Annotated in this window: 70 protein-coding genes and 2 pseudogenes (1 of these 72 cut by a window edge); 19 read left to right on the top strand and 53 right to left on the bottom strand. The window is 48.4% G+C overall.

Annotation, left to right across the window (positions count from 1 at the left end; translation table 11 throughout):
• Positions 1–151: 151 nt before the first annotated feature.
• The 3 genes from FN001_RS15310 to FN001_RS15300 are packed head-to-tail and all read left to right on the top strand — an operon-like array spanning position 152 to position 3,446.
• Positions 152–1,417 carry a DUF6070 family protein gene (locus tag FN001_RS15310; protein WP_014081121.1) on the top strand — a complete coding sequence of 422 codons (1,266 nt, stop codon included), beginning with the start codon at positions 152–154 and terminating at the stop codon, positions 1,415–1,417.
• 59 nt (positions 1,418–1,476) lie between these two features.
• Positions 1,477–1,917 (top strand): hypothetical protein, encoded by a 441-nt coding sequence (locus FN001_RS15305; RefSeq protein WP_014081120.1) that lies wholly within the window; start codon positions 1,477–1,479, stop codon positions 1,915–1,917.
• Between the two features lie 20 nt (positions 1,918–1,937).
• Positions 1,938–3,446 carry a WD40/YVTN/BNR-like repeat-containing protein gene (locus FN001_RS15300; RefSeq protein WP_014081119.1) on the top strand — a complete coding sequence of 503 codons (1,509 nt, stop codon included), beginning with the start codon at positions 1,938–1,940 and terminating at the stop codon, positions 3,444–3,446.
• A gap of 90 nt (positions 3,447–3,536) precedes the next feature.
• Here FN001_RS15300 and FN001_RS15295 read toward each other — a convergent pair whose 3' ends face one another.
• The 5 genes from FN001_RS15295 to FN001_RS18790 form a co-directional block, all read right to left on the bottom strand.
• Positions 3,537–5,333, bottom strand: a complete 1,797-nt coding sequence (locus tag FN001_RS15295) for a BlaR1 family beta-lactam sensor/signal transducer (RefSeq protein WP_014081118.1) — start codon at positions 5,331–5,333, stop codon at positions 3,537–3,539.
• Between the two features lies 1 nt (position 5,334).
• Positions 5,335–5,721 carry a BlaI/MecI/CopY family transcriptional regulator gene (locus tag FN001_RS15290; RefSeq protein ID WP_014081117.1) on the bottom strand — a complete coding sequence of 129 codons (387 nt, stop codon included), beginning with the start codon at positions 5,719–5,721 and terminating at the stop codon, positions 5,335–5,337.
• A 231-nt stretch (positions 5,722–5,952) separates the two neighbouring features.
• Positions 5,953–6,300 (bottom strand): helix-turn-helix domain-containing protein, encoded by a 348-nt coding sequence (locus FN001_RS15285; RefSeq protein ID WP_014081116.1) that lies wholly within the window; start codon positions 6,298–6,300, stop codon positions 5,953–5,955.
• 217 nt (positions 6,301–6,517) lie between these two features.
• Positions 6,518–7,921: a relaxase/mobilization nuclease domain-containing protein gene (locus FN001_RS15280; protein WP_014081115.1), complete on the bottom strand. Its 1,404-nt coding sequence runs from the start codon at positions 7,919–7,921 to the stop codon at positions 6,518–6,520.
• Entirely contained in the window at positions 7,870–8,547 is a 678-nt protein-coding gene (locus tag FN001_RS18790) for a MobC family plasmid mobilization relaxosome protein (protein WP_330582779.1), read from the bottom strand. The genes FN001_RS15280 and FN001_RS18790 overlap by 52 nt, the downstream gene beginning before the upstream one ends.
• 50 nt (positions 8,548–8,597) lie before the next feature.
• Here FN001_RS18790 and FN001_RS18225 point away from each other — a divergent pair, with 50 nt between their 5' ends.
• From FN001_RS18225 to FN001_RS15250, 6 genes are all read left to right on the top strand, one after another.
• Complete coding sequence (locus tag FN001_RS18225) at positions 8,598–8,759, top strand: hypothetical protein (RefSeq protein WP_014081113.1); 162 nt, start codon at positions 8,598–8,600, stop codon at positions 8,757–8,759.
• A gap of 3 nt (positions 8,760–8,762) precedes the next feature.
• The gene (locus FN001_RS15270; protein ID WP_002596376.1) at positions 8,763–9,092 is read left to right on the top strand and encodes a helix-turn-helix transcriptional regulator; all 330 of its coding nucleotides are present in this window, start codon (positions 8,763–8,765) and stop codon (positions 9,090–9,092) included.
• Positions 9,093–9,633: 541 nt separating this feature from the next.
• Positions 9,634–9,816 (top strand): DUF6462 family protein, encoded by a 183-nt coding sequence (locus FN001_RS15265; RefSeq protein WP_002596377.1) that lies wholly within the window; start codon positions 9,634–9,636, stop codon positions 9,814–9,816.
• Between the two features lie 107 nt (positions 9,817–9,923).
• Positions 9,924–10,106 carry a hypothetical protein gene (locus tag FN001_RS15260; RefSeq protein ID WP_002596378.1) on the top strand — a complete coding sequence of 61 codons (183 nt, stop codon included), beginning with the start codon at positions 9,924–9,926 and terminating at the stop codon, positions 10,104–10,106.
• 46 nt (positions 10,107–10,152) lie between these two features.
• Entirely contained in the window at positions 10,153–11,385 is a 1,233-nt protein-coding gene (locus FN001_RS15255; protein ID WP_002596379.1) for a site-specific integrase, read from the top strand.
• Between the two features lie 194 nt (positions 11,386–11,579).
• The gene (locus FN001_RS15250) at positions 11,580–12,029 is read left to right on the top strand and encodes a methionine--tRNA ligase (protein ID WP_142412408.1); all 450 of its coding nucleotides are present in this window, start codon (positions 11,580–11,582) and stop codon (positions 12,027–12,029) included.
• 192 nt (positions 12,030–12,221) lie between these two features.
• On the opposite strand, the gene FN001_RS15245 is transcribed toward FN001_RS15250, so the two are convergent.
• From FN001_RS15245 to FN001_RS15205, 9 genes are all read right to left on the bottom strand, one after another.
• Positions 12,222–14,489 (bottom strand): hypothetical protein, encoded by a 2,268-nt coding sequence (locus tag FN001_RS15245; RefSeq protein WP_243122049.1) that lies wholly within the window; start codon positions 14,487–14,489, stop codon positions 12,222–12,224.
• Between the two features lie 40 nt (positions 14,490–14,529).
• Positions 14,530–15,390, bottom strand: coding sequence for an LPXTG cell wall anchor domain-containing protein (locus tag FN001_RS15240; protein WP_142412407.1), 861 nt, complete (start codon positions 15,388–15,390; stop codon positions 14,530–14,532).
• Between the two features lie 39 nt (positions 15,391–15,429).
• Positions 15,430–17,838, bottom strand: a complete 2,409-nt coding sequence (locus FN001_RS15235) for a hypothetical protein (protein WP_142412406.1) — start codon at positions 17,836–17,838, stop codon at positions 15,430–15,432.
• 46 nt (positions 17,839–17,884) lie between these two features.
• Positions 17,885–19,915: an isopeptide-forming domain-containing fimbrial protein gene (locus FN001_RS15230; RefSeq protein WP_185911963.1), complete on the bottom strand. Its 2,031-nt coding sequence runs from the start codon at positions 19,913–19,915 to the stop codon at positions 17,885–17,887.
• Between the two features lie 76 nt (positions 19,916–19,991).
• Complete coding sequence (locus tag FN001_RS15225; RefSeq protein ID WP_185911962.1) at positions 19,992–20,708, bottom strand: class C sortase; 717 nt, start codon at positions 20,706–20,708, stop codon at positions 19,992–19,994.
• Positions 20,689–24,888, bottom strand: a complete 4,200-nt coding sequence (locus tag FN001_RS15220; RefSeq protein ID WP_142412403.1) for an InlB B-repeat-containing protein — start codon at positions 24,886–24,888, stop codon at positions 20,689–20,691. Before FN001_RS15220 ends, FN001_RS15225 begins: the two co-directional genes overlap by 20 nt.
• A 249-nt stretch (positions 24,889–25,137) precedes the next feature.
• A complete protein-coding gene (locus tag FN001_RS15215; RefSeq protein WP_142412402.1) occupies positions 25,138–25,851 on the bottom strand; it encodes an AP2/ERF family transcription factor in 714 nt (237 codons plus the stop codon).
• Positions 25,852–26,178: 327 nt separating this feature from the next.
• A complete protein-coding gene (locus FN001_RS15210; RefSeq protein ID WP_142412401.1) occupies positions 26,179–27,045 on the bottom strand; it encodes a tyrosine-type recombinase/integrase in 867 nt (288 codons plus the stop codon).
• A 129-nt stretch (positions 27,046–27,174) separates the two neighbouring features.
• On the bottom strand, positions 27,175–28,020 hold the full coding sequence (locus FN001_RS15205) for a LysR family transcriptional regulator (protein ID WP_015554965.1): 846 nt from the start codon (positions 28,018–28,020) through the stop codon (positions 27,175–27,177).
• A 241-nt stretch (positions 28,021–28,261) separates the two neighbouring features.
• Here FN001_RS15205 and FN001_RS15200 point away from each other — a divergent pair, with 241 nt between their 5' ends.
• The gene (locus FN001_RS15200) at positions 28,262–29,641 is read left to right on the top strand and encodes an MATE family efflux transporter (RefSeq protein WP_142412400.1); all 1,380 of its coding nucleotides are present in this window, start codon (positions 28,262–28,264) and stop codon (positions 29,639–29,641) included.
• 48 nt (positions 29,642–29,689) lie between these two features.
• Here FN001_RS15200 and FN001_RS15195 read toward each other — a convergent pair whose 3' ends face one another.
• The 3 genes from FN001_RS15195 to FN001_RS15185 all read right to left on the bottom strand — a co-directional run bounded on the left by FN001_RS15195 (position 29,690) and on the right by FN001_RS15185 (position 32,335).
• Positions 29,690–30,595, bottom strand: a complete 906-nt coding sequence (locus FN001_RS15195) for an RsmB/NOP family class I SAM-dependent RNA methyltransferase (protein WP_142412399.1) — start codon at positions 30,593–30,595, stop codon at positions 29,690–29,692.
• Between the two features lie 114 nt (positions 30,596–30,709).
• Entirely contained in the window at positions 30,710–31,135 is a 426-nt protein-coding gene (locus FN001_RS15190) for a PPC domain-containing DNA-binding protein (protein ID WP_118297051.1), read from the bottom strand.
• Between the two features lie 315 nt (positions 31,136–31,450).
• Positions 31,451–32,335 (bottom strand): DegV family protein, encoded by an 885-nt coding sequence (locus FN001_RS15185; protein ID WP_142412398.1) that lies wholly within the window; start codon positions 32,333–32,335, stop codon positions 31,451–31,453.
• Between the two features lie 344 nt (positions 32,336–32,679).
• On the opposite strand from FN001_RS15185, the pseudogene FN001_RS15180 reads away from it, so the two are divergent.
• Positions 32,680–32,967: pseudogene (locus FN001_RS15180) on the top strand (TnpV protein); the annotation flags it as partial.
• A gap of 132 nt (positions 32,968–33,099) precedes the next feature.
• Here FN001_RS15180 and FN001_RS15175 read toward each other — a convergent pair.
• Positions 33,100–34,002, bottom strand: a complete 903-nt coding sequence (locus tag FN001_RS15175; protein ID WP_142412397.1) for a DMT family transporter — start codon at positions 34,000–34,002, stop codon at positions 33,100–33,102.
• A gap of 104 nt (positions 34,003–34,106) precedes the next feature.
• On the opposite strand from FN001_RS15175, the gene FN001_RS15170 reads away from it, so the two are divergent.
• Positions 34,107–34,979 (top strand): AraC family transcriptional regulator, encoded by an 873-nt coding sequence (locus tag FN001_RS15170; protein ID WP_142412396.1) that lies wholly within the window; start codon positions 34,107–34,109, stop codon positions 34,977–34,979.
• Positions 34,980–35,237: 258 nt separating this feature from the next.
• On the opposite strand, the gene FN001_RS18220 is transcribed toward FN001_RS15170, so the two are convergent.
• A complete protein-coding gene (locus FN001_RS18220; RefSeq protein ID WP_185911961.1) occupies positions 35,238–35,408 on the bottom strand; it encodes a hypothetical protein in 171 nt (56 codons plus the stop codon).
• Positions 35,409–35,693: 285 nt separating this feature from the next.
• Between FN001_RS18220 and FN001_RS15165 the strand changes: the two are divergent.
• Positions 35,694–35,861: pseudogene (locus tag FN001_RS15165) on the top strand (tyrosine-type recombinase/integrase); the annotation flags it as partial.
• 361 nt (positions 35,862–36,222) lie between these two features.
• Here FN001_RS15165 and tpiA read toward each other — a convergent pair.
• The 4 genes from tpiA to FN001_RS18215 form a co-directional block, all read right to left on the bottom strand.
• The gene (gene tpiA / locus FN001_RS15160) at positions 36,223–36,972 is read right to left on the bottom strand and encodes a triose-phosphate isomerase (RefSeq protein WP_015554970.1); all 750 of its coding nucleotides are present in this window, start codon (positions 36,970–36,972) and stop codon (positions 36,223–36,225) included.
• A 347-nt stretch (positions 36,973–37,319) separates the two neighbouring features.
• Complete coding sequence (locus FN001_RS15155) at positions 37,320–38,543, bottom strand: phosphoglycerate kinase (RefSeq protein ID WP_015554971.1); 1,224 nt, start codon at positions 38,541–38,543, stop codon at positions 37,320–37,322.
• A gap of 97 nt (positions 38,544–38,640) precedes the next feature.
• Entirely contained in the window at positions 38,641–39,660 is a 1,020-nt protein-coding gene (gap, locus tag FN001_RS15150; protein WP_142412395.1) for a type I glyceraldehyde-3-phosphate dehydrogenase, read from the bottom strand.
• A 33-nt stretch (positions 39,661–39,693) separates the two neighbouring features.
• Complete coding sequence (locus FN001_RS18215) at positions 39,694–39,867, bottom strand: hypothetical protein (protein WP_185911960.1); 174 nt, start codon at positions 39,865–39,867, stop codon at positions 39,694–39,696.
• A 413-nt stretch (positions 39,868–40,280) separates the two neighbouring features.
• On the opposite strand from FN001_RS18215, the gene FN001_RS15145 reads away from it, so the two are divergent.
• From FN001_RS15145 to FN001_RS15120, 6 genes are all read left to right on the top strand, one after another.
• On the top strand, positions 40,281–41,903 hold the full coding sequence (locus tag FN001_RS15145) for an ATP-binding protein (RefSeq protein ID WP_142412394.1): 1,623 nt from the start codon (positions 40,281–40,283) through the stop codon (positions 41,901–41,903).
• The gene (locus tag FN001_RS15140; protein ID WP_118321114.1) at positions 41,891–42,577 is read left to right on the top strand and encodes a response regulator; all 687 of its coding nucleotides are present in this window, start codon (positions 41,891–41,893) and stop codon (positions 42,575–42,577) included. Before FN001_RS15145 ends, FN001_RS15140 begins: the two co-directional genes overlap by 13 nt.
• A gap of 333 nt (positions 42,578–42,910) precedes the next feature.
• Positions 42,911–44,161 carry a sodium/glutamate symporter gene (locus tag FN001_RS15135; protein ID WP_142412393.1) on the top strand — a complete coding sequence of 417 codons (1,251 nt, stop codon included), beginning with the start codon at positions 42,911–42,913 and terminating at the stop codon, positions 44,159–44,161.
• Positions 44,162–44,582: 421 nt separating this feature from the next.
• Entirely contained in the window at positions 44,583–45,833 is a 1,251-nt protein-coding gene (locus FN001_RS15130; protein ID WP_118297058.1) for a sodium/glutamate symporter, read from the top strand.
• 210 nt (positions 45,834–46,043) lie between these two features.
• Entirely contained in the window at positions 46,044–47,057 is a 1,014-nt protein-coding gene (locus FN001_RS15125) for a TAXI family TRAP transporter solute-binding subunit (protein WP_142412392.1), read from the top strand.
• A gap of 195 nt (positions 47,058–47,252) precedes the next feature.
• Positions 47,253–47,876, top strand: coding sequence for a DUF1836 domain-containing protein (locus FN001_RS15120; RefSeq protein WP_118297060.1), 624 nt, complete (start codon positions 47,253–47,255; stop codon positions 47,874–47,876).
• A gap of 155 nt (positions 47,877–48,031) precedes the next feature.
• Here the strand turns inward: FN001_RS15120 and FN001_RS15115 are convergent, their stop codons facing one another.
• From FN001_RS15115 to FN001_RS14970, 30 genes are all read right to left on the bottom strand, one after another.
• Positions 48,032–48,352 carry a YerC/YecD family TrpR-related protein gene (locus FN001_RS15115; RefSeq protein ID WP_118297061.1) on the bottom strand — a complete coding sequence of 107 codons (321 nt, stop codon included), beginning with the start codon at positions 48,350–48,352 and terminating at the stop codon, positions 48,032–48,034.
• A 227-nt stretch (positions 48,353–48,579) separates the two neighbouring features.
• The gene (locus tag FN001_RS15110; RefSeq protein WP_142412391.1) at positions 48,580–49,413 is read right to left on the bottom strand and encodes a Cof-type HAD-IIB family hydrolase; all 834 of its coding nucleotides are present in this window, start codon (positions 49,411–49,413) and stop codon (positions 48,580–48,582) included.
• 80 nt (positions 49,414–49,493) lie between these two features.
• Entirely contained in the window at positions 49,494–51,113 is a 1,620-nt protein-coding gene (gene ptsP / locus FN001_RS15105) for a phosphoenolpyruvate--protein phosphotransferase (RefSeq protein ID WP_142412390.1), read from the bottom strand.
• A 16-nt stretch (positions 51,114–51,129) separates the two neighbouring features.
• A complete protein-coding gene (locus tag FN001_RS15100; protein WP_118532855.1) occupies positions 51,130–51,387 on the bottom strand; it encodes an HPr family phosphocarrier protein in 258 nt (85 codons plus the stop codon).
• A 36-nt stretch (positions 51,388–51,423) separates the two neighbouring features.
• Positions 51,424–53,616, bottom strand: coding sequence for a PTS sugar transporter subunit IIABC (locus FN001_RS15095; RefSeq protein ID WP_142412389.1), 2,193 nt, complete (start codon positions 53,614–53,616; stop codon positions 51,424–51,426).
• An 80-nt stretch (positions 53,617–53,696) separates the two neighbouring features.
• The gene (locus tag FN001_RS15090; protein WP_142412388.1) at positions 53,697–54,818 is read right to left on the bottom strand and encodes a M23 family metallopeptidase; all 1,122 of its coding nucleotides are present in this window, start codon (positions 54,816–54,818) and stop codon (positions 53,697–53,699) included.
• A gap of 343 nt (positions 54,819–55,161) precedes the next feature.
• Positions 55,162–55,617 (bottom strand): IS200/IS605 family transposase, encoded by a 456-nt coding sequence (gene tnpA, locus FN001_RS15085; protein ID WP_142410635.1) that lies wholly within the window; start codon positions 55,615–55,617, stop codon positions 55,162–55,164.
• A 240-nt stretch (positions 55,618–55,857) separates the two neighbouring features.
• Entirely contained in the window at positions 55,858–56,274 is a 417-nt protein-coding gene (locus FN001_RS15080) for a DUF3842 family protein (RefSeq protein ID WP_142412387.1), read from the bottom strand.
• An 87-nt stretch (positions 56,275–56,361) separates the two neighbouring features.
• The gene (locus FN001_RS15075; protein WP_142412386.1) at positions 56,362–57,276 is read right to left on the bottom strand and encodes a ketopantoate reductase family protein; all 915 of its coding nucleotides are present in this window, start codon (positions 57,274–57,276) and stop codon (positions 56,362–56,364) included.
• A gap of 3 nt (positions 57,277–57,279) precedes the next feature.
• Positions 57,280–58,245: a TPM domain-containing protein gene (locus tag FN001_RS15070; protein WP_243122052.1), complete on the bottom strand. Its 966-nt coding sequence runs from the start codon at positions 58,243–58,245 to the stop codon at positions 57,280–57,282.
• Positions 58,245–59,423 (bottom strand): TFIIB-type zinc ribbon-containing protein, encoded by a 1,179-nt coding sequence (locus FN001_RS15065; protein ID WP_142412384.1) that lies wholly within the window; start codon positions 59,421–59,423, stop codon positions 58,245–58,247. Before FN001_RS15065 ends, FN001_RS15070 begins: the two co-directional genes overlap by 1 nt.
• Positions 59,424–59,492: 69 nt before the next feature.
• Positions 59,493–60,815: an SPFH domain-containing protein gene (locus FN001_RS15060; protein WP_142412383.1), complete on the bottom strand. Its 1,323-nt coding sequence runs from the start codon at positions 60,813–60,815 to the stop codon at positions 59,493–59,495.
• 17 nt (positions 60,816–60,832) lie between these two features.
• Entirely contained in the window at positions 60,833–61,663 is an 831-nt protein-coding gene (locus FN001_RS15055) for a deoxyribonuclease IV (RefSeq protein WP_142412382.1), read from the bottom strand.
• A 57-nt stretch (positions 61,664–61,720) separates the two neighbouring features.
• Positions 61,721–62,641 carry an ABC transporter permease gene (locus FN001_RS15050; protein ID WP_142412381.1) on the bottom strand — a complete coding sequence of 307 codons (921 nt, stop codon included), beginning with the start codon at positions 62,639–62,641 and terminating at the stop codon, positions 61,721–61,723.
• On the bottom strand, positions 62,631–63,581 hold the full coding sequence (locus FN001_RS15045) for an ABC transporter ATP-binding protein (protein WP_118321126.1): 951 nt from the start codon (positions 63,579–63,581) through the stop codon (positions 62,631–62,633). Before FN001_RS15045 ends, FN001_RS15050 begins: the two co-directional genes overlap by 11 nt.
• Positions 63,581–66,055 (bottom strand): hypothetical protein, encoded by a 2,475-nt coding sequence (locus FN001_RS15040; protein WP_142412380.1) that lies wholly within the window; start codon positions 66,053–66,055, stop codon positions 63,581–63,583. Before FN001_RS15040 ends, FN001_RS15045 begins: the two co-directional genes overlap by 1 nt.
• 18 nt (positions 66,056–66,073) lie before the next feature.
• Positions 66,074–67,216 (bottom strand): sensor histidine kinase, encoded by a 1,143-nt coding sequence (locus tag FN001_RS15035; RefSeq protein WP_118532873.1) that lies wholly within the window; start codon positions 67,214–67,216, stop codon positions 66,074–66,076.
• A complete protein-coding gene (locus FN001_RS15030; protein WP_118297076.1) occupies positions 67,206–67,910 on the bottom strand; it encodes a response regulator transcription factor in 705 nt (234 codons plus the stop codon). Before FN001_RS15030 ends, FN001_RS15035 begins: the two co-directional genes overlap by 11 nt.
• A 302-nt stretch (positions 67,911–68,212) precedes the next feature.
• Positions 68,213–68,668: an IS200/IS605 family transposase gene (tnpA, locus tag FN001_RS15025; protein ID WP_142410635.1), complete on the bottom strand. Its 456-nt coding sequence runs from the start codon at positions 68,666–68,668 to the stop codon at positions 68,213–68,215.
• Positions 68,669–69,081: 413 nt separating this feature from the next.
• On the bottom strand, positions 69,082–70,764 hold the full coding sequence (locus FN001_RS15020; protein WP_142412379.1) for a M3 family oligoendopeptidase: 1,683 nt from the start codon (positions 70,762–70,764) through the stop codon (positions 69,082–69,084).
• Positions 70,765–70,836: 72 nt separating this feature from the next.
• Positions 70,837–71,328: a DUF5721 family protein gene (locus FN001_RS15015; protein WP_118532877.1), complete on the bottom strand. Its 492-nt coding sequence runs from the start codon at positions 71,326–71,328 to the stop codon at positions 70,837–70,839.
• 265 nt (positions 71,329–71,593) lie between these two features.
• Positions 71,594–72,565: a peptidylprolyl isomerase gene (locus tag FN001_RS15010; RefSeq protein WP_142412378.1), complete on the bottom strand. Its 972-nt coding sequence runs from the start codon at positions 72,563–72,565 to the stop codon at positions 71,594–71,596.
• A gap of 139 nt (positions 72,566–72,704) precedes the next feature.
• Positions 72,705–73,292, bottom strand: coding sequence for a Maf family protein (locus FN001_RS15005; protein ID WP_118532881.1), 588 nt, complete (start codon positions 73,290–73,292; stop codon positions 72,705–72,707).
• Positions 73,293–73,454: 162 nt separating this feature from the next.
• Complete coding sequence (locus FN001_RS15000) at positions 73,455–74,843, bottom strand: glycine--tRNA ligase (protein WP_118532883.1); 1,389 nt, start codon at positions 74,841–74,843, stop codon at positions 73,455–73,457.
• A gap of 171 nt (positions 74,844–75,014) precedes the next feature.
• Positions 75,015–75,653 carry a hypothetical protein gene (locus tag FN001_RS14995; RefSeq protein ID WP_142412377.1) on the bottom strand — a complete coding sequence of 213 codons (639 nt, stop codon included), beginning with the start codon at positions 75,651–75,653 and terminating at the stop codon, positions 75,015–75,017.
• A gap of 186 nt (positions 75,654–75,839) precedes the next feature.
• Positions 75,840–76,493: a DNA repair protein RecO gene (gene recO, locus FN001_RS14990; RefSeq protein ID WP_142412376.1), complete on the bottom strand. Its 654-nt coding sequence runs from the start codon at positions 76,491–76,493 to the stop codon at positions 75,840–75,842.
• Between the two features lie 103 nt (positions 76,494–76,596).
• Positions 76,597–77,499: a GTPase Era gene (gene era / locus FN001_RS14985; RefSeq protein ID WP_015555002.1), complete on the bottom strand. Its 903-nt coding sequence runs from the start codon at positions 77,497–77,499 to the stop codon at positions 76,597–76,599.
• Positions 77,500–77,631: 132 nt separating this feature from the next.
• Complete coding sequence (locus tag FN001_RS14980; protein WP_185911959.1) at positions 77,632–80,565, bottom strand: insulinase family protein; 2,934 nt, start codon at positions 80,563–80,565, stop codon at positions 77,632–77,634.
• Between the two features lie 375 nt (positions 80,566–80,940).
• Positions 80,941–81,762 (bottom strand): YdcF family protein, encoded by an 822-nt coding sequence (locus FN001_RS14975; protein ID WP_486463526.1) that lies wholly within the window; start codon positions 81,760–81,762, stop codon positions 80,941–80,943.
• A gap of 66 nt (positions 81,763–81,828) precedes the next feature.
• Positions 81,829–82,407: the 3' portion of a peptidase U32 family protein gene (locus FN001_RS14970; RefSeq protein WP_118321136.1), read on the bottom strand. Its footprint extends 651 nt past the window's final position; only the last 579 of its 1,230 coding nucleotides appear in the window; its start codon lies off the right edge, out of view; its stop codon occupies positions 81,829–81,831.

Here is an 82,407-nt window from a genome sequence, read left to right as displayed (position 1 = left end):
TAAAATTGACGATGGAATAAATGTTTCATAAACATAAATATCCGCCACATCAGATCAGATATGGCAGATACATTTAGAAATTAATTTTAAATATTTTGCTTGTCTACTTGACAAGGGGCAGATCATTTGCTTTGAAAGAAAGGATGATATTATGGCATTAAAGAAAAAAAGCATTTTGCTGATTATGGCATTTCTGATTGGATGCTTCGTATGTGCCTGTGGAAAAGAAGATAGTATTGTGGATGAATCTCTTGTGGAAGATACGGAAGATGTATCTTCCACGGAGGAGATAAAAAGTGCCGAGGAAGAGGCTGCAGAACAATGGGAAAAGGGCTACGACCTTCCGTTAGATGAACAGGAAAGGGAAGAAGCTGAGACTGACTGTAAAAAGCAGATGGAACTTTATCTTGACATTTATGAAACTGCAGATAAAGGGATAGCATCTAATGTTGCTTTGGATGATCAAACAGTTTTGGAAATGCAGAGGAAGCTAAAGGATGCAGGATGTCCGGTTACAACAATGGTAACATATTCTAACATGGAGAATTATGAAAGTGTTGACAGTTTTCTGAAAGAATGTATGGAAGGGAAAAGTGGTTCTGCAGTAATTTATGAAGTCCACAACGATGGTGGATTGGGCAGAATGAAATTCATTTTTGATGGAACAGATATGTATGTTGTAAGTGCAAAAGGAATCTGGAATGCTGATAATAAGCCGGGGATTTCATACATTTCCTATACAAGACTAAAAGAGTGGAAATATACAGATAAGGGATGGTTCTGCTACGAGTTGTGTGTGCCGGAGCCACCGGAGGTCAGTGAAATTGTGGATGGAAGCAGCGTGATTAGAATAAAACCTATGACAGAGGAACAGCGAGAGATGTCTGAGCGCCTCGTCTTGGGACTTGGATATCAGGGACAGAACCTTTTGTGTTCCAACTGGAATACGGAAAATATGAGTGAATTGGATTATAACGGAATGTTTGAATATCTGTATGGAATGAAATATGGAGAAAAGTTCAATTCCGAAGATTATCCAAATGGTATTCCAAAAGAAGAATTCGAAAGTCTGATTATGGAATATCTTCCGATAACAGCGGAGCAGATACGAGAGTACGCAGTATTTGACGAGGAAAACCACACATATGATTGGGCTCGATTAGGATGTGGAAATTATGCACCTACTTTCTTTGGAACTTCTTTGCCAGAGGTCACGGATATCAAAGAAAATGATGATGAGACAGTCACGTTAACGGTGGAGGCGGTTTGTGATATGGTTATTTGCGATGATGCAGTCATAACCCATGAACTTACGGTAAGGTTTGCAGAGGATGGCAGTTTTCAGTATTTGGGGAATAAAATCCTAAATGACGGAATTATGCAGATACCCGATTATCAATACCGAATTAAAGAATGATTTGATAATAGTTGTGTTTTGTGGTAATCTTACAGATGTAAGAAAAGGAAGGAGGACACATGAAGAAATTAAAACTAGTTGGAATATTGGCAGCAGTTGTATTAATAGGCGGTGTGATTTCAATTCCGCTTATAAATAACCACACTGCTTATAAAGTGGAAAAGAAATTATGTGAAACACCACTGCCAGAGAAAACGGAATTGATAGAGTCAATATCACGGGCAGGGAAGCTGACAGGTAACGGAAATGGAATGCAGTATTTCGGAGCAATTCTAATTCGAAGTGACTTGTCTTTGGAAGAATTGGATGCTTACTATTCAAGGTACAGAAGTAATGAGTGGGAATGTTTGGTGAAAATTCAGGAAGGGCAGTCCATTGAGGGGATTGATCACGGGACACTACAATTTGCGGAAGAAATAAAGGACAGGGGTTATTACATTGTATATTCTTGGGGAAGTGAAAATTCTCTATTGGATGAATTGGATATACGTGGACACTAAAAACGAGATGGAGACAAATTATGAAGAAAATTTCTAATATATGTGGTTTTATTGGAATTGCTATATATGCGGTGCTGATGATTCGCATTTCAAATCTATGTCAATACGGTGGGACGAAAGTGGACTTGATTCCAATATTGATTTTGGGTGTTGTTCTTATAGCAACAATCATTTTTGGAATTGTTAGCAGTAGAAAAGAAGAAAAAATTGAAAAAGGTAAACTGTTCTGGGGAAAATGTATTGTAGTTGTTGCCCTGACCATTTTGTTTGGAGGCAGGATTATTTATTCGGCAATCCCTTATAATGGTGCATTGTCATGGAAGATTGACGAATGGCGTAACCAAAAGAAAATTGAACTTACTCATACCAACTTCTTTGAGACAGGTGTAGAAGGAATCTTGGAAGACATTGAGACAGAGTTGGATTTACCGGATGAACTTTATGTTCAAAATAAGTTCCAGCTTTCCTTTGACAAAGATGGTGAAATTCAGAGTATTTATACTTATATGTATGGAAGATATGAAAATGGAGACGAAAATACATTCCTTATTGACTATGATGTGGATGCAGATTCAAAAATGACTGTGTGTATTAATGGAGTTGCGAGCAAATCTTACGATGATGACATGAGATTACAGCCGATGCTTGAAATTTTGAAAAACGCTGATTACAAAACAAGAGTAAATAACTGGGCTGTGGAAGGATATGCAGACGATTATGAAATTCTCTATTATGGCAAGCGGGAATTTAACACAATGGAAGGATTTGTATATCTTCAAGGTGATGTGGATGGTGACGGAGTGGACAACACAGACAATGCCATTTATTCGGAACTGAATGGTGGAGCTGTTTATGGATATGAAGTCTCGCTTCATATTCCAAGTGAATCTGAGGTGACTCCGGTACGTTATTTTATGGAACCGGAAGTGATTCCGTTAGAAACTATCATCGACAGGGAGGAAGAGCAGACTATTGATGATGCTAAAGAAACAGAATCCTGGTATGTAGATAATTCCAACGGTTCTGTATATTACTGGTTGTCTGAGAATAAAGAAATTGGATGGAGATTAGTAGTTACTGATGCGGCAGCAGGAAGCCGTTATTATGAATTGGAAAAGTCATCAGATGGTGGTGAAACATGGAATGTGATAAATGCCAATCCGTTTAACAACAAGATTGGCGTGGCACTGGGAATAGAATTTTACGATGAAAATCTTGGTGTGATTGGTATGACAGGCGCTTCACAGGATGCCTCAACTTTATATGTGACATCAGATGGCGGAGTTACTTTTACACAGATGGAATTTCCAATGGAAGAGGTTACGGAACTGCCGGATATTGCTGATGAACTAGGATACACAATCGCAGATTATGATTACGCAGAGATGCCACAAGTATCCGATGGACAATGGACTGTAATCATCAAGGCAGAATACAGCAGTTACGGAGGCTTGAGATTTACATCTAACGACAATGGAAAGACATGGATGTATGAGGGATTAAGTACAGGCGAAGGTGATTTACAATAAGAAATAAAAGATACGAATAGTGTTAAAACACAAAAAATCGGGTAAAAGATTGTACGACTGACTATGACCTTTACCCGATTTTATTATGTTTTATTTCCAGATATTCATGTCTGACAAGATAGACATGGTTATTTCAGTTGCGTTGCCTCCGGTAGCATCGCTGTCTGCACTAATGTTGGTGGCAAAAAAGTATGTATTATCTGCAGTTTCGATATAACCGATGAACCATCCGTTTACATCCTGTCCATTAACACGGCCAGTTCCGGTTTTTCCGTAGAATGTTCCGGCATCGGAAGCTGAAAGGCAGATGGCATCTTTTACTGCATTGATATTTTCAGGGGCGAAGCCGAAACTGTTATTCTGCAGCTTGGTTAAAAGTTCGACCTGTTCTATTGGAGAGATTTCCAAGGAGGATTCCATCCAATAAGAGGAGAAATCGCCACTCATGTTTTCGTTACCATATCCGATTTCTTGAACATAGCTGTAAACGTCAGAGGTTCCAAGCTGTTCGTCTACTGCTTGAAAATACCAATTCACAGAGGAGTTCATTGCAGACTGTAAGGTCTGATCTGCGTTCCATGCTTCAAATGGATAGGTTTCTCCATTCCATGCAATGAACGAATTTTCTGGTGTAATGACGCCTTCTTCCAATCCGAACAAAGCATCGTATATCTTGTAGGTGGAGTTTGGAGCAACCCGTAAGGTGGCATGCTCCATGTCATGTATACTCCATGCATCGTTTTCCAAATCGTATAAAACAAAGCTGCCTTCGTATTCTCTGAAGTATGTGGAGAGGTCTACATAGGAAATATTCTCAGAAGAGGAATCCCATTGGTAGTGGCTTCCATCTGCTGCGTATGTAGAAATAAAAGGTGCGAATCCAAGGAGAAGGACAGCAGTCAACATGAATGCAGTCATACCTTTTACTCTTTTTATAAATGTCGGCTTCTCATAAGATGCAATGTTGATAATTCTCCGTTTCATCTGCTTCATGTTTCCACCAAGACCGGCGGCAAACGGAAATGGAGTAAGTGAAATCTTTTCCGCAAAATTGATCAGTGTATTACCATAATCTGCATAATCATCCTCCTCAAGCATCTTTAAAACAGAGGTGTCACAGGCAACCTCTCTGTCATTACGCATTTCTTTCAGAGCATACCAGACAAGAGGATTGAACCAATATATTACTCCGGCAAAGTTCATTAGATAGTTGGCAATAGCATCTTTGTGCTTATAGTGCTGTAGCTCGTGTAACAGCATGTATCGCATGTCCGATTCGTTATAATCTGAGATGAGATGAATCGGCAGATAAATACAAGGTTTCAAAAGCCCCACAATAATCGGAGATTTCAAAAATGCAGTACTGTAAACATGGATATTTCTGTTAATTCCCATTTCTTTCATACATCGATGATATAGTTTTCGGACTTCCGGGTTCTGAAGGGGAAGTGCAGATTTTTTCAAGTTCTGTAAGCGGATAGAGGACTTGATTACCAATATAATCATTGCAAGGATGCCTACAAGCCATATTCCAAATAGTATGTATCCGATGCTGGATGGAGTCTCACTATTTACCGAAAGGGCAAAGTCATTCATCCAGTCTGCATTTCCGGCTGGATTGATCCCAACAGCTTCTCCTATGGCGGTTCTGGTGCCAGAAGTAGGAGAACTTTTCAGGCTACTGAGCCACGAGAGGATTTGCGGAAACCCAATTAAACGGAACGGTATAAAAGGAACTACCAACAATCCAAGTAGCAGGAACCATAGATTATACTGCATCCGGCTGGATAGGTTGACTTTGAATATCCGCTTGGCTATCAAAAGAATTCCGATGATACCGCTGATAAATACATTGCATATTAAAAAGCGTATCATAAAATCAGCCATGTTAATTACCTCCTTTTTTTGACCTCTTGGAAAGAAGAGAGCGGAGAGTGTCTATTTCCGTTTCGGACAGTCTGTCATTTTCTATATATGCAGACAGCATGGCAGTGATGTCTCCATCGTAGTATCGTTCTAGAAAAGAGTTACTTTCCTGACCGATGTATTCACTTTCTTTCACAACTGGAGTGTAAACAAACACCCGACTTTGTTTTTCATAAGTCAGAACGCCCTTGTTCACTAGACGTTTAATTAGAGTTTGTATTGTTTTTGGACTCCAGTTCGTAGTCTGTAATAATTTATCAGTTATTTCATTGGTGCTGATCGGCGCATGTTTCCATACGATTTTCATAACTTCAAATTCAGCTTCAGAAATCTGTGGTAAATCGCTCATTTCAAATCCCTCCTTAAATCTTACGGCTGTAATAAAAATATTATAGATGTTATTTGTGTAGTTGTCAATTTAAGAGAAAATAGATTGACTTGAAATCTTACTTATGTAATAATTCAAATATTACATAAGTAAGAATTTAAAAAAGGAGTGGAATCAGGATGATTGAAATTGTAAATAAAGTGCTTTGAAAATAAGAAAACCAATAGAGTCACAAGGAGTCTATTGGCATTCTTACAGAGTTGGATGGTCTTGCTTGTGCAGCAGATCAAGCAGATAACGAACCATAGGCAATAAATCCGCAGCCTCCTGTTCCGTGCAGTCATTCAGCAGGGTCAGGAGTTTTTGGAGATTTGGCTGTTGGTTTGCGTTGGCTGGGTAGAAAATCTTATCGGCGGGTATCTTCAGATATGTAATCAAAGGATACAGCTTATCATATTTGGGGTTACCACGTCCGGCTTCAATATTTAGTATGGTGCGGGTATCCATATTAAGAGTTTCAGCCAGCTTTTCTTGTGAAAGTCCGAGTTCGGTACGGGCTTCACGCACTGCAATGGCAAGAATTTGTTTTATGTCATGCATTATAATTCACCTCGATAGTAGTTTACAATACCTATTAAAACGAGTGAATTGCAATAGAATACAGTGTAGATATGGAGTGTAATACATGGATGTAAAGTATGTGAAAATACATAGAAAAAGAATAGTGAAAAGTTTTGAGATAGCAGCATATTACACACTAAGGTGTATCGCAAAGAAGTATAAAACTTCAACGCGATACACCTTTTTTGTGGGGAAATCAGAGCGTTGTAAAGTCTTTTTCCGGTTTGCGGTTTGTGGTCTGTTCCTGTCCCGGAGTCCGGTCAAGATACTGGTTCAGATTATCCAGTTTTCGGTTGAGAGCCTGTATGTCTTTTTCAGCAGATTTATAGGTTTTCTGCAAGGCTTCTTTCTTGGCATACAGAGCATTGTAATCATTACGAAACTTATCAATATCAAAATGTTTTAAGCTGATTCCAAAGCGTTTCAGCATATTTTCTGCACCGTCATGGAGCAGGAGTTCTGTTTCATGGTGGCGGAGATAAGCGTCAGGGTCTTTCGATTTCCGGTAACGGATGTGATAGATATGATTGCTCTGATATTGTTCAGCGTATTTCAATATCTGTCCTAAATCCTTTAGCTGACGTTCTGTTTCCACAAGACTGTTCCGTGCGGTTTTTGCAAGAACAGACTTACTTTCAATCTGTTTTTCAAGCTCGATGATAGAACCTGCTTTACTGTAACTGCTGGCAGCGATTTTGAGATTTTCAATCGCTGCCCAATGCTGCAGACCGGGGCTTTGCGTGAACTTTTCTTCCGAGGTGTCAATGAGCGTTCGGGAAGAATAATCCTTGATAAGAGGTTTTTTTCGGGCAGGGAATGGGACACGTTTTTGTGTCTGTGCTAAAGCCTTTGTTTCTACCCGTTCCTTAATCCGTTCTTTGGTGTATTCTGCACCCAAAGACTTTAAGCTGCCACGGACAAAATGCTCCCGGTCAAGGGGGCGGAAGGAAATGTACTTTAAGGCGTTTTCTCCAATGGTTTCGCCTTTGATTTCATAACCTTTTGCCCGTATCAGCTCCATGCACTGTTCATATGTATCAGCGTTTTGAATTGCTTCATCAATGTCCTGCTTGAGCTTGATTTTCCACGAGGTGCCATTTCTGCCGGATGTCCATTCTTTATAACTTTTACCACGCTGGTTTGTGGGAGAAATGACGGATAACTGATGCTTGGAACACAGCTCATCATTCAGGCGGCGAATGTGGTAGTAGGTCTGTTTACAGTCATGATATTTTTCGTGATTCACATTATCTGCGGCACAGAAAATGATGTGGTTGTGAACGTGACCTTTATCAATATGAGTGGAAACGATATAAGAAAATTTCCCCTCTAACAGCTTGTCGGCAAGCTCCACACCGATCTGATGTGCTTCCTTATAAGATACCTCTCCCGGAGCGAAAGCCTGTATCAGATGAAAGGCTTTGTTGGGGTCTGCCTGATTTGTTTTTGACAGAGCAAATTTGAAGTCAAAGGCAGCGGTTTCAGGACTGCATCCGAAGGAAGAAATGAGACTACTTTCATCTGTTTTTTGGGAATTACAGATATAGTTTACTGCCTTATGGACGGTTGCCTGGATAGCATGGATTTTTGTGATTGCCATACCTGTTTCATCAGCTCCTTTACTTCGTTTACATCGGCTTTATAGACATTGCCAGTAGCATTCATCCGCTTGGCAATCTGGTTCAGATTATTGCCGATACGGGCGAGCGTGGTGTTGTATTCCCGCAGGTGTTCGTAGTTTACATCGTAGACATAGCCATACAAAATCAGATGCCGAATAAATGCGGATTTGCTCTTCATGCCGGAGGCTTTCCATTTCTGATCTAAGATGTATTGCTCGTCATCGCTGAGATAGATTTTAAGTTCATTTTGTCTTTCTCGGTTTGCCATTGCAGTATCAGTCCTTTCCTTATTTGTATAAAAGATTTTCAAATATGCCGTAGCCGGCGGTTGTTTTTTGCTTTTAGGGGGACAGGGGGATATGCCCCATGCAAGCCAATTTCTGCAAGTTTTCACTTGGTAGAAATTTGCGGAAATGGTGCCTGTGAGGGAACACAGGCAGTGCTTGCTATTCTTCTGCAAATTACCCGTAGGGAATTTGCGTGTTGCGTGAGTATAGGCGAGCGGTTTGCAACACAGTAGGGCGTTACCGCCCTTGTTATGGATAGCGTTGATAATTCGACTTTGCAGTTGGGCAGAAGCAATAAAAAAACTGCCACGGTTCATAAGGGCATTGATTGCCCGTAAAAACTCCATAGCAGTTTGTGTGACTTTTTATGATTTTTGATTCTATCCATAATGATTTTATCAATGGGAAAGGGGAAAGTCAATGGCTGGAGAGAGATAAAAGATTTACAGAGAAATTTAGGGGAATAAGCAAAGATACTGCATATTCTGCATTTAAAATTAGAATTGGAAAACCAGAAGAGAGGGGGTGAAGCATGAATACCGTACATCGTAGAACGGAAATAATCAATATTCTTATTATCAGACGACATACAACAGCGAATGAATTGGCACAGGAATTTGGCGTTTCCATTCGCACGATACAGTATGATATTCAGGCTTTAACTCCGGTTTATCCGATTTATACAAAACAGGGAGAGAACGGAGGAATTTTTATAAGAGAGGATTACAAGCCTTATGCCAATTCGCTGACACCTATGGAAGTAGCTGCCTTGCATGAATTATATGATTGGACGGAGGGCATACATAAAAAAGTTTTATTTCAAGTCCTAAGAAAATATGGACCGGATAAATTACAACTTTGATCTTGTCATTCTGATAAAGCACATAATTTTTACAGAACCGTTCATAGCAGACGGAAGTGTGCTTATGTGCTTTTTAGGCTGACAATTTCAGCTTTGATTTTATCCAAAATGCAGACGATGTCTGCGATTGTACCTTGACAATTTCATAAACCAATGCGTACAGGACGTGTGGAATATGTGGAGCCGCTTTGAGGATACGCCATAAGACACCTGCTTTTGCCTTTGGCAGAGGTGGATACGAAGGAATATTGAAAGCAGATATTGAAGTTAAGGTGTGGAGCGAGAAATATCCGGCATAAATGTGTAGCAGTTACACGGAGGCGTTGATACATATTTTTGATAATGATACTTCCGGCTTAGTCCGGTCAGATAAGATGACGGTGCGATACCGATGTGGGTAGTGTAATGAGCTGCTACCTGTACGGATTTTTTAATATCTTCCAATAAAAGCATATTTGTTTGTTAAGTATGTTTTTATTGGCAGATATGCCATAACCATAGCAAGAGAAAAAGAACACACTTTGAAAAGGTAGGTGGAAGAATGCAGGCAAAAGTGAACACAAAAAATTTTATAAGGTATGACGAGGGTGCGGAGAGGTATTCTATGAGTAAACACAGCTTTATGAAATTGGCACAGGATGCTCGTGCTGTTTATAAAATTAACCGTATCACATTGGTAAACGTGAAGATTTTTGAGGAGTATTTGGAATCTTTTCGGGCGTAGACATGATAAGAAAGAGGAAAACGAATTATTGTATATCAAAAAGTATTTGACTTTTTGATATACAAGTAGTAAAATGAAGTCAGGTTATGAAAGGCAGGTGTTGACGGATGGCAAGAATGGGTAGACCTAAGTTAGAAAATCCGAGAAGTGAAGGTGTATTCATCCGTCTTACAAAAGATGAGCATACAGATATAACAGAGTATGCCAGCTCTCATGATCTGACCATAACACAGACGCTTGTTCAAGGATTTAGAAAGCTGCAAGAGCAGGATAATACCGAGAATGAGTAATGGCATTTGTGACCTCTTTCTTATATTGAGAGGAAGGTGGTACATAATGTCAATGTCGAGAAAAGATTCAAAAGGCAGAGTATTAAGGAAAGGCGAAAGTCAGAGGAAAAACGACGGAAGGTATATCTACCAGTACACCGATTCGACAGGTAAAAGGCGGGTCGTTTATTCAAATGACCTGTTGGAGTTAAGGGAAAAGGAAAAAGAACTTGTTCGCAATCAGTTGGACGGTCTTGAAAGCTATTGCAGTGGAAAGACAACTTTGAACTATGCATTTGACAGGTATATTTCAACGAAGTATGATTTGAAAGAACACACACGGGTAAATTATAAGTATATGTATAACCGTTTTGTCAGAGATACTTTTGGAAAAAGAATCATCAATGATATAAAGTATTCTGATGTGAAATTCTTTTATTGTTCGTTGATGAACATATTGGGGTTACAGGCGAATACATTGGATAATATTCATACGATTCTGCACCCAACCTTTCAGATGGCAGTTAGGGACAATGTGATACGCAATAATCCGGCAAGCGGTGTAATGGCAGAAATCAAAAAGGCGAATGGAAAGAATAAGGGCATAAGACACGCACTTACATTGGAACAGCAGAGAGCATTTTTGAACTATGTATCGAACAGTCCTGTGTATTGCCATTGGTTGCCACTGTTTACAGCACTTTTTGGAACGGGATGTCGCATAGGAGAAATGATAGGGCTGCGTTGGGAAGATTTGGATTATGAGAATAAAACCATTAGTATAAACCATGCGGCTATCTATCGAGTAATGGAGAATGGAAAGAGTGAATTTCATATTTCTTCGCCAAAGACAGAAGCCGGGATTCGTACTATTCCGATGATGCAGGCTGTAGAACAGGCATTTAAGGATGAATACGAAGCACAGAAAGAAACCGGTTTTAATGTGCAAGTGGTTGATGGTATGAGTGGGTTTATCTTTTGCAATAAAGACGGAATTATCCATAAACCCAGCGTAATCAACAGTGCAATCAAAAGAATTTACGAAGCCTACAATGCCGAAGAAATTATTAAGGCAAAACGGGAGAGCAGACGCCCGGTATTGATTCCTCATTTTTCGTGTCATCATATCCGACACACATTTTGCACCAGATTTTGTGAAAATGAAAGAAATCTGAAAGTGATTCAAAGTATTATGGGTCATGCAAATATTGAAACAACGATGGATATTTATGCGGAAGCAACAGATGTGAAGAAAAAGGAAGCAATTAAAGCTCTGGAAAATAATAGTGATATATTTTAGGAAGAAGTCCTTGCAAGGGGACGATTTCCAAGACAAACCTGACATCAAAAAAGTCAGAATACATCAAAATGACATTAGTTTGTTGGATTTTGGTGGACAAATATGGACTGGCGATATATAATGAAAATCGTGTAAAAAAGCGTTTATCAACTTATTTGGACTGTGGTGGATTAGCTTCGGTTATATTCCCGACAATGAAATCCTTAGACACAAAGAAGTCTGAGAAACCGGTCGTTAAGACATCCGAGAACGCAGCTCCGGAAGTCATCGACTTCTCCAAAGTTGTGATCGAGCCGATGTTCGCTGATTATGTTGATTTCGAGACATTCAGCAAGTGCGATTTCCGCGCTGTTAAGGTAAAAGCCTGCGAAGCAGTCAAGAAGAGCAAAAAGCTCCTTCAGTTCACACTCGATGACGGAACCGGCACAGACCGCACGATCTTAAGCGGTATCCATGCTTTCTACGAGCCGGAAGAGCTTATCGGAAAGACCCTGATCGCGATCACAAACCTTCCGCCGAGAGCCATGATGGGAATCGATTCCTGCGGTATGCTGCTTAGTGCAATCCATACTGAAGAGGGCGAGGAGAAGTTAAACCTTCTCATGGTTGATAACCATATCCCGGCTGGTGCGAAGCTGTACTAATTAAAAGAAATATTCGGATAACAAAAGAAGTGGGCAGTTCCTGTTGGGGCTGTCCACTTCGTTGTTTTATAATTCTTATTATTCTAAATCCATATTGGTCAGTTGCCTGATCTAATCACGCCTGTTATAAATAACAGCCGTCACCTGGACTCTGCGATTTTCATCAGCTGGTTTCCAATTTCTTTTCTTAATTTATTTTGTGATCTGGAACGACCGGTTGATCGGGGAGGCAAGGTAATTGCCGCCGAGAACGACTACGGTCATCGTGTAACGCCCCGGCTCAGTCGGCGGGGTTGTTGTGCTGGAGTATGCTCTCCATTTGCTTGTAAATCCGGAGTAGAGCACGCTGACGCTGGACTGGTCGTCAACTCTCTCCCCGCCGATCTCGAGATGTGCGCCAAAATCAGCACCCGCCGCTTCCGCTGCGGAGATCTTTTTGCCGATACTCTGGTTCCATACAAGTTTTGCCTTGTCAGCTTTCAGGACAAGAGCGCCGGCACCGACACCCGTATTGTAGTTCTTGTTGTCGGTGACTGCTGTCACGCTGTAAATTCCGGCGTGATTCGGGGCACCAATGCTGATCCGAAGATTATCAGCGATGGATGGAAGCTTATTGATCACCTTGATGACCTGTTCCAAAGCGCCGGTATCCACACCGATCTTCTCAAGCACATCGATCACTTCACTGGTATTTAAAAGCTTTCTAAGCTCACCAACTGTGATTCCGTTCTGCAGCATTTCTGTCAGGGTTGGCTGATTTAAGCTTTCCAGCGCCTTATCGACGATCTTGATGACGGTGCTGTTGGAGGTATACTGTTCCGGAAGCTCCAGATAAACGCCTGTAGTCACATTGCTGGTGATTCCGGCATAGATGATATACAGGTTGAAATGATCTTCAGGATCCGTGGAGACAAGCTCTCTGCCCTTCACAGCCTCGCTCACATATCTGCTGGCGCTGTTGACGCTGACCTTCACATTTGCTTTGTTGATGGTCACGCTGCCCTCAGCTTCTTCACTTGCGCGATACTCCGAATTTCCCTTGAAAGTTACTTTGATCTTCTGCACGCCTGCGCCGATCTGCGGGAAGCTTCCGAGAACCTTTCCGCCGAGCTCATAGTTTTTTCCTTCAAACGGAACATCGTCCCTGATTCCTTCTCCGTTCAGGAATTTGTCAGCAAAGCTGTCACCGAGCTCGCTGCTCAAACCGTCCAGAAGAGAAAGTCTCGCATTGTAGGAAAACGTGAAATCGTCAACAGACAGTGTGTCCCGCTCCGGAAGCTCGGAATTTTCCCAGTCGATCACATTGTCAAGAACCGCCTGTTTTACTGCTTCTACATCCTTATTGTATGTGAAGGAGGTTTCGCTCTTTAATACGACTTTACTGTTGATCCGGTTGTCCGTCACTGTTACTGATACCGTCACGCTGCCCGGCGCATAGTCCCTGCTTCCGCCCCAGGAAATACGGATCTTCCAGCTTCCCGGACCGAATTTCTTTGTTACAAGTGACTCATCATCGAGCGGTTTGAAATTTTCAATGAGCCCGGAAGGATCTGCATTGTACTTCACCGCGAACTCATCAAAATCCACTTCCGGATCTGTGGACTCCACTACAGCCTCGTAGATCGCTTTTGCTGTTGCAGCATAATCGATATTCTGATCATGATCAAAAACAAGCCCTGCCTCGTAAGGAGCCTCTTTCAGGTTGAACTTCATCTGCTCCCGTTCCGTCATGATCACGTCTGTCTCTTTTTCAAAACCGGAATACTCCTCATCGCCGTCCCATGAAATACGGATCCTCTGTTTTCCTGCCGGGATTGCCGGATAGGTCAGGAGATTCACCTTTTCCCCGTCCAGTGCGACCCAGTCCTTTCCAATATTTCCCACAGCGCCTGACTCAGCTGTAGCGTAGTACTGGATCGTCACATCGTCACAGGTAATAAACTCCGCATTGGAAGCTGAAAAAACTCTTGTGAAGATTTCTTTTTTCGTCTCTTCGGCATTAAAGATTCCGTCCTCGTCATATCTCAGCGGAATTTCCTGATTCCGGAGCAGTTCGAAATCCACGGTATGTTTTGCTGCTTTTCTGATTTTGCATTTTTTCTCTCCTGTGCGTACCCGATATTCACCATCCGCATTGTCTGACAGCGCCGGATGGATATAGGTGTGAGTCACGAAGTATTTTTTTGTTGTGCTTTCAAATCCGCCTACTGATCCCCATGCGGTATTTTTCAGCAGACCACCGTCTTCCTTTCCAACACACTCATACTCCCATTCCAGCGTATCTTCGCTGTCCGGGAGAAGCGTTTCTGTCAGGATCTGATTCACAGTCTCCGTCTCTGTTCCAGCCGGAATATATACCTCCACAGTTTCAGCGCCGAATGCTGTCAGGCAGAATGCCTGCAGCAGAACAAAAAGTGCCAGTAACGCAATCATGATTGGATGAAGCGTTTTCTTTTTCATATTCGTATCCTCATGTTTCTCTTTAATTGTTTCTCTTTCATTATTTTTCTTTACTTCTCTTTTTCATCACAAGACCTGCCGCCAGAAGGATCGCGCCTGCGGAGAGCAGGATTCCTACCGGCCACCATATCTGTCCTGTCTGGGGAAGCTTCTTTTCGTTCTCCACGTTTGTCTCCGTGGATGTCTCTGTTTCACTCTCTGCCGTGCTCTCCTCCACCCTGGTTTCCGGCTGTGTCTCCGCATCTGTGATCGTCACCGTCTCGTCAGCCACTGTTGTGATCGTCGGCTTTTTATCCGGGGTCGGATCCCAGTCATCATCATCACTGTCATCGTGATAACGGGTCGGAGAAGTCGGATTCGACGGATCCGTCGGATTTGTGGGTTCGGTCGGATTCGTCGGTTCCGTTGGTTTTGTCGGGTTTTCCGGTTCTTCAATATCACACTTGATATCTGCTTCCGCCGCGGCACCGCCCGCTTCCACGAGAACCGGTGCCGGAATGTAGGTCTTGCCGCCAACGGTCATCGGATCCCCCGTCACAAGGTAGAGAGCCTCTCCATCCGGAAGATTCCGAAAAACCACATGCTTTCCGCTTCCCGTTCCGGTCCGGTAAGGCTGGATCCCCTGCGCCTTTACAAAATTTGCCAGAGTGATCGCAGCCTCTCTGGAACCACCCCCAGAAACATCCGCACCGGATGCCTGAAATTTCTCATTCAGCACATAGACACCCGCCTGTTTTTCTGCAACCCGATAGAGATATACCGTCATTCCGGTCTGTTCTGTTTTTATGTTCAGACTGCCCCGCTGTGCCGCGTAAGACGGATTTTGAAATATCACCATCCATACCGCAAGCACGGCAAAAATAAAGCCCAGGATCTTATTCTTTTTCCGAATTCCTGTCATCTTGGATTCCTTCCTTCTACATCGATTTCTGTATCTGATCTACATGCTTCTTTTTCTCTTCCATGCTGCTGCCGCTGTGCCCATAAACAGGAGTCCCAGACCCGTGAACATTCCCCGTCCCATTCCGCCTGTGGACGGAACCTTCTTATCGAGGACATCACCTTCCACGGAGTCATGTTCTCCATCGTTGACCCAGGCTTCGTTAAACAGCTCGTCCCCCTGGATCGCGTCGTCTGTCACGACCGCTTCATAGGTCACTGTAATCGGATTTTCATCCGTCAGATCTTCATAATCGATGATTCCGGTATTAAAGAGGTTTACAAGATCAACCGCAACCCGGAATGCGTTGGAACCACTGGCTGTTACCGTGTAATACCCGGAAGGAACTTCTTTTCCAGCCCTGCCCGCGGTCACACGGAGCGTACCGTCAATAAATTTCAGATACCGGTTCATCTCATCGTGGAAGACCATGGTCTCCACAACCGAATCCGGGATTGCATATTTTTCATCTGCAGAAAGGGACTGTGCAGAAATCTCATTGTCGTAGTTGTCCCCGCTTACGCTTCTCGCTCTTCTTGCACCGGATGCACTGTACACGCGGACTGTCTCCGCACCGGACGCACTGTGTACGCGGACTGTTCCCGCGCCGGACGCACTGTGTACGCGGATTTTGCGAATCTCCCTTGCAGAGTTTGCCGGTGAGGCGTTGGATGCCGTTACAACATAGCGTGCAAGCAGCTTAGGAAGACTGGAGGTCAGTGTAAACTCGATCCTCTTTCCCTGACTTACGGTTCCGATTTCATCCTCGCCGTCTGCCTTTTTATCGATCAGATAACTTGTCGTCTCGTAGATATCCGCACCATGAGCCGCCTTGATCTGGAATCCCTTCTCATATTCGCCGGAAGCTACCGAAACGATATGACGATTTTCCGGAAGATTATCGTCTGCGTTCCATCTTGAGCCCTCTGTATCGTCATACCAGCCGTCGATGCGGTGATTACAGTCATCGAGATTCCAACCGGTTCCGACTGCACAGAAGGTCAGCTTCCGCCCTGCGGTGTTGTAAATATCGTCAGCACCTTTGGCTGCGTGGTTGTTGTAGAGGATCACGCCGTCCGAAAGCTCTGCGGTTCCGTTTTCCCCGTTATAGAGGCCGCCGCCGTAGGTGGCTGCGTGGTTGTTACAGATGCGGACGCCGGGGCCGATCTTCAAGGTTCCCTCATTGAAGATTCCTGCTCCGGTTGAACCCGTTTGATTTTCACAAACGCTGCCTGCATTTAAAGTCAGCTCTCCCACGTTACGGATTCCGCGATCATGATTCCCTTCAACCTTAAGCGTTGCTCCATTCTCAACAAACAGCTTATACGTATTTAAAATCCCGTTTGATCTATTTTCACAGGCCGATACAATTGCCCCTGCTTTGACTTCAACATCGCCGTACCAATAATCGCTGCCGCTATATACCTGAAGGCCTCTTTTCCCATTTCCGTCGAGACTGATCTCAGCTCCTCCCTCAATGGTTCCTTTTCCTCCGACATTCAGCCCATTTCCGGTATTCTTACAGGAAGTCAGTTTTGAAGTGCTGTCTACAAACAGCTCTTTAACAAAAGTTCCCCAGGCGCTACCAATATTCTGATTCGTTGTCACATCAGAATGATCCGTTACGCTCAGTTTTCCGTAATAGCAGCCAATTCCACCACCGTAGTTCGGATTTCCACAGCCCGTAATATCGATATGTGAATATTTTTCTACCGTCACGTCGACCGGATTGACCGTCATTCCGTGCCAGTCACAATCAGTGATATTGAGTCTGGAATGATCTGAAATTTTAATACTCCGGTTTGGCATATCCTCATACTCTGAATTGTCTGCGAAAATACCACTTGCCCGGAATCCTTTATAGCCGGATATCGTCATGACTGTACCATTTACAAGGTATAAATTACTTTTCTGATACAAATACATTCCGCTTCCACTGCCGCCATTCGCACTATTCTGTGTCCATGTCACATGATCCAAGGTGAGATCTGTATTCGAGATCAGATTCGCAGTGCCGCCACCTCCACCCGGATTATCATTCGCGGTAATATCCAATACGCAGTTTTTAAATGTCAGCCGACTGGTATTCCAACTTTTAGCTGCAGCATCATAAGTTCCTTCTGTGTGGATTCCCTTTCCTTCCATCTTGATCGTCTTCGGATCCGACGTGCCGCATTGGATCGTCACATCTTTTCCTGCACCGATCACAAGTCCGTCTGTAAGACTTACATTTTCCTCAAGATCGATCACTACCGGCGACTCTCCCGCGGAATTGATCGCATCCTGAAGATTGTTGAACTCCTGTGTTCCTACCTTCGCCACAGCCGCCAACGAAGAAAATGCCATGGCAGCCGTCATCGCAGCGGCGGCTGCGGTGACGGTCATGAAACTTTTCCATGATTTTTTCATGTCTCTACCTCGTTCTCATAACTAGCAACAATCCGAAAAGTCTGAATTACTGTTCTTTTTTCTTTTTCTTACCTGTCACGATCACAGCACCTGCTGCAGCTCCCATCAGGGCGATTCCTGCTGCTGTGAAGGCTTTTGTTCCAATTCCACCGGTGGACGGAACATCCGGATCGATAACCGGGCCGTCAACGATATCCTCTTCGCTGTCGTTGACCCATGCACGGTTCTCCACCTTGTCTCCATCAATGGCTTTGTCAGAGACAGCTGCGTCATAGGAAACAATAATCGGCTCTGCATTCTTTAACTCATCATATGTAATATATCCGTCATTGAATGCTGCGATCAGAGCGATACTTACCCGGAATGTCTCATCGCCTTTTCCAGTTTCCACCTTGTAATAGTCTTCTGGAAGTACACTTCCATCATTTCCGACTGTAACTTTCAGGGTTTCTCTATCAAATTCCAGATTTTTGCTCATCTTGTCATGGAAGATCATACGCTCGGAGAACTTCTCCGGAATATACAATCTCTCTGCATCAGAATCGGAACGTACTACAAATCCGGCCAGTCTTGCCGGAAGATGGGATTCCAGAGTAAAGCTTATATTATCGCCCGGTTTTACGCCCTTGATCTCATCCTCACCGTCTGCCTTTTTATCGATATCCGGTCTGCTCTCCTTATCGTCCGCATCAAGTCCATGCGCAGCTTTAATCTGCAGCATACCGGTCTTACTTCCGCTGTTTACAAGAACAATATGGTGCTCACTTTCACCGCCATCGGCATTCCAGCGGCTTCCTTCTGCATCATCATACCAGCCGTCGATCACGTGATTACAATCGTCCAGGATCCACTCTTTGTTGGTGTCTCCGAATTTCAGTGTCGCGTTTTCTCCGTTGTAGATATCGTCGGCACCTTTTCCGGCATGGTTATTGTAAAGAATAACCGATGAGCCGAGACGCATGGTACCGATATTGTAGATACCTCCGCCGTATTCGGCACCAATCTTCTTCTCATTCTGTATTCCCGTTCCGTTGTTGATAATCGTTGCGGAACCGATCGTCAGATCGCAGGCTGCCTGTTTTGTATAGATTCCGGAACCGGCATTGTTCATGATCGTCACATCTGCGCCCTTCTCGATCGTGCTTTTATATGTTCCATTTCCCTGAAATACGATTCCGCCACTGTTGGCTGCGGATAAAGGTTTCACCCCGTTTCCTTCCACATCCAGCTTGCATGTCTTATCCACATTCAGCACTCTGGTCCAGATACCGCTGTACCCGTTGTTTGTTGCTGTTAAGGAGGATTGATTGCTCATATCGATCCGCCATGCGGAAATTCCCCAGGTACCGCTTCCATCAAACAAAACTTCCGATCCATTTTTTATCGTATAGTATGTACCGTTTGATCCGTTTCCATGGCTGTTTAACACCTGAACTTTACTGTTATCGATCGTGGCATAAAATGTTCCCGTAAAACCTGAGCGGTTATTATCCGAGATGTAGGTCGAATTTTCGAGGTTCACATTATAGCCTCCGTCACCGCCATCCCACTCCAGGGCATCCTGCGGATAATTTCGGATCTCCAGCGTGGAATTCTTCAGATTCAGCTTATTATTCGAGCAGAAATAGATCGCATGAGTGTTTGCAGCGACACCTTCGCCATCCATTACCATCTCTGCATTCTCCAGATGCAGCTCTGCATTCTTCGATGCGCAGACCGTCTGCCAATTCCACTCTGCCGTATATGGTGTCGATCCGATTCTTTTCAGTTCCACAGCGCAGTTCTTAAAAGTCAGCTTTTTGCCCCAAAGTGCAATTCCTTTGTCTTTAAATATAAGATTCTTCTTATCCGTACCACCATCTACCGTCAAGTTCTTGCTCAGATTAAGCCCACTCGTCGTCTCATCCGTATCAAGAACAATCACCGATCCATCTGCTGCCGCAGCCACTGCCTCATCAAACGTAGGATAGGTAGTCCCGTCAATATGTACCTGCGCAAATGCCGAAACCGACATTCCCGCCGTCATCGCAGTCGCCGCCAGACAGACCATGAAAACCTTGTTCATTTTCTTTTTCATTTTCGACCCCTCCATGTCAATTTATGTCGAAAAAAGCGCCGTTTTCACTTTTTTGTGAACCGGCGCATTTTTTCCATCATTCTTCCGGTTCTGTTACCCGGTGTCCGCGGACAAGGAGCCTGTGGGTATTTACCCCATACGGAGTACAGGTATAAAGCGTCACAAGGTCTTTTCCGTTCTGGATATAAAGTTCTTCCGTCTCTTCCGGGAGTGTTACGAGGATCTGATCCACCTCATACGTGAATGTCTCGTTTAAGACATCCAGAGTGAACCGATCTCCCACTTCCAGTTTGTCCAGGTCGGTGAACAGTTTCGCCTTCACAAGACCGTTATGGGCGGCCAGCACACAATGGGTATTTTCACCGCCCACCGGCAGGCTTGTCCCATACCAGAAACCGGCGCCCGACTGAAGCGCCCGCTCTTCCGTTCCGTGATAAATGGGAATGTGGACCCCGATCTTCGGAATGTCCACATATCCCATCATCCCTGTTCCCCATGGATCCAGAAGGTGGTCAAGCTCCTCCCGTTCCTCTGCGGGAACCAGAAACTGTTCCTCTTTCTTTGCAAGTCTTTCATTGTACTCTCGGGCCGCCTGGATCATTCCTTCGCAGTCGATCCCCTGAAACCGGTCATACGCCGCAATCGCCTTGTTGAACTGATACTGATAGTACCAGTCACAGATATGCGGGTACAGGAAAATTCCCAGTCCCAGGAGAAATATGACTGCTATGAGGATCCCGCGCCCGGTGAGCCATGAAGGTTTCCTGCCGGAATTACCGGATCCATGCTCCATTTGCATCTACCTGATATCCATCCGGTGTTGTGGTGTTCGCAAGCATTGCGCCAAGTGTTCCCTTGTCGGATGCTGTGTTGAAGTAATACCACTTGCCGTCGATCTCATGCCAGCCGGTGTACATGCGTCCTCTTGTGTTGTCGTACTGAGTATGGAGATAATACCAGTTGTTGTTCCGATATAACCAGCCGTCTTCCATCCAGCCGTCTACATCAAAGTAGTACCAGTCGGAGCGGCCGTTCCATGTGAGGTATACCCACTCATCATGCGGGAATGTACCGTCATCATAGCAGAACCACCAGCCGTTTAATCTCCATGTTCCTGTCGCGTCGCGGTAGCCGCCCTTTGCCTGAATTGCCGCGTCTGTGTAATATTCCGGACGGTCAAAGTCGATGGCAAATCCGTAGGTGTAGAAGCCGTAGATCGTATCACCGATCTTTAAGTACTCGTTGGACGGAAGTCTTCCGTTGTCCTCCGTGAACTCGCCGCCCTCTAAGATCCAGCGTCCGGACTTACCGGCTGCGTTTGTGGCTTTGCCTCTTGTGGAGGTGCCATAGTCATAATCGCTGTCATCACTGTCACTGCCGCTTGATCTCCACCTGTAGGTGATCGTGAAGGTCGTTCCATCTTTTCCTACAACATATCCAACCGGGAATTTATCCCAGGTCTGATCGCTGTAACTGCTGCTCTTGCCCTTGGATGCAGGAATATCCGCAAGCGTAAGCTTCGTTCCAACCTCAAAGGTCTTTGTGAGTTCTGTCTGACCGTTCTCTGTAAATGTTCCGTTTACTACAACGAACTTGATATCGGTGTACTGCTTCTCCGGTGTTTTCTCGCATTTTGCTTTGAAGGTAATATTGATATCCTTATCTGCGCACCACTTTGCTTCGTCAGCGTCGTAATAGAGTTTTACTCTCGCCCCATCGTCACCTGCATTCGTATGGTTTCCATCATTAAATGCCTTGATGTACTTATCAGCGTTTACCGTTACAACACCTTCATCATCAACATCTTTGTCCTTTGAGAAATGGAAGCTGCCATCAATAAGACCAAAGGTCTCTTCCGCATGATCTGCGTCTGTCGTACAGATCACGGTGATTGCATTTCCGAATAGCTTCTTTAAGTCTTCTTTTGTCGGTCCTTTCGGGGATTCTGGCTTCTTCTCGGAACACTTTACGGTGAAGCTGACTTCCGCATTGTCATTGACAAGTTTCCAGCCAGCACCTGTATGGTCAAAAACAAGCTTTGCCGTATTCTTTCCCTGTACAGCATGTTCTCCATACTGTGAGTTGTACTCTTTTACATACTTATCTGCCTTTACAGTGATAACTGCCGTTCTGCCATTTGTCTCGACATCATAGCTGTCAGCAATAAGCGTATAATTTTCATTCTGGTGTGCATTGCTGCCGGTATGGACAAGCGCAACTTCAATGAGATCTTTCAGTTCATCCTCTGTCGGTCCATCCGGATCTTCGCTGCCTGCGCAGGAAATTTTGATTGTTTCGATTGAATCTGGAGCTGTCCACTTTTCTCCGTCCCATACCATATCGAAGGAAACATCGTTGGCCTTGGTAGCTATATGATTTCCGCCTTCTCCGACATCAAAAAGGCCTGCATAATATGCGCCCATTACCTTGACATGGCTGGCATAATTGCCATATGTTGAGTCGTATTTCACATCACCAACGATCACACGACCCTCGTCAATCTCTTCATCGAGAATATAATAATTTCTCTCTAATACACTGTGGGATGCATTGGTGTTTGTACAAATTACTGTGACATACGGAAGCTCCGCAGATACTGGTTTCTCCGGTACTTTCACCTCATCAGCTGCAAACCATGCCCAGAAGTTGATCGTCTCTCCACCTTTTACACCAGTCTGCTCTGTAAACGGGTCGATTTCATTTACAGAATTATTCTTTGTCCACTTTGTAAAATGATATCCTTTGTCACAGCTTACCGTCACGTTATCCTTAGACGGAGTCACTGTTGTCTGTCCTTCATCTAATGTGTATACCTGAACAATACCGCTTCCTGTTACCCAGTCTCCGCGGTCCTTACTTCCGAATTTTACAAGAACCTGCTCGGTATCCGGGGTACCATCTCCGCCTGTTTCACTGTTGTTTCCAGTATTCCAGGAATCACGATAGTAATAGATATCAATTGTCGTGTCTTCAGTGAATCTTGCAGTGTCTGGATTATAATCTACGGTCTTTCCGCCAGTCGTAACCGTTGTGCTGCGATATAAATATGTGTCACCTCGCCACGGAAGATCCTGTGTATAACCGGAGATTGCATCCTTTATAGAAGCATCTTTTCCTGCTGTCAGGTCTTTAATCGATACATTATCTGTATGATCAGGAGCAATATAGTGCTGGTTCACAGAGTAAGTAATATTGTTTTCCTCAGATGAACCATCTTTTTCCCAGATTGCGCTCAGATGAACCTGATGATTGGAATCTGCCGCGTAACCAACCGGTACACGATGGACCAATTTGTCCTCACCAAGCTGCCATCCTTTGAAAACATATCCAGACTTTTCTGGTGCATTACTACCGTCAAGGATTTCAATCATATCTCCGTCATTCATCCCTGATCGTGTCAGCATGCTACGATCTGTATTCAGCGTATAAGTTTCCTGCGCTTCATACTCTTCACTCCAGGTTCCACCATTTGCATCATATATGACACTGTAGATTGCCTGATTCGGCTTCTCTTTGGACACCTGAACATTAACAATATAGTTAATTGCCTCTGTCGGTGTCGGAATTCCTTCAGGGTTACTGGATACTACATAATATGTCGTATCACCAACGAGAATTGTTTCCGGAATTTCTGTAATCTTCTTAAAAGAAACATTTCCACCGGTAAAACCAATCCAGTCATTGTCTGTCTTTACAACCTTTCCAGTATCCTGATCCTTGTACTGAACCGTAAGTTTTGCTCCGGTAATGGATGGTTTCGGGAACTCTACTGTATGATTCTCTGATCCTGCCGTATAGCTCAGTACTGCGTCTCCATTAAGATTCACACTGCCAGCATTCGATGTATCTTTAACCTTCACATGATAAGTAAGACTGACCCCGTTTTCATCCAGTCCATTCGGATCATTCCAGGTAATCTCGTTCTTTGCAGAGTCATAATTAGCTGCAGCTCCACTGCCTCTAACTGTAATGTCACCGACCAGTTCAACATTACTTCCCAACGGGTCCGTAATTCCGGTCTTGATCTTCTGGCTGATCTTATTTAACGCCACATTCAGAGAATCCTCATCTGTCGCGTTAAAATTATAGTCAGATCCGTTTGCAAGACTCTTGAAGCCTTCGCTACTGAACGTGAAACCTACTGTATAGACTTTGCCGTTGTTGGTGGCTGATTGGAAATTCTCTAATTCTTTTTTAGGATAATATGGTTTGCTCTCATAACAAAACAAAGTATGTTTATGAAAATCTAACAGACTATTATAATATTCTTCCTTCCCGCAAGACAAGACATCTTTTCGATCATCTGTTTCACCATCTGCAACGATAATCAATATCTGGTCCGTATCTTTAGTGTCTCCGCTAAATTTTCCTAATGCATAATTGACCCCAGATGTTAACTCTGTGCCTCCAGTAATTTTTGTATGATCGCTATACGGAATTTCTGCTACACTCTCGCCCGTATCGCTGCTGAAATAGGTATAATTATATGTAATTCCATCGCTACCAAGGTTATCAGTCATCAGTTTTATCGCATTGGTAGCAATCTGCCAACGACTTTTCGTTTTCGAGGGATCGGCTTTAATTTTTGTACAGTGTGCATCATCCCCGCCAAAATGGTAATGTCCAATTTCTTTCGGATCCGTTTCTGTACACCAGCTCATCGACCCTGACGCATCCAGTAAAAATACAACATGTGTCTTTTTTGTTTCTACTTTCTCTTTAGCCTTTGCTGAGAGGGTAATCGTATAATCATTCGTGTCAGCATTATATACAGCTGTCTTATTAAGCTCAATATCCGGGTTTGCTTCTGTTGACGGCAATCCATCAAAGTTATATTTCTTTGCAGCCGGTGTCAGCGTACCAGATGGTTCACCTGACACATCCGCCAACGACACTCCCGGCACAGACCCAACAACCATGCAGGCCGTCATGAGTGCTGCCAGAACACGTTTTTTCATTCCGCGCTTCTTCATCTCTCTTTTCCTCCTTTTTCCGAATCGTGGATCGTAACTGTATCTCTGTCGAACAGTTACTGTAAGTCAATATTTCAATTGCTGCACACAGGATTCTTCTGTCTCTGTATGCTCACAAAGCTCCTCCTTTCCCCCTTGTTCCTTTAAATTTATAAAAATCACTCCCTAAACTGCATTCTATGCAGCAGAGCTGCCCGGTATTCCTGCGTTTGGAAGTGTTTTTATCAGTATTGTGATCCCCCTGCATTCTCAGGAATTTTCTTCGCGGTATTTCGCTAAAAATGGATCATATAACCGTTTTTCCGCGTCCAGCCGCGCCTGAACTGCCTCCTCATAGGTTGCGAAGCTGCCAAGATTGTAGGACTTTCCCTGAAAGCCAATGGAGGCTCTCCATCGGTTGTTTTCTCTTCTGTATACTCCGCGATGACCGGAAGTATTATTGGAAAATGTCTTTCTGCACGCGATCCGCTCCACACAGGTTCCGTCCGTAAAATGGATGGCTTTCTTCATATTTACCTTTCTCTGTGCTTCCTGAAGACAGCCGCAGCTTCTTGTGACCCCGGAGCGGAGATTCTCTTTACGGCAGATGCATTGTTTTCCACAGTCACACTGACAAAGCCAGTAGTCACTCATCCTGCCCGGACGATCCGTGCGATCACCTTCGGACGATCCGCTTTGCTCCACCGTGCCATCACGTTTTTCTGTCAGCCCCGCTGCCGGTCCCAAAACCACAAGCCTGCCGTACCGCTGTCCGGTGAGATCGAGGCGTTTTTCCTGAAGGCGGATCCGTCTTCTGCATCCACAGCTCTTCGTATGTCCGTTTTTCAGATGTGAATCTTCCACGGTGCACGTATTCCCGCAGTCGCACCGACACCGCCAATAGGTTTTCGGTTTCCCCGGAATCTTCACTTTTTCAATTACCACGAGACTTCCGTATCGTTCTCCGATCATACATTTTTTCATTCAAAAAAGCCGTCCATGACATAATGTGTATTATGTCATAACGAATCCCCCTTGTATTCATATATATACATAAAAATAATATCACGAAAAGCCTTTGTTTTCAATGGATATTCCGGGATTTTTGCTTTTTTGCGTTTTTTTAACATGATTTTCAAAAAAACATACGGTCCTGGAAGCGGGTTTGCAGATCGGTTCACTTTTCTAAATTAACTTTAGGAAGCGTAAAAAGCATGTAAATTTCATGTAAGAACGATGCAGAATCATCTAAGATAAGCCGTTCATGACATAATACACATTATGTCGCAGACGGATCCTTTATTTTCCCATTCATTCCGTGTTGCCTTTCTTTCCTTCCGATATTCCCTCTTCCCTTTGGACCAGTCCCAGCTCTAAATCCTTCGCGCAGGCCTCCTCGCTCGTGATCATCGTATACCGTCTCGTTGTCTCGATACTGCTGTGCCCAAGATAATCTGCCAGCCGTGCGAGGTCGTGTTCCTTTTCGTAAAAGCATCTCGCGAAGAGATGTCTCAGATTATGCGGGAACACTTTGCTTGCTGCCACCTTTGCCTTCTCGCAGAGACTTTTCATCTCCGTCCATATATTTCTCCGGTCCAGCGGTCTTCCGTTCCTTGAGCGGAAAATACTTCCTTCCTTGATCTTGTGCTTTCGGCAGTAGTCCTTCAGGATGATCAGAAGGGATCTTGGAATCAGGATGATCCGCACTTTTCCTTTAAAATCGATCCGTATCTTTCGCTCCTCCAGAGTCTCCGCTGTCAGATATTTTAATTCCCCGATCCGCATCCCCGTTCCCGCGATGGTCTGAAGGATGCAGAACAGACGCCCGCGATTCTCCCGGTTCGCGGTCATAAGAAGCCTCTGGTACTCTTCGCGCGTTAGTTCCCTCTCCTCCTCTCGAAAGATCCGTCTCTGTGTTCTGCATACACGCACCCGGAGATCGTCCCGGCCGATCCAGCTCAGATATCCATTCACCGCGATCAGCATGGAATTTACGCTGGACGTCCGGTATTTTTCTACGAGAAGCTTTTTATACTCCAAGATGATCTCCTTGCTCAGCTCCCGTTCCCCTGAAAATATCAGGAAATTCCGCACATCCCTCAGATACTTTTCGATCGTATTTTTACTTTTCTCGCATTCTGTTAAATATTGCCCATAATGTTCCAGATCATACTTCATGAACGATTCTTCTCCTGTTCTGTCAGGCTCTCTTTACCTGACATGTTTCATAATATGATGCTTTTCATTATTTCTCATTATGGCATATTTTTCAGAAAATTACTCGTATAATCTGCCTGTAAAAGCCATTTAATTCCAAAATTCCAGAAATTCCTGTATTTCCGACGAAATTCGACTTTTTCTCCAGGCAAGAAGGACCTCTGTTGTAAAATCAGCATCACAGACCTCACATGCTTTCAGCTTATCAGAAAGTTCCAGCATCGAAGTCGGCAGGATCGCGATCCCCATTCCCCGTTCCGCCATCGTGATCGCGGTCCTTGCATCTTCACAGGCAAGGTAGATATCGCAGACAAGTCCCGCCTCCTCAAACTTCGAGGCGATATATTTCTGAAACCGGTGGGACAGGATCAGGGGCTGTTCCGAGAGCTCCTGCAGATGGAGCGATGTGCGTCCTTTTAAAAGAGGAAACTCCGGAACTGCCATGGCGAGAAGGCGTTCCTCAGCCAGAGTTTTCGTCTCACAGCCCCTTAACGTAATTGGCGTGCGCAGGGTCGTGAGATCAAGGATCCGGTTCTCAAGCTGATCCCTCATCGTGAATGTGGATCCCTCGTGGATATCAAAATGGATATTGGGATGGCTTTTTGCAAAACGCATCAGGTAATGGGACATCATGGACACGGTGGACGGAGTCATTCCGATATGGATCGTCGCCGCCTGACTTGATTTTATGACCTCCCGCTTCGTTACCTCCGAGAGCATCAGAATCTTTCCCGCCTGTTCGTAGAGCGTTTTTCCCGCCTCCGTCAGTGTGATATGCTTCATACCGCGGATAAAAAGCGGTACCTGAAGTTCCTCCTCCAGCATTTTCATCTGGTAGCTTAGCGGCGGCTGTGTCATATGAAGCTCCCGCGCCGCACCGCTGATGGTTCCGGCGTCAACGATGGCCCGGAAGTATTCTAACTGTCTGATCTCCATAATCTCTCCTTCTGACCGGCGATCTGCAGACCTCCACTCTCACAACGGTGCGAATTGTGGGATCCGGATCCCGGATCGTAAACATCATAGTCTGAATGTAAAGAATCTTCTTGTATTATATAATATTTATTGTATTTCTATACAAAAACAATAATTTACATATATTATAGGGGATGCTATACTTGAAACGCAAGAAAAAATTTAGAAAGGATCAAATCCTTATAGGAAAGCTACCATGCATATGAAACGTATTGATTTTGAAAACGGAACCATAACGGGCAATATTCTCGGAGCCGCGCTCCCCATGCTGGTTGCCCAGATCTTAAACCTTCTATATAATATCGTGGACCGCATCTACATCGCGCGGATCCCGGAGATCGGAACAGCCGCTCTCGGCGCGGTCGGCTTATGTTTTCCGATCATTGTCATCATCACAGCCTTCAGCAACCTCTTTGGGACCGGCGGTGCGCCGCTCTTCTCGATCTTTCGCGGGAAGAAGGACCCTGACACAGCAAGGCGCATTATGAACACTTCTTTTACGATGCTCTGTGTCTGCGCTATGATCCTGATGGCGGTCGGCTTTCTCTTCGCCCGCCCGATCCTGATCCTCTTCGGCGCTTCCGCTGAGGCTATCATTTACGCTTATCCGTATATGATGCTCTATCTGATCGGAACCCTGCCGTCGATGATCGCAGTCGGAATGAACCCGTTTATCAACGCCCAGGGCTACTCCAGCATCGGCATGTTATCCGTCGCAATCGGTGCCGGAACGAACCTTGTGCTTGATCCGCTCTTTATTTTTGCCCTCGGACTCGGCGTCCGCGGCGCGGCCATCGCCACCGTGATCTCCCAGTGCCTGTCTGCCGCCTTCGTCCTGTTTTTCCTCACGAAAAAATCCGAGTTGAAGCTGCGGTTCCTTCATAAGAATGAGATCCCGGAATGTACCGGACACGCGAAAAATATCCTCAGCCTCGGTGCAGCCGGATTTATCATGCAGCTCACCAACAGTCTCGTAACGATCTGCTGCAACAATATTCTTTCCGTCACCGGCGGTGATATCTATATCTCCGTCATGACCATCATCTCCAGTGTGCGCCAGCTTGTTGAGACTCCGATCCACGCCATGGTAGAGGGAACCTCCCCGATCCTGAGCTACAACTACGGTGCCCGCAGACCGGGACGCGTGCGGAAATCCATTCTGATCATGAGTCTCCTTGTTTTCGGTTACACGGCCGTCATGTGGAGCATGATCATCCTCATCCCGGAAACGCTGATCCGTATTTTCAGCTCGGACGCGGCGCTGATTCAGGATGCAGTTCCGGCGCTGAACATGTATTTTGCAGCTTTTATCTTTATGGACCTCCAGTACATCGGTCAGGCGGTATTTAAATCCCTGAACAAGAAGGTCTTTGCAATCTTCTTCTCCCTGCTCCGCAAGGTATTCATCGTTGTACCGCTGACCTACTTTCTCCCCTACGCCATGCATATGGGAACCGACGGCGTATTCCTCGCCGAGCCGGTTTCCAATGTCATCGGCGGAACCGCCTGCATTCTCACGATGCTGATCACGGTCTTGCCTGAGCTGAAACGGATCGAGTTTGAGAACCGCAGGGCGGCATAAAGGCTTAAAGCGTTTTTTGCAAAAAAATAGAAGCTCTCCTCTGAGCTTCTATTTTTTTCTGATCTTCGCCACAAAGAATCCCTCAAAGAGGTCATCCGGTCCCACGAGGAGCGTCCCCGGCATCGCATTCGGAAGTAATGGAAGTTCCTTCGTCCACTCTTCCCCGATCGGTACAAGTTCTCCGCCTGAACTCTTTAACACGCGCTTTAAGAGACCTTCATTCTCCTCTTTTAAGATTGAGCACGTTGAGTAGACCATCTCATGGCCGGATTTTAACAGCTTCAGCGCCTTTTTTAACAGTTCTTCCTGGGTTCTCGCGGATCTTTCCACAAGTTCCTTTGAGATTTTTGTCCGGCAGACACCGTCCCGCACTTCTACGGTTCCGCTTCCGCTGCAGGGCGCGTCCAAAAGGATCCGGTCGAAGGAAAAGAAATCGTCAAGCTTTCTTGCGTCCTCCACCATCACGTAGGTTCCGGATGCCCCCTGCTTTTCCAGATTGTATTTTAACTTTTCTGACCGCGCCTTATTCTTCTCACAGGCCGTGATCTGCGCCTGATTTCCCGTCATCGCCGCCATCTGGGTCGTCTTTCCGCCCGGGGCGGCAGCCATATCGAGGACGGTCTCTCCCGCCTTTGGACCGAGAAACAGCGGCGGCAGCATGGAGGAAAGGCTCTGGAGATAGATTCCGCCTTCCTGATAGATCGGAAGTTCCTGGATCTCCGGCTCCCTTGCGTCCTCGATGATCATCGCATCCTCATACCATGATACATTTTTAAACGCGATCCCTGCACCGGTAAGTGCCTGTTCTACCGTGTTCCGGTCCGCCTTTAGGGGATTGACCCGGAGTGTCACCGGGCGTCTCGCCTGATATCCCGCGAGGATCTTCGCGAAAATTTCCTCTCCATACTGTTTTTTCAACATCTCTTCCAGAAATCCCGGAATCATCTGCTCCATAACCTGCTCCTTATCGATCTTTTCTTATCTCTTATCACAATTCACAAAAATATGTAACGATTCAGTACCTTCACAGTTACGCGCAGACCTGCTGAACAGTTACCTTTCTGCACTTTAACACTTAAAGTTAAAGATATTGAGTCCTGTCTCCTCGTCTTTTACGCGATCCACAACTCCGTCGATCACCGTGATCACCATCTCACAGGTCGCTCCGATGATGCCGCGGCTTAAATGTCCGCCGTACACATTGCCCTTCGCATCGGCTGCCGCCGCGTGGATGTGGCTGTAATACTTTCCGTCCATCGTGTTGATGGTTCCTGTAAAGGAGACGATCTCAAACATTCCCTCGAAATCATTCCCCATAAACTGACGTTTTTCCAGATCATAAATTCCTACGGTCATGGAAGAAAATGTACCTAATGCGCTGACGCTCGCGAGCTTCACATCCTCGAGCATCGCGATGCGTTTCATCTTCTCCAGAACATCCTCACCCTGATCGATCCTTGCTACGATCGTATTTCCAAATCTGCGGTATTCCATCGTTACCTCCTTTTATGCACACCTGCACCGCCCTGCCTGCAAGCCTTCGCCCGCTGCAGGATTGTGTTTTCCTGTGTGCAAAACACAACATTCATTTTTATGGTCTGTCGTAACTGTTCAGTACCTCACAGTTACGGTCTGTCTTCTATTATAAGACAAATTTTGTATACACGCAACACTCACAGAGCTTATAGCTTTTATCGAATCCCACGATCGTTACTGTTTACGCCTTGCGCAAATAGTAACTGATTTTGCCGATGCTTCGCATTCCGAATCGGCAAAATCCACTATCACCACTAACCATACCCTGCGCTTTTACACTCTCTTATAATCCGGTGCCACCGCGCACCCGATTCCCATTCCGCCCGGTCCGATATGGCAGGATACGCCGAGGGACAGATTATCGTAGAGAAGCGGAACACCAGGAAATGCTTCCTTGATCTCATCGACCCATGCCGCATTCTCCTCGTCTGTCCCGCTGGAGGATGCCAGCAGGTGGAGGGCACCGTCATTTAACGCGTCCTGAAAATTATCCCGGATCTCTGCCTGCATGGCCTCGATGGCCGCCTTCTTTGCTTTTACGATCCCGTGACATTTCTTAAAGGAGTCCAGTTTTCCTGTCTGAAGCTTCAGGATCGGCTTGATATTAAACACAGATCCCAATGCCGCTGCCGCCGGTGTCACTCTTCCGCCTTTCTTTAAGCACTCCAGCGTCTGGAGCGCGATATAGATCATCATCCGGTCTCCCGCCCTTTCAAGGAGATCACGGATCTGTTCCGCCTCATATCCCTTTTCGATCATATCCAACGTATCTAATACCATCTGGTGGAGCGGAGCCGCAACCTGTCCGTCATCTACAACGAGAACACGCCCCTCATACGCTTCATCCTTCGCCAACATCATCGCTGTCTCGTAGGAACCGCTGAGACCGCTGCTGATCGGTAAATAGAGGATCTTCTCAAACTGCTCCAGCGCCTTATCCCAGATTTCCATCACCGCAGTCGGGGATGGTTGGGACGTCGTAATATCCGCTCCGGCCGCCAGCTTCTCAAAAAACATTTCCCTGGACAGGGTCACGCTCTCGTAATAGCACTCCCCATCGATGTAAAACGGCATCGGCAGGACAAAAATCCCAAGTTTTTCCGCCTCTTCCTGGCTGATGCTGCTGTGACTGTCTGTTACGATTCCAATCTTCTTCATATAGGTATTTCCTCTTTCATTCTCTGATCCGACGCAGCCGGATTCCTGTAAAATCAAATCATTTTTGTCTAAAATATTTTGAACATCTAAATATCGTAACATTTTCATTCTTTCCAGTCAATAGGGTGGACACAAAAAATGACAGATTGTCACTATTGTAAATTGTAATTAAAAACTTAGAATTTTGTAGCTGATTATACGGTTGCAAAGGGGTTTAATAAAATCCACCAAAAGCCTTGAAAATAAAGGATTTATCGCAATGTGCCCGTCATATCCCTTTATACGATTTCACAACATTTTATGCTTCCCTCGACCACTCATAAGGGAAAAAACTTCCCAAAGAAGAAAGCAAGCCTATCGGCATTTGGGGACAGCGACACAAGGCATATCTGAAAGAACACAGAATAGTCACCTACATCACAATGCTGATGGAGGGCAAACTGAACAGCTACCTTGCCGATATTGACAAACAGGCTCAGAAGATGTATCTCCGTTTGATTGACGAGATGGCAGACAAGCAAGGCGTGACGGAGCAGATAAAAGCAGAAAATCCTATGGAATGGATAGGAAGGATGGGAAATATCCAAAACTGCGCAAGAGAGGTTGTCAACAGCGAGCTGATTTACGTATAGCATAGGAACAGGGCGAAGATACAATAAAAAGTATTTTCGCCCTGCCCGATGTTATTGAGTTAAAACTTTGGCTTTGGAAGATATATTCTTTTTGGTGGGTAGCATGAGGAGAGGAAAGTATTCGATTGACTTTCATTCCTCATGCTCATTCTTCCTACGAGGTAAAGCAAGTAAAACTGACATGAAAATAATCATTGCAAAAGCTATGTAATCAGAAAATACAAGGTCAGTTTTCAACCATACCGTAGTTATCAAAGTGGCACATACTGGCTCGGAGCAAGCAAGTAAACTGGCGGTAACACCGCCTACATCGCTTACGCCTTGTAGGTAGAGCGTAAAGGCAGCAGCAGTTCCAAACAGAATGATAATGCCTACATATATCCAGCCCGTTGTATCCATTTTAGGGAAAAACGACCATGATTTAGTGAGTACGCAAAGAGCGATACCACCTATCAACATTCCAAATCCAGTAATCGGGATACTGCCGTATTTCTGAATTAGTGCTTTTGGTATCATTGTATATAGCATCAAACTAACCGCTGCTCCTAAGCCCCAGAGCAAAGCAAGTGGGGACAATGCGAGGGCATGAAGATTACCACGGGTACTAAGCAGAAATACACCACCTACCGCAAGAACTAATGCCATCCACTCACGCCCTGTTGGTAAGCGCATAAGTTGCACACAGGTTACTGCCATGATAAGAGCTTGACCAAGATATTGCAGGGCTGTGGCAGTAGCTGAGTTGGAATAATAAATTGCTTTCATATAAGTCAACTGTACGGTCATTAGTCCGATCACAGCAAATAGCACCAGACGAAAGGCGGCTGTACGGTCTGTCCATACTGCTTTAATCGGCATATGTTTGAGCAGCCCAAAGGCAAGGAGAATGACACCAGCGCAGATCATGCGTGCGGTGGTAAGCCATTCACTGCTTATCTCATAGTTAGCAAATAGGTACTGCCCGATTGTACCGGAATATCCCCATAAGATACCTCCGGATAGAGCACAAAGGATGCCTCGTGTTTGTGTGTTCATATGTCTCACCTCGTTAAGTTCTTTCTTGTGTTTATTATAATATTGCGGTAAAATAAAAATGTATATCAGTATTTATGCAAATATTATTAATATTTTGAGGTCTTATGAAAGCAAAAGAATTAGATTTGACTGCTGTTGGTAAAGAGCAAATGATTCCAGCCTTTCCCGGTATGCCGTTCACCTGTTATACAAATATCTTTAGTGCAGATACCTATGATTATATTGATTGGCATTGGCATAGCGAAATTCAGTATTGCATTGTCTTAAAGGGTAGTGTGCTGTTCCGTGTGGGCGAACATTCCTATTCTGTAGAAAGTGGACAGGGGATTCTTATTCCTGCTGGTTTGGCACATATGTCCCGTCCTACTTCTTCTCAGCCTTCGGGTTATTTTTGCTTGGATATAGATTTGAACAAACTTCTATTTTCCGTGCCGGGACTGAGCGACAAAGAAAAAGACAGTGGAACGGCGGGACAAACAATGCTTCTGTACCAGCAACAAGACAGAGAACTTCTGCACTCAATCAATTCCCTGCGGGAGAAATACCAAATGCCACAGGAAGATAGCGCCCTATTGTTGTATAGCGAACTGTTTCGTCTTTGGCATATAACAATGCGGCGTATGATTGGCCCGACACTTGAAAATGCAGAGCGACAACACAATGAGCGACTAATTAAAATCTTGTCTTTTATTCAGCAACACTATATGGAAAAAATTTCATTAGAGCAGGTAGCACAGCAAGTCCATTTGAGCAGTAGCGAGTGTTGCAGATTTTTTAAGCAGACTTTGGGACAAACAATTTTTGAATATTTACAACAATACCGTATTCAAAAAAGCAAGGAACTTTTAAGGCAGTCGCAAATGACGATTGCAGAGATTGCATATGCTGTAGGTTTTAATAGCCAAAGTTACTTTACTTCTATTTTTCGGAAAGAAACCGGGATTACACCAACAGAGTACAGCTGGAGAGGATTTTGAAAATTCCTCTTAGAATGGCTATGTAGGTTTCTCTATAAAATTATTTAGGGCGGTTAAGCATTCTTGGACTTAACCGCCTTGTCTGCCGTAAAGCGAAACAGGCGGCGGCTGTCAACGGCGGACGTAGCCCGTTCATCTTGACTGTTGACTGCTGCTGCCTGTTTTGCTATCTGCCCTATCCCACGGAGGAATGACGGTGGGATAGAGTTTTTCTATGTAATCACCGCTGCTTGTGTCGGCGGTGTGGTAATGCCGAAATTATCTGTCTCTGTCTTGAGACTTCTTTCTTGGCTTGCGTTCCTGTCTGCCCTGTGCCTGCAACTGCCTGAGCCTGTCTCGGACACTTTCTTTTTCGGGCGTTTTTGCGAGCTTGCCTTTTTCCTTGACCTGCTGTTCCCATTTGGCAAGGTCATGGTTGTACTGCTCCACAACACCCTCCATTTGCGGAAGGTAGTCATAAGCACCTGCACATCGGGATAACCGTCCGCTTTCAGAATACCGGACAGCTCGTCAAGCATTTTGGAGATTTTCTGCTCCACCTGCTGTATCTTGCTTTCCAACTCCTTTATTTTTGTCGTTACTATAACACCCCCTACGATATAACTACTTCGCGGCTCGATTTTTCGGTTTGGAAAAGGATGAAAAACCTTGCCATAAACCTGCACCCCTTGATATACGGGGCTTTTCCGGTTTGTCGTAATTATACCGTAAGGGCACACCTACACGAGCAATCTGCTCTCAGGCGGTGCAAAGCCAACGGATGTGCAGGAACTTCTCGGACACTCGGATGTAACTACCACAATGAATATCTACGCTCACGCCACAAGGGAGGCGAAGCGTACTTCCGCAAGACTGCTTGATAAGGTGGTCGAGGAAGCATAAGGATAAAAAATTTCCCTTGGTTTCGCCCTTAAGGGAAAAAACAAAGGAAATTACACAAAAAACGAGCATTGAACAAGCAAAAAGCCTTGATATATCAATGATTTTTGAGATTTTAAGCTTTTAAATTGTAAATTGTAAACAAGTGAAAACACGCTTCGCGAGTTTCCCCTTGTTATCGCGACAGTCGCCAAGGTCTCGCGCAAGCGCGGACTTTGGCTCGTTGTTCGCGTAAATAAAAGGCGCTGTGTCACATCCTATTTTCCATGACACAGCGCTCAAAATTTTACCTGTTATTTCCCTTGCAGTTTTATGTAAACTGCATATTCATACAGCCGGCAATCTCTTCCTGCATGTATGATACTTATTTGTAGTTGACGATCTTTCCGAAATCAGCCTTTAAGGATGCGCCGCCTACAAGTCCGCCGTCGATATCCGGCTGTGCGAACAGTTCTGCCGCATTGCCTGCGTTTACAGATCCGCCGTACTGGATGCGGATTGCTTCCTTCGTTGCTTCATCGTAGATCTCACCGATGCACGCACGGATCGCGCCGCAGACTTCCTCGGCCTGTTCTGTCGTTGCTGTCTTTCCGGTTCCGATCGCCCAGATCGGCTCATAAGCGATCACAGCAGTCTTTGCCTGGTCTGCTGTCACGTTCTGGAATGCGATCTTGACCTGCTTGCGGATCCAGTCCAGAGTGATTCCCTGCTCTCTCTGGGTAAGAGTCTCACCGCAGCAGATGATCGGGGTCAATCCATGCTCGAATGCCTTTAAGACTTTCTTATTGACGGTCTCATCTGTCTCTGCAAAGTACTCTCTTCTCTCGGAATGTCCGATAATGACGTATTTCACGCCGGCATCTGTCAGCATATTCGGGGAGATCTCGCCTGTATATGCGCCTTTCTCCTCGAAATACATATTCTCCGCGCCAACCTCGATGTTCGTTCCCTCGCATGCCTTTACGACAGGAATGATGTCGATAGCCGGTACGCAGAATACAACGTCCGCTTCCTCCGTCTTAACAAGCGGCTTTAATGTCTCAACGAGTGCCACTGCCTCGGACGGAGTCATGTTCATTTTCCAGTTTCCAGCGATAATTTTCTTTCTTGCCATGATTATCTACCCCCATATATACCAATATTTATCTTCAAGATCCATATCCAGGATTCTCTCTGAACGATAACATTCAAAAACTACATCTGCAGTTTTCCATACTATGACAAAATCCGGGACGGGATCACCGCCCCGGATCTGAAATCTCGGACACTATAATATTTACAGCCAGGGAAGTAACTGCGTACATTTGCTCCCCACCGTGCATCTTCTTGTTTTTATTTCATAAAAACAAGAAGCCGGGGGCGTGCCCCCTATACCGGAACAGACCTGAAAGGGCTTGTGCAAGCGAGCTTGCAGCGCCCTTCCACGCCTGTTCCGGCGCACGGTGTACTGGTTTCATTCATTTATTTATCGTCAGCTGCTGCAACGCCCGGGAGTTCTTTTCCTTCCAGGAACTCTAAGGATGCGCCGCCGCCTGTGGAGATGTGGCTCATCTTGTCACCGAAGCCGAGCTGGTTGACAGCTGCTGCGGAGTCACCGCCGCCGATGATCGTTGTCGCATCTGTCTCAGCGAGTGCTTTTGCCACTGCGATCGTACCAGCAGCAAGTGTCGGGTTCTCGAATACGCCCATCGGTCCGTTCCATACAACGGTCTTTGCGTTCTTCACTGCGTCCGCGTAGATCTTGCAGGTCTCAGGTCCGATGTCAACACCCTCTTTGTCAGCCGGGATCGCATCTACGGAAACATACTCAACCTCGACCGGAGCATCGATCGGGTTCGGGAACTCAGAGACAACCGTCGTATCAACCGGAAGAAGAAGCTTCTTGCCAAGCTTTGCTGCCTTATCCATCATCTCTTTGCAGTAATCGATCTTTGTATCGTCAACTAAGGACTTACCGATCTCCTTGCCCTGTGCCTTTAAGAAGGTGTAAGCCATACCGCCGCCGATGATAAGAGTATCGCACTTCTCAAGGAGGTTGGAGATTACATTTAACTTATCAGCAACTTTCGCGCCGCCGAGGATCGCAACGAACGGGCGAACCGGATTTTCAACCGCATTTCCGAGGAACGCGATCTCTTTCTCCATCAGGTAGCCGACTACGTTGGAGCCGCCCTTTGCGGAGATGAATTTTGTAACGCCAGCTACAGAAGCATGTGCTCTGTGGGAGGAACCGAATGCGTCGCATACATAATCGTCTGCGAGGTCAGCCAGCTCTTTGCTGAACTGTTCGCCGTTCTTTGTCTCCTCAGCTCCGCGGAAACGGGTATTCTGAAGAAGAACGACATCTCCCTCTTTCATTGCGTTCACAGCCTTTGTTGCAGCTTCGCCGGTTACGTTGTAATCGGATACGAAAACAACTTCTTTTCCGAGTTTCTCAGAAAGGCTCTTTGCAACCGGAGCAAGGGATTCTCCCTCGTTCGGGCCATTTTTTACTTTTCCAAGGTGGGAGCAAAGAATCACTTTGCCGCCATCGTTGATCAGCTTCTGGATTGTCGGAAGAGCCGCGTTGATACGTGTCTCGTCTGTGATCTTACCGTCCTTTAACGGTACGTTGAAATCGCAGCGGACCAGCACTCTCTTTCCCTTTACGTTGATATCATCAACTGTTTTCTTATTTAAAGACATGTTGGAATTCCTCCTTTTTATAAATCGAAAAAAAGGGTCCGGTCCTCATCAGACCGGACCCTTTGCTGAGTCTATTTTCTTCGATAACTGCTCGAAATTAAGCGTTTAACAGTTTTCCGAAGTGCTTGATGGTACGAACCATCTGGCTTGTGTAGGAGTTCTCGTTGTCGTACCAGGATACAACCTGAACCTCAGATGTGTTCTCGTCGATCGGAAGAACCATTGTCTGTGTTGCATCGAAGAGAGAACCGTATCTCATACCAACGATATCGCTGGAAACGATCTCATCTGTGTTGTAACCGAAGGACTCGTTGGAAGCTGCCTTCATTGCTGCGTTGATAGATTCCTTTGTCGGCTGGCCCTTAACAACAGCTGTTAAGATTGTTGTGGAACCTGTCGGTGTAGGAACACGCTGTGCGGAACCGATGAGCTTGCCGTTTAATTCCGGAATTACAAGACCGATTGCCTTTGCAGCACCTGTGCTGTTCGGAACGATGTTGATCGCTGCAGCACGGCTTCTTCTCTTGTCGCCCTTTCTCTGCGGTCCGTCAAGTGTCATCTGGTCGCCTGTGTAAGCGTGAATTGTGCACATGATACCGGACTGGATCGGGTAAGCATCGTTTAATGCTTTTGCCATCGGAGCAAGGCAGTTTGTTGTACAGGAAGCAGCGGAGATGATGTGGTCATCTTTGCTTAATGTCTCATGGTTTACATTGTAAACGATTGTCGGAAGATCATTTCCTGCCGGAGCGGAGATGATAACGTGCTTAGCACCAGCATCGATATGAGCCTGTGCTTTTGCTTTGGATGTGTAGAAGCCTGTGCACTCAAGAACAACGTCTACACCGATCTCGCCCCACGGAAGCTCTGCTGCGTTTGCTTTCGCGTAGATCTTGATCTCTTTGCCATCAACTGTGATGAAATCTTCACCGTAAGATACGGTATCTGCAAGAGCGTATCTGCCCTGTGTGGAGTCATATTTTAAAAGGTGTGCGAGCATCTCCGGAGAGGTTAAGTCGTTGATCGCAACGATCTCGAATCCCTCTGCGCCAAACATCTGTCTGAATGCAAGACGGCCAATACGGCCAAAACCATTAATCGCAACTTTAACTGCCATTTTTCTTTTCCTCCTAGAAAATGATGTGATTGTTCACGTTGAACAGTCATGGATTGTTAAATAATAATCAACCTTAAGGTTATTGTACCCAATTCCTATAGAAATAGCAAGTCCTTTTTGAAATCTTTTCCTAAATAAAACCGTCCCAAAGCCGCCTAACCTTCCCTCATCATCCCACCATCCTCCAGCCCGCCTGTAAGGCTTCAAACAAAATCGCCCCCTCCCGGACTCTTCTCTTCTTCCCTCTCAGAAAAAATTGCTTTGCCTGCCAGCAAACCCTTTTCTTAATCCCGCCAATTCCCCAACCAGCCGGTGAGAGTTCGACTGGATGTGCCTGATCCCGGGAGCTGGCTTCCTCTTGGCTCGCGGGAGAATGCGTTAGGAAACAGACGGCACTTGTCTGAGCGCAGCGAGTTGTGCCGTCTGTTTCCTGCCCTTAGCATTCTTTCGCAAGCCTAGAGGAACCCTCCCGGCATCCCCAGCACATCCAGTCGAACTCTCACCGGCCCGCCAACACATTTTTTCAACACAATTTTCTTTTCCTCCCTCTTGCATCTCCCCCTCATTTTCTATATACTAAGTGATAAATATTTTCCATCCCACTCCCGGAGGACCCACATATGATACAGAAATTCCGAAAACTATCCCTGGAGAGTCAGCTCTTTTTAAGCTTCATGGCAGTATCCATCTGTCTTCTGCTCCTCTCCCTAAGTATCACCCTGTTCTCGACGATCACACGCCAGCGACAGGAGATCGATAAAAATATCAGTGCGCTCGCCTCCTACATCGCGTCGATGGACAACGTGATCTCCATGCTGGAAAACGGATATCCGGATGACTCTGCCATTGAAGAGCTGGATTCCCTGTCCGAAAACTTTTCCGACCTCAACGTCATCGCCGTCTACAACACCAACGGTCTCCGCTTTTATCACACGAACCGTCAGGAGACCGGCGAAACCTTCGTCGGCGGCGAGGAAGAAGCGATCTTAAAAGGAAGCCAGCCCTACATCACGACCGGCTACGGCACCCACGGAACACAGCGGCGCGCCTTCCATGCGGTCCTCAGTAAGGACGGGCACATCATCGGCTTTATCATGGCATCCGTCTTCAACACGTATATCTTCGAGCAGATGCAAACGCTCTTTCCTACCTATTTACTGGCCGCAATGGTCATGCTGGTGGTCAGTGTCCTTCTGTCGCACGGACTCGTATCGCTCCTGCGCGATTCCCTGATGGGCCATCATCCGACCGAGCTTCTTGATCTCTATCTCCGCCAGGATGTCGTTCTGAATGCATTGGAAGAAGGTCTGATCGCGACCGATTCGAATGGCGTGATCGCCTATGCAAACCAGGCGGCAAGACAGCTCTTTCAGCTGCCGCAGCCGGCGCCGGCCACTGAAGGCTGCCATTTTAAGGACCTCTTTCCTGCCTCCCAGGCAGACCGCGTCCTGACTTCCGGAGTTCCGTCCTACCACCGGGCCTGCACCAACGGGAACCACAGACTTCTCGTGAGCGAAGTTCCCGTCAACTCCCAGACAGGTTCCCATGCCGTCCTGACTATCATCAATGACCAGACCGATATGGAGACCGTCATGGATGAGCTCACCGGAGCAAAGGCGATGCTGGACACACTGAGGGCTTTTAACCATGAATTCTTAAATAAGCTTCATGTCATCCTCGGCTACCTCCAGACAGGTCAGACAGAGGAAGCCATCAAATTCATCATCAACAGCAACCTCGTCTCCAGCCAGTCGATCCGGCAGACAGCCGACTGCATCCGCGTATCAAAGATCTGCGCCCTGGTCATCGGAAAGATGATGCACGCCGCGGAACTAGGGATCCTGCTCACGGTATCCCCCGACAGCCGGTGTCTTGAGAAAGATCTGCTGCTGCCGATGGAAGATTACATCACGATCATCGGAAACCTTCTCGAAAACGCGATTGAGGAGCTTTCCAACGGGGAGCATGAGATCAAAGAGATCACGCTTGGACTCTACTGCGATCCGGACTGCAACATCATCACCTGTGAGGACACCGGCAGCGGGATCCGGCCGGATCTGATCGACCGGATCTATGAGCGTGGAGTCTCATCCAAAGGCGAAAACCGCGGAACCGGACTTTTCCTGATCAAACAACTTGTCGAAGAATCGCACGGGGATATCTCCATCGAAACAGAAGAAGGAGAAGGAACCTGCTTTACCATTACATTTACCGGAAAGGAGAAACCATCATGTACCATGTAATCATCATTGAAGACGACCCGATGGTCGCATCCATCAATAAACAATATATCGAAGTCAGTACCAATTTCCGTGTAGAACATCTCTTCAAAAACGGAGCGGAGGCTCTGCCCTATATCAAAACAAATCCTGTTGATCTCGTGATCCTCGATTACTATACGCCAGTCATGAACGGAGGTGAATTCCTCGACGCGCTCCATGCGGCAGGACTCACCCCGTATGTGATCATGGTCACCTCCGCAAATGACACGGATATCGTCCGCTCGCTCTTAAACCGCGGCGTCACGGATTATCTTGTAAAACCGTTTGAATATACACGTTTTAAGGCGGCTCTTGACCGTTTTGCGGAGATGAAGAAGTACCTGGAAGATTCCCATGCCAATCTGGACCAGCACGCCATCGACCGTCTGGTTTCCGGAAGCGAGCCCACAACAGAGGCAAAACCGACGCTGGCAAAGGGATTGAACGAGACTACCCTCAATATGGTCCGGGAATATCTGATGGCAAATCCTGACGGCTTCTTCACCAGTGAACAGATCGCCGAGCAGATCCATCTCTCCCGCATCACAATCCGCAGATACATGAACTATATGGTAGATACCGGCGAGATCATCAGCACCATCGACTATAAGACGGGAGGACGGCCTTCCATCAAATACGGCTTCGGGAAAAAATAATAAACAGGCATTTCTTAAGACTCCGCACGGATCTGATCCGGCGGAGTCTTCTGTTCAGAGCGTGGCGAACGAAAGTGATTTTTCCGGTTACGATAGTTACACAATTTATTAGATACTTACATAAATTGACATTATATACAAAATATTTTATTCTTTTTATAAAGTTTTTACACTTTTTCCATCAAAATAAGCGGGGTATAAACGGTGGAAGCTGTTTTTTTACTGTGAGCAGTTTCTAAAAATGCAGAAACTGAAAGATCTCAGCAACGCAAAAGGTAAAAACGACTGTAACTGATGCAAGACAGTTACCAAAAAAGGATTGGAGGATTTTTTATGGAAAGTATCATCAGCTATTTCGGCACCTACACACCAGCTGCCGATGGCGCAATCGCAAATTTCAAATTTGAGTATTTATGTACTCTCGGCTTTGCAGCAATCGTAATCTTCCTCGGACGCGCGATCGTCGCACATTCCGCGGCATTAAGAAAATACGCGATTCCTGCTCCGGTCGTTTCCGGTATCATCTTTTCACTTCTGATTTCCGCGATCAAGATGACCGGCACAGTCAGTATCAGTTTTGACGCAAAGGTCATGAAAGACCTCTGTCAGAACCTCTTCTTCCTCTGCGTAGGCTTCGGCTTCAGTGCAAAGATGTTAAGACATGCCGGCGGAAAGCTCTGCGTCATGATCGCATTTGCTGCCTGCCTCCTGATCACCTGTCAGGATGTTCTTGGTGTTGCGATCGCTCACCTGATCAACTTAAATCCGCTCCTCGCTCTCCAGTGTTCTTCCTCAGCGATGTCCGGTGGTGTTGGTACCGCATCTGCCTTTGGTCCGATCTTCGAGGGCTGGGGCGCACAGGATGCTACAACGATCGGTGTTGCGGCAGGTACTCTTGGCAACGTTATGGGCTCCCTCATCGGTGGTCCGGTTGCAGCTTTCTTAATTGCAAAACACGGTTTAAAGGCTGACCCGAACGATAAGCCGGAAGCAAAGGCAACCGGCAAGGCACCGGAGCTTGACAACACAAAGATGATCATGATGTTCGCAATGTGCTTACTTCTCGCAGCTCTCGGTATGCCGATCTACTGCTTACTCGACAATATCCCGATGATCGAGATGCCGAAATTCATCGGCTGCCTCTTCGCTGGTGCCATTGCAAGAAACGTCATGGAAGCAGCAAACATCAAGTTCTATGTTCCGGAGGTTGACGCCATCGAGCATATGTTCCTGGAGCTTTACCTTGCACTTGTTCTTATGACAACAGACTTCACAAAGCTTGCCCCGGTTGCAGGCCAGATGGGTATCATCCTCGTGGCACAGGCGATCCTCATGGCTCTGTTCGGTATTTTCGTATCCTTCAATCTCTTTGGCCGTGACTACGGCGCAGCCGTTATGACAGCCGGCAACATCGGTTGGGGCTGCGGTTCCGGTCCGAACGCGGTAGCGAACGAAAAGGCTGTTATGGATCAGTACGGATGGCACAACATCGCATGGGTTCTTTACCCGTCCTTCGCTGTTATCATCGATGATATTTACAACCCGATCTTCCTTTCCATCTTTGGTGGATTATTCAAAGGCTGATCGGAAACATAAGGTTTTCACGAATTATACAGAACCTCCCTTAAAAATCCCTCAGGAGAGCTCCCCACTCTCCCGAGGGATTTTTTTTCGACTTATTTCTTACTGTCAAGTCTTTCCCCGTTAAGTATCTGTTCATTTTTATTGTTTCTCTGTATCTGTTTTCGTAAGTTTTTTACTGTAATTTTATAACTTTAGTTACTTTTGTCGGTTAATAGTTTCGAAAAATTGCAAATATTTTTATAATATTTTATACTTTTTTCATAAATTTTAGCAACGGTCCTTCCTGATTTTCAAGTTACTAAAGTTTTATCTTCCGGGTGATCCGACCGTTTCCTCTGTGGGGAGACAGGAAACCTTCCGGTCTCAGAAGCGGACGGAATGATATGACCAAGAAAGCAAAAAAAGGATTGGAGGAACTCTTATGGAAAGTATCATCAGTTATTTCGGCACCTACAAACCGGCAGCCGACGGAGCAGTCGCCTCTTTCAAGTTTGAGTACCTGTGTACTCTCGGTTTCGCGGCCATCGTGATCTTCCTCGGCAGGGCCATCGTTGCCCGTTCTGAGACGCTCAGAAAATACGCGATTCCGGCGCCTGTTATTTCCGGTCTGATCTTCTCGATCATCGTATCCTGCATCAAGGGGGCAGGAATCGTCGGAATCTCCTTCGACGCGACGATCATGAAGGATCTCTGCCAGAACTTATTCTTCCTCTGCGTGGGCTTCGGCTTCAGCGCAAAGATGTTAAGACATGCGGGCGGAAAACTCTGTGCCCTGATCGCATTCGCTGCATGCCTCCTGATCACCTGCCAGGACCTTTTAGGTTATGCCCTGAGCCAGCTGATCGGCATGCATCCGCTCCTGGCCCTTCAGTGCTCTTCCGCAGCCATGTCCGGCGGCGTTGGTACTGCTTCTGCATTTGGCCCGATCTTTGAAGAGTGGGGCGCTGCAGACGCTACCGTTGTCGGTGTTGCGGCAGGTACCATGGGAAACATCATGGGCTCCCTCATCGGCGGCCCGGTCGCTGCTTTTCTGATCGCAAAGCACGGCTTAAAAGCTGACCCGAACGATAAGCCGGAAGCACACGCAACCGGTAAAGTTCCGGAACTCGACAACACAAGAATGATCATGATGTTTGCATTATGTCTTCTTCTCGCAGCACTCGGTATGCCGATCTACTGCTTACTCGACAACATCCCGATGATCGAGATGCCGAAATTCATCGGCTGCCTCTTCGCAGGTGCGATCGCAAGAAACGTCATGGAAGCTGCCGGCATCAAGTTCTATGTTCCGGAAGTAGAAGCGATCGAGCATATGTTCCTTGAGCTTTACCTTGCACTCGTTCTCATGACCACAGACTTTACAAAGCTTGCTCCGCTTGCAGGTCAGATGGGAATCGTTCTCGTTGCACAGGGTATCTTCATGGCACTCTTCGGTATCTTTGTATCCTTCAACCTCTTCGGCCGCGATTACGGCGCAGCTGTCATGACAGCCGGAAACATCGGCTGGGGCTGCGGTTCCGGTTCCAATGCTGTCGCAAACGAGAAAGCGATCATGGACCAGTACGGCTGGCACACCATCGCATGGGTTTTGTATCCGTCCTTTGCCGTTATCATCGACGATATCTACAACCCGATCTTCCTTTCTATCTTCGGAGGCTTATTCCGTTCATAGAAATACATGTGACATTCACTAAAGGTCATTTGACCTCCCTCTTTTCACCGGGCGGAATCCCCCACTTTCCGCCCGGTTTTTTGCCCGGTTTTTTCAAAATAACATTGAATCTGCGATGGTTTTTATGCTATACTCATTCCAAAAGTTACAAAACCTGTCAGGTTCTTTTTACAGCCTACAGGTTTTAATACAAGGAATGGGATATACTTCATGCACAAATTTTTACACACAATTTCTTTGTTCCTCGCCTGTACCGGTCTTGTCCTTGGCGGATGCGGAAAATCATCCGAAACTGCGCAGCGCCAGACAGAAGCAAGATCAGATTCTTTAAAGATCCTTACGATCGGAACTGCCGACAGCGGCGGAACGATGTATCCGGTCGGAAAGGCGATCTCCCTCGTGATAGGAGATGCTGATTCTTCCATCAAGATCAATATCAGCGCCTCGACCGGCTCCTCCGGAAATGTCCACTCTCTCCAGGACGGCAGTATCGATCTCGGACTTGTGAGCGGCGACATTGCCTTCTCCGCGGTAAACGGGACCGGTGAATTCAAGGATCATGAATTCAAAGATCTGAAAGTCATTGCGGCTCTCTATCCGAGTCTCTCGAACTGGATGGCGCGGGATGACTCCGGGATCTTTTATGTTCACGACTTAAAAGGAAACCGTCTCGGTGTCGGTCCCCAGGATTCCACCACAGAGCTCGCGGCAAAGGTTTCCCTGGGCACTCTCGGAATCACCGACCAGAACTCCACCTTCGTCAACTGTGGTCTCGGATCAGGCGCTGACGAGGTTAAAAACAGGACGCTCGACGCGATCCATGGATTTACCGGGGTGCCGATCTCCGGGCTTGCGGAGCTGGCAGACATGGTTCCATGCCACCTTTTAAAATACACGGACTCTGAGCTCCGCTCCATCATCCGCTCGAACCCGTTCTACTATATGGATAAGATCCCGTCTGGAACTTATAAAGGCCAGGACGAAGATATCGCAACCTTCGGGATCAAGGCCCTCCTCTGCGTCCGCGCAGATCTGGATGAAGACCTCGTCTACGAGATCACCTCGATCCTCTATGAGAACCGTGACCGCTTAAAGGACCTTCACCCCGCCCTCTCCTACACCGCCCAGTCCGGGTTCATGTTCAACGATCTCCCGATCGAACTGCATGCCGGAGCAGAGCGTTTTTATAAGGAAAAGGGACTTTTGGAGGAACACAGCAGGTAGGCGGCAGGATTTCGAATGCATGGTTTCCACACATCACCAGATTTTTTCTGGTGGTGTGTTTTTTGTTACAGTGCGCAGGCATAGAGTGCCCGTGTACTGTAACGTGTTTTTCTTTTCGTACGCAGAAAAATCATCTTTACCCCTTGTCATATAGTTTTTAATACTATATAATAGATGGATGAAAGGAGTTTCACCATGAAAACGAATGAAGAACGACTGAATGAGCTGCTCGCTCACCTGGACAGCCTCGACCATATTCATGTAGACGAGATCCCGCAGATCGACCTTTACATGGATCAGGTGACGACCTTTATGGAGAAGCACCTCGGTGAGTTAAAGCGCTACCCGGAAGACAAGGTCCTGACAAAAACGATGATCAACAACTATGCGAAGAACAACCTGCTTCCATCCCCGGTAAAGAAAAAGTATACCCAGGAACATATCCTGCTCCTGGTATTTATCTATTATTTTAAAAATCTGCTGAGTTTTACGGATATCGAAACGGTTCTTTCCTATGTTACAGAGCACCATTTCGATACGGATGACGAATCTTCCCTTGCGGAGATCTACACGAAGGTCTTCTCGATGGAACACGGACAGATGGATCGGTTAAAGGAAGATGTGAAAGAGAAATTTGAGAAGGCGAAGGAGACGTTTCCTTCCGGCGCAGAGGGCAGCGCAGAGCCGGAAAATGCGGAATCGCTCCAGCTTTTCGGGTTTATCTGTGAGCTCGCCTTTGATGTGTTCTTAAAAAAGCAGATGATCGAGCGCCTGGCCGACGAACTCAGGGCTGAGAATCCGCCGAAAAAGAAAAAATAATGTAGCTGTTCAGTACCTTCACACCTACGGGAACCTCCCCCCGGAGCTTCCCTTCGGATGCATGGCAGATTACGGGCAAACTAATATACCAAAAGACCTTCGTCCGGAAGCAGATCCCCATTCCGCTCCTGTACGAAGGTCTTTTTCTTCATATCTTATTTTTCCGCATCGTCCTCATCATCGAGTTTTTCGAATCCGAGACGTTTAAATACCATATCATATCCGTCGCTTCCGTAGTTTAAGGAACGGTTTACACGGCTGATCGTCGCGGTGGAAGCACCTGTGCTCTCCGCGATATCGAGATACGTCCGTTTCTCTCTCAGCATTTTTGCAACTTCATAACGCTGGGATAAGGACAAAAGCTCATTCACTGTGCAGACATCCTCAAAAAACGCATAGCACTCTTCCGGTGTCTTTAATGTCAGGATTGCCTCAAAAAGATGGTCGACCGCATCTGTCTTGATTTTCTTGTTCATGATACCTGTTACCCCTTCTGCTTCATATTTGCAGCAGAGTCTGGATCTTTTTCTGCTGCATTTTTATGGATCGATCTGTTTCACGCACTAATCACAGTTTAACACGTTAGATTCAAAAAGTCCAGTCTTTCTGTATAAAAAAGCGGAAATAGTTATGGCTGCCATATCCCGATGGAATATCGGCAGCCAATTTTGCATTTCGATATCATGAACCTTTTTTTCATTTCTCACGCCAGCATAAATTTCTCGACAACCAGCCCCACCCCGTCATCGTTGTTCGATGCCGTGATATAGTCCGCCGCGTTCCGCACCGGAAGGACCGCATTCTCCATCGCGACGCCGAGACCGGCGTATTTGATCATCGTGAGATCGTTGTAACCGTCCCCGCAGGCGATCATCTGCTCTCTCGTGAGTCCCAGAACTTCCAACAGGCGCTCCAGACTCTGGGCTTTGTCGATCCCCTTCGGGAGGATCTCGAGAAAGAACGGATCTGAGCGGTAAACGCTGAAGTTCTTTCCCATCGCCGCCTTCACCTTCGGCTCCACCATTGCGAGGTAATCCCCGTCCTCCATCATGAGGAATTTCGGCACCTCGAAATTTACATACTCCGCCATATTCTCCGGCTTCCAGATCTCCATCCCGTTGATCCGGCTCTCCAGTTTTGTGTATGGGGATTCCGGGTTCGATGCGATGATCCTGCTGCCCTCGTATGTCACGATACCCACCTGATTTCCCTCCGCAAGTCCGATGATTTTTTTATTTGCGGACACCGGAAGGGATCTCGCAAACCCCGTCTCCCCGGTCTTGCAGTTGATGATCCGCCCGCCGTTGAAGGAAAGAATGTATCCGCTGTATTCCTCCAGGCGAAGCTCTTTTGCGAGCGGCATTACGCCCTGCGTGGGACGTCCCGACGCGAGGACCACCTTTTTTCCGCGCTCCTGCGCCTTCATGAGTGCCGCTTTCGTCCTCGGTGTGATCACCTTGTCCCGGTTCGTCAGCGTACCGTCAAGGTCCAGGACGATGATCTCGTAAGGACCTGCCATATTTTTTTCTGTCTGCATATCTTCTCCTGTATCAGCGGACTCTGAAACCGGATCCGTTTCCGGCTCTCCCGCAGTATTCATTTTTATTCGCTCAGACATCAGGAGAGATCGATCTCCCTGATCTTCTTTCTCACCGTCAGTAAGAACGACGGGGACACAGAGAGTTCGTCGATCCCCATCTTAAGGAATTCCTCCGTGAGATCTGTCTCCGCACCCAGCTCACCGCAGATTCCCACCGTACATCCATATTTGTGGCCGCTCTCCGCCACATAGCGGATCAGTTTCAGGACGGCCGGATGTTTCGGATCGTAAAACTGGTCCAGTTTTTCATTCTGCCTGTCGATGGCGAGTGTGTACTGGACAAGGTCGTTCGTTCCGATGCTGAAGAAATCCACCTCTTTCGCGAGGTCTTCGCTGATGATCGCTGCCGCCGGGGTCTCGATCATGATGCCGATCGCCACATCGCCGAACGGAACTCCCTGTTCCTTCAGCTCATCCCGGACGGAAGCGGCAATCTCCTTCGCCTTTTTTACCTCCCAGAGGGACGCGATCATCGGGAACATGATCGAGATCTTCCCGAAGGCACTCGCGCGGTAGATTGCCCGAAGCTGCGTCCGGAAGATCTCCGGTCTTGTCAGGCAAATTCGGATCGCGCGGTATCCCATCGCCGGGTTCTCTTCTTTCTTTAATTTAAAATAGTCCGCCTGCTTATCGGCGCCGATGTCAAGAGTCCGGATGATGACTTCCTTTCCCGCCATCATCTCCGCCACCTGGCGGTATGCGGCAAACTGTTCCTCCTCAGTCGGGTACGTCTTCTTCTCAAGGTACAGGAATTCACTCCGGAACAGACCGATCCCAGCCGCGTTGCTCTTTAATGCCTCCGCGACATCTGAGACGTCCCCGATGTTCGCATAGAGTTTTACCTTCGTCCCGTCCAGGGTGACATCCTCTTTATCCTTTAACTCCTGGAGCAGACGCTCTTTCTCTTCCTCCGCCAGCTTCTTTTTCTTCATATCCGCCAGCGTTTTCTCATCCGGATCCACATAGAGGGTTCCGGTCTCGCCGTCGATGACCGCCATCTTTCCGTCCCAGGGCTCTTTCACCGGCACGGAGACCAGCGCCGGAATGTTCATGCTGCGCGCGAGGATCGCCGTGTGGGAGTTCGGAGACCCCTGTTCGGTGATAAATCCGAGCAGCATGTCTTTTTCCAGCTGGACCGTCTCGCTCGGCGCGAGGTCCTCCGCCATCAGGATCACCGGTTTTGTCAGGAAACCGGATTCCACCGCATCGCCGGAGAGGATCTTTAGCAGCCGGTCTGTGATGTCCTTTACGTCCGCCGCCCGGGCACGGAAATATTCATCATCCATGTCCGCAAAGAGCCGGTAAAAGTTGTCACCGGTCACCGCGGCTGCGTACTCCGCGTTCGTCTTCTGATTTTTGATGATATTCAGAACGGAATCCCGGTAGTCTGCGTCCTCCAGCATCATCATGTGGACCTCAAACACTGCCGCTCCGGTCTCTCCGACCTGCTCACACGCCTTTTTGTGGAGTGCCTTGAGCTCGTCCTCGGCGCATTTCACTGCCGCTTCGTACCGGCTGATCTCCACTTCCGTATTTTCCACCGTGCGGCGCTTGACCTGGCTCTCCGTCTTTCTGTGGTAGAGGATCGGTCCGATCGCCACTTTATTTAAAATTGATTTTCCTTTAATGATTTCCATACTTTTTGTTTCTGCCTCACAGTTTTGCCTCAAAAAACTTCCGTACCGCTTCTGCCGCCGTCTTTTCATCCGTCCCGTCGATCTCAACGTTGATCGTCTGACCATGACGGATCCCGAGAGCCATCACTGCCATCAGTTTTTCCGCGTCTGCCTGTTTTGTGTCTGTCTTCAAGGTGATCTTTGAACGGAATTCTTTTGAAAGCTTCGCGAGTTCCCCCGCCGGTCTTGCGTGAATTCCGATCTCGTCTGTAATTGTATACTGAAACTTCTCCATAATCAACCCACTTCCTTTTTATTTTCGCATTCCGGATCAGCAAAATCCAACGTCAGCTTTCCGGTGCACTTCCATGAAAGGCTCACCTGCATGGATCTGCCCTTTTTTCAATACCCTGACTTCCATATTCTCCGCAAGGTCCGTGAAGAGGACCGGCGATGCCATGGACGGAACCCGGTCCCCGATCTTCCGGATATCCACCTTTAAAAGCGGCTCTCCCGCCCGCACATGATCCCCGTCGCTCACGAAAGCCTCAAATCCGTCTCCGGACAGGGACACCGTGTCAATCCCAACATGGATCAACATATCATGACCGGCATCCGTCCGGAATCCGACGGCATGCTTTGTGGGAAACACAAAGGTCACCTCTCCATCCGCCGGGGCCTGCACGATCCCGTCTGTAGGTACGATCGCCGCACCGTCCCCCATCATGGCTCCGGCAAACGCCTCGTCCGGGACCTCTTCAAGCGGAATGACGGTCCCGGTCATGGGACTTCTGATCACAGTTGACGCATTTTGTGCCTGTTCACGCGCTTCCATATATTCTTCCAGATCCGACTTGATGACAGACACCTGCGGACCATAGATGATCTGGACGCCGTTTCCTTTTTTGATGACGCCGGATGCCCCGGTCGCTTTTAAGATCGTCTCATCCACTTTCTTTTCATCTTTTACAGTACAGCGGAGCCGCGTCGCGCAGCAGTCCACATCAGTGAGGTTGTCCATGCCGCCGAGTCCCCGGAGGATTTTTCCCGAGCGCGACTCCCCGGATCTCTCCGGATTTTTTTCGTTATCATTCTGACTTTGGTACGGTTCTCCGGCTGTCTCTGCGGGATTCTTTGCTTCTTTTGCTCTATCTTTTTCGTTTTTCGCGTTTTTTGAAATAGTTTTGTTTCTTTTATCCTGTTTCCTATGCTCCACATCATCTCTCGTGTAAAGCTTCGCCGCGGTCCCGCTCTCCCGCCCCGGCGTCTTATAATCGAGTTTCCGGATTACGATCAGGAACACCGCATAATACACGAGGAAATAAAACACACCGATCACCACGATCCAGAGCCATCCGGTCTTTTCATTCCCCTGAAGGATCCCGAACAGAAACAGGTCGATCAGTCCGCCGGAGAATGTCATTCCGACGCCCACGCCGAGCATGTGCATCAGCATGTACGCCAGACCAGCAAACACACAGTGGATCCCATAGAGCAGAGGCGCTGTAAAGAGGAATGTAAACTCCAGCGGTTCCGTGATCCCTGTGAGCATGGAAGTCAGTGCGGCGGAGAGGAACAGCCCCGATACCTCCTTTTTCTTTTCCGGCAGCGCCGCCTGATACATGGCGAGAGCTGCGCCGGGGAGTCCGAAGATCATAAGCGGGAACTTTCCCGCCATGAACCTTGTCGCCTCCACGGAAAATCTCTCCGCTGCAGGATCCGCGAGTTCCGCGAAAAAGATGTTCTGGGCGCCTTCCACGACTTTCCCGCCGATCTCCATGGACCCGCCGACCGCTGTCTGCCAAAATGGGATGTAAAACACATGGTGCAGACCAAACGGGATCAGCGCCCGCTCCACAAAGCCGTAAAACCAGGTTCCCGGGTAACCGGAGCGGAGCACGAACCGGCCGACTTCGGAGATCGCCGTCTGGACCGGCGGCCAGACAAAGTACATGAGGATCCCCACGAGAACGTAAAACAGGGCGCACACGATCGGGACAAACCGCGTTCCGCCGAAAAACGAGAGCACCTGGGGAAGCTCGATCTTATAATACCGGTTGTGGAGCCATGCCGTCCCAAGCCCCACGAGGATCCCGCCGAACCCTCCCATCTGCAGGGACCGGATCCCCGCGACCATGGCGCCGGCGCCCTCTTTCAGGGAATCCGCTCCGCCGTTTACTTCGATCATCGCTCCGATCGCAGCATGCATGACGAGGAACGAGATGACCGCCGCTAACGCTGCAACTTCCTTCTCCTTCTTTGCCATCCCGATCGCAACACCCATGGCAAAGAGGATCGGGAGATTTGTGAACACGATGTCCCCGGCCCGGCTCATGACCATGAACAGTGCGTTCAAGAGGGTCCCCGGTCCCATGCCCCCCGTCACCCCGTATGCCTCGAGCATCGTGACATTGGAGAACGAACCGCCGATGCCGAGCAAAAGTCCCGCCGCCGGAAGCAGCGCGATCGGCAGCATGAACGATCTCCCGATCCTCTGAAGGACACCAAAGACCTGATCTTTCATGAATCTCACCCTTTCGTTTTCTGTTAGTTTTGCAGGCAGTGCCTTATTACTCTGATTATTATGGGGAGATTCTTAAGATTTTATCCATGACCTCTCTCTGAATTTTCCTCTTCTCCCGGTACATCCGGATCTTTCATCCCGTAGACTCTCGTCCACTCTTTAGTCCCTTCCACCTTCACAGTCTCGCTCTGATTCAGCCGCAGGAACTTCACGATCTCGTAGCAGTCAATCCAGATCTCGTTGTTTCCCTCTTTCTGGGATTCATCGAAGATGAGCTGGATCCCGAAGTGCAGGTGCGGAGTTGTGATGTTGTTGGTGTTCTCCGTGGTGCTGTATCCGGTCCTGCCCAGGTATCCGATCACATCGCCCGCCGTCACGATACTGCCCTCTTTGAGATTTGACTGGTATGGGTAATTCTGGCGCAGATGGGCGTAATAATAGTACCGTTTTTTATCGAAACTCCGGATCCCGATCCGCCATCCGCCGTACTGGTTCCAGCCAAGTGCCTCCACATATCCGGATTCCACCGCGATCACCGGCGTCCCCACCTGCCCCATCATGTCATGACCCAGGTGTTTTCTCTTGAATCCGTAGGATCGGGATGCACCGAAATCGTCGAAATCACTGTACGGGAAGTTTTTCGCGATCGGTGAGAATGCTTTCAGACCGTATTTTCTGAGCCAGACGGTCTTCGCATTTACATTTTCACCCGTTCCGCTCTGTGTGAGGTCTTCCGGCACCTCCGTCTCCTGCTCAAAATATCCGACCATCCCGTCGAGGACTGCACCGTATGCCTCCCGGTAATAGGCATAGTATTTCATGTCCTTCGTGAGCTCCTCCATCGTCATCCCGGACTTCAGTTTTTCCGTCACCGCGTCGAGATCTGCCTGCCGGAACCGCTCGAAATCCCCGCCGTATTTTGCTCCGAGATATGCAAGCAGTTCCACCCAGTTCAGATGGACATCCTCCTGGATACTCCCCATATCCAGGCGGAATGTTTTCTGCATGCCTCCCGCGGGGACGGTAAATCCCACCCAGTGGATATAGTCTTTCTTTCCCCCGCCGCTCTCCTCCATGATCGCATATGTATTCTCCGCCGCCGCTTTCCTGCTCTGGACACACAGGGAAGCCGTCAGGATCAAAAGGATCACAAGCTGCGCTCCGATCACAGCTCCCGATCCCGGATGCATCTTTTTCCCCATGGCAGACACTCCTTCCGTCACTTTTACGCGCACGCGCCTGATGCGCCTGCATACACATCAGTGTATGCGGACAGGCAGAAGAATATGCGCAGTGGACACGCTGACAACAATCACAGAAAAAGCTCTGGATGATATGGAAGAACTATACAAGTCACCACCACCCTTCAAAAGGGTGGTTTGCACTAGGGCTATAAGCCCACCGTTACTAGGCCAGCGTCTCAAGGCGCTGGCTTTCTCTTTCAGCTATGGGAATCCTGCTTACGCAGTCTTCCCACAGCTCCGTTCAAGCCATATTGCTCTTGACTCGTCGCTACCCCTTAAGGGGTGTTGATACTACTTAGCCTCAACCCTTGAAAGGGTCTTCATATTCTTTTACACTTAATTTATCCATTGCAATATCATGCTTTTCCTGATCTTGAATATATTTCTTGATTGTGGCTTCATTTAGTCCTACTGTACTAACATAATAACCTTCTGACCAGAAATGACGATTACCAAATTTATACTTTAAATTTGCGTGCTTGTCGAACATCATTAACGCACTCTTCCCTTTTAAATATCCCATGAATGAAGATACACTCATTTTCGGTGGAATACTTACTAGTATATGGACATGGTCCGACATCACATGACCTTCGATGATTTGTACGCCTTTATAACTGCATAATTGTTTTATAATGTCTCTAATGTCTTCTCTGTATTGATAATAGATTACTTTTCGTCTATACTTAGGTGTGAAGACGATATGATATTTGCACATCCATTTCGTATGTGCGAGTGAATTTTCTTTCTTCGCCATAAATTACCTTTCCTTTCTGCAATATAGCCTGAACAACTTTATTGTAAACGGAAAGGTAATTTTTTGTATAACAATCGACGCGCACCCGCATAGCGGGTGGTTTATTGTTTCGCCCATCTCCATTTTTCGGATCAGCGAAAAACTCCAATGGGCTCAACAGACTAAAGTCCATAATAAAAAAAGACGAAGCCACCCAGATCATCAAAAATCAGGTGTCTTCGTCTTTTTATCAGCGCTTATTTACAGCTCCCCGCGCCGGATCTTCAGAACTTCCTCCACCGCGAGCTTTACATATTCTCCCATCGAAACGTCCCTGCAGCCCACAACAAAATGCTGGCAGCGGTTCACCGGGATCAGAACCTTTTTTGCCGGGCTCTGGCCGATCGCAACGGCCGTCTTCGGGGTGATCTCCCCCATCAGGGAGTCCGCGATAACGATCCCCATCGGGCCCACGATGATGTCCGCCGTGCGGCTTGTGACGACCGCCGGGTTTTCTCCCGTCGCACCGGCATCCGCCCCCGCCTTTAACATCGCCGCCGTAGCGATGCTGTTCGTCCCGATTGCCAGGATCTCGTCCTCCGGGCAGCTTTTCTTCAACATTTCCACCAGGCCTTTTCCCATCTTTCCGCCCTGGCCGTCAATTACCATGATCGTCATGTATTTCTCCTTCTTTCACCTTCCTGCCATGTTTCAGCACTGCAGGCACAAAGATCTGCCGGAGCGTTCCCTCAGCTCTCCTTACTTTCAATCTTCAGCTGTCTCCAGCTCCTTCAGCCGCTCATACAAAAACGCGTTCACCGAAAGAGAAAGTCCCTCTTCCTCCGCGATCTTTAACATCGTCCCCGCAAACAGCTCCACCTCCGTCGGCCGTCCCGCGAGCACGTCCTGGCACATGGACGTATGTCCATCCGGATTCAGGGTTGCAAGAAGGTCCAGCCAGTAGGAAATATCCGCCTCCGAAAGATCCACATCCTGAGTGTCCGCCACGCGGAGAACCTCGCGCATGGCCTCGATCATCATGGTCCGCGCCTCTCCCTCTTTCTGGATCAGGCTGTACGGTGCGCCGTAGACTGCCGTCACCTGGTTGACGCCGGTGTTTAACATGAGTTTGTTCCACTGTTCCCTCAGGATATCGTCCGGAACCTGGTAGGAAAGTCCGGTCCGGTCAAACAGATCCGTCACCGCTTTTAACTTCTCATCGCGGCTCTTATCCTTATTTCCGATGGTGATGTAGCCCATATTTTTGTAAGTGACCGCGCTCCCATCCTTTCCAGCGTCCATTCCCTGAACGCAGGCATAGAGCACATGATCCGCCCCGTAGACTTCCTCGATCATCCCCTCGCTGGAGATCCCGTTGAGCACCGACAAGAACAGGGTATTCTCCCCGACAAACGGCTTCACGGTCCGGATCGCACTCTCCATTCCCATAAATTTGACGGCAAAGATGATGAGATCTGCCGTCACTGCCTCCGCCGGGGAGCGGTATGTAAATCCGCATTTCTCCCCGTTGCAGCTCATGCCCGTCTTGCGGTATCGTTCCACACGCGTTTCGTCCGCGATAAAAAATACATGCTCATTTCCGAGCTTCTTTGTCAGATGATTTCCGTACATGACGCCGAGCGCGCCCTGTCCGATGATCCCGATCGTCCTGATCTCCATTCCTTAAAACTTCCTTCCCCCGCCGCCGTGGCTGTTTCCACCGTAACTGTGGGTGGATGACCTGCCGCCGCCGGAAAAACTTCCTCCTCCGGTGCCCGGACGGTTATTTTTCTGTGATGCGATCACCTGCTGCGTAATATACGAAGTCAGCAGGGCATCCGCGAGAATATTTCCCATGGTAAACCGACTGTCACGCCGATAAGAGAGCTTAAAGTTCGCAGCCATCCGCTTATCTTCCCCGTGAAGACTGTAGCTTCTGAGCACAGAGACCACCGCCGCGCCGCCGCAGACTGCCGCAATGCCGATCGCAAACAGGATCTCATACCATTCCAGATGATGGTAACGGCTGATCTTTCCCGTCTCCGTGTCATAATTGTACTGATCTTTCGAGATCCCGTTCGCATAACACGTTTCCGTATCTGCAAGAAATGCTGAAGCCGCCCCGTAATAATCGGCATCCGACGCATACCCGTAAACATCATCCAGGACGTCCTCGATCCGGCTGTCCGTCATGTACCGGATCATCTGTCCGGTCGTGGAAATATAGAGCTCCCGGTTGTCCATGTCGATGAGGAACAGGATTCCCGAATGGTCAGAGCCTGTTCCAAAGCCGCCCTCCGTGTAAAATCCGTCCGCAAACACCTGCGCGGAGTCAGAATTTTCCTCCGTCGTGACGATGACCGCCTCCATCTTCATCTTCTCAGAAAGCGTCTGCGCCTGTCCGGAGAGCTGTTGTTCTTCTTCGTCCGTAAAAAGATCCGCCATATCGTAGACATCGGCATAGTTTTCCGTTCCCTCCGCCATGCGGTACGCGTCCTCGCCGGACGCTGCGAAGGCAGTTCCCGAGAGGAAGATCCCAAGGACGCCTGCTGCCAGAAAAACTTTCAGTGATCTTCCTGCCGCTCCCAGAATGCCCCTGTTTCTCCCGCTGTTCTTACCCGTCTTTTCAGTTATCCACTTCATTTTCATCACAGGAACCACCCTCCGATCATCAGGATCGCCGCAACCGGCACAAAGATCTCCAGGAACAGTTTCACAAGTTTTCCTTTTGCGACCGGAAGCTTTCCGCAGATCTTTCCTGTCTGCCCGTTCATCGCAAAGTAATAGAGTTCGTCTTTTCTGGCCTTATCCCTATATGTAAGGATCCACACCGGGAGCAGGGCATACTGCCACTTTGCGTCCCGGATATTTGTGTCACTCTGATCCACGCGGACTGCGGAGTACTGTCCCATCACGTCGTTTTTCAGCTGTTCCACCGTGTACTGCTTTACTTCCTGCTCCACCTCAGGCGTCAGAGCTTCTTTCTCCATATCCCGCTTTTCCGCCTGGAATCCCGAGAGGTATCCCATATCAAACAGTTTCAGCTTTTCCATATCAAAGGGCAGAACGCCTTCCACGAGTGCGCTGTTATTTTTCTTTAAGGCATTTCTCGTCACATTTCTGACATCGAGTTCCCCTGCGCGCTCCATCCGGTATTTTTTATGCTCCGTATACCGGATATTTCCTGCAACCCAGGTCCGCTGTTTTTCACCTTCCGCCTGGATCTTTCCGTCCACCTTGCAGCTGTACATCAGGTACGGGAAATACACGCCGGAGAACTTCTCGATCTGACTTTTTGAGAAAAAGTCATCCGGGATATATTTTTTCTTTTTGATCCAGTCAAGGAAGATCCCCGTCGCCTGTTTCTTATCCATCGCAAACGGGATCACATAGTCCGGCAGGAATTCCCCGGAAAGCTTTCCGGAGAGGACGACCGGGTTGTGGCAGTAATAGCAGAACGTCGCCGCTGTCGTGGCATCCGTCACGACCTCCGCACCGCAGCTCGGACAAATGTAGACGAGAGCGTCCTCTTTCTGATCTGTGCTGCCTGCACGGCCACTCTGTGCCATATCGGATATTTGATCTGCACCTGTTTCGGTGCCTGCTTTCGCATTAACCCCGCTTTCTGCCTGTGCCTCCGTTCCCACTGTCCCGGAGGTATCACCCCCATCCTGCACACCGCTGGTCTCTGTTGAACTCAGAGCCGCAGCTTTCATCTCTTCCTCCGTAAATTCCGACATGCAGAACTCACAGCAGAATTTCTGCTTTTTCGGATCAAAGACCACTGAGCCGCCGCAGTTGGGGCATTTATAACTTACAAGTGCCATCTCTTTTTCCCCCTGTATCTGGCATAACTCCCGGACTGTCATTCCGAAACAATCCGGGAGCTGATTCTTTTATGGTCTCGGTTTTCCGCAGTTCGCACAGAAGTTTCCTTTATTTTCCTGACCGCAGGAGCAGGTCCAGACAGCGTCCGGGCGCTTCTTTCCGCAGTTTGAACAGAAATTGCCCGTATTTACCTGTCCGCAGGAGCAGGTCCAGGAACCGCTCTCCTCCGGCTTCTTCTTTCCGCAGTTGGAGCAGAAGTTTCCGGTATTTCCCTCCTGACCGCAGGAACAGGTCCAGCCGGATAACGGCGCCATCTTTGCCGGTCCGCCGGATGTCTGCGGAGCCTGGGCAGCCATATCGGAAGCACCCTGCTGTCCCTGGGCAGCTGCCATGTCAAACAGTCCCTGGGCATTAAATCCGCCGTTCTGTGCAGCCATGTTCATTCCGGCGAACGCCATCATCGGGCCGGTCGAAGTATTTTTCGCCGCACTCTGCATCGCCTCCGCCTGTGCATTTACGAGCTGCGCTGCCGCCATTCCAGGGTTGCGGAATGTCGCATTTCTCTGCAGCTCCTTGATCATCTTCTCGTCTTCCTCGGAGGCTTTCACGGAGCTCACTCCGATCTTGCTCACCGTGATCCCGTAAACATCGTCCCAGCTGTCGGAGAGGATCTCACGGAGCGCATTTGCAAGCTCCACCGTATGTCCCGGAAGTGCGCTGTAGCGGACTCCCATCCCGGAAATCTTTGCGAATGCCGGCTGCAGGGCTGTCAGGAGCTCGCTGCGAAGCTGGGAATCAATCTTGTCTCTCGTATAATCTTCCTCAATGTTTCCGCAGATGTTCTTATAAAAGAGGATCGGATCCACCATCCGGTAGGAATATTCGCCGTGGCAGCGGATCGCAATATCCATGTCGAGACCGATGTTCTGGTCCACCACGCGGAACGGGACTGCATTCGCCGTGCCGTACTTGTTTCCGACGATCTCCTTTGTATTAAAGAAGTAGACTCTCTGGTCTCTCGCCGTGTCACCGCCCATCGTGAAACGCTTTCCGAACTGCTTAAAGCTGTCCCCGATGCTCTTTCCGAGATTTCCGTAGAAAATACTCGGCTCCGCGGAGGTATCGTACACAAACTCTCCGGCTTCCGCGCAGACCTCAACGATTGCTCCCTGATCCACGATCATCATGCACTGTCCCTCATTGACCGCGATGATGGATCCGTTGGAGATCAGGTTGTCACTGTTTTTTGTGTTATAGCTTCTATTTGACTTTCTGTTTTCCCCTTTTTTGACAAGGACATCCGGTTCCATCGCCGGACAGTAGAAATACTCGCGCCAGGAATCTTCCAGCACGCTCTTTAACGCGCCGACACCAACCTTTAAAATACCCATATCCCATGTTCTCCTTTTTATTGTCTGTGTTCTTTCAGAAAGCGGATCTCTTCTGCATATCCCGGAAGCTCATTCGGAGTCTCCAGACAGAACGGCAGATCGCGCAGCTCCGGGTGATTGATCACCCTGACAAGCGCCTCCGCACCGATCTCGCCTTCCCCGATCCGCGCGTGGCGGTCCTTTCCGGCTCCCCGCACATTCATGCTGTCGTTCAAATGGACCGCTTTCAGACGGTCGAGACCCACGATCCGGTCAAACTCCGCCAGCACGCCGTCAAGATCATTTACAATGTCATACCCGGCATCCCAGACATGACACGTATCCATGCATACTCCCATCTTATCAGAAAGTTCGACTCTGTCAAGAATTTCCCGAAGCTCCTCAAAGCTTCTCCCGACCTCGCTCCCCTTTCCGGCCATCGTCTCGAGGAGTACCGTCGTGTGGAGATCCGGACGCAGGATCTCATTCAACATTTCTGCGATATAAGTGATCCCGGCTTCCACGCCCTGTTTTACATGGCTTCCGGGATGGAAATTGTAGAGATTTCCCGGGATCGCCTCCATGCGCTCCAGGTCATCCGCCATGGTCCGCTTCGCGAAATCACGGATCTTTTTGTCCGCTGAGCAGCCGTTTAATGTATATGGAGCATGGGCCACCAGCGTTCCGATCCCCAGCTCTTCCTTCAATTTTAAAAATGCCTGGATATCCTCATGGTCGAGCGGCTTTGCACTTCCGCCCCGCGGATTTCTCGTGAAAAACTGGAACGTCGTCGCTCCGATCTTTTCCGCGTCCTTTCCCATCGCGAGGAACCCCTTCGCAGAGGAGAGATGGCATCCGATATAAAACATTCCTGTTACCTCCACATGAATTTTTTCTCTCTGACTGTTCCGCCCGTAAAAAGTAACTCAGCGGGTACTCTGAAGATCAGCCTTTTTCTGTCTTCTCACCGGTTCCAGGAAAAAGACGGCTCCCCATATGAAGATCGCCGACAGGACAAGCTGCAGGATGAGGCTAAAGAAGACCCAGTGATCCGTGATCAGATTCCCGGCCTGACTTCCGAGAAAGTTCCGGATCGTAAAGTTTCCTCCGCCTCCCGCAACCTGACCTTCCAGAATCTGCGCGAACGTGATCGCCGGATTCGCGAGCAGCAGATAGACGGCCGCCCCGGAAGTCGGCTCAGGGATCGTCTCCCCCGCCCCCAGCACCATCATATTGATCTCTGTCTCCGAGATCCTCAGCAGGAACACATTCAGCATGTACGTCCCCACCACGAGGACCAGCATGATCCCGTAGGTGATGACATTCGAAAACGTCGAGCGCTTCATCAACGAAGAAGCGAAGATTCCGAGACTTCCGCAGTACAATGCAACGGTCACATAGCTGAACAGCAGCAGGAAGAGATCCTGCGAACTGATGCTCCCATAGATGAAGGTCAGCATCAGGACCGGAATACTCGAGAACACGAGGATCATCAGATGCGTGAACGCCGACGCGAGTTTCCCGATCACGATGTCGATCGGACGGATCTTTGTCGTAAACATCAGCTCCAGCGTGTGGCGTTCCCGCTCCCCGCTGATGCTGGCCGACGTCAGCGCCGGCATGATGAACATCAGCATCATAAACTCCAGGGCGGCCACGAATGTGTAGAGCTGTAAAAAATTCTCATAGGTGACGGATCCGCTCACCTTTACCTGCGCGATGCTCTGGTACATGTTTAAGAGCGCCACCAGAGCCAGGATCCCGTTAAAGATCAGGATGATGAGCGGGATCCGGAAACTTCTCGACCGGACCAGCATTTCCCTCTTATAGACCGGATTATTCTTCACTCGTCATCACCACCTTTTCCATATCATGATCCGTGATCTGCATGAAGATGCTCTCCAGGTCCCCCTGTTCTCTCCAGAATCCGCAGATCCCGATGTTGTGCGCTACCAGTTTTGCGAGAAGCATCGCCTCCGCGTCCTTTCCGCCGTGGAATCCCACGACGAGGTCGTTTCCTTCCACCGTGATCGTCCGGACCTCCGGCTCTGCCCTGAGAAACTGTACCGCCTCCCGGACATTCTCGACAACCTGGACACGGATCGGGTTCGAATCATTGACCTGCTTTAAGATATCCCCCATGTTTCCGGACAGAACGATCTTTCCGGCATCAATGATCCCGATATCGGTACACATCTGCGCCAACTCCGAGAGGATATGGGAGCTCACAAGGATCGTCTTTCCCTCCGCGCACAGCTCCTTTAAGAGCTCCTTGAATTCCACACGCGCTCTCGGATCCATCCCGGAGGTCGGCTCGTCCAGGATCAGAAGCTTCGGATCGTGGATCATCGCGCGGGCAAGGCAGAGCCGCTGCTTCATTCCGCGCGAAAGACTGTCCACGAAAAAATCTTCTTTATCCGCAAGCTTTACCTGTTCCAGGAGGTTTGTACACCGCTCTCTCGCCACCAGGCCGGAAAGCCCGTAACAGGAGGCAAAAAAGTCCATGTATTCCCAGACTTTCAGATTGTCATACAGACCAAATTCATCCGGAACGTATCCAAACAGGTCCTTCACCTGGTCCCGGTAGCAGAACGCGTCTTTTCCGTCGATCAGGACAGAGCCTTCATCCGCATTCAGGAGTCCCGTGATGATGCGGATCGCTGTGGTCTTTCCGGCTCCGTTCGGTCCGACAAAGCCGTAAAGCGCCCCCTCCGCAACCTCCATGTCGAGTCCGGAGAGCGCCTCAAAATTGCCAAATTTCTTTTTCAGTCCCTGTATCTTCAGCATCAGTTTTCCCTCCCCGTGACCATCAGGAGCGGAAGTGCCTGACTGGTTCCATTCTTCGCGTCATTCCCGCCGGAATAGCGAACCGTGATCTTTCCGTCCGCGGCAATGTAATCACTCAGTTCCTCTCTCGTAAAATCCTGTTTCCGGATATCGACCGGATCGTAGGTTCCCGTCTTCTCATTATAGAATGACGCTTCTCCGGAAAAGCGGTCGATATAGGAATATCTCGCATCCTCGAAAAACTGCTCCGAAACAGGCAGGAAGGAATATGTCCCGATCTGAATATCCGTTCCCGGATCATACTCCACGATCACCGGATCCGTTCCGTACAGGACCATGGCGTTTCCGTAGCTGACGCCCATTCCGGTACTCACAGACGGCTCCGCCATCTGACCACAGCGGTAGATCTCCCCGTCCTTTCCCATCTGACAACTCACCGGTTCCGTATAGAACGTCTTTCCGTCCTGGTCGTCATCAGGGATTCCAGCCGATTCCGCGTAGGATGACGGAATAAAGCCGCCGAGTCGGACTTCCGGGTTATATCTGGAATAATAATGATCCGCAAAATATTCTCCGAGACCGGATTTCTGAATATTTTCCATGTATTCCTCGTTCGAATCGTCCGCGCGGTCCGGATAGCCGCAGACCCGATCCGCGAGCAGCCATGTCATTCCGACCGGCCATACCAGAAGCTTCTCATTCTCCAGTTCGATCCTCTGTCCCGGCTCCAGATCGCCCAGGATCACGACCTGTCCGTAGAGATAGACCGCCGCATTTTCCAGCTTCACAGGCAGATGATTCTCAACATAACCGCTGATCTTTCCGCCCGATACCGTGAGACTGGCATCCGTTTTGCCCTGCATCTCTGTCTCCCGTTCCAGAAGAAAATACCGGGAGTCAAACGCTTTTGATCTTCTGCTGAAGATCACGGTGTCATCCGCCTCTTTCCGGATGCCAATCGCAGCCTGAATGTTCTTTTCAAAATTCTCCACGCGGACCGTATCATACCGTCCGCTCCTTGTCAGCGGGGAGACCCGGTAGTCCGGCGTGAGCTTCACGGAAAATCCGCTGCTGTCCGGCGTCCGGATATTTAAGAATGTCTTCTCACGGACGGTATCGTTCTCCGCATCCAGGATCGTCGCACTTGTACAGAACTCACTCGTGAATCTCGTCTTTCCCCCCATCGCCCAGATCACAACGCAGGCTGCTGCCGAAAAGACAAGCAAAGAACCGCCGTAATACCTGTTCAGTCCTTTTCTTTTCAGCATCAGATAGAGACCCGGCCCCGCGATGACCAGATATCCAAAGATCACAAAGCCGTAGAGGACAAGGTTCGGAAGCCGCTTCGCATTTCCTCCGCTCACAAGATTCTGGGCATTCCAGTAGCCGGCATCCCGGCCATAGGAATAGTAATAGATCCTGTTCAGTTCTTCCTCCCGGAACACCTCCCCGAGAAACCAGGCCGCGTAGGAAGAATTTCGTTTCACGAAGCCGGTGATCTCCGAAAGATCGATCCCCAGAACGCCGATCCGTCCGTTTCCGCAGCTCATGATCTTTAAGAGCGGGGTCCCGTCTGTGACCATCCGTTCCGAAGCACCAGGAATCTCCGCCTGCGCGTAGTTTAAGCGCACCTCAGATTCTGCCGGATTCTGATCCGCGTACTCGGTTCCCATTCCAATCCACACGGTCTTCGCGTCCTCCAGCGTGATATCCGTCTGCATTTCACTCAGGAGTTCCAGTGTTTTCCCGCCGTTTTTTCCGGTTCCGAGGATCAGGGTACCACCGTCGCTCACCCAGTCCGCCACGGCCTCTTTCTGTGCCTGGTCAAGAGTCCCGCAGTCGATCCCGTTTACAATGAGCAGGTCGAACATCGAAAGTCCTCTCGGGTCATCCGGAAAGTCCTCCTTCGCGATCTCGACCGTTTTCGACTGGACCATCCCGTAATTCAGACCGACTCCGTCGAGCCAGTTTAAGTTTCCCGGTCTGTTTTCGATAACTCCCGCAAGGAGACGGCTCTCTTCCTTTGAAACGTCAAAATCCATGGAGGTTTCCCCCATGGTCCTGTTTTTCGCGTCTTTTAATGTCAGATAGATCTTGCCGTTTTTCTGCCCCAGCGGGACGTAGAGCTCCATGTTCTTTGTCTCCGCAGGCGAAACCTCGACCGACCAAGAATATTCATACGGTTCCGCCGTCCCGTTGTTTACGCTCTCCAGCGTCGACACGGTAAGAGTCCCCTGAAACGCACTCTCCGACTGGCCGTAGAGGCGGATCTTTAACGGGACAAAACTCCCGAGCCTGGCCGTCTTCCCATACACGGCCGTGATGTCCAGAGCGACCGGAGCTTTCGCCTGTTCTTCCTGATCCAGGCTGACTCCGTAGAGTTCCGAATCCCCGGCAAAAGCGGGAAAGCTGTCCGCCGTCACAAGGACGGCAGCCATACACCCAAAAAGCAGATATTTTTTCGTCTGATTCATATATTTCCCCTGATATTCCTAGCGTGAAGCATTGCCTGCAAAATTTTCCTTATTCACATCAAAATCCACCTTCAGCTTTACGGTGAACACCGTTCCGTTCAGGTCACTGGCCACGCTGATCGTTCCGCCATGCATGTCCACGATGCTCTTTGCAATGGCAAGTCCCAGACCGGTTCCTCCGGTCTTTGATGAGCGGGACTGCTCCACGCGGTAAAATTTATTGAAGATCAGCGGCAGCTCCTCCGCCGGGATCACATAGCCGTAGTTCGTGACGGACACCGTGACTATATCGTCCTTCGCGAGCACCTGGACCAGGACTTTCTTTCCCTCGGCCCCGTATTTGATCGCGTTGTTGATCAGGTTGTCGAAAAGTCTCGCGAGGAGATTTCCGTCCGCCGTGATCACCTGGGACGGGACATTGCTCTTTAACTCGTAAGTCAGGTCCTTATCCATAAAACTCGGATAAAATTCCTCCAAAAGCTGACCGAGAAGCTTAACGATGTCCACTTTTCCGACGTTCATGGAAATCCTGCCGTAGTTCATCTTCGTAAAGCCGAAGAGATCTTCGATCAGTTTTTCCAGGCGTTTTGCCTTCACATAGGCGATATCGATATACTTTTTCTGCATCTCCTGGCTGATCGCCGGTCCGGAGGAGAGAAGCTCCAGATAGCCGATGATGGACGTGAGCGGTGTCCGAAGGTCATGGGCGACGTTCGTGATCAGCTCATTCTTCGTCCGCTCCGATTCGCGCTCCTTATCCATAAGCTTCCGGATATCTGCTTCCATCCTGTTCAGATTGGATGCCATTGCAGAGAATTCATCGTCTCCCACGACCTCGATCTGGGTATTCAGATCGCCTTCGGAGATGTTCTGGATCGCCATCGCGATCTTTCCGATGTATTTCATCGTCTTTCTCTCAAGCAGCAGAAGCGTGAGGGAAAAGACTCCGATCCCGATGAGGACATAGAGGATCGTCGTGATCGTCCCCATCCGGAAGATCTGGAAGATCATCATATTCGCGTACCTGGTCTGGTCCAGATATGCCAGCAGAAGGTTGATATTCATGATCAGGAACGCGTCCACCAGACATGCGATCAGGGCGCTGTAAAAGATATTGACCGCGATCTGCGTGTAAAAATTTCTGCTCCAGTCACTTTTCAATTTTGTATCCTACCCCCCAGACCGTCGTGATGATCTTATCCTGTCTCGTGTCTTCTTTCATCTTTCCGCGCAGTCTCCGGATATGTACCATGACGGTATTGTTTGCCTCGTATACTTTTTCGTTCCACACCTTCTCAAAGATTTCATCCGTGCTGAACACGCGGCCCGGATTCGACGCGAGAAGGTACAGGATATCGAACTCGATCGGAGTCAGCTTGATCTCCTCCCCGTACACGATGACCTTGTGGTTGTCTTTGTTGATCGAGAGTCCGCGGATCGTGATCTCGTTCTTTGCCGCCTTTCCGGTATTGCTGTTCGGGTTTAACTGGGTATAACGGCGGAGCTGGGATTTCACGCGGGCCGTGAGTTCAAGCGGATTGAACGGTTTTACCACATAGTCATCCGCGCCGGTCCCAAGTCCCAGGATCTTGTCGAGATCCGTTGATTTCGCACTCAGCATGATGATCGGGATATTGTTCGTCTCCCGGATCTTTCTGCACATCTCGAGTCCATCCATTCCCGGCATCATGATGTCCAGGAGCACCAGATGGATCTCCTCCTTTTCCAGGATCTCCAGTCCCTCTTTCGCATTGTTTGCCTTAAATACTTTATATCCATCGCTGACCAGGTAGATCTCCACAAGGTCCGCGATCTCTTTCTCATCATCCACAACAAGGATTGCGATCTGTTCCATGATTTGTCCTCCTTTGGGTTTTTCTTATGATTGACCTTAGTATCATCCTACCATATTTCGACCCTTTTTTCCTTACTTTTTTCTGAAAACTAAGAGGAAATTTTTACAAGTCACCACCACCCTTCAAAAGGGTGGTTTGCACTAGGGCTATAAGCCCACCGTTACTAGGCCAGCGTCTCAAGGCGCTGGCTTTCTCTTTCAGCTATGGGAATCCTGCTTACGCAGTCTTCCCACAGCTCCGTTCAAGCCATATTGCTCTTGACTCGTCGCTACCCCTTAAGGGGTGTTGATACTACTTAGCCTCAACCCTTGAAAGGGTCTTCATATTCTTTTACACTTAATTTATCCATTGCAATATCATGCTTTTCCTGATCTTGAATATATTTCTTGATTGTGGCTTCATTTAGTCCTACTGTACTAACATAATAACCTTCTGACCAGAAATGACGATTACCAAATTTATACTTTAAATTTGCGTGCTTGTCGAACATCATTAACGCACTCTTCCCTTTTAAATATCCCATGAATGAAGATACACTCATTTTCGGTGGAATACTTACTAGTATATGGACATGGTCCGACATCACATGACCTTCGATGATTTGTACGCCTTTATAACTGCATAATTGTTTTATAATGTCTCTAATGTCTTCTCTGTATTGATAATAGATTACTTTTCGTCTATACTTAGGTGTGAAGACGATATGATATTTGCACATCCATTTCGTATGTGCGAGTGAATTTTCTTTCTTCGCCATAAATTACCTTTCCTTTCTGCAATATAGCCTGAACAACTTTATTGTAAACGGAAAGGTAATTTTTTGTATAACAATCGACGCGCACCCGCATAGCGGGTGGTTTATTGTTTCGCCCATCTCCATTTTTCGGATCAGCGAAAAACTCCAATGGGCTCAACAGACTAAAGTCCATAATTTATGTTACAGTACACGGGCACTCCATGCCCGCGCACTGTAACAGGATTTTGCCGATGCTTCGCATTCCAAATCGGCAAAATCCGCGGCCATAACGGTATCATACGGAATTTTCAGTTCAGAAAATTCCTACCCGTGAAAAGTAACCAATTTATGCCATATTGCATGTTGTATTCTTCTCGATGAAAAAAGCAGCGGAACTACTCTCAGAGAATAAGTTCCGCTGCTTATCTTTCTTTTTATAATCCCAGCTCCTCAAACACGCCCTTCATGATGATCTTCACAGAACCGTCATCCAGGACTTTGTGGAGTCCGCTGTATTTTAAGAGATCGAAATATCCCATGGAACCGCCGGCTGCGCAGAGTTTGTAGTAGTCTGCCCATGCCGCTTTCCGGTCTTCCTTCATCTTTGTGTAGAACTCAAACGCCCCCATCTGGGCCATCGCGTAGTCCACATAGTAGAACGGATACAAGAAGATGTGCTGCTTCTGCATCCAGAATCCGCCGCCCTCAAGGAATTCGTTGCCGTCATAATCTCTCCACGGCATATAGATCTTTTCCAGGCTGCTCCAGACTGCTCTCCGCTCTATCGCGGTCATCTCCGGATTTTCAAAGACCTTGTGCTGGAATTCATCCACGCAGACCATATACGGGATCTTCATGAGAGCGTCCGCGAGGTGCTCTTTCCGGTACTGCTCCGCGCGGTCCCCGAAGAATTTCTCCATCCAGGGGTAAGTCCAGAGTTCCATGCTCATCGAGTGGATCTCCGCTATCTCACTTGTGGAGTGGCAGAGCTCCGGGATCTTCTGGAATTTTGCCGCTGTGAAACCGGCAAACGCATGGCCCGCCTCGTGGGTCAGGACATTCACATCGGCGTCCGTGCCGTTGAAGTTGGAGAAGATGAACGGTGCATGGTAGAGAGGAAGTGTCGTGCAGTATCCGCCCGCGCGCTTTCCATGTTTCGACTCCAGGTCGAAGAGATCATGTTCGATCATGAAATCGAAAAACTCTCCGCTCTCCTTCGAGAGTTCGCGGTACATCTTCTGAGCCTCACCGACCAGGTATTCCTTATCACCGACCGGGACCGGATTTCCGTCCGGGGAGGTCAGGGACTCATCGTAATAATAGAGATGCTCGATACCGAGTGCCTCTTTCTGGCGCTCATAGAGCTCCTTCGCAGCCGGGACAATGATCTCCCGCACCTGTTTCCGGAACACTTCCAGGTCTTTCGCCGTATAGTCGAAACGGCGGCGGCGCAGATATCCCATCGGGATAAAGCTCTCAAATCCGAGCTTTTTCGCCATTCCGGAGCGCACCTTCACGAGACCGTCATAGACTTCGTCGAGCTTCGGGGCGATCCCCGCATAGAGCTTCGCCCACGCCTCAAACGCCGCTTTTCTCTCAGTGCGGTCCGTACTCTGCATGTGTTTTAAGAGTCCGTATGTCCCGAGCTGCTCTCCGCGGAAATCCACGGTGGCCGCCGCCTGGGTCTTCATGTACTGGTTGACAAGCTCGGCTTCCTCCACCTGATCGTCCACAATGCACTCGTCGGAGAGCTGTTTCTGCGCTTCCATGTTCTGCAAGAGGATGGAGCCGAATTCTTTCTCCATCTCGCCTTTGAACGAGGATGCCACAATGACCTCTCCCATCTCTTTTTTCAGGATCCCGTATTTCGGCATCTGGCTGTTGAAATATGCCATCTCGCCCTCGTAGAAGCTGTCTAAAAGGTTGATCGTGTTCCGGATATGAGCGACTGTCTTTGCCGTCTCAAGCTCCGTATCCGCCTCCACGAAGTCCATGTAGGCATTTTTAAACTCCTCATAGCTCTTTGCTTCCTTTAACGCTGCGATATCCCCCGATACGCGCGCAAAGACTTTTTCCATGTCCGGACGGACATACTGAAGATCCGCAAATTTTTCCATGATAGTAACCCCTTTCCCAAAATGATGCTGCTTTCCGGTCTGTTCCCCATATTTTACAGACCGCAGCCGGTCCTAGCTGACTGCTACCCCGTTTTTCCGGAGGAATTTCCTTACATTCTCGTCCCATTCATTCTCCAGCGTCCGATCCATGGTAAACTGTTTCATGGACGTCCCCGTAACGCAGATCATCTCTTGGTTTTCATACTGGACATTGATGTAAAGTCCTCCTACCTGATCCGGACTGATCCCCGGAACTCTCCCGGAAACAAACCGGTCTCTTGCCGACGGCGGCATCAGAAATACGATCCGGAAGCTCTCCGGCAGCCGTTTTCCCCTGATCAGGGAGTAGCAGATCGGCTTTAAGCTCTTCCAGGAAGAATATTCTTCGATCCGGTTCTCCTCTAGCTCTTCTTCCGAAAAATATCCCTGACGGATCTTTCCGTCGATGGAAAACCGGTTCCAGGTCACGATCTCCGCTTCCCTGACAAGAAATTTATCAAAGATCTCCCCGATAAAAAGCCCTTCCGTAAATGCTTTCTGCTCTTCGACCTTTAATGCTACCATTGCTTACCTCCATATATTTTTTGCCGTTCCGTAACTGTTCAGCACCCTCACACCTACAGAAACCTCCCCTGGAGCTTTCCTTCGGATGCATGGCAAGTTACGAGCAAAAATCCATTCCAGATCGGCTTCGCCAATGGGATTTTTGCCTCCAATCCTGTGCTTTATTATGGTCAGCGCAGCAAGTGCGCAGACCTACTGAATAGTTACGCCGTTCCGTCTATGTGATCTCACAGTCCGCAAACAGATGCGCAGACCAGAGGGACCGTCATTCCGTCTCCTTACATACCGTCTCAAAGATCTCGAAGAAATCTGCCGATGTCTTCTCCCCGTCTGTGATGGAAAGATTTTTCCACAGACTGTCATCCTTCGCGAGATGGACCTTCGCCGCGTACTCCGAGTATGTCTCATAGAACGCCTCGTTCTTCTTCTCCCGGACCATCTCTTCCTTCCGGATCTTCGTCGCGGCCTCATCGTAATCGCTCACGCAGCGTAGAATATAATATTTTCCGTCTGCCCCGATCACATCGCTGATCTCCCCGGAAGCCAGCGCGTAAGCGACCTGCTCATATTCTTCTGACCTCATGCCTCTGGAGATCTTTTTCTCGATCTCCTGGTCCTCAGACACCTCTTTTGCGACCGTCATAAAATCCGTTCCCTCCGTCCGGACCTTTTTTAAGGTCTCATCCGCCTGATCTTTGTCGGAAAGTACGATCTCATCGACCGTGATGACCTTCGCCTCGCTGTCGCTGACCTCCAGATTGACATTTTCCGTCAGGGTCTCCACCAGTTTTTCCGCTTTCCAGTAGTCCTCATATAAGGATTCTGCCACATCCCGGGTGATCTCGAAGCTGTCCCCGGCGTTTTTCAGATTTTCCATATACTGAGCCGCCGCCTGCTTCACAAGCTCCCGCTCTTTTCCCGAGAGTGTGACGTTCTCCTCGTCGGCCATGCGGCTCATCGTCTTTAATTCCTTTAAAAAATCATGGATCTGGTTTACCAGAGTCTCCTCAAACGTGGTTCCGGACTCGTCCACCGCGACATCCCAGATCTTGTCTGTATATAATTCTTCATAACGGAGCCGCTCCGTGGTGACGATCACCATGGTCTCGGCTTTCCCGTACTCTCTTTCACTTTTTCTGCCGGAAAGCAGCGTCTCTTTCACGCCGCATCCGCAGACGATCACTGCCGTGAGGACGACCGCCGCAAGCGTCCTTCCCCACCGGTTCCATTTTCCCATATTTCTGTCCTCAAGCTTATGTTTTCCTGTGTCTCCCGCAACAGGTATGCAGACCTCACAGATCGTTGTCTGCAAGTATGTTTTATTACGTTCAGCACAGCAAGATGCGCTGACCTGCTGAATCAACCCGTCTGCACATTTATAAAGCACCAAGTTTTTTCAATTCCTGATATACAAGATGCACCGGAAGTCCCATCACATTCGCGTAAGATCCCTTTAATCCGTCGATATATCTTGCAAAAAATCCCTGGACCGCATACGATCCCGCCTTGTCCATCGGCTCCTCGGAATCCGCATACTCCCGGATCTCTTTTTCCGTCATCGGGGAAACATTCACGTCCGTCTCATCATAGAAGGAAACGACCGTATCCGCTTCTCCCTCCGGTCCTTTTTTCACGAGGCAGACGCCCGTATAGACCTGATGGCTGCGCCCCGCGAGACGCCTGATCATCTCATACGCCTCCTCGTGGCTCTTCGGCTTCCCGAGGATCTTTCCGTCCGCCGCGACGACCGTATCGGACCCAAGGATCACGGTTCCCTCCGGCATCTCTTTTGCCACATCGACGGCTTTCTGCTCTGCGAGACTCATCACGACCTCAGCAGGGACGTCCGATGTGATCTTCTCTTCCACATGGCTCACGATGATCTCCGGGACGATCCCGATCTGCAAAAGCAGTTCTTTCCGTCTCGGGGAACCGGATGCCAGAATGATCTTACTTTTTTCCATTTTTCTTTCCTGTCTGTCATTTCCTGTTATAGAAGAAAGAGGCGGTCTGACATAAGATCCAGCCGCCTCATCCTGTCATGAAGTCCAAAGTCATTGCACTTTACACGCCGCCTGCAGATCCGCTCCGCAGCCAGTCATGTGCTTTGCACGTTCCGGACTCCATTAGAAACTTAATTTATCCTCAAAATAGCTCTTTAACTCTGCGATCGGGATACGAACCTGCTCCATCGTGTCTCTGTCACGAACGGTTACAGCGCCGTCTGTCTCAGAATCAAAGTCGTATGTTACGCAGAACGGAGTACCGATCTCGTCCTGTCTTCTGTATCTCTTACCGATATTTCCTCTGTCATCGAACTCACAGTTGTAGTATTTGGAGAGTTCTGCGTATACCTTCTCAGCGCCCTCGTTTAACTTCTTGGATAACGGAAGGATGCCGACTTTCACCGGTGCGATCGCCGGATGGAAGTGCATAACGGTGCGGACATCGCCGCCCTCTAACTCTTCCTCGTCATATGCGGAGCAGAGGAATGCAAGTGTTACACGGTCTGCGCCGAGTGACGGCTCGATAACGTACGGGATGTACTTCTCGTTTACTTCATCGTCGAAGTAGGACATATCCTGTCCGGATACGTTCTGATGCTGTGTCAGGTCGTAATCGGTTCTGTCCGCGATACCCCAGAGCTCGCCCCAGCCGAACGGGAATAAGAACTCAAGGTCTGTGGTTGCCTTACTGTAGAAGCAGAGCTCCTCCGGAGAATGGTCACGCGCACGCATCTCGTCCGGTTTGATGCCGAGATCCTGCAGCCACTTGATGCAGAACTGTTTCCAGTATGCGAACCAGTCAAGGTCTGTACCCGGTTTGCAGAAGAACTCTAACTCCATCTGCTCGAACTCTCTGGTACGGAATGTGAAGTTGCCCGGTGTGATCTCGTTACGGAAGGACTTACCGATCTGTCCGATACCGAACGGAACTTTCTTTCTGGATGTTCTCTGGACATTCTTGAAGTTTACGAAGATACCCTGTGCAGTCTCCGGTCTTAAGTAAACGGTGTTCTTTGCATCCTCGGTAACGCCCTGGAATGTCTTGAACATTAAGTTGAACTGACGGATATCCGTGAAGTCATGCTTTCCGCAGCTCGGGCACGGGATCTGGTTGTCGTCGATGTACTTCTTCATCTGCTCCTGGCTCCAGCCATCGATCGGAGTTTCCGGCTCGATGCCTTTCTCTGCCATATAATCCTCGATGAGCTTGTCGGCACGGAAACGCTCTTTACATGCCTTACAGTCCATTAACGGATCCGAGAAACCGCCGATATGTCCGGATGCAACCCATGTCTGGGAGTTCATTAAGATCGCGCAGTCCACACCTACGTTGTACGGATTTTCCTGGATGAATTTCTTCCACCACGCACGTTTTACGTTATTCTTAAGCTCTACGCCCAGATTGCCGTAATCCCATGTGTTTGCAAGACCTCCGTAAATCTCGGAACCCGGATATACAAAGCCTCTGGATTTCGCAAGTGCTACAATTTTTTCCATTGTCTTTTCCATTGTGACTCTCCTCTTGATCTCTTCCGCACTGGTTTATGCGGAAAGTAATTCTATCTACAACCACCTGGGATTTCGGGGTAATTCCATCCCATCCGGCGTATTGCCATGATCACAGGATCTTAAACTGAAGATCCCGTCTCTCTAAGATCCGCGGATTTCCGCCGGATCCTTTTATCTGAAGATAATATAAGACGTCTCGCCTTCCGGCGTCTCGGCCGTATTCCCGTTTAAGGTCACGCCCTCGGACACATACTGGATCGCACCGTCCGTCTGGATCTTCGCGCTGCCGGTCACACAGGCCACATAAAGCTTTTTCTGTTTTGTGATGTCCACAGCGGATACTTCCGTCTTTTCATCGCCTGCTTTATAGAAATTTGAACCGACGATATAGCCTTTTTCCACTCCGTCCTGCACGGGAACCACATCCAGACTCTCGACCTGGATCCCGCTCTCCTCATCCGGATACTCCGCCGCAAAGCGAAGGTATTCCTCCGCATCCGGGAAGGTGATGAGAAGTTTCGCAGTCCCGTCCTTCACGGTACATTCCGTGATCTCAGCCTTTTTCTCACTGCTTCCGGACTGGTTTTCGCTCTCGAATGCGTCCAGCATCTCCTGCGCATAGGCTTTTAATTCATCGGCGCTGTAATAATCATTCTCGCAGATTTCCACATCTGCGCTGGTGACGGTGCCTTCCTTTGTGACATAAAGGCTGGTCTCCGTCGGGGCAAATGCGGTCTTTCCCACTCCGCCGCAGCCGTTTAAGGCAAATGCGAGAAGGAGAATGGCTGCCGCCGTCTGTCCTTTTTTCATAATTCCTCCTTGATCCTCAAAAACGATTTTTAAGGATAAACCTGTTTATGATACCGATGCTTCGCATTCCAAATCGGCAAAATCCGCGACCGCTACTGTATCATACGGAATTTTCAGTTCTGAAAATTCCTACCCGTGAAAAGCAACGAATGATCCATTGCCAAAAAAGTCAAAAAACCTTTAACATCATTTATATACAAGAACATCCAAAATGTCAAGTGAATGGAAGGTTTTATCCACAAATCGCCGCTTATTTTCCGCCACGCACTTTGTAAATTCTTCCAGGACTTTCTCCGTGACTGTAAAGGTGTAAAGCTTTTCCACCGGCGACGCGAGAACGTATTCCCACGTATAGATCGTGGAGTCTTCCAGTCTTCCCAGAGGCTTTTCCATGTACTCGCCGTTGATCTCCATGAGCTTTAACTCAAAGACAGCCCTCACGAGCCGGTTCGGGATCGCGCTCTTTAAGAGTGCCCGGAGGGACTGGTAGAGAAGTTTTAAGGTCTCGACTGCCTCCAGGTTCTCTCTCCCGTAATAGTCCGCGAACTCCAGAAAATAGGATCCGTAACATGCCGTCTCCATATTTTCCGTGATCTCCCGGAAGTAATTCTGTACCTCAACAGAGACGAGGGAATAGGCGTCCCGGCCCTCATAGAGGGAGAATGTGCCGAACACAAAGGGGGCTGAGGACGCCATCAGCGTACTTCCGGGTCTTCTCGCACCTCTTGCAAAAGCCGTGATCTTTCCCCGCTCGCAGGTTAAGATCACGAGTCTTCTGTCATATTCGCCCGCCGGGGCAGATTTAATGACCATCCCGGTCAGGACTACCTGTTCTCTCATTTCTTCGTTCCTTTAATAACCTCTTGCATCTGATCCAGAGCTTTCCTGCTACGGCCGCAGACAGAAATCTGTCTGCCTGACCAGCCCTGCTGCAGCAGAGTGATCAGATATCTTTCGAATTATATCCGTAGTTCTTCATATACAGCTCGGAATCTCTCCACTCCTTGCGGACCTTGACCCAGAGCTTTAAGTTGACCTTCGTGTCCATGAGGTTCTCGATCTCGATCCTCGCGGAGGTTCCGATGCGCTTTAACATCTGACCGCCTTTTCCGATCACGATCCCCTTGTGGGACTCTCTCTCACAGATGATCGTCGCGTCGATATCGAACATGCCGTTGTCGCGCTCCGTCATCCGCTCGATCGTCACTGCGATCCCGTGCGGGATCTCATCCGACATCATGCGGAGTGCTTTCTCACGGATCAGTTCCGCAGCGATCTGGCGCATCGGCTGGTCGGTCACGGTGTCCTCATCATAGTACTGCGGTCCCTCCGGCAGATACTGGAAGATCGTGTGGATCAGCGTGTCGGTGTTCGTCTTCTTCATCGCCGATACCGGGATCACCTCTTTAAAGTGGTATGCATCCTTGTAGGTCTCGATGGTCTTTAAGATATCCTCTTTCTTCACCGTATCGATCTTGTTGATGACGAGGATGACCGGTGTCTTTACGGTCTGCAGCACTTTTAAGATATGCTGCTCACCGGAACCGATGTAGGTTCCCGGCTCCACGAGCCATAAGATCACATCGACCTCGCGGAGTGTATGCTCCGCAACGTTTACCATGTACTCACCGAGCTTGTTTTTTGCTTTGTGGATCCCCGGTGTGTCGAGGAAGATGATCTGACCATGCTCGTCTGTATACACGGTCTGGATCCTGTTTCTCGTGGTCTGCGGTTTTTCCGACGTGATCGCGATCTTCTGTCCGATCAGGTGGTTCATCAATGTGGATTTTCCAACATTCGGACGGCCGATCAGTGTCACAAAACCTGATTTATATCCTTTTTTCATGAATTCTCCTTAGCTTTTTCAAAAACGTTTCCGTACTTTTCCCTGTATTTTTTCTTCCTGTCCCAGGTTCTGTTCCGGTCGGTGCAGATGGTATGCAGACCTGCCGAACAGTTCCCTTTGCAGTCTTTTTTCTTACTCAAATAACGGTTTGATCTCCTTGAACAGTTCCCTGTCCGCCTTGATCTTATCCTCATTTCCGACTACACACACAGCTCCTGTCTCAAGGACTGCCTTTGTGATCGGTGCGAGGGCGCGGATATCTTCCACGGTCGCGTTTAAGATCTCCTCGCGCTCTTTTTTCAGCATCTCATCCGTCACTCCGGAATACCATGCGGAGAGTCCGCGGCTTCCCTTTAAGGACGGAGTCAGCGGAGTATCAATATCGCTGATGGTTCCGATGACATATTTTGTCATCGTGCGCTCATCCGCCTCGAAATTCTCCAGATAATCCGGGATTCCGAGATAGATATCATCACTCTTCTTCACCTCCGGATCACGGTAGGAGACAAAATATCCCTCACCGGAACGCCCGATGCCGCTCATGCAGCCGTATGCACCGCCTTTCACGCGGATGTTGATCCAGAGATAATCATAGCTTAACATCACTTTTAAGATCCGCAGCGCGCCTGTGTAGGAATATCCGCTTCCCGCGAAGGTTCCGCAGTGTGCCACATAGTTGACCTTGGAGGAGGAAGTAAAGCCCTCATTTCTGTTCTCCTTCGGTGCTGTGAACGGATAGATTTTTCCGGTTCCTGCCGGGATCTTCTCAGAAAGCTTCTTCATCGCGCCTTCCAGATAAGAGAATCCTTCCTGGTCAGCTGTGTAGCTGACTGTCATGTTCTCTCTCGTAAAGAGCGCTGCCATCACACGCTTCAGGCCGGCAATGATCTCGTCTTTCTTTGTCTCAAAGTTCTTTGCCAGGTCCTCTAAGAATTTATAGTATCCGATCCCGCCTGTCATATCGTTGAAATAGGAAGTATCGGAGAAGTAGGAGGTCGCTCTCGCAACGGCCGCCGTGTGACCGGATCCCATGAGTTTCATCTGGGACTTTGACTTTCCTTCGCTCAAGATCTCATTTAAGCGCTTTTCATCATCGAGAACCGAGCGGTTGATGATCTCTTCCAGGATCTCGAATCCAAAGTCAAGTTTCTCATAGAGGACTCTCGCGCTGCAAACGAAAACTCCTGTGAAGCTTCCCGCTTTCGCAAGATCCGGATAGGAGGTTACGGAGAAGGAAACACCGCCGCTGTTTAAGAAGATCTCACTGCTCAGATCACTGTAGCTATAATTTTTTGTATCCACATATCCGAGGACGGATTTTAAGAGTCCGAGATACGGCAGGTCTTCCATCGGAACCCGGTTCGTATTGAAGAGGACCTTCAGATATCCGATCCCGGATGTAAACATCTCGTGGCGGACCACGGTGATGCCGTCAAGCTTTGTCTCCTCAAAGATCAGCTTCGCAGGCTCTCTTCCGATCTCATCTCTCGTCAGCATCGGAATCTTCTCGAGGTCTTCCTTCGGGGACGGGGTGTCCTGGTACTCTTTTAATTCCTTTGTCTGGCGGATCAGCGCATCGATTTCCTCTTTGGAGAGGCTGTCCTTGTATTCCTTTAACTTCTTTGCAGTCTGCTCTTCGATCCGGGCGGTAAGGTTCTTCTTCGGGCTTGCGATCACAACCGCCTCATACGGGTTGTCGAGAAGGTATGTCCTGATAAGTCCTTCAAAATATCCATGGTCAGCGCCCTCTTTTAAGGCTGCGAAGGTCTCCTCATACTCTAAGTGCATCATCGGATCGCCGCCGTAGAGCCAGCTGTCCAGGCACTGGAGACCGTACATGAGTCCCTTCGGCGCAGAACCGTAATCCGCCTCGCGGTACTGGAATTCGTAGTTGTTGATCCCGGCCTTCAGGCTCTTTTTCTCGATGCCGCCGTCCACCAGTTTTCTCAGTGTGGATTTTACGACTTTCACGAACTCATCTTTCTGCTCACGCTCTGCATTCTTTGCGATCACGGAGAAATACGGCTGCAGGATCCCATACTCGTAGCCGCCCATGATATCGTCGCCGATCCCCGCATCTAAGAGTGCTTTTTTAAGCGGTGCGCCCGGCGCATCTAAGAGCACATACTCCAGGATCTGGAACGCCACGTACTCCTTCGGGGAGAGCTCGTTTCCGGCCTGCGTGTTGATCGAGAGGTAAGTCGCATGGTCAAGGCTCTCAGACTCGGAGACGGAATAAAAGATCTCCCGCTCGATCGGCTCCTTGAATTTTTTCTGGATCCGGATCTCGGAATCGATTTCTTTTCTGTCGTACTTTCCGAGATATTCCTCATCGAGCCATTTTAATTTTTCCGCCATGTCCATATCTCCGTAGAGGTAGATATAGCTGTTGGACGGGTGATAATATTTATGATAAAACGCAAGATAATCCTCGTAAGTCAGCTTAACGATGTCCTCCGGGTCTCCGCCGGACTCCACGCCATAGCAGGTATCCGGGAACATTGCCGTGTGGATGAAGCTGTCCAGAACGCTCTCCGGGGAGGAAAATACCCCTTTCATCTCGTTGTATACAACGCCGTTGTAGGTGATCTCATCTTCCGGACTCTCGAGCTCATAGTGCCAGCCTTCCTGCATGAAGATCTTCTTCTCTTTTCCGATATTCGGATGGAAGACGGCGTCCATATATACGTCCATAAGGTTCTGGAAATCCGTCTCATTGCAGCTCGCGATCGGGTACACGGTCTTGTCCGGGTAGGTCATCGCGTTTAAGAATGTATTCAAAGATCCCTTTACAAGTTCCACAAACGGGTCCTTCACCGGGAATTTATCAGATCCGCAGAGCACGGTGTGCTCAATGATGTGCGGAACACCGGTGCTGTCCGCCGGCGGTGTCCGGAAACCGATGCAGAATACTTTGTTGTCATCCTCGTTGCTCATGAGGAAAATATTTGCCCCTGTTTTTTTATGCTCTAAGATCATACCGTCGGAATTCAGTTCCGGGATATGTTTTACCTGCCGAAGACGATACGCGTCAAGGGCTTTGACTGATTCGATCTGGCTCTCCATGTCTGAAAAAATCCTTTCTTTTTTACGCTATAGTCGTAACCGGATTGCTCCGCACTTCGTGCTCCCGCAATCCTGCCCCCCACATTCGTAATCCGCTCATTTTTTCTTCGAAAAAATGGCTACTTACTCATGTGGGGAGTGGGTCTCAAACTTATAATCCCGCCTGCAAGCAAGCTTGCGTCGGGCTTCTAAGCCGGCTGCTTTCGTAACCGGATTGCTCCGCACTTCGTGCTCCCGCAATCCTCAAAAACATTCGTAATCCGCTCATTTTTTCTGCGAAAAAATGGCTTCTTACTCATGTTTTTGGCGGGAATCAAGGTCATACTCTCTCCTGCAAGCAAGCTTGCGTCGAGAGCCTGACTTTGATCCCCTTGGTTACATATTCCCCACAAATTTGTCTTTTAATATCGCAAAACACTCTCTCACGCAAAAATGTACAAACAGCACGGGATCCGACTTTGCGGAGATGCCGCTGACGTTGGGGAGGCCGACGTGGCGGGCGATCCCTTTGGCGCGGAGTTCGTGGAAATTGCTGGTGAGGATCCCTACCCGGATCACGATCTCCTCATCCGGGGGGAGAAGATATCCGGATTCCGCCATGGCGGCGCGGAGTGTCGCACGGCGGATCCGCTCACGCTCTGTAATCAGCATTTTGCTGTATACCATATTTTCGTAAGTGCTGCGGGATGATTCCTCAAGAAGCAGCTGGTAATCCGGGACTCCGCGGCTCTTCATGTAGCGGTACATGGCGGATGCCTCCGTCACGTCCTCGTCATCCCCCTGTCCGCCGGAAAGCACAAATACCGTGTTCGGATGATATGCCGCGTACTCCACAGCCTTTTCCAGACGCCGCTCCAGCGTGCGGCTGATCGTATTTCCGCGCACCTGCGCACCGAGAACGATCACATAGTTGACGCTCTCTTTCTGAAAAGACAGCGCGCCGAATCCCATAAGGAGCTCCACAACGATGAAGATGAATGCGATCGCTGAAAAGAATGTGATCACAGCTACCTCGATCTGCACCGGTACTCTGTCACGGATCCTCGGATAAAACTTTCCCACGGCCGCCATGATAAAAAATCCCAGCGCCAGCACGATCCAGATGGCGGAAAATGAGGTTCCCGCACCGGAGTAGATCACGATCACACCATAATAAATGAGACACAATATTCCCAGGATGCCAAAAATTACTGTCACGATCATGCCTCCTTTCTAAATCCTGCACGCAGCCATTCAGCTTTGTCTTCTTTCCGGATCCGGATCTTACTCCGCCTCTTTCTTGCGGAGAATATCGTACTGCTCCACTTCCCCGTCCAGATCGATATAAAGGATCTGTTTCGGATGCGGTGCGCTCTCCTGGCTCTCGCCTTCCTCTGTGTAGATGCCGCGGACAAGCGCGGAAATATTTCTTCCATCCGGCTTCATGATCTCGATCGTCTCGCCGACAGAGAATTTATTCTTCTGCTCGATCTTCGCGAATCCTCTCGCATCCCGCTCTTCCACGGTTCCGAGGTAGATATAGTTCTTCACGTAAGTATTGCTGTCATAGATCTGGGTCTCGGAAGTCGGTTTTCCGAAGTAGAAGCCTGTGGTAAACTCACGATACGTACACTTTCCGATTTCTTCCTTGTACCACTCCATGTTCGCCTTATATTTTTCCGGGTCCTCCAGATAATCATCGATCGCTTTGCGATAGGTTCTCGCGACAGTCGCCACGTAGAGGGCCGTCTTCATGCGTCCCTCGATCTTAAAGCTGTCGATCCCCGCATCGATCATCTCCGGCACATGTTCGATCATGCAGAGATCCTTGGAGTTGAAGATATAAGTTCCGCGCTCATTCTC

It is taken from the genome of Clostridium sp. Marseille-P7770, from assembly GCF_902143525.1.
In the GTDB taxonomy this organism is placed as follows: Bacteria; Bacillota; Clostridia; order Lachnospirales; family Lachnospiraceae; genus Pilosibacter.
This window is presented reverse-complemented; position numbering and strand designations above follow the sequence as displayed.

What these genes read in the sequence shown, in the direction of transcription:
- FN001_RS15310 (WP_014081121.1), top strand. Translation starts at nt 152, where the DNA reads ATGGCATTAAAGAAAAAAAGCATTTTGCTGATTATGGCATTTCTGATT.
- FN001_RS15305 (WP_014081120.1), top strand. Translation starts at nt 1,477, where the DNA reads ATGAAGAAATTAAAACTAGTTGGAATATTGGCAGCAGTTGTATTAATA.
- FN001_RS15300 (WP_014081119.1), top strand. Translation starts at nt 1,938, where the DNA reads ATGAAGAAAATTTCTAATATATGTGGTTTTATTGGAATTGCTATATAT.
- FN001_RS15295 (WP_014081118.1), bottom strand. Translation starts at nt 5,333, where the DNA reads ATGGCTGATTTTATGATACGCTTTTTAATATGCAATGTATTTATCAGC.
- FN001_RS15290 (WP_014081117.1), bottom strand. Translation starts at nt 5,721, where the DNA reads ATGAGCGATTTACCACAGATTTCTGAAGCTGAATTTGAAGTTATGAAA.
- FN001_RS15285 (WP_014081116.1), bottom strand. Translation starts at nt 6,300, where the DNA reads ATGCATGACATAAAACAAATTCTTGCCATTGCAGTGCGTGAAGCCCGT.
- FN001_RS15280 (WP_014081115.1), bottom strand. Translation starts at nt 7,921, where the DNA reads ATGGCAATCACAAAAATCCATGCTATCCAGGCAACCGTCCATAAGGCA.
- FN001_RS18790 (WP_330582779.1), bottom strand. Translation starts at nt 8,547, where the DNA reads ATGAACCGTGGCAGTTTTTTTATTGCTTCTGCCCAACTGCAAAGTCGA.
- FN001_RS18225 (WP_014081113.1), top strand. Translation starts at nt 8,598, where the DNA reads ATGATTTTTGATTCTATCCATAATGATTTTATCAATGGGAAAGGGGAA.
- FN001_RS15270 (WP_002596376.1), top strand. Translation starts at nt 8,763, where the DNA reads ATGAATACCGTACATCGTAGAACGGAAATAATCAATATTCTTATTATC.
- FN001_RS15265 (WP_002596377.1), top strand. Translation starts at nt 9,634, where the DNA reads ATGCAGGCAAAAGTGAACACAAAAAATTTTATAAGGTATGACGAGGGT.
- FN001_RS15260 (WP_002596378.1), top strand. Translation starts at nt 9,924, where the DNA reads ATGGCAAGAATGGGTAGACCTAAGTTAGAAAATCCGAGAAGTGAAGGT.
- FN001_RS15255 (WP_002596379.1), top strand. Translation starts at nt 10,153, where the DNA reads ATGTCAATGTCGAGAAAAGATTCAAAAGGCAGAGTATTAAGGAAAGGC.
- FN001_RS15250 (WP_142412408.1), top strand. Translation starts at nt 11,580, where the DNA reads ATGAAATCCTTAGACACAAAGAAGTCTGAGAAACCGGTCGTTAAGACA.
- FN001_RS15245 (WP_243122049.1), bottom strand. Translation starts at nt 14,489, where the DNA reads ATGAAAAAGAAAACGCTTCATCCAATCATGATTGCGTTACTGGCACTT.
- FN001_RS15240 (WP_142412407.1), bottom strand. Translation starts at nt 15,390, where the DNA reads ATGACAGGAATTCGGAAAAAGAATAAGATCCTGGGCTTTATTTTTGCC.
- FN001_RS15235 (WP_142412406.1), bottom strand. Translation starts at nt 17,838, where the DNA reads ATGAAAAAATCATGGAAAAGTTTCATGACCGTCACCGCAGCCGCCGCT.
- FN001_RS15230 (WP_185911963.1), bottom strand. Translation starts at nt 19,915, where the DNA reads ATGAAAAAGAAAATGAACAAGGTTTTCATGGTCTGTCTGGCGGCGACT.
- FN001_RS15225 (WP_185911962.1), bottom strand. Translation starts at nt 20,708, where the DNA reads ATGGAGCATGGATCCGGTAATTCCGGCAGGAAACCTTCATGGCTCACC.
- FN001_RS15220 (WP_142412403.1), bottom strand. Translation starts at nt 24,888, where the DNA reads ATGAAGAAGCGCGGAATGAAAAAACGTGTTCTGGCAGCACTCATGACG.
- FN001_RS15215 (WP_142412402.1), bottom strand. Translation starts at nt 25,851, where the DNA reads ATGAAAAAATGTATGATCGGAGAACGATACGGAAGTCTCGTGGTAATT.
- FN001_RS15210 (WP_142412401.1), bottom strand. Translation starts at nt 27,045, where the DNA reads ATGAAGTATGATCTGGAACATTATGGGCAATATTTAACAGAATGCGAG.
- FN001_RS15205 (WP_015554965.1), bottom strand. Translation starts at nt 28,020, where the DNA reads ATGGAGATCAGACAGTTAGAATACTTCCGGGCCATCGTTGACGCCGGA.
- FN001_RS15200 (WP_142412400.1), top strand. Translation starts at nt 28,262, where the DNA reads ATGAAACGTATTGATTTTGAAAACGGAACCATAACGGGCAATATTCTC.
- FN001_RS15195 (WP_142412399.1), bottom strand. Translation starts at nt 30,595, where the DNA reads ATGGAGCAGATGATTCCGGGATTTCTGGAAGAGATGTTGAAAAAACAG.
- FN001_RS15190 (WP_118297051.1), bottom strand. Translation starts at nt 31,135, where the DNA reads ATGGAATACCGCAGATTTGGAAATACGATCGTAGCAAGGATCGATCAG.
- FN001_RS15185 (WP_142412398.1), bottom strand. Translation starts at nt 32,335, where the DNA reads ATGAAGAAGATTGGAATCGTAACAGACAGTCACAGCAGCATCAGCCAG.
- FN001_RS15175 (WP_142412397.1), bottom strand. Translation starts at nt 34,002, where the DNA reads ATGAACACACAAACACGAGGCATCCTTTGTGCTCTATCCGGAGGTATC.
- FN001_RS15170 (WP_142412396.1), top strand. Translation starts at nt 34,107, where the DNA reads ATGAAAGCAAAAGAATTAGATTTGACTGCTGTTGGTAAAGAGCAAATG.
- tpiA (WP_015554970.1), bottom strand. Translation starts at nt 36,972, where the DNA reads ATGGCAAGAAAGAAAATTATCGCTGGAAACTGGAAAATGAACATGACT.
- FN001_RS15155 (WP_015554971.1), bottom strand. Translation starts at nt 38,543, where the DNA reads ATGTCTTTAAATAAGAAAACAGTTGATGATATCAACGTAAAGGGAAAG.
- gap (WP_142412395.1), bottom strand. Translation starts at nt 39,660, where the DNA reads ATGGCAGTTAAAGTTGCGATTAATGGTTTTGGCCGTATTGGCCGTCTT.
- FN001_RS15145 (WP_142412394.1), top strand. Translation starts at nt 40,281, where the DNA reads ATGATACAGAAATTCCGAAAACTATCCCTGGAGAGTCAGCTCTTTTTA.
- FN001_RS15140 (WP_118321114.1), top strand. Translation starts at nt 41,891, where the DNA reads ATGTACCATGTAATCATCATTGAAGACGACCCGATGGTCGCATCCATC.
- FN001_RS15135 (WP_142412393.1), top strand. Translation starts at nt 42,911, where the DNA reads ATGGAAAGTATCATCAGCTATTTCGGCACCTACACACCAGCTGCCGAT.
- FN001_RS15130 (WP_118297058.1), top strand. Translation starts at nt 44,583, where the DNA reads ATGGAAAGTATCATCAGTTATTTCGGCACCTACAAACCGGCAGCCGAC.
- FN001_RS15125 (WP_142412392.1), top strand. Translation starts at nt 46,044, where the DNA reads ATGCACAAATTTTTACACACAATTTCTTTGTTCCTCGCCTGTACCGGT.
- FN001_RS15120 (WP_118297060.1), top strand. Translation starts at nt 47,253, where the DNA reads ATGAAAACGAATGAAGAACGACTGAATGAGCTGCTCGCTCACCTGGAC.
- FN001_RS15115 (WP_118297061.1), bottom strand. Translation starts at nt 48,352, where the DNA reads ATGAACAAGAAAATCAAGACAGATGCGGTCGACCATCTTTTTGAGGCA.
- FN001_RS15110 (WP_142412391.1), bottom strand. Translation starts at nt 49,413, where the DNA reads ATGCAGACAGAAAAAAATATGGCAGGTCCTTACGAGATCATCGTCCTG.
- ptsP (WP_142412390.1), bottom strand. Translation starts at nt 51,113, where the DNA reads ATGGAAATCATTAAAGGAAAATCAATTTTAAATAAAGTGGCGATCGGA.
- FN001_RS15100 (WP_118532855.1), bottom strand. Translation starts at nt 51,387, where the DNA reads ATGGAGAAGTTTCAGTATACAATTACAGACGAGATCGGAATTCACGCA.
- FN001_RS15095 (WP_142412389.1), bottom strand. Translation starts at nt 53,616, where the DNA reads ATGAAAGATCAGGTCTTTGGTGTCCTTCAGAGGATCGGGAGATCGTTC.
- FN001_RS15090 (WP_142412388.1), bottom strand. Translation starts at nt 54,818, where the DNA reads ATGGGGAAAAAGATGCATCCGGGATCGGGAGCTGTGATCGGAGCGCAG.
- tnpA (WP_142410635.1), bottom strand. Translation starts at nt 55,617, where the DNA reads ATGGCGAAGAAAGAAAATTCACTCGCACATACGAAATGGATGTGCAAA.
- FN001_RS15080 (WP_142412387.1), bottom strand. Translation starts at nt 56,274, where the DNA reads ATGACGATCATGGTAATTGACGGCCAGGGCGGAAAGATGGGAAAAGGC.
- FN001_RS15075 (WP_142412386.1), bottom strand. Translation starts at nt 57,276, where the DNA reads ATGGAGATCAGGACGATCGGGATCATCGGACAGGGCGCGCTCGGCGTC.
- FN001_RS15070 (WP_243122052.1), bottom strand. Translation starts at nt 58,245, where the DNA reads ATGAAAATGAAGTGGATAACTGAAAAGACGGGTAAGAACAGCGGGAGA.
- FN001_RS15065 (WP_142412384.1), bottom strand. Translation starts at nt 59,423, where the DNA reads ATGGCACTTGTAAGTTATAAATGCCCCAACTGCGGCGGCTCAGTGGTC.
- FN001_RS15060 (WP_142412383.1), bottom strand. Translation starts at nt 60,815, where the DNA reads ATGGGTATTTTAAAGGTTGGTGTCGGCGCGTTAAAGAGCGTGCTGGAA.
- FN001_RS15055 (WP_142412382.1), bottom strand. Translation starts at nt 61,663, where the DNA reads ATGTTTTATATCGGATGCCATCTCTCCTCTGCGAAGGGGTTCCTCGCG.
- FN001_RS15045 (WP_118321126.1), bottom strand. Translation starts at nt 63,581, where the DNA reads ATGCTGAAGATACAGGGACTGAAAAAGAAATTTGGCAATTTTGAGGCG.
- FN001_RS15040 (WP_142412380.1), bottom strand. Translation starts at nt 66,055, where the DNA reads ATGAATCAGACGAAAAAATATCTGCTTTTTGGGTGTATGGCTGCCGTC.
- FN001_RS15030 (WP_118297076.1), bottom strand. Translation starts at nt 67,910, where the DNA reads ATGGAACAGATCGCAATCCTTGTTGTGGATGATGAGAAAGAGATCGCG.
- tnpA (WP_142410635.1), bottom strand. Translation starts at nt 68,668, where the DNA reads ATGGCGAAGAAAGAAAATTCACTCGCACATACGAAATGGATGTGCAAA.
- FN001_RS15020 (WP_142412379.1), bottom strand. Translation starts at nt 70,764, where the DNA reads ATGGAAAAATTTGCGGATCTTCAGTATGTCCGTCCGGACATGGAAAAA.
- FN001_RS15015 (WP_118532877.1), bottom strand. Translation starts at nt 71,328, where the DNA reads ATGGTAGCATTAAAGGTCGAAGAGCAGAAAGCATTTACGGAAGGGCTT.
- FN001_RS15010 (WP_142412378.1), bottom strand. Translation starts at nt 72,565, where the DNA reads ATGGGAAAATGGAACCGGTGGGGAAGGACGCTTGCGGCGGTCGTCCTC.
- FN001_RS15005 (WP_118532881.1), bottom strand. Translation starts at nt 73,292, where the DNA reads ATGGAAAAAAGTAAGATCATTCTGGCATCCGGTTCCCCGAGACGGAAA.
- FN001_RS15000 (WP_118532883.1), bottom strand. Translation starts at nt 74,843, where the DNA reads ATGGAAAAGACAATGGAAAAAATTGTAGCACTTGCGAAATCCAGAGGC.
- FN001_RS14995 (WP_142412377.1), bottom strand. Translation starts at nt 75,653, where the DNA reads ATGAAAAAAGGACAGACGGCGGCAGCCATTCTCCTTCTCGCATTTGCC.
- recO (WP_142412376.1), bottom strand. Translation starts at nt 76,493, where the DNA reads ATGAGAGAACAGGTAGTCCTGACCGGGATGGTCATTAAATCTGCCCCG.
- era (WP_015555002.1), bottom strand. Translation starts at nt 77,499, where the DNA reads ATGAAAAAAGGATATAAATCAGGTTTTGTGACACTGATCGGCCGTCCG.
- FN001_RS14980 (WP_185911959.1), bottom strand. Translation starts at nt 80,565, where the DNA reads ATGGAGAGCCAGATCGAATCAGTCAAAGCCCTTGACGCGTATCGTCTT.